Raw genomic sequence first — 111,056 nt, forward strand, 5'->3', positions numbered from 1 at the left:
GCGCAAGGCTGCCGGGTGAGCGTGCGGCGCGCCCGCTCCCGGGGGGCGCCGCGCATCGCGCTGGCGCTGGCGGGCGGCGGTCCGCTGGGCGCCATCTACGAGATCGGCGCGCTGTGCGCGCTGGAAGAAGCGCTGGAGGGCGTGGACTTCGCGCGGCTGGAGCACTACGTCGGTGTCTCCGCCGGCGGCTTCATCGCGGCGGGCCTGGCCAACGGCCTGCGGCCGCGCGAGATGTGTGCGGGCTTCATCGAGAACAGCGCCCGGGACGGCGACGTGTTCGACCCGGCGTGGCTCACCGTGCCCGCGTACCGCGAATTCATGGACCGAGCCCGCCGCCTGCCGGCGCTGGCGCTCACGGCGTTCCTGCAGGCGACTTGGGGGCGCAAACCGCTGCTGCAGGCCTTGGAAGGCCTGGCGCCCGCGCTGCCCACGGGCCTGTTCTCCAACGAGGAAATCCACCGGCGACTCTCCGCGATCTTCGCGCGGCCGGGGCGCAGCAATGACTTCCGCGACTTGCGTGGGCGCCTGACGCTGCTGGCCACCGAACTGGACACCGGCCGGCCAGTCGCCTTCGGCAGTCCCGGCTGGGACCACGTCCCGATCTCCCGCGCCGTGCAGGCCACCTGCGCCCTGCCCGGCCTGTTCCCGCCGGTGCCGATCGAGGGCCTCCACTACGTGGACGGCGCGCTCACCAAGACCATGCATGCCTCCGCCGCGCTGCAGCAAGGCGTCGACCTGGTGCTGGCGCTGAATCCGCTGGTGCCGTTCCAGGCGGCACGCATCGCCGACGGCGGGCTCGCTGCCGTCCTGGGCCAGACCTTCCGCACCCTGATCCATTCGCGGCTCGCGCTCGGCCTGAAGCACTACGCGCACGCCTGGCCGGGCACGGACATCCTGCTGGTCGAACCCGACCCGCGCGATCCGGAGCTGTTCACCGCCAATCCCTTCAGCTACGGGCAGCGGCGGCGCCTGGCCGAACACGCCTACCAGCAGACCCGCAGCTGGTTGCGAGCGAACGAGGCGCAGGTGGGCGAGCTGCTCGCGCGCCACGGTGTGGGGCTGCACACGCATGCGCTGCACGATCCCGCGCGCTTGCTGGTCACCCCCGCGCGGCCGCGCCGACTCGCCTCCGCGCTGGGGCGCCTGGGCACGGTGCTGGACGACCTCGACCACGCCCTGCGTCCTGCCTGACACGACGATGGCAAAGAAGGCCCCACGCCGCACCGCCGAGCGCATCCTCGAGGTCACGCTGGACCTGTTCAACCGCTTCGGCGAGCCGAACGTCTCCACCACGCTGATCTCGGCCGAATTGAGCATCAGCCCGGGCAACCTTTATTACCACTATCCGGCCAAGGACGAGCTGATCAACGCGCTGTACGACCGCTACGAGGCGGCGCTGGGCGACCTGCTCAATGCGGCCGACGGGGTGCGCGACGTGGAGGACGCCTGGTTCTTCCTGCACACGCTGTTCGAATTGATCTGGCAGTACCGCTTCCTGTACCGCGACCTCAACGACCTGCTGTCCAAGAACCGGCGGCTGGAAATGCACTTCCAGTCTGTCCTGAAGAACAAGACCCGCGCCGTCCGCGCCCTGCTCGACGGCATGAGCCGCACCGGCGCGGTGCGCATCGATTCGCGCGAAGTGGAAGCGACGGCGACGAGCATGGTGGTGGTGCTCACCTATTGGCTCAGCTATGAGTACGTGCGCGATCCCCGCCACGCGCTGGAAGGCGAGGCTGCGCAGCGGGCGCTGCTGCGTGGAGCCCACCACGTGCTCCATCTGCTGGTACCCTATCTGGAACCTGCGCAACGCACGCACCTGCTGCGGCTGGCCGGCGCCTACGACGGCGGCTGACGGGGCAAGCGGGCGAAGCCAGGCAACGAAGGAGACACGGCACAGCATGGCCTCCTGGACCGCCTTCCCGCGGCTTGGCGATTTCTCTTACGACGCGGACGGCCTCACGCGCGCATGGACACGCCTGCACGCCGGCGACGCCGAGCCGCTGCCGGTCGATCCGAAGGTGCTGGCCGCGTGGGTCCTGTTCCACGACGGCGAGTTCGAACGGGCGGCGCAGGCCGGTCTGGCGGCCGGCGGCGCCGGCATCACGGTCGCCAACAAGGCCACCAGCATGTACGCGAACTACCTGGAAGGCCGCGAGAAGGCAAGGCTCGACCTGTTCCAGCAGGCGGCCCAGCGCGCAGAGCAGCAGACCGCGGACGAGCCGGAGAACCCGAACGCCTGGTACTGGTACGCGTACGCGACCGGCCGCTACAGCCAGGGGATCAGCGTGGCGAAGGCGCTGGCGCTGGGCCTGGGCGGCAAGGTCAAGGACGCCCTGGAGCGAACGATCCGCCTGGAGCCGCGGCACGCCGACGCGCACGCCGCCCTGGGCACCTTCCACGCGGAGGTGATCGACAAGGTCGGCAGCCTGATCGGCGGCATGACCTACGGCGCGAAGAAGGAGACCGGGCTGCGCATGTTCCAGGAGGCGCTGCAGCTCAACCCGCGGTCGGCCATCGCGCTGATCGAGTACGCCAACGGGCTGGTCATGCTCGAAGGCGACGGGATGTTCGAACAATCCACCCGGCTGTACCAGCAGGCTGCCGCGATCAAGCCGCTGGATGCCAAGGAGTGGCTGGACGTAGAACAAGCGCGGGCGGAACTCGAAGCATGACCTACCGGGCTTCGCGCCCGTTGACTACAAGCGCAGGCTCAGCCGGGGGAAACAATGCCCCTCCATGGAGCCCATCAACATCTTCCAGGCCCTGCTGGTCAGCCACAAGGCGCAGCGGGAACTCTCAGCGCGCCTGCTCGCGAGCCGGCAGGCGACCGAGGAACGCGCGCATGTCTTCGAGGAGCTGAAGGCTGAACTCGCGGCGCACGAAACCGCGGAGGAACGCTGCTTCTACATCCCGTTGATGCAGCACGACCAGTCGGTGGACCTGTCGCGCCATGCGATCGCCGAACACCACGAGATGGACGAGATGGTCGAACACCTGGACCAGGTGGACCCGCACGCCGCCGAATGGGAGGAGTGCTGCCGCAAGCTGTGCGAGAAGGTCGAGCACCACCTGAAGGAGGAGGAAGACAAGTTCTTTCCGCAGGCCGGCGAGGTCCTTTCGGACGAACAGAAGATCCAGCTTGCGAAAGAGTACGAGGCGGAGTTCACCACGCTGCGGATCAAGCAGGAGGCCTGAGGCTCACTCGCCCCAGGGCAGCATCAACGTCACCAGCGACAGCTTGGCGAACTCGGGCTCGAACTGGTCGATGATGTCCTGCGGGTCCGGGCAGAGCAGCGTGTCCGTCATCACGCCGAACTGCACGCTGCCGCCGTAGCTCAGGACCGAGACGCCCAGGCCGATGTCGCCGGACTGCGGCACCCAGAACATCACCTGCTCCAGCGTGGCGCCGAGGAAGCGCAGCTTGTCGCTCGGCCCGGGCACGTTGGTCATCACCGCCGTCGTCTTGCTGCCGAACAGCCCCATGATCGCGTCCTGCGCCGGCTTGGCCAGCAGGCCCGCCAGTGCCAGGACCGCAAATGCGAGCAGGGGCTGCGTGCTGCCCTTGAGCGCATTCATCCGGCGTCGCACTTCGTAGACCCGCTCGATCGGGTTGGCGATCCCCACGGGCAACACCAGCGGCGCCAGCCCGAAGTGGTTGCCCAGCTTGTGGGCGTGCTCCATCGGCCGCAGGTTCACCGGGATCATCGCGCGGATCTCCACGCCATCGACGGCGTCGCCCTGCGTGCGCAGGTACTCGCCGATGGCGCCCGCCACGCAACTGAGGAGCACGTCGTTCACCGAGCAATTGAGCGCCTTGCCGATCGCCTTCACCTCGTCCAGCGGCAGCGGCGGGCACCAGGCGACCCGCTTGGTGCTGCCCGGCTTGCCCTTCAGCCGGGTGGGCGAGTCGTCCGGCATCAGCAGCAGTGCGGCCGCATCGCTCACCAGCTGGAAGGCGTTGTGCACGAGATCCCTGGACCCGCGCATGCCCTTCTGCGGATCCAGCAGCAGGGCCAGCGAGCGCGCGGCGCCGCCGCCCGCGGCCCCGACGCCGCGCATCACCAGGCTGGCCAGCGGCTTGAGGAGCCCGTCCGACAGCCATGCCTCCGCATCGCCCGGTTCCTGCTCGCGGGGCAGGGGCGGCGGCGCGCCGCCGTCCACCAGCGACATCGTCACCGCGATCAGCGCGATGCCGTCGGCGATGCAGTGGTGGATGCGGATGATGAGCGCGCTGCCGCCCTCGTAGTCCTCCACCAGGTGCATCTGCCACAGCGGCCGGCGCCGATCGAGCGGCGTCATCGCCAGCTCGCCGATGCGTTTCTGCAGGGCCGCCTGAGCGCCCCCCTTGTGGCGGGGCAGCTTCTCGCGCACCACGTGCTGGCGGATGTCGACCTCGTGTTCGACCCAGCTCGCGTGGCCGCCGTCCTCCACCACGCGCTGGCGAAAGCGCGGGTACTGCAGCAGGCTCTCCTCGATCCGGTGGCACAGGCCGTCGTAGCGCACGCGGGGCCGCAGCGTCCACACGCCGAGGATCATCATCAGGTTGCTCGCCGAATCCATGCGCAGCCACGCGGTGTCCACCTTGGACATGCTCTCGGCCAGCTTCATCGCACCTGCCTCCTCGTCGTTGGATGGGCCGCCCTATTCTGGGCGCGCCGGTGAATTTAAGATAGCCGACCCCCAAGAACCGCAGGAGCATCCATGGCCGACCTCAACGCCGACTTCGAAGCCGCCGTCACCAATTCCAAGAAGCTGTCCCAGCGTCCCGACAACGCCACGCTGCTGAAGATCTACGGCCTGTACAAGCAGGCCACCGTCGGCGACAACGCCGAGAAGAAGCCCGGCTTCGGCGACATGATCGGCCGCGCCAAATGGGACGCGTGGAACGGCTGCAAGGGAACGTCCGGCGACGACGCCAAGCGTCAATACATCGACCTGATCCAGTCCCTCAGCTGAGACCCAGCGGCATCGCCGTTGGCCGAAGCTACTTGGCCTTGCGCGGCGCTGCCTTGTGCTTGGTTTCGACGTGCTCAGCCGGCTTGGCATGCTTGGGCGGCTTGGCAGGCTTGCCCTCGTGCCGGGTCTCGTGCCTGGCCAAGCCCTGCTCGAAGGCATGGAGCGGATCCTTGTGCGCCAGCAGCTGGTCGAGGTTGTCGACGATGGCGCTCTCGATCTTGCCCTTGAAGACCCCCAGCAGCATGCCCAGGCGGGCATTCAGCTGGAACCGGTCCTTCGTGACCCTGAGTTCGCCGCTCGCGCCCGGCCGCTTGAAGCTCACCACGTCGTGGGTCTTGCCTTCCTCGTAGGTGCAGTCCATCTCCAGCTTCTTCTCCGCGACCTCGGCCCAGCGGAAAGCGAGCTTGCGCGCCTGTTCGAGCCCGAGGCTGTGTTCGCGGACGATGTGGATGTCAGCCACCAGCGGCCTCCTTCAGTTGTCGATGCCGCTCTTCCTTCGGCAGGGCGGCGAGCTGCCGGGTGGCATCATAGAACGCCGTCCAGTCGCCGCCCTTGATGCGGAACAGGGCCTCGAAGCCCGGCACCAGTTCGTCGTAGGCCGCCTGCGCACCGAAGAAGGCGTTGTTCGCCTCGCGCACCCAGCGGTCGTAGCCGCGCCAGAGCGCAGGATCCCCGCCGGCGGCCGCCTTCATCTGCTCGTAGTCGCTGCGGAACTGCTCCATCAGGCGACGCTTGCCTTCGGCCCTGGCATCGGGGTCCAGGCCAGGCGACTGGTAGAAGGCGTTCAGGCGTTCCCGCGTGCCGCGCGACAGCTCGCGGAACAGGCGGCGGCGCTGGTCGAAGGCGGCGTATTCCGAGCGGGCGGACTCGCCCGCCTGGGTCTCGAGCCAGCGGGTGCCTCCCAGCCGCTCGACCGCCGTGGCGAAGGATTCGTTGAAGGTCGTGTCGTTCTTGGCGTAGACGACCTGGTGCGCGAGTTCATGGAAGATCAGGCGGGCGAGCTCGCCTTCCGGATATCCCAGGAAGGTGTTGAGCAAGGGGTCGCCGCCCGCCCAGTTCATCAGGCCGAGAGTGGAATACGCCGTGACCGGGTAGACATTGGTTTCGTAGCCTTCCTCCAGCAGGACCCCGGCCTCCGCCTTGGCCTCGCGCTCGTCGTAATAGCCCCGGTAGCCCACGCAGCCCGTCACCGGGAAGCACCAGGTCTTGAGCTCCAGCGAATAGATGGGCGCGGCGGTGACGTTCCACACCGCCGCGGACCGGTGCAGGTCGGCGTAGCGGCGGTAGCTCGGGTTGTCCGGCAGCTTGAGTTCCCGCACCGCGAAGTCGCGGATGCGCTGGGAGAGCACGAGCCGCTGCCGCAGGCGGTCGGAGGTCTGCGGCTCCCGCACCAGTTCGTCGACCGGGCGGGCCGCGTTCATGATCCCCAGGTGTCCGGTGACGGACTGCCAGTAATAGCCCACGTTCGCGCAGCCGGAGAGGCACAGGCTTGCCGCCACCGCCACTCCTGCCACTGCCGCGAGCCCCATCAGGATGACCTTCTTCCTCACGCGGGCCGGACTTCGACCAGGCAGTCGTAGAACACCGGCGCCCGCCCGAGGTCAGTCAGGCGCTGGCTGGTGAGTTCGTTCACGTTGGTGCCCGCCAGCCCCAGCTTGCGCCACCAGATGCCGAGCCCGTTGACGACGCCGGGACGGGCCCTCGGCGACACGCGCAGCTTGCAGACGTATTCGCCGCGGTCGTTGAACACGCGCACGACCTGGCCGTCCGCCAGTCCGCGCGGGGCGGCGTCTTCCGCGTTCATCTCGAGCAGCGGTTCGCCCTCGATATCGCGCAGGCTCTCCACGTTCACGAAGCTGGAGTTGAGGAAATTGCGCGCGGGCGGCGAGATCATCGCCAGCGGATATTTCTGCGAACTGCCCGCGGTTTCGTAGTTCGGCACGTGGTCCGGCAGTCCGTCGAGTCCCTGGCGCGCCAGCCGCTCGCTGTAGAACTCGCAGCGCCCGGACGCCGTCGGGAAGCGCCCCTCGGCGAACGGCGCCTCCGGAATCGGCAGGCGTGCGAATCCCTGTTCCAGCAGCAAGTCGAACGGGACCTGGTCGCCGAACGCCCGGCGGCACATTTCCTCGTCGCTCTCGCCGAAGCAGGGATCGGAAAAGCCCATGCGGGCGGCGAGTTCGCGGAACACCTGCGAGTTGGGACGCGCCTCGCCCACCGGCGCAATGGCCGGCCGGTTCAGCATCACGTCCGTGTGGCCGTAGGTGGCGTGAATGTCCCAGTGTTCGAGCTGGGTGGTGGCGGGCAGCAGGTAGTCGGCGTAGTCGGCCGTGTCGGTCTGGAACTGCTCGAGCACCACGGTGAACAGGTCGGTCCGCTCGAAGCCGCGCACCACCTTGGCGGACTCCGGCGCGACGGCCAGCGGGTTGCTGTTGTAGACGACGACCGCTTCGATCGCGGGCCCGAAGGAGGGCGAGGCGGGCCGCAGCAGGTCGTCGCCGATGGTGACCATGTTGATGGTGCGCGGCGTGCGGCCCCCCAGCAGGTCGGGCCGCTGCAGGTAGGCCCGGTCGGACGGGAAGAAGCCGGAACTGGAAAGCAGCATGCCACCGGCGCGATGGCGCCACGCGCCGGTCAGGGCGGGCAGGCAGGCCACGGCACGGACCGCGTTGCCGCCGCCGCGCACCCGCTGCATGCCGTAGTTGAGGCGGATGGCGGCAGGCCGCGTGGTGCCGTAGTCCCGCGCCAGGTCCCGGATCTGCTGCGCAGGCACGCCGCAGACCGCCGCGGCGCGCTCGGGCGACCAGCGCAGGGCCCGCTCGCGCAGCGCCTCCCAGCCCAGGGTGTGGCGCTCGAGGTAGTCGTGGTCCAGCCAGTCGTTGACCACCAGTTCGTGCATCAGCGCGAGCGCCAGGGCCGCGTCGGTGCCGGGCAGCAGCTGCACGTGCTCGTGGCACTTCTCCGCCGTTTCGCTGCGCCGCGGGTCGATGCAGACCAGGCGCGCGCCATTGCGTTTCGCCTCCTGGGCCAGGCGCCAGAAGTGCAGGTTGCTCGCGATGGAGTTGCTGCCCCAGATCAGGATCAGCCGGGCTTCGGCGAAGAACTCCACCTTCATGCCGACCTTGCCTCCCAGCGTCTGGGTCAGGGCTTCGGCCCCGGCGGAAGCGCAGATGGTGCGATCGAGCAGCGATGCGCCCAGGCGGTGGAAGAAGCGGGCCGCCATGCCTTCGCCCTGGACCAGGCCCATGGTGCCGCAGTAGCTGTAAGGCAGGATCGCCTGTGGGTTCCGCGCTGCAATGGCGCCCAGGCGGGCGGCGATGTCGTCCAATGCTTCAGGCCAGCTGACGGCTTCGAAGCGGCCGGAGCCCTTGGGACCGACCCGCCGCATGGGTTGCAGCAGTCGGCCACCGTGGTAGGTGCGCTCCACGTAATGCGCGACTTTGTTGCACAAAACGCCGGCGGTGGGCCCATGCAGGGGATTGCCCTGAATACGAACGGCCACACCGTCCTGTACTGTGGTCACGAGGGCGCAGGTATCGGGACAGTCGTGGGGACAAGCACCCAGAACCTGCCGCAGGGGGGAAGCGCCCGTTTGGGGGATGGCAGCCATGTCGTCCATTGTGTCCAAAATCAATTCGCGGTGGCGCAGCGTGAACGCACCAGCTTTCCGCGAACTCTGCCACTCCACAGGGGCCTCATGCTCAACCGACGTGCCTTCACCCGTGCTGCTGCCGGCGCTGCCGTTCTCGTGGGCGCCCCGGCCCTGCGCGCGCAATCCGAACGCATCCTGTTCGCGCAGTCGGCGGCGTTCACCGGGCCCGCCGCACAGCTGGGGATCCAGTTCCACCAAGGCGCGAAGTTGTACTTCAGCCAGGTGAACGCCCAGGGCGGCGTGCAGCGGCGTCCCATCGAGCTGATCAAGGCCGACGACGGCTACGAGCCGGACCGCTGCGCCGAGAACACGAGGAAGCTGATCGACGAGGATCCCCTCGCCCTCTTCGGCTACATCGGCACGCCCACCAGCGTCGCGGCGCTGCCGCTGGCCACCGCCGCGCGGGTCCCGTTCTTCGCACCGTTCACGGGCGCCATGGCGCTGCGCCAGCCATTCAACCGCTATGCCTTCCATATCCGCGCCTCGTACAACGACGAGACGGAACTGATCGTCAAGCAGCTGACCTCGCTGGGGCTGCAGAAGATCGCGGTCTTCTACCAGAACGACGCCTATGGCAAGGCGGGCCTGGACGGCGTGGAGCTGGCGCTGAAGACGCGCAGCATGAAGCCGGTCGCCCAGGCCACGGTGGAACGCAACACGGTCAACGTCGCCGCAGCGGTGAAGACGCTGGTGGCGGCGCAGCCGGACGCCATCGTTCAGGTCAGCGCGTACAAGTCCTGCGCCGCCTTCATCCGCGCCGCGCGCGCCGCCGGCTTCGGCGGCACCTTCTTCAACGTGTCCTTCGTGGGAACGCAGGCCCTCGCCGACGAACTGGGCAAGGACGCCGCCGGGGTGGTGGTGTCGCAAGTGGTGCCCTCCCCGTACAGCGCCGCGCGCGCCATCACGCGCGAATTCCTGGATGCCGCGAAGAAGGGCGGCGCCGACTACCAGGTGAACTTCTCCAGCATGGAGGGCTACATCGCGGCCAAGGTGATGGTCGAAGGCCTGCGGCGCGGCCCCGCCAGGCCCACGCGCGACACGCTCATCGCCTCGCTGGAGACCGTGCGGGACGAATCGTTCGGCGGCTTCAACGTCGGCTTCTCCGCTGCCAACCACGTCGCCTCGCGCTTCGTCGAGCTGTCGATGCTCACGGCCGACGGCCGCGTCCGGATCTAGTCCAGTCCGCGCACTTCGGCCAGGCCCTCCATGAAGGCCTGGCACCGCGCGAGTTGCTCCAGGCTCACGTATTCATCGGGCTGGTGGGCCTGGCCGATGCTGCCGGGACCGCACACCACGGTGCGGATGCCCGCCTGCTTGAACAGGCCCGCCTCGGTGCCGAATCCCACCAGGGTCGTGCGCTGATCGCCGGCCAGGCGCATGGCCAGCCGGGTGACGTCATCCTGCAGCGAACCGAGGAAGCTCGGCACCTCGCAGATCGTGTCGAACCGGAAGCCCGTCTCCGGAGCGACCCGTTGCATCGCCGGCTCCAGCGAACGCGCATAGGCCACCACCTGCTGCTGCATCGCGCGGGCGTCGGCGGTGGGCAGGTCCCGGAATTCGTAGCGGAACTCAGCGTCGCGCGGCACCACGTTGTCCGCGATGCCGCCGTGGAACTGGCCGACGCTGGCCGTGGAGTACGGCACGTCGAAGCCTTCGTAGCGCGGCTCCTCGCGCTCCAGCGTGTCCGCCAGGTCGCGCACGCGGCCGATCACCCGTGCCGCCAGCTCGATGGCGTTGACGGACTGCGGCGTCAGCGAAGAGTGCGCCTCCTTGCCGCGCACGCAGCAGCGGTAGCGGTAGACGCCCTTGTGCGCGATCGCGGGCACCATGCTGGTGGGCTCTCCCACGATGCAGGCCAGCGGCGCGATGCCGGCGTCGCGCAGGTCGGCGATCAACTCCTTGACGCCGAAGCAGCCGACCTCCTCGTCGAAGCTGAAGGCGAGGTGGATCGCGAACGGCGCCTGGCTCTCCAGGAACAGCCCGGCGTGCGCGACCGCGGTGGCGATGAAGCCCTTCATGTCGGCGGAGCCGCGGCCGTACAGGCGCCCGTCCCGGACGACGCCGGCCAGCGGATCGACCGACCAGTCCTGGCCATCCCAGGGCACCGTGTCCGTGTGGCCGGACAGGATGATCCCGGCGGGCTTGCCTTCGCCCAGCGTGGCGAACAGGTTGGCCTTGGTGCGCTCCGCGTTGTAGCTCAGCCGGGACTTCACGCCCAGCCTGGCGAGTTCATCGCGGACGCAATGGATGAGTTGAAGATTTGAGTTCGCGCTGACCGTGTTGATGCCGACCAGCGTGCGCGCGAGCTCGAGGGCGCGAGGGGTGGAAGCGGGGACTGCCATGCGGGGCATTGTCACGGAATATCCCTCATAGGCACGCCTTTTGCACCTCGCTAGACTGGCGGATCCCCCCGCAGCACCCGACTCCCCATGAAGCTCCTGGACTCCATCGTCACCGAAGCCGCCTCCATCGTCGCGCTGCGCCGCGACATCCACGCGCATCCCGAACTCTGCTTCGAGGAAGTGCGCACCGCCGACCTGGTCGCGGCCAAGCTCACCGAGTGGGGCATCCCCGTGCACCGCGGGCTGGGGGGCACGGGCGTGGTGGGCATCGTGAAGAACGGCAGCTCCAGCCGGGCCGTCGGCTTGCGCGCGGACATGGACGCCCTGCCCATGCAGGAGTTCAACACCTTCGCGCATGCCAGCCAGCACGCCGGCAAGATGCACGCATGTGGCCACGACGGCCACGTGGCGATGCTGCTGGGCGCCGCACGCCACTTCGCCAAGAACCGCAACTTCGACGGCACCGTGTACCTGATCTTCCAGCCGGCCGAGGAAGGCGGCGGCGGCGCGCGGGAGATGATCAAGGACGGCCTGTTCGAGAAATTCCCGATGGAGGCCGTGTTCGGCATGCACAACTGGCCGGGCGGCCAGGTGGGCCGCTTCGCCGTGAGCCCCGGACCGGTGATGGCCTCCACGGCCGAATTCAAGATCACGATCCGCGGCAAGGGCGGCCACGGCGCGATGCCGCACCTGGGGACCGACCCGGTGCCCATCGCCTGCCAGATCGTCCAGGCCTTCCAGACCATCGTCAGCCGCAACATCAAGCCGATCGACGCCGGCGTGGTGTCCGTCACCATGATCCATTCCGGCGAAGCCACCAACGTGATCCCGGACAGCTGCGAGCTGCAGGGCACCGTGCGGGCCTTCCGCGGCGAGGTGCAGGACCTGATCGAACAGCGCATGAAGCGCATCGCAGAGCACACCTGCCACGCGCACGAGGCGACCTGCGAATTCGAGTTCCACCGCAACTATCCGGCGACGGTGAACTCCGCCGCGGAGGCGGACTTCGCACGCAAGGTGTTGGGCACGATCGTGGGGCCCGACAACGTGCTGGTGCAGGAGCCCACCATGGGCGCGGAAGACTTCGCCTTCATGCTGCAGGCCAAGCCCGGCGCCTATTGCTTCATCGCCAACGGCGACGGCAGCCACCGCGAGATGGGCCATGGCGCCGGCCCCTGCATGCTGCACAACCCGAGCTACGACTTCAACGACGACCTGATCCCGCTGGGCGCGACCTACTGGGTGCGCCTGGCCGAAGAGTGGCTCGCCCAGGGCCGCGCATGAGCGGCATGCGGGACGCATTTTCCAGCAGCTACGCGGAAGCACGCCAGAAGTTCCTGGAGGCTGCGGCCGGTGCCGGCCTCGCGGTCGAGGCCAGGCCGCATCCGCTCCCGGGCCTGCACGGCGAAGCGCTTGCCATGGACGTCGCCCGCGATGGCCATCCCAATGCCTCCAGGCTGCTGATCCTGAGCAGCGCCTGCCACGGCGTCGAGGGCTACTGCGGCAGCGGCGTGCAGGTGGCGGCGCTGCGCGATGCCGAATGGCGTGCGCGCATCGCCGAGGCGGGCGTGGCCGTGCTCTACATCCACGCACTGAATCCCTACGGCTTCTCGCACATCCGCCGCACCACGCACGAGAACGTCGACCTCAACCGGAACTTCCACGACTTCTCCGCGCCCTTGCCGGTCAACACCGCTTACCGCGAGCTGCAGCCGCTGCTGGTGCCGCGGAACTGGCCGCCCGACGAGGACAACGTGCGCGCCCTCGGCGACTACATTGCGCGCCGGGGCGAGCAGGCCTACCAGTCCGCCGTGACGCGCGGCCAATACGAGTTTGCCGATGGCCTGTTCTATGGCGGGCGCGCCCCGACCTGGAGCAACCTCGCGGTGCGCGAGGTGCTGGGCGCCCACGGCCGCCGCGCGGGCCGCATCGCATGGATCGATTTCCACACCGGCCTGGGCCCCAGCGGCGTGGGCGAGCGGATCTACGCGGGCCGCGACGATGCGCAGGCGAGCGCGCGGGCCAGGCAGTGGTGGGGTGGCGAGGGGCGCACGCCGGTCACGTCGATCTACGACGGCTCCTCCACGTCCGCCTTCCTGACGGGAATGATGTGGACAGCGATCTACGAGGAATGCCCGCAGGCGGAGTACACCGGCATGGCGCTCGAATACGGCACGGTGCCGGTGCTGGAAACCCTGCAGGCGCTGCGTGCGGAGCAATGGCTCAACGCGCACCCCGAGGCCCCGGCGCCATTGGCCGAAGCGATCCGCGCCCAGGTGATGCGGGCGTTCTACACCGATACGGACAGGTGGCGCGAACAGATCGTCGCGCAGGCCCGCGAGTCGCTGCTCCAGGCGGTGGACGGCCTCCGCGCCTGATCAGGCCGCGCCGGCGCGCGATTGCGCGATCACCAGCAGCCCGTCGAAGATGAGGCTTTCTAGCAGTTCGAAGGGCACCGACATGTGCGGTGCCATCTTCCAGCCCGCGCCGCCCGTCATGTAGCAGGCGGGCTCGGCCCCGCAGCGGCGCCGCACGTGCTGCACCATGCGCTCGATCGCGCCGGAGATGGCGAAGGTGCCGCCACTGGTGAGCGCGTCGCTGGTGTTGGTCGGAAACTCCCGGACCTCGCCGGTCGGCACGTGCAGGCCAGCCGTGCCGCTTTCCAGCGCGCGCAACATGATGCCGTGGCCCGGCAGGATGAAGCCGCCCAGGAAGCGCCCCTCCGCGTCCACGGCTTCCACCGTCACGGCCGTGCCGACCATCACCACCACCATGGGCCGCTTGGGGCCCTCGGCCAGCATGCGGTGGCGTGCGCCGATCATGCCGACCCAGCGGTCGGCGCCCAGGCGGGTCGGATGGTCGTAGCCGTTGATCACGCCGGCCTCGACCGCACTGGCCACGACCCAGTGCGCCGGCACGACCCAGAGCTCCTCCATCTGCTCCTCGACGCGGCGCTTGATCGCATCGCCGGCGACGCAACATCCCAGCATGCTGCCGGGGGCGGGCAGCGTGGCCCATTCGCCATCGGCCAGCTTGTCGATGTTCTCCAGGAATTCGGCGCCCGTGGCGATGGGCTCGGCGCCCACCGTCGCGGAGGGATAGAGCGACCATTTCAGCCGCGTATTGCCGACGTCGACGGCCAGGAAGCTCATGGTGCCGGGGACGATCCAGTCAGGCCGCGGCCTGCAAAGGCACCAGCAGGCCCGCCAGCATGTCGGCGGCCGCCTGCTCCTGCGACTGCAGCGTGCTGCAGTCCTGGCCCGCCTGCTGCAGGGCCGAACGCAATTCCTGCTGCGCCCGGCGCGCGCGGTCCACGCCCTCTGTCGCGGAACCGGTGGCGGCGGCCTGTTCGGCCAGGGCATCGAGGCCCTGCCGGCTGCCTTTCCATTCCTTGTCGAGGAGCTGCTGCACGTTTTCGAGCAGCGATGCGCGGCGGCCGGCGGCGCCCTGGCTGCGCTCGGCCGCCTCCTGGGCGGCGGAGTTGGCGGCGCGCAATTGCTTCAGTCGCCCCACCAGCACCTCGCATCGGCCCGTGTCCTGCCGGATCTGCTCCTGCACCGCAGCGTCGCCGCCCTGGGCCTGGCGGGTCTTCAGCTGGTTGCGCATGTCCTGCAGCCAGCGCGCCCCCTGGTCCATGATCTTTTCGAGCGCCCTGATCTCGACGCCGAACTCCATCAGCAGCCGCTCGGTGGCGGTCGCCTGCGCCTGCTGCTTGCGTTGCAGGTCGCGCGCTTCGTCGGCCAGGTCCTCGGCGGCCCGGCTCACGCGTTCGTGCTGCGCGAGGTAGCTCGCGGCCGCTTCCTTGCCCTTGCCCGCCGCCCGGGCGAGCCAGCCCTTGGGCTCGAGCAGGGCGAAGTCCAGCTTGTCGATGGCGTCGTACAGCGCGTGGCAGGCGGTGCCAATCGCGCGGGCATCGCGCTCCCGCATCTGCGCCTCCAGCTGCTGGCGCAGTTCCAGCAGGCGGCGAACGTGGCCGCTGCCTGCGTCGGCAGCCATCTGGTCCAACCAGGCAGCGGGTGACGCTGCGGGCGCGGGACGGACCTTCAGCTGGGCCAGCTTGGCGGGCGTCATCAGGGACGCCGTGCGGTCGTCGTCGGAATGGTCGGGCATGGCCGCAATGGTAAACGGCTGCCCTTGCGGCCGATAGTGCTAGATCGCGCCCAGCCAGCAGGCGCGTTGGATCGCTGCCATCTTGTTGTCCACCCTCAGCTTGTTCATGGCATTGGCGAGGTGATAGTTCACCGTGCGCTCGGTGCACTGCAGCTCACCCGCCGTCTCGCGCGCGGTCTTGCCCTGGAAGGCCAGTTCCAGGCATTCGCGTTCGCGCGGGCTGAGCTTGGAGCGGCCGGTGGCGATGGAACGCTTCACCAGCGGCCAGATGTTCAGGGCCGACCAGGCCAGCATGGCCGCATCGGCGCGGTCGGTCAGTTCGCGCGGGCTGAACATGAAGCACTCGAAGGCGCGGCCGGCCGGCAGGGAGAACTCCACCCGCACCACCGTCTGGTAGCCGTGGGCCAGCCACAGCATGCGCCAGCGGCTGGTCCGCTGGGGGTCGGACTTGGCGATGGTTTGCCAGGCCACCAGCGGCGCATCGGAATCGCGCCAGCGCGCCCCGAAGTCGCGGCTTTCAGCGAGCGCGGTCGCCGCCTCGGCGACCAGCGGCGGATGGACGGCCACCACCTGCCGGTCATCGCTGCCCCCAAAGGGATCGGGGCCGAGGACCACGACGGCCTCGACCGAGAACTCGCGCAGCGCCGCCACCCAGTCGCTGAGGATGCCGTCGAGGCTGACACTGTCAAAGTTAACAGGGATCCCCATGCCAAGTCGTTGGTACTACCGCCCGGCTGTGACAATATCACCAACGGACCCACAGGCATGAGTGAGGATTTGCACCGCGTTACCTACACCACCCCGCCGCGCGCAATGCTCGAGACGATGATGCATCGCCTGCGGCATTGGGGGTCGGACGCGGTGGTGCAGCCGCTGATGGAACCGGTGCTGCATCCCTCGCACTGGCGGATTCGTGCCATCGGCGCCTCCACCATGCTGGGCCATCCCCTGTTCTGGCTGGCCTGGGGCCTCTGGCTGCCGCAGCCCTACGAGAATTTCGCCCTGCGACTGCTGATGGCGGCACTGGGCTTCAGCGTGCTGGTCGTGCCTGGAGTCACCGCCACGCCGCCGTCGCGGATGGCCGCGATCACATTCTCCATGGTCTTCTGGATCACGCTCCCCTGGTTCTTCTCGTACATGTATTTCTGCAACGGCGGGAATCCCGTGTGGCTCGCCAGCATGGGAGCGATGCTCCTGATCTATTACCACCTGACGGACTGGCGCCTGGCGACGGTGGGCGCCGCCACCGGCCTGCTGGCGGGCTGGCTCGCCTTCGAGGCCTTCGGCCCGCAGGCGCCGTCGATGTCCGCGGCGCAGGTCGCCACCAACGTCGTGGTGCTGGGTTTCTGCTGGTACACCGGCATCGTGCTGGGCCTGTCCTCGTCCAACCTGCGGCGCGAACAGCTCAATTACACCCTGGGGACCATGGGCATCATGGCGCACGAGCTGCGCACGCCGCTGGCCACGATGCAGCTGATCGCCGAGGCGGTCCGCAACGAGGCTCCCCAGAACGGGGGCGAGAGCGGCGAGCGGCTGCAGCAGTTGGGGCAGCGGCTGAACAACCTGGTGCGGAACATGAACCACCAGATCGACATGCAGATCACCAACGCGCGCCTCATGCGGCTGGCGGCCAACCCCGAGCGGATCTCCGCCGGCGCGCTGGTGCACGGGGCCATCGCCGACTATCCGTACCGCAGCACGCGCGAACGCCAGGCGGTCGTGGTGCGCGTGTACAGCGACTTCCAGTTCCTCGGCTCCCGGCAGATGTTCTCCCAAGTGATCGACAACCTGACGAAGAACGCGCTGCGCTCGCTCGCGGCAGCCTCTTCCTCACCGCAGCCCGGCGACCTGCTGATCGAGGTGGGGGCCCAGGGCCAGCGGGGCCGGATCATGTTCACCGACAACGGGATCGGCATGGACGCCGACCTGCGCAAGCGCATCTTCCAGCCCTTCTTTTCCACCGACCGCGGCACCGGCCACGGCCTCGGTCTGGCCTTTTGCCAGCGCGTCATCCAGGCGGCGCAGGGCAGCATCCGCGTGAAGTCGGCACCACACCAGGGCGCCGTCTTCACCATCGAATTGCCGGTCGCATAGGACAATGCCCGGCCCCTGCCCATGACCTTCCCACTCTTCCACCGCCCCGGCACCGTCGTCTTCCTGGATGACGATCCGGACTATCTCGAGATGCTGGCGCTGGTGCTGCCGCGCCATTGGCACCTGAAATTGTTCCTGCGTCCCACCGATTGCATCTCGCACCTGCTGCAGGAGCCTCCGTTCTGGGAAGCCGATGCCTGGAACCAGCAGCAGCTGATCGGGCTGTGGCGGGAAGGCAAGCCGCTGATCCCGCAGATCCTGGCCTACTGGTCGCGCTACACCGAGCGCTATGCGCTGTCGCGCGTTTGCGTGGTGGACTTCTCGATGCCGGGCATGGACGGGTTGCAGGTGCTGGCGGAACTGGGGGACTGGCCCGGAGCGCGTGTGCTTCTCACCGGCCAGGCAGACGAGCAGGTCGCCGTGCGCGCGTTCAACCGCGGGCTGATCGACCAGTTCATTCCGAAGCAGACGCAGGACATCTCGCGCCGGCTGATCGAGGCGGTGGAGAGCCTCCTGTTCACGTCGCACGCGCGGCACGCCCAGATCTGGCGGTCCACCCTCACGCAGGAGCAAAGTGCCTTGCTGCGGGCGCCGGGTGTCGATGCGTGGCTGACGAACTTCTGCCTGAAACACTGGGTGGAACACGTGGTGATCGGCGCGCCCTTCGGCGTGCTGGGCATGGATGCCGCCGGCAAGGTCGCATGGCTGCAGCTCGAAACGCGCCAGGGACTGGCAGCGCTGGCCGAAGTCGCCGAGGTTGCCGGCGTCGCACGCTCCGACCTCGCGGACATCCGCGCCGGCACCAGGCTGGCGGACATCGAGCTGCGGCAGGCGCTGTCCTCCTCGCAGGCCGTGTCGCTGGTCAATGCCTTCGCCGTCGGCGAAGCGGGCGGCCTCCTGGGCGCCGTCTTCTCCGTGGAAACGCCCAATGGGCCGGATCCGGACAACAGCTACAGCCGCTGGCTGGGCCGGCAGCCCAAGCGGCAGGTGCAGGACTAGTCCGCCCGCGCCCGCTGACGGCGGGCGATCGGCCACTCCCAGGGCTTCACGATCTGGGCAACCTCACCCGCCGCGGCGGCGACGTGCCGGATCTCGGCATCCGTCAGGCCGGCGCTCAGCGTCAGTCGCACCATCGCGCGGTTGCGGCTCGTGGCAGGCGCGCAAAACACGGCCCCGAAGACCCCGCGGATTTCCAGTGCGTCGCGCAGTTTCAGCATGTCGACCTCGGTCCCCGCTTCCAGCGAGATGATCTGCTCGCTCCCGTGGCCGATGGGAAAACCCAGGTCGGCAAGCACGCCGCGCACGCGCTGCGTGGTGCGCCGCAATTGCGCACGCGCCGCATCGCTGGCACGGATCACGTCCAGCGTCGCCGCGAGGCCCGCAATCTCGTGCGGTAGAAGGCAGGAGCTGAAGATGCCCGGAAAGCTGTGGGCGACCATGAAGGGCCGCAATTCTTCCGGCACCGTGAACACGCCTGCCCTGCCGGCGAACGCCTTGGCCAGGCTGGCCGTGATGAAGTGGACGCGGTGCGTCAGCCCCAGATCGGCGCACAGCCCGCGGCCTTCCGGGCCATGGGTGCCCAGCGAGTGGGACTCGTCCACGAGGATCATGCAGCCCTGGCGCTCTGCCGCTTCCACCATCGCGCGCAACGGACACAGGGCTCCAGTGGTGCTGTAGACCGAATCGACGACCAGCAGGCCCGGCCCGTGACGCTGGGCCATGCGTTCGAAGTGCTCCGGATCGTTGTGGCGGAACGCATGGGCAGGCGCTCCGGCCGCCCGCACACCCTCCCAGAGCGACATATGGGCGAGGCTGTCGAGGTACACGGGCGTCTCCGCATCCGCGATCACCTGCAGCAACCCGAGATTGGCCGCGTAGCCGGACTGGGACAACATTGCGCGCTGCTTGCCCAGGTGTGAAGCCAGCGCGGCCTCGAGCCGCGAGGTAGGGCTGCCGTCATGCTGGAACACCACCGACTGCACGACGAACTCGCGGTTGTGGCGCAAGGCATCGACCTGCGCCTGCACGATGTGGGGGTGCCCCGTCAGCGCCAGGTAGTCGTTCCCGTCGAGCCGCACCGCGTCGGGCCCCGGCGAACGTCCTTGCGTGGGCAGCCGGGATCCCCACTCCTGTTCCCACCGTTGTCGGAACTGGGCCTGCATGCGTGCACGCAGGCGGGGGAACAAATCCGGCTCGACGGCAGTGCTGCACGCACCAGCGGCGGGGTGCGTGATCTGCTTCTCAACGACTTCCATGGACAACTCCTTGTTTCATGAGTTGACCATTGGAGGGAATCTGTTTCCCGGATGAGTCACGACCCCTGTCAGGTTTGACAGGGGTGTTTACACGCAGTTACTTCGTTCTAGGCGAGCGGCTTAAGCCGTCCACCTCAAGTCAGCTGGCCGTGGCAGTGCTTGAACTTCTTGCCGCTGCCGCAGGGACACGGATCGTTGCGCCCGACGCGGGGCATGCCCCCCGCCGCGGCCATCGCCGCTGCAACCACGGGCCGCTGCCGCGCCGTGGCCTCGTCCAGGGTGCTCTGGACCTCGCCGGTGTCGGTTGGCGCCGTGTAAGTGACGTTGGCGATGCGCTCCGCGCGGTCTTCCAGGTCCTCGGCCGCCTGCTCCACCTGTTCGGCGGACTGCACGCGCACGGTCATCAGCACCCGCGTCACCTCGTTCTTCACCGCATCCAGCATCTGCCCGAACAGCTCGAAGGCCTCGCGCTTGTATTCCTGCTTCGGCTGCTTCTGCGCATAGCCGCGCAGGTGGATGCCCTGGCGCAGGTAATCGAGTGCCGCGAGGTGCTCGCGCCAGTGCGAGTCGATGGTCTGCAGCAGCACCATGCGCTCGAAGTGGGTGAAGTTCTCCTCGCCGATCTGCGTGACCTTGGCGTCGAATGCCGCATTGGCCGCGGCAACGACCTTTTCGACGATGTCTTCGTCGGTGATCGCCGTGGCGGACTCGACCTCCTGCTTGAGGGCGAGTTCGATGCCCCAGTCCTCGGCCAGCGTCTTCTCCAGGCCGGCGAGGTCCCATTGCTCCTCCACGGTTTCCGGCGGGACGTACTGGTGGACGAGGTCAGTGAAGCAACCCTCGCGAAGCGACGCGATCTGCGCGCCCAGCTGCTGCGCATCCAGGATGTCGTTGCGCTGCTGGTAGATCACCTTGCGCTGGTCGTTCGCGACGTCGTCGTATTCCAGCAGCTGCTTGCGAACGTCGAAGTTGCGGCCCTCGACCTTGCGCTGCGCGCTTTCGATGCTGCGCGTGACGATGCCGGCCTCGATGGCCTCGCCATCGGGCATCTTCAGGCGCTCCATGATGGCGCGCACGCGGTCGCCCGCGAAGATGCGCATCAGCGGATCGTCCAGGCTGAGGTAGAAGCGCGACGAGCCCGGATCGCCCTGGCGTCCGGAGCGGCCGCGCAGCTGGTTGTCGATGCGGCGGCTCTCGTGCCGTTCCGTCGCGATGATGCGCAGGCCACCGAGGCCGACGACGGCCTCGTGGTCCTTCTGCCACTGCGCGCGCAGCTCGGTGATGCGCGGCTGCTTGGTCGCCGGGTCGAGCGACTCGTCCGCTTCGACCGCCTCCACCGCCTTCTCCACGTTGCCCCCCAGCACGATGTCCGTGCCGCGGCCCGCCATGTTGGTGGCGATGGTGATCATCTTCGGCCGGCCGGCCTGCGCGACGATCTCGGCCTCGCGGGCGTGCTGCTTGGCGTTCAGCACCTGGTGCGGCAGGTTCTCCTTCTGCAACAGCTGGTCGATGATCTCCGAGTTCTCGATCGACGTCGTGCCCACCAGCACAGGCTGGCCGCGCTCGTAGCACTCGCGGATGTCCTGGATCGCCGCCTCGTATTTCTCCCGCGTCGTCTTGTAGACGCGATCGAGCTGGTCCTCGCGCCGGCTCGGCCGGTTCGGCGGAATCACCACCGTTTCGAGGCCGTAGATTTCCTGGAATTCGTAGGCCTCGGTATCGGCCGTGCCCGTCATGCCGGCGAGCTTGCCGTACAGGCGGAAATAGTTCTGGAAGGTGATCGACGCGAGGGTCTGGTTCTCGGCCTGGATCTGCACGCCTTCCTTGGCCTCGACGGCTTGGTGCAGGCCATCGCTCCAGCGGCGGCCCTGCATGAGGCGGCCCGTGAACTCGTCGACGATGATGACCTCGCCCTCCTGCACCACGTAGTGCTGGTCGCGGTGGTACAGGTGGTTGGCCCGCAGCGCCGCGTTCAGGTGGTGCATCAGCGAGATGTTCGCCGGGTCGTACAGCGTCGCTCCCTCGGGGATGAGGCCCAGGTTGAACAGGATCCGCTCGGCGTTCTCATGTCCCTGCTCGGTCAGGAAAACCTGGTGCGTCTTCTCGTCGACCGTGAAGTCGCCCGGCTTGGTGACACCTTCGCCCGTGCGGGGGTCGGCTTCACCTTCCTGCTTGGTGAGCATCGGCACGACCTTGTTGATCGCGATGTACAGGTCGGTGTGATCCTCGGCCTGGCCGCTGATGATCAGCGGCGTGCGCGCTTCGTCGATCAGGATGGAGTCCACCTCGTCGACGATCGCGTAGTTCAGCAGGCGCTGCACCCGATCACCCACCTCGTACACCATGTTGTCGCGCAGGTAGTCGAAGCCGTACTCGTTGTTGGTGCCGTAGGTGATGTCGGAACCGTACGCTTCCTGCTTTTCGTTCTTCGACATTTGCGGCAGGTTCACGCCCACCGTCATGCCCAGGAAGTTGTACAGCTTGCCCATCCACCTCGCGTCGCGGTTGGCCAGGTAGTCGTTCACCGTCACGACGTGAACGCCCTTGCCCGTGAGAGCGTTGAGGTACACGGGCAGCGTCGCCGTCAGCGTCTTTCCCTCGCCGGTGCGCATTTCAGCGATCTTGCCCTGGTGCAGGGCGATGCCACCGACCAGCTGGACGTCGAAATGCCGCATCTTCATCACGCGCTTCGATCCCTCGCGCACGACGGCGAAGGCTTCCACCAGCAGGTCGTCGACCGTTTCCTCGCCCTTGGCCAGGCGTTCGCGGAACTCCTGCGTCTTGGCGCGCAGTTGCTCGTCGGACAGCTGCTCCAGGCCCGCCTCGAGCGCGTTGATCTGCTCCACCGTGCGCCGGTACTGCTTGAGCAGGCGGTCGTTGCGGGAGCCGAAGATTTTGGTCAGGAAATTGGTGGCCATGGGCGCGGTTGTCGTCCGGGGTGCGCGAAAGGGCGCAGCGGACAGCGCAGTCCTTTTGTTGTTCAGCAGGATCAGATGGAGCCGCCAGGCGCGTTTCCAAGAATGGAAGCCATGGCGGCCAAAGCAGGGGATTTTAACTGTGCAGCCTGTAGGCCGGGTTCCATGAAAAAGCCCCGCCATGCGGGGCTCTTTCGGGACCCTCGAAGGGCCTCAGCGAGCGCGTGCCCCGGTGGACTCGAGCCTTGCGACATTCTGCGGCGCCGCTCCCGCCCGCAGGAACTTCTGCGGATCCTGCGGAACGCCTTGCACCAGCACCTCGAAGTGGAGGTGCGGCCCGGTGGACCGGCCCGTCGTGCCGACTTCGGCCACTTTCTGGCCTCGCTTGACCAGGTCGCCCTTCTTCACGAGCAGGCGAGAGGCATGGGCGTAGCGGGTGATCAGGTTGTTGCCATGGTCCACTTCCACCATGTTTCCGTACTGCGGATGCACTTCCGCCGCCACGACCACGCCACCCGCAGCGGCCTGGATCGGCGTGCCGGTCTCCGCCTGGAAGTCGAGGCCGGTGTGGAGTGCCGAGCGGCCGTTGAACGGGTCGATGCGCCAGCCGAAGGGCGACCCCACGTGGGCCGCCCGGATCGGCTGCTGCGTGGGCACCATCAGCTTCTTCAGGTGCTGGTCGATCAGGCGCGACTCCATGACCGTGAGCAGGTCGGTGCGCTCGCCAGTGAGCCGCTCCAGGTCGTCCAGGGTCGCCTGCAGCTCCTGCACGGACAGGGGGCGCCCTTCGATCAGCGCACCGCCGCGGCCAGGGTTGGCCTTGAGCTCCGCCGTGTTCACGCCGGCCAGGCCCGAGACGCGGTCACCCAGGGCTTCGAGCTGGACCACCCGCGCCTGCATCTCGCCCAGCCTGCGGGCCATGGCGTCCAGGTTCTCGCGCATGAAGCGGTCGCGCTGTTCGAACTCGTCCTGCACCACGAACCGAACCAGGGTACCGACCACCGGCCAGCGCTCGCGAGCGCCCTTGAGGAACACCCAGTGGTACAGGCCAGCGGCCATCAGCATCAGGACCAGGGAAAGGCTCACCAGTGCCAGCACGAGCTTGGTGCCACTGAGGTGAACCGCTCGACTCTTCGCGAGCCAGGCATCCGTGATAATGAAATGCACCTTCTTCTCCCTCTTCCGTCCCGCTCCATCCATGAACCGCCGCCATCACCCGGTGCCTTTCCAGCAGGCAGCCGAGGAATCTCCGACGCTTGCGCGGCTATCGCAGCTGGTGCGCGAGTCGGGCGAACGGTTCAAGGCGATCGAATCGTCCATTCCCCCTGCGCTTCGTGCTTCCATCCGGCCCGGGCCCATCGAGGGGACCACTTGGTGCCTGCTGGTCGACAGCAGCTCGGCGGCTGCCAAGCTCAGACAGCTTGTTCCTGTCCTTCAGCAAAAGCTCAGCAATCGTGGGTGGGAGGTTAGCGTCATCCGCCTGAAGGTTGGAAGCCTCCAGAAGTAACCTGCGGGGCCGTCGGTCCCGGTGGTTGACACCGACTGTCGCGGCGAGGCCGCCCGTCTTTGGGATGGTGCCGGTTGTCCGAATCGAACGGACGACCTACCGCTTACAAGGCGGTTGCTCTACCGACTGAGCTAAACCGGCGGGGCCAGGCGAGGCGCCTGGACTTCCAGGCTGGATTACATCAGATGACGAACGGGCACGGCGGCTGGTTGCCGTTCGTGCACGTCTGCGCTCGAAAGATTCAGCGGGCCGGTGCCGCGACGAGGACTACTTCACCCGCTTGAGTGCAGGGCGCGGGCCGCTGGGAGGTTTCGGCGGTTCGTGGTCCGGTGGCTTGGCGCCGTCCTCGGGCGTGACCAGCTGGACGACCTTGCCTTCGCCTTCGCCAGGCGCTGCGGGCACGCTGGAAAGGGGAGAGGTCTTGGCCGACACTGGCTCGTCCGTCGTCGCGCTCCCGGCCACCGGAACGGGAAACGCCATCCCCTGGCCGTTCTCGCGGGCATAGATCGCGATCACGCGGTTGACCGGGACCATGATCTCGCGCGCGGTGCCGGCGAAGCGCGCCTTGAACTCGATGAAGTCGTTGCCCAGCTTGAGCGAACTGGTGGCGTCGTAGCTGATGTTCAGCACGATCTCGCCGTTCTTCACGTACTCGCGAGGAACCTGCACGGACTCATCCACGAGCACCGCCACATACGGCGTGAAGCCGTTGTCGGTGCACCATTCGTAGAGGGCCCGGATCAGGTAGGGGCGCGTCGACGTCGATTCGAGGGCGTTCATCGGTCCTGCGGCGAAAGGCTCTACTTCCGCATCACCTTTTCCGACGGGGTCAGTGCCTCGATGTACGCGGGACGCGAGAAGATGCGCTCAGCATACTTCAGCAGCGGCGCGGCGTTCTTGGACAGTTCGATCCCGTAGTAGTCGAGGCGCCACAGCAGCGGCGCGATCGCGACGTCGAGCATGGAGAAGTTCTCGCCCAGCATGTACTTGTTCTTGAGGAACACGGGCGCGAGCTGGGTGAGACGATCGCGGATGTGCGATCGGGCCTTCTCCAGTGCCTTCTCGTTGGACTTGGCGGCGCGCGACTCGAGCGTCGACACGTGCACGAACAGTTCCTTCTCGAAGTTCAGCAGGAACAGTCGGACACGCGCGCGGTCCACCGGGTCGCCCGGCATCAGCTGCGGGTGCGGAAAGCGCTCGTCGATGTACTCGTTGATGATGTTCGACTCGTACAGGATGAGGTCGCGTTCGACCAGGATGGGAACCTGGCCGTACGGATTCATCACGTTGATGTCTTCCGGCTTGTTGTACAGGTCGACGTCACGGATTTCGAAGTCCATGCCCTTTTCGAACAGCACGAAGCGGCAGCGATGGGAGAAGGGGCAGGTGGTTCCCGAGTACAGCACCATCATTTTGAAAGTCCTTTAAAAACCAAAAAGAGTGGGTGCGCGGAGCAGCCCACTCTACAACGAAGGAGGCGTCACGGCGGCGGCCGGGACGCGCTGGCCTTCGCTACTTCACATTTTTCCAGAAGGCCGCGTTCAGGCGCCAGACGAGGACCAGCAGCACACCCAGGAACAGGAGCACCCAGGTGCCGATGCGGACGCGATGGTTCTGCGCCGGTTCGCCCATCCATTGCAGGAAGCCCACCAGGTCGCCAATGGCCTGGTCGTACTGCTGCGGCGTCATCGTTCCCGCGGTCACCTGCTTCCAGCCCGAGAAGACCTGGATGTCGTGGCCATGCGACTTTTCGGTGGCGAACTGCGGCTCCCGGTCACCCTGCAGTTCCCACAGGACGTGCGGCATGCCGACGTTCGGGAAGACCAGATTGTTCCAGCCGGTGGGCCGCTCGGCGTCCCGGTAGAAAGTGCGCATGTAGGTGTACAGGTAGTCGGCCCCGGTACCGCCGTGGCCCGCGCGGGACCGCGCGATCAGCGTCAGGTCCGGCGGCACCGCACCGAACCACTCCTTCGCTTCCTTCGGATCGATCGGCGACTTCATCACCTCGCCGACCTTGTCGGACACCGTGAGCAGGTTGTCCTTGATCTGCTGCTCGGAGATGCCGATGTCCTGCAGACGGTTGAAGCGCATGAACGCCGCGGAGTGGCAGTTCAGGCAGTAGTTGACGAACAGCTTGGCGCCGTTCTGCAGCGCGGGCAGGTCGTTGGTGCGGCTCGGGGCCTTGTCCCAATGGACTTCTTCGCCGCCCGCTGCCTGGGCTCCGGCGGCGACGCCGAAGGCCAGCATCACGGTGAGGATCAGTTTTTTCATTCTGGATGCTCCCCGGCTCAGTGCGCGAACACGATGCGCTCGGGCACCGGCTTGAAGGCGCCGAGGCGGCTCCACCAAGGCATCAGCAGGAAGAAGCCGAAGTAATAGAGCGTGCCGATCTGGGCCAGCAGGGTCTTGCCGTCCGAAGGCGGCTCGATGCCCAGGTAGCCGAGCACGAAGAAGAACACCACGAAGACGGCGTACAGCCACTTGTGCCATTCCGGGCGGTAGCGGATGGAGCGCACCGGGCTCCGGTCCAGCCAGGGCAGGAAGAACAGGATGATCACGGCGGAACCCATCACGACCACGCCCCAGAACTTGGCGTCGAAGGTCTTCAGCAGCGCGATGGCCACCAGCGCGGCCACCACAATGGCGACCTTGCCCACCAAGGCCAGTCGGCCTTTCCAGATCGCGACCACGGCGCCCAGCGCGGCGACGACCACGAACACGTTGACCATGAAGTCGGTCGTTGCGCGCAGCATCGAGTAGTAGGGCGTGAAGTACCAGACCGGCGCGATGTGCGGCGGCGTCTTCAGCGGGTCGGCCGGGATGAAGTTGTTGTACTCCAGGAAGTAGCCGCCCAGTTCCGGCGCGAAGAAGATGATCGCGCTGAACACCATCAGGAACACGGCGACGCCGACCATGTCGTGCACGCTGTAGTACGGATGGAAGGGGATGCCGTCCACCGGGTGGCCGGCGGCGTCCTTCGGCTGGTCCGCGCCCTTGATGTCGATGCCGTCGGGGTTGTTGGAACCGACGTCGTGCAGCGAGAACAGGTGCGCCACGACCAGGCCCAGCAGCACCAGCGGGATCGCGATCACGTGGAAGCTGAAGAAGCGGTTCAGCGTCGCATCGGACACCACGTAGTCGCCGCGGATCAGCAGCGCCAGGTCGGGGCCCACAAAGGGGACGGCCGCGAACAGGTTCACGATCACCTGGGCGCCCCAGTAGGACATCTGGCCCCAGGGCAGCAGGTAGCCGAAGAAGGCCTCGGCCATCAGCATCAGGAAGATGGCGCAGCCAAAGATCCAGACCAGCTCGCGCGGCTTGCGGTAGCTGCCGTAGATCATGGCCTTGAACATGTGCAGGTACACGACGATGAAGAACGCGGACGCACCCGTGGAGTGCATGTAGCGGATCAGCCAGCCCCAAGGCACGTCGCGCATGATGTACTCGACGGAGGCGAAGGCGAGGTTCGCGTCCGGCTTGTAGTGCATCGTCAGGAAGATGCCGGTCACGATCTGGATCACCAGCACCATCAGCGCCAGCGAGCCGAAGAAATACCAGAAGTTGAAGTTCTTCGGAGCGTAGTACTCCGACATGTGGACCTTGTAGGCATCGAAAGCCGTCGGAAAACGGTTCTCGAGCCAGTTGGTCAACTTGGCGCCGGCGCTGGCGTTGGGGGAGATTTCCTTGAATTCAGCCATGTCGCTCAAGCCTTCTTGTCTTCGCCGATCAGCAGGCGGGTGTCAGACAGGTACATGTGCGGCGGCACCTCGAGGTTGTCCGGCGCGGGCTTGTTCTTGTAGACGCGGCCCGCCAGATCGAAGGTGGAGCCGTGGCAAGGGCAAAGGAAGCCGCCCTGCCAGTCGTCCGGCAGCGAGGGCTGCGGCCCGGGGGCGAGCTTGTCGCTGGGCGAGCAGCCCAGGTGCGAGCAGATGCCCACGACCACCAGGTATTCCGGCTTGATCGAGCGGGCTTCGTTCTTCGCGTAATCCGGGATGGGGTAGGCCTTGCGCTCGGACTTCGGATCGGCCAGCTGGCTGTCGATCTTGGGCAGCGCAGCGATCTGGTCCGGCGTGCGGCGCAGGATCCACACCGGCTTGCCGCGCCATTCGACGGTCATCTTCTGCCCGGGTTGCAGCGCCGAAATGTCGACTTCAACCGGTGCGCCGGCGGCCTTGGCTCTTTCGGAGGGCTGGAAGCTGCTGACAAATGGGACGGCTGCGAAGCCTGCGCCCACCGCGCCTGCGCAACTGGACGCGATCAACCACGTCCTTTTGCTGGCGTCCACCGTGGAGTTGCTCATGGGGTCCTCGAGGATCTCTCGCTGTTTAGGGTCAACCCGCGATTGTAGCGGGTCGTTTCCACCCCCTTCAAATGCCGGCGGGTCCCGGCGCATACTCCCGCTGTTCCAACAAGAGGGGCATCTCATGAAACTGCTGGACGAGTTCAAGGAATTCGCGATCAAGGGCAACGTGGTCGATCTCGCAGTGGGCGTGATCATCGGCGCGGCCTTCAACAAGATCGTCGAGTCGCTGGTGGGCGACCTGGTCATGCCGATCATCGGTCGCATCGTGGGCAAGCTGGATTTCTCCAACCTGTTCATCGTCCTGAGCGACGTCCCGCCGGGCACGGCCTTGACGCTAGACGCGCTGAAGAAGGCGGGCGTCCCGGTGCTGGCCTGGGGCAACTTCGTGACCGTGGCGGTCAATTTCCTGATCCTGGCCTTCATCATTTTCCTGATGGTCCGGCAGATCAACCGCATGCGCCGGGCCAACGCGCAAACGCCGGCGCAGGCCGCGGAGCCGGCGCCTCCTCCGGAAGACGTGATGCTGCTGCGGGAGATCCGCGACAGCTTGCGCGGAGCGCGCTAGGGCGTCGCCAGCCGGCGCGCCATCCGCAGGGCCTCCAGCAGGCTCGCCGGATCGGCCCGGCCGGTGCCCGCGATATCGAAGGCGGTTCCGTGGTCCGGGCTGGTGCGCACCAGCGGCAGCCCCAGGGTCACGTTCACGCCCTTTTCCACCCCGAGGTACTTCACGGGGATGAGGCCCTGGTCGTGGTACATGGCCACGACCACTTCGAATTCGCCGCGGCGCGCACGCATGAACACCGTGTCCGGGGCGAACGGCCCGTGCACGTCCAGGCCATCGCGGGACGCGTCCTGCATCGCCGGGACGATGACGTCCAACTCCTCCCGGCCGAACAGGCCGCCCTCGCCCGCGTGCGGGTTCAGCCCGGCGACGGCGATGCGGGGCCGGTGCCCCAGCGCCGCCGTGAGGGCCCGGTCGGTGATCTGCAGGGTCTCCAGCACCTGTTCCCGCGTGACCGCCTCCAGCGCCTGGCGCAAGGACACGTGGATGCTCACCAGCACGGTGCGCAGTTCGTCGTTGGCCAGCATCATGCGCACTGGCATCTGCTCCACCGGCACGCCGGCGTGCAAGGCCGCCTCGGCCTGCAGCAGTTCCGTGTGGCCCGGGAACGGCACGCCCGCCGCAGAGAGCGCTTCCTTGTGCAGGGGCGCAGTCACCAATGCCGCGATCTCGCCGCGCAGGGCGGCCCGCGTCGCCCACACCACAGCGTCGGCGGCCAGGCGCCCGGCTTGCGCACTCGCCCGGCCCAGGGGCGGCAGCTCCCGTGCCGGAGCAGTAGGCTGCAACACCGGAATGCAGAGGGGCGGGACATCCACGGCCTCCGCGCTGGTCTCGATCTGGGCCACGGCCAGCGGGGGTCGGTTTCCGGCGGCGATGCGCGCTCCGCGGCGGACACAGCCGATGTCCCCGACCACGAACGTGCCCCGCGTCAGGTCCGCCGCCTGTGCGAAGGCCTTGGCGATGATTTCCGGGCCGATGCCGGCGGGATCGCCGAGGGTGATGGCGATCGGCTTCATGCCGGGTTGTCCACGTCCACGAATTCGTGGTCGATGCCGAACTGTCGCGCGACGTGCGCCGCAACGGCCGGCGCGCCGTAGCGTTCCGTCGCATGGTGGCCGCAAGCCAGGTAGGTAACCCCGCACTCCCTGGCGTAATGCGCCTGCGGCTCCGAGATTTCGCCCGTCAGGAAGGCCTGCGCACCGGCGGCGATGGCCGCTTCGAAATACGATTGCGCGCCGCCCGTGCACCAGCCGATGCGCCGGATCGGCCCGGCCGCGCCCGGCACGCAGGTCACGTCGCGCCCCAGCGCCTGCCGCACGTGCACGGCCAGCGCCTCGTGCCCCGAAAAATCCCTGGATTCCTCGCGCCCCCCGAGGAAGCCGAGGTCCTGCTCGCCGAAGCGGGCATCCGCCAGCAGCCCCAGCCGCCGGCCGAACTGGGCGTTGTTGCCCAGTTCCGGATGCGCGTCGAGCGGCAGGTGGTACGCGTACACGTTGATGTCGTGGGCCAGCAGCAGCGCCAGCCGCTGCTTCATCCAGCCCGTGACGCGGCCATCCTGTCCCCGCCAGAACAGGCCATGGTGGACGAACAGGGCATCGGCTCCCCGGCGCACCGCCTCCTCGATCAAGGCGCGGCTGGCCGTGACGCCGGACACGAGCTTGCGCACGGTGTCGCGGCCTTCCACCTGCAACCCGTTGGGCCCGTAGTCGCGGAACCGCTCCGGAGCGAGCAGGGTGTCGAAGGCTTGCAGCAAGTCTTGCCGGTGGGTCATGCGGAATAGGACACAGGATCAGCCGCCATTCTGCTACGGCCCCCCGGTGCTGCCTCGCTCCAACATCGCGGTCGGCATGGAGCAGCAAGGAGCGGACGATGAGCGCGCTGACGATGATGGTCTGGAGCATGGCGTTGGGCGCGATCGCGGCGGTTGCGTTCGCGCGGCTTGGCGACCTGCTTGCACGGCCCAGTGCCTCGCAGCTCCGCTCGCTCGGCTACCACGTGAGTGTCTTCCTGCTGGTGCTGGTGGAGAGCGGCGTGCTGCGCCAGGCGGCGGCCCCGGGCGCCGAGCGCCTGCGGGTCCTCCAGGTGCTCGCGGGCCCGCTCTGCGTGGGCCTGTCCACCTTCTGGATCCATGCCTGGCTCGCCGCCAACGAGCGCGACCGGCTGATGGCGGCAGTCCTGCGCGCCTGCGCCTTCGCCCTGCCGCTGCTCGGACTCGCCACGCTGGCGCTGCCGGCGGACCTGCAGTTGCCGGTGGCGGCCCAGCTCTCCCTGGCCGGCGGCGGCCTGACGTGGTGGGTGACGGTGCGTGCCTGGAGGATCGGCGATCGCCTCGCCCTGATCATGGCCTGCGGCTGCCTGCTGACGCTGCCTGCCATCGCCGGGCTGTATGCCATCGCCATGCACCTCGGCCAGTGGAGCCTGGGAGAACAGGCCCTGGTCGCGCTGGCGGCTGCCGCCAGCAATGCATTGACCGGACACGTCCTGTGGCGGCGCGAGCTGCGGACGTGGCGCACGCGGGAGACGGGCAGCGTCCCCGCCATCGACCCCGTCACCAAGCTGCACAGCAGCGCGGCACTGGTCCACCGCCTCGTCGCCGCGCAAAAACGGCGGCGCCGGACCGGGCGGGAGGGCGCCCTGGTCGCAGTCACGGTGTTCGAGCCGGAGCGGATCGCCGCCGTCGCCGGCACCGCGGCCTTGAACGAGGCATGGATGACGCTCGCCGCCCGCATCCAGCGCGAGATGCGCGTCGTCAACCCCGTGGGCCGCTACTGGGACCGCTGCTTCGTCGCCATGGTGGAGACCATCCCCACGCGCGCCTGGCTCCGCACCCTGGGCCTGCGGCTGGCGGCCAGCCTCCGGCAGCCGGTGGAAGTGACGGGTCGCAGCGGGGAAACGGTGCGGGTGCGGGTCGATTTCGGCATCGGCATCGTGCTGCTGGGACGCCGGGCGCCGGAAGTCGAAGACGTGCTGGACGATGCGCAGCGACTGGCCGAGGCGGCCCGGCAGATGCGAACCCGGGCTGCCACCTTCGACCTGCTGACAGGCATGCCGGTGGCGATCGAGGAGGCCCAGTTCAAGCCGCCGGCGCGCCACCGCGGCAGTGCGACGCAGCCGATGCCGTCCCTGCAGCGTTCCGCCCGCTGACCCGCAGCGCCGGGGCGGGCATACACTTGGGGTTTCCCCAAGTCAACACATGCGACGCTTCTGGCTGTTGTTCTCCCAGTCCGTGACCGTGCTGCTCGCGGTGTACTTCGTCGTGATGACGATGAAGCCGGAATGGCTGAACCGCCGCCCGGTCACGACCGCCGCGACCGGCGTCACGCTGTCGGAGTCCCCGAGCGCGGCGAACGCGCCGGCCCCGACGGGCAGCTTCCGCCTGGCGGCGCAAAAGGCCTCGCAGGCTGTGGTCAGCATCAACACCAGCAAGGCGGCGGAACGGCCCTCCTCCAACGATCCCTGGTTCCGCTTTTTCTTCGGCGACCAGGGCGCCATGCCGCAAAGCGGGCTGGGCAGCGGCGTCATCATCAGCCCGGACGGGTTCATCCTCACCAACAACCATGTGGTCGAGGGCGCGACCGAAATCGAGGTTGCGCTGAACGACAGCCGCAAGGCACGCGCCAAGGTGATCGGCACGGACCCGGAAACGGACCTCGCGATCCTGAAGATCGACCTCGATCGGCTGCCCGTGATCACCCTCGGCAATTCCGATGCGCTGCAGGTCGGGGACCAGGTGCTCGCCATCGGCAACCCGTTCGGGGTGGGCCAGACCGTCACCAGCGGCATCGTCAGCGCGCTGGGGCGCAACCAGCTGGGCATCAACACCTTCGAGAACTTCATCCAGACCGACGCCGCCATCAACCCGGGCAACTCGGGCGGCGCGCTGGTGGACGTCAGCGGCAACCTGATGGGCATCAACACCGCCATCTACTCCCGCTCGGGCGGCAGCATGGGCATCGGCTTCGCCATTCCGGTGTCCACCGCCAAGCTGGTGCTCGAGGGCATTGTGAAAGACGGCGTCGTCACGCGCGGCTGGATCGGCGTGGAGCCGGCGGACCTGTCGCCGGAACTGATGGAGACCTTTGGCGTGAAGGCGCACAAGGGGGTGCTCATCACCGGGGTGCTGCAAAGCGGGCCGGCGGCTCAGGCCGGCGTTCGCCCGGGCGACGTGGTCGTCCAGGTGGCCGGCAGGGACATCGCCAATGTGTCCGAGCTGCTGTCGACCGTGGCGGCGCTCAAGCCCGGCACCGCCACCCAGTTCAAGCTGCAGCGCCGCGAGGAGAACCTGGAAGTGACCGTGACGCCGGGCAGGCGGCCCAAGCCCAAGCAGCCGCAGGCAGCGCCGCAGCGCTGACGCTTCTTCAGGACTTGGCGGCCTGGCCCTCTTCCTCGGGCGCCTTGGTGTGCTTGATGAAGATCTGCGCGGCCCAGATGCCCACCTCGTAGAGCAGGCACATCGGCACCGCCAGCGCCAGCTGCGACACGACGTCGGGCGGCGTGATGACGGCGGCGATGATGAAGGCCAGCACCACGAAATAGCCGCGGAACTCCTTGAGCTTCTGCACCGGCACGATGCCCATGCGCGCCAGCACCACGACGACGATCGGCACCTCGAAGGCCGCACCGAAGGCGAGGAACATGGTCAGCACGAAGCTCAGGTAGGCCTCGATGTCCGGCGCGGCCGTGATGCTCTTGGGCGCGAAGCTCTGGATGAACGAGAACACCTTGCCGAACACGAAGAAGTAGCAGAACGCCACGCCGATGAAGAACAGCAAAGTGCTGGACACGACCAGCGGCAGCACCAGCTTCTTCTCGTGCGAATAGAGACCCGGCGCCACGAACGCCCAGACCTGGTACAGCACCACCGGCAGTGCGATCAGGAAAGCCGCCATCAGCAGGATCTTCAGCGGCACCACGAAAGGCGAGATCACCGAGGTGGCGATCAGGGTCGCGCCCTTGGGCAGGTGCGCAATCAGCGGCGCGGCCAGGATGTCGTACAGCGCCGACGGGCCGGGAAAGATGGCGAGAACGCCGGCGACCACCGCGATGGCGATGATGGCCTTGACCAGCCGGTCGCGCAGCTCGACGAGGTGCGCCACGAAGGGCTGTTCGGTGCCGGCCAGTTCGTCTTCCTGGTCGTTCGGAGATGTGGACATAGGGGAAGGGCCGCCGGCGCTGCCGGCCCCGCTTTCAGTTGAACTTCTGCGGGCGGTACTTTGCCACACGGGCGGCGCCCGACAGCGCGCGGGTGCGCACGCCGGAGCGGGCCTTGTACCAATGCGGCACCGCGCCCTGCTTCACGCGCCACTTCTTCTTGGGGTGCTTGTACTCGGGGAAGGCGGCCGGTTCGGGCAGCGCAGTCTGCGCCGTGGAGGTGGCGTCCTGCCACTCCTTTTCGAAGTCCGAGGCCGCGCTGGACACGGATTGCTCGACGTCGCGCGCGGCCGTCTCCACCGTCTCCTTCATCTTCTTGAGCTCGTCGAGCTCCATCGAACGGTTGACCTCCGCCTTCACGTCGTTCACGTAGCGCTGGGCCTTGCCGATCAGCGTGCCGACCGTGCGTGCGACGCGCGGCATCTTCTCCGGGCCGATCACGATCAGCGCGACGACGCCGATCAGCGCCATCTTTTCGAGGCCGAGGTCTAGCACGGGGTCAGGACTTGTTGCGCGCTTCGACGTCGATGGTGGTCTTGTCGGCGCCCGTCGGGCCTTGCGAAGCCGTCACCTGGCCGGCCGGCGGCACGGGCACGTCCGGCTGCGAGCCGTCCTTCATGCCGTCCTTGAAGCCCTTGACGGCGCCGCCGAGGTCTTGGCCCATGTTCTTCAGCTTCTTGGTGCCGAACACCAGCACGACGATCAACAGCACGATCAGCCAGTGCCAAATGGAAAACGAACCCATGGATTACTCCTGTCTTACTGCTCGGATTCTAGTCGGGCAGGGGAAGTTCATCCCCTGTGGAAAATGCTCAGCCCTTCAACCACGGGCGCGGCCCGCCGATCACGTGGAAATGCACGTGCGGCACTTCCTGCCCGCCGTCGTCGCCGGTGTTGCACACCAGCCGGAACCCGCCTTCCGGATAGGGGCGGCACCCCTCCTGCGCGGCCAGCTTGGGCACAAGGCTCATCAGCTTGCCCAGCATGGGCGCATGCCGCTCCTCGACGTGCGCCATGGAGGTGATGTGCTCCTTGGGGATCAGCAGGAAGTGCACCGGCGCCCACGGATGGATGTCGTGGAAGGCCAGGACCTCCTCGTCCTCGTACACCTTGCGCGCGGGGATCTTGCCCTCGGCGATCTTGCAGAAGATGCAGTTCGGATCGTGGCTCATGGCGTGTTCATTCGGGAAGGCGATTGTCGTTGAAGCGCAGCCACCCGCGCAGGCAACGGTAGAGATACCAGGCGCCGATGACGGTCCAGGCCAGCGCGCCGGGCAGGAACACCAGCAGCCACAGCGGCGAGCTCAGGGCCAGCCACAGCAGGGTCCACCACACCGTGCGGATCATGTAGTTGTGGTGGGCCAGGTACAGCACGTCGCCCTCGTCGGCGCGCCTGACGTAGTGCACGACCAGCGCGATCACCGACAGTGTCCACAGCGTGAACGGCGACACCGTGTGCATGCCGTACAGCAGGTGCATGACGCTGCGGTCGCCGGGCGTCTTGCCCACGAATTCCCCGTAGTCGGTCTGAGCCATTTCGGTCCCCCTACTCACCCCGCCCTTCACGATCGCGAGCCTTGCGCAGGGCCTTTTCCTCCAGCCCCGACAGACCTTCGCGCCGTTGCAGTTCCGCCACCACGTCGGCCGGCCTCAGTCCGTAGTGCGCCAGCGCGATCATGCAGTGGAACCAGAGGTCGGCTACCTCGCCCACGAGCCTGGTCGGGTCCCCGCCGTGCTCGAGATCCTTGGCGGCCATGACGACCTCGGTCGCTTCTTCGCCGATCTTCTTGAGGAAAGCGTTCGGCCCCTTGTGCAGCAGGCGCGCGACATAGCTGGCCTCCGGGTCGCCCCCGTTGGCGAGCTTGCGGCTCTCGATCACATCGGCCAGTCGGGCCAGCGGGTCAACTGCAGTCATGGGTCGCTATTTGTAGATGGTCGACGGGTCTTTCAAGACGGGTTCCACCGCTTGCCAGGCGCCGTCGCGATAAAGCTGGAAGAAGCAGCTGTGGCGGCCGGTATGGCAGGCGATCGAGGGATCGTGCCCCAGTTGCGTCACCTTGAGCATCAGCACGTCGTTGTCGCAGTCCATGCGGATCTCGTGCACCTGCTGCACGTGGCCGGACTCCTCGCCCTTGAACCACAGCTTGCCGCGCGAGCGGCTGAAGTACACGGCACGCCCGAGCTCGGCCGTCTTGCGCAGCGCCTCACGGTCCATCCAGGCGAACATCAGCACGTCGCCGGTGGAAGCCTCCTGCGCGATGACGGGAACGAGCCCTTGGGCATCCCACTTGACTTGATCCAGCCAGTCCATGACGCAATTGTCCCACGACGCGCGCAGCGCACCGGCCAGGGACGAGCCGCCACCAGGTGGCTCGTTGTCCTCTAGATCCTCACCGGGATGCCGCGTTCGGCCATGCGCTGCTTGGCCTGGCCGACCGTGTACTCGCCGTAGTGGAAGATGCTGGCGGCCAGCACCGCATCGGCGCCGCCCTGCTGGATGCCATCGGCCAGGTGGTCCAGGTTGCCGACGCCGCCCGATGCGATCACCGGCACCGGCACCGCGTCGCTCACCGCCCGGGTGAGTTCGAGATCGAACCCCGCCTTGGTCCCGTCCCGGTCCATGCTGGTCAGGAGGATCTCTCCGGCGCCCCGGCGGGCCATCTCGCTCGCCCAGGCGACGGCGTCCAGCCCGGTGTTGCGGCGTCCGCCGTGGGTGTAGACGTCCCAGCCAGGCCCCCGGCTGGCTGCATCTTCGGTGCTGCGCCGCTTGGCGTCGATGGCCACGACGATGCACTGCGCGCCGTATCGGGCGGAAGCCGCGGAGATGATGTCCGGGTTGGCGACCGCGGCGGAGTTGAAGCTGGTCTTGTCGGCGCCAGCGTTGAGCAGCCGGCGCACGTCTTCGACGGTTCGCACGCCGCCGCCCACGGTCAGCGGGATGAACACCTGCGAGGCCACCGCCTCGATGATGTGCAGGATCAGGTCGCGGTCGTCACTCGTGGCGGTGATGTCCAGGAAGGTGAGTTCGTCGGCGCCCTGCTCGTTGTAGCGGGCGGCGATCTCCACGGGGTCGCCGGCATCGCGCAACTCCACGAAGTTGACGCCCTTGACGACGCGGCCGCCCGTGACATCCAGGCACGGGATGATGCGCTTGGCGAGCATGGGATCAGCCGCCCAGTTCGTCGGCCCGGGACTGCGCCTTGGCGAAATCGAGGTCACCGGAGTAGATGGCGCGCCCGCAGATCACGCCCTCGATGCCTTCGTCTTCCACCGCGCACAGGTCCTCGATGTCCTTCATGGAGGACAGGCCGCCGGAGGCGATGACCGGGATGGTGAGCGCCTGAGCGAGCTTCACGGTGGCGTCCACGTTGATGCCCGTCAGCATGCCGTCGCGGCCGATGTCGGTGTAGATGATGGACTCGACGCCCCAGTCCTCGAACTTCTTGGCCAGGTCGACGACTTCGTGGCCGGTCAGTTTGCTCCAGCCGTCGGTGGCCACCTTGCCGTCCTTCGCATCGAGGCCGACGATGATGTGGCCGCCGAAGGCCGTGCAGGCGTCCTTCAGGAATCCGGGATTTTTCACGGCCGCCGTGCCGATGATCACGTAGCGCAGCCCGCCGTCGATGTACTTCTCGATGGTGTCCAGGTCCCGGATGCCGCCACCGAGCTGCACCGGGATGTCGTCGCCCACGGCCTTCAGGATGGAGCGCACCGCGGAAAAATTCTGCGGCTTGCCGGCGAAGGCGCCATTGAGGTCCACCAGGTGCAGGCGCCGGGCGCCCTTCTGCAGCCAGGTCCGCGCCATGGCGGCGGGGTCCTCGCTGAAGGTGGTCGCCTGGTCCATGTCGCCCTGCTTCAGGCGTACACAGTGGCCGTCTTTCAGGTCGATTGCGGGAATCAGCAGCATGGGGAAGGTGGAGGAAGGCGGCTCGCGGGTGCGACCCGGTGGGCTTCAGGGTGTCCAGTGGAGGAAGTTGCGGTACAGCGTGAGGCCCTGGTCGGCGCTTTTCTCGGGGTGGAACTGGGTCGCAAAAATATTATCGCGGGCCACGGCGCAGGTAAAGCGAACGCCGTATTCGGACTCGCCGACGCTGTGGCGCGGGTCCGACGGCTTCGCATAGAAGGAATGCACGAAGTAGAACCAGCTTTCGTCCGGCACGCCGGCCCACATCGCGTGGGGCTGCGCCTGGCGCACCCGGTTCCACCCCATCTGGGGCACCTTGTAGCGGCTGCCATCCGGCTGGTGCTGTCCTTCCAGCTGGAAACGCACCACTTCGCCATGAATGAGACCCAGGCCATGGGTAGGTCCTTCCTCGCTGCGATCGAGAAGCATCTGCATGCCCACGCACACGCCGAACAGCGGCTTGGTCGCCGCGGCCTCCAGCACGGACTCCAGCAGGCCCGACTCGCGCAGTTCGCGCATGCAGTCCGGCATTGCGCCCTGCCCCGGCAGCACCACGCGTTCGGCGGCGCGCACGTCCTCGGGGCGCGAGGTCACGACCGCCGTCACGCCGCTGCCCTGCGCCACGTGCAGGACCGCCTGCGAGACCGATCGCAGGTTGCCCATCCCGTAGTCGACCACCGCCACCGTGCTCACGCGACCACCTTGGTTCCTTGCGCCAGGCTCGGGCTCAAAGGCTTCCCTTCGTCGACGGGATGGTGCCGGCCGCGCGCGGATCGAGCTCCAGCGCCGCGCGCAACGCACGGGCGAAAGCCTTGAAAACGGTCTCGCACTGGTGGTGCGCGTTCTCGCCGCGCAGGTTGTCCACGTGCAGGGTGACGAAGGCGTGGTTCGCGAAGCCCTGGAAGAACTCGTGCGCGAGCTGCGTGTCGAAGGTGCCGATCATGCCGCTCTTGAACGGCACGTTCATGATGAGGCCGGGACGGCCCGAGAAATCGATGACCACGCGCGACAGCGCTTCGTCCAGCGGCACGTAGGCATGGCCGTACCTGCGGATGCCCCTCTTGTCGCCGACGGCCTTGTAGACGGCCTGCCCCAGGGTGATGCCCACGTCCTCCACCGTGTGGTGGCCGTCGATGTGCAGATCGCCCTTGGCTTCGATCTCGAGGTCGATCAGCCCGTGCCGGGCGATCTGGTCCAGCATGTGGTCGAAAAACCCGATGCCGGTGGCGAGCTTCGCCTGGCCTGTGCCGTCCAGGTTGACGCGCGCGGTGATCTGCGTTTCGGCAGTGTTGCGGGTCACCTCCGCTTGCCGGAGGGGGCTTCCAGTTTCGTTCCGCGGGTCGGAGGGAGTGGTCATAGGGTGGACTGCAGGGCAGAGAGCATCTGCGTGTTCTCGTCGGCGGTGCCGACGGTCAGGCGCAGGCACCCGGCCAGCAATGGGTGCATTTTAGAAACGTTCTTGACGAGCACCTTGCGAGCCCTCATGCCTTCGAAGCTGCGCACCGGATCCGCCACGCGGACCAGCACCATGTTGGCATCGCTCGGCCAGGACTGGACGCCCATTTCCTGGAGCGCCCTCTGGATGCGCCCGCGCTCACGCTTCAATTCCGTCGCCTGGGCGACGAACACGTCCTCGTGCTCCAGGGCGAACAGCGCCGCTTCGGCGTTGAGCACGCTCACGTTGTAGGGCGGCCGGACCTTGTCGATCTGCGCGACCAGCTGCTCGGGACCCATCATGTAGCCGATGCGCACGCCGGCCAGCCCGAACTTGCTGAGCGTGCGCATCAGCAGCACGTGCTCGTGCCGGGTGACGCGGTCCAGGTAGCTGCGGCTGGCGAAAGGCTGGTACGCCTCGTCGAGCACCACCAGGCCGGGCGCTGCCTGCACGATCTTCTCGATCGTGTCGTCGTTCCAGAGATTGGCGGTGGGGTTGTTCGGATAGGCCAGGTAGACGATGGCCGGCTGGTGCAGCGCGATCGCATCGAGCATGGCTTTCTCGTCCAGCTCGAAATCAGGCGTGAGGTCCACGCCCACGAACTTCAGGCCCTGCAACTGCGCGCTCATGGCGTACATCACGAAGCCCGGAAGCGGCGCCAGGATGGTGGCGCCGGGCACGTCGCAGGCCAGCGCCAGCAGGGAAATCAGTTCATCCGAGCCATTGCCCAGCATCAGGCCGAAGCCGGCGGGCAGCCGGGCATGGCGCGCCAGCGCGGCACGCAGTTCGTCGATGCGCTCGCCCGGATAGCGGTTCAGGGCCACGGCCGCCAGCCGCTCGCCCAGCTCCTTCTGCAACGCCGCCGGCAACCGGTGCGGGTTCTCCATGGCGTCCAGCTTGACCATGCCCCGGGAGTCCTGGATCGCATAGGCATGCATGGACTGGACGTCCTGCCGGATACGGGTGGCGATCAGTCGGTCCAGGGTGGCACTCATGGCGATGAAGGAATCGGTCCGACCTGCGGACGCTGGAGGTTGGGGGGAAACGGGACGGATGCGGCCGGACGAGCCGCCCGCCAATACTAACGCTTCAGTCGGAGCTCTGCCGCACGGGCGTGGGCCTGCAGGCCCTCGCCATAGGCCAGTTCGGCGGCGATGGTGCCCAGGGTCTGCGCGCCCGCCTCGCTCACCTCGATCAGGCTGCTGCGTTTCTGGAAGTCGTACACGCCCAGCGGGCTGGAGAAACGCGCCGTGGTACTGGTGGGCAGGACGTGGTTGGGACCCGCGCAGTAGTCGCCCAGCGACTCGCTCGTGTAGGCGCCCAGGAAGATCGCCCCGGCGTGGCGCAGCAGCGGCTCCCAGCGGTGCGGGTCGCTGCTCGCGATCTCGAGGTGTTCCGGCGCGATGCGGTTGCTGATCTCGCAGGCCTCTTCCAGGCTGCGGGTGTGGATCAGGGCGCCGCGCCCGTTGAGCGACTTGGCAATGATTTCGGCACGCAGCATCTCCGGCAGCATCCGGTCGATCGCCTGTTGCACCTTTTCGATGTAATCCGCGTCCGGGCACAAGAGGATGCTCTGCGCCAGTTCGTCGTGCTCCGCCTGGGAGAACAGGTCCATGGCCACCCAGTCGGCGGGCGTCGTGCCGTCGGCCAGCACCAGGATCTCGCTGGGGCCGGCGATCATGTCGATCCCCACCTGGCCGAACACGCGGCGCTTGGCCGCCGCCACGTACGCGTTGCCGGGGCCAGTGATCTTGTCGACGCGCGGCACGGTCTGCGTGCCATAGGCCAGCGCCCCGACTGCCTGGGCGCCGCCGATGGTGAACGCGCGCGTCACGCCCGCCACGTGGGCGGCCGCCAGCACCAGCGGGTTCCGCTCACCGCGCGGGGTGGGCACCACCATGACGATCTCGCCCACACCCGCGACCTGCGCCGGGATGGCGTTCATCAGCACCGACGAGGGATAGGCCGCCTTGCCGCCAGGCACGTAGATGCCGACGCGGTCGAGCGGGGTCACCTTCTGCCCCAGCAGGGTGCCGTCGGCATCGCGGTAGCTCCAGCTCTCGCCGCTCGCCTTCTTCTGCGCCTCGTGGTAGCTGCGCACCCGGGCGGCTGCGCTTTCCAGGGCGCCACGCTGCTTCGCGGGCAGGCTCGCGAAGGCCGCCGCGAGCTCACGGGGATGCAATTGCAGATCCGCCATCGAGCCGGCCTGCATATCGAACCGGTTCGTGTACTCCAGCACCGCCGCATCGCCGCGCGTCCGCACATCGGCCAGGATCCCCGCCACTGCCTGTTCGATGCCCGCATCCGTGTCCGCGGACCAATGCAGCCGCGCCGCCAGGGCGGCATCGAAGCCGCTGTCGGTGGTGGCAAGACGCAGGGGGCGGGCGGAGGCGGTCATCGGGCAGCGGCAGCAACGGTTCGCGCGAACACGTCGATCAGGTGGCGGATCGGTTCCTGCTTGAGCTTCAGCGCCGCCTGGTTGACCACCAGCCGCGAGCTGATGTCCATGATGCGCTCGACCTCCACCAGGTTGTTGGCCTTGAGCGTCCCACCGGTGGAGACGAGGTCGACGATCGCATCGGCCAGTCCCGTCAGGGGCGCGAGCTCCATGGAACCGTAGAGCTTGATCAGGTCCACGTGCACGCCCTTGGCGGCGAAGAAGTCGCGCGCGATGCCGACATACTTGGTGGCCACCTTCAGGCGTGATCCCTGGCGCACCGCGCTGGCGTAGTCGAAGTCGGAACGCACCGCCACGCTGACGCGGCACTTGGCAATCCGCAGGTCCAGCGGCTGGTACAGGCCCTGGCCGCCGTGTTCGATCAGCGTGTCCTTGCCCGTGACGCCCAGGTCGGCGCCACCGTACTGCACGTACGTGGGGACATCCGAGGCCCGCACCAGCACGACGCGCAGGTCGGGGTTGGTGGTGCCGATGATCAGCTTGCGGGACTTTTCTGGGTCTTCCAGCACCTCGATCCCCGCGGCCTTCAAGAGGGGCAGGGTCTCGTCGAAGATGCGGCCCTTGGAGAGGGCCAGGGTCAGGGCGGGTCGACCCGCAGGCGTCATGTCACTCTTTCGATTTCGGCGCCGAGCGCGCGCAGCTTGGCTTCCATCTGTTCGTAGCCACGGTCGAGATGGTAAATCCGATCGACCATGGTTTCGCCATCGGCGACCAGGCCGGCGATCACCAGGCTGGCGGACGCGCGCAGGTCCGTCGCCATGACGATCGCGCCCGACAGGCTTTCCACGCCGTGCGTGATGGCTACCTTGCCGTCGACGTCGATGCGCGCGCCCATGCGCATCAGCTCGCTGACGTGCATGAAGCGGTTCTCGAAGATGGTCTCGGAAATCTTGGCGTCGCCCTCGGAAATGCAGTTGAGCGCCATGAACTGAGCCTGCATGTCGGTGGGAAAACCGGGGTACTCGGTGGTCTTGAAGCTCTGGGCGTGCAGCCGGCCCTCCGAGTGCACCCGAATGCCGCCCTTGACGGGCTCCACCTTCGCGCCCGCGGCGATCAGCAGGTCGATCACGGCGCCCAGATGCTCGGCGCGGCCGTCCTGCAGGAACACGTCGCCCCCCGTGGCCGCGACGGCGCACAGGAAGGTGCCGCATTCGATGCGGTCCGCCACCACCTTGTGCGTCGCGCCATGCAGCTTCTCCACGCCCATGATCCGGATGCGCCCGGTGCCGTGGCCCTGGACCTTCGCGCCCATGGCGTTGAGCATGTCGCCCAGGTCGGTGATCTCCGGCTCCATCGCCGGGTTCTCCAGGATCGTCTCGCCCTCGGCCAGGGCCGCCGCCATCATGAAGTTCTCGGTGCCGGTCACCGTGATCATGTCGGTGCGGATGTGCGCGCCCTTCAGCCGCGTCCAACCCTTGGGCAGCTTGGCGATCATGTAGCCGTGCTCGATCACGATCTCGGCGCCCATCTTCTGCAGGCCCTTGATGTGCTGGTCCACCGGTCGGGCGCCGATCGCGCAGCCGCCGGGCAGCGACACCGTCGCCTCGCCGAATCGCGCCAGCAGCGGCCCGAGTGCCAGCACCGCGGCGCGCATGGTCTTCACCATCTCGTAGGGCGCCTCGGGAAAGTGCAGATCCTTCGACGCGATCACCACCGTGCCGTCGGGACTGAATTCCGCCGTCGCTCCCATGTTGCGGATGAGCTTGAGCATCGTCGCCACGTCCTGCAGGCGCGGGATGTTCTGCAGCGTCACGGCATCGGGCGTGAGCAGCGCCGCGCACAGTTCGGGCAGTGCGGCATTCTTCGCGCCGGAAATACGCACTTCGCCGTGCAGCGGCCGGCCGCCGCGAATCAAGAGCTTGTCCATGGGCCTTAGTGAGGAAGTGCCGCCCATTCCGCGGGCGTGAATGTCTTCATCGACAAGGCATGCACCTCGTCGTTGTGCATTCTCCCACCGAGCGTCCGGTAGACCCGCTGGTGCCTCTGGATAGGACGCAAACCGGCGAACTCGGCTGACACGATGACCGCCGACCAGTGGCGGCCGTCCCCCTCGACTTCGATGTGATCGCAGGCCAGGCCGGAAGCGATGATGGAACGCAGGTCGTCGGCAGTCATGGAAAGGTCCTTCTCAGCCGCGGATCTTGTAGCCGATGCGCAGCAGGTGCACCGCCACGGCGCTCACCAGCAGCATGGCGCTGCCGACGATCCCCAGGCTGAGCCAGGGCGAGACATCGCTCACGCCGAAGAAGCCGTAGCGGAATCCGTCGATCATGTAGAAGAACGGATTGAGGTGGGAAACCCGCTGCCAGAACTCGGGCAGGGAATGGATGGAATAGAAGACGCCGGACAGGAACGTCATCGGCATGATGATGAAATTCTGGAACGCGGCCATCTGGTCGAACTTTTCGGCCCAGAGGCCGGCGATCAGCCCTAGCGCGCCGAGCATGGCGGCTCCCAGCACCGCGAACACCAGGATCCACAGCGGCGCGACGAAGCTCACGTGCGCGAACCACGCCGTCACGAGGAACACGCCGAGCCCCACGCACAGGCCGCGCGCCATCGAGGAGCCGACGTAGGCAATGAACCAGCTCCAGTGCGACAGCGGCGTGAGCAGCACGAACACCAGGTTGCCCATGATCTTGCTCTGGATCAGGGAGGACGAACTGTTGGCGAAGGCGTTCTGCAGCACGCTCATCATCACCAGCCCTGGCACCAGGAACGCCGTGTAGCTGATGGTGTCGTACACCTTCACGCGGTCGGACAGCACGTGGCCGAAGATCAGGAGGTACAGCAGCGCGGTGAGGACCGGAGCCGCCACGGTCTGGAATCCCACCTTCCAGAAGCGCAGCACTTCCTTGTACAGGAGCGTCTGCCAGCCGGTCATGTGGGAGCCTCCGCCCGCCCGGCGGCCATGACGTCCAGGAACACGTCCTCGAGGTCCGCCTTGCGGATCTCCACGTCCTCGACGCGCAGGCCGGCTTCGCGGATGACCGCCAGGTGCTGCTCGATCTCGTGGGCGTCGTGCGCAGGAAGCTGCACGATGCGGCCGGTCACCCGCGCCTTGCCTTCGAAGGCGCGTGGCAGCGCGCCATCGACCTTGAAGCGCAGCACGTTGCTCGACGCGGCCTGCAGCAGTTCGCTGGTGCGCTCGAGGGCGACGACCTTGCCGGCCTTCAACATGGCGATGCGGCTGCAAAGCGCTTCCGCTTCTTCCAGGTAGTGCGTGGTGAGCAGGACCGTGTGGCCTTCGCGATTGAGCCTGGCGATGAACTGCCACAGGGTCTGGCGCAATTCCACGTCGACGCCCGCCGTCGGCTCGTCGAGCACGATCACGGGCGGCCGGTGCACCAGCGCCTGCGCGACCAGCACCCGGCGCTTCATGCCGCCGGAGAGCTGGCGCATGTTGGAGGTCGCCTTGTCGGCCAGCCCGAGGCTGGACAGGAGTTCATCGATCCATGCGTCGTTGTTCTTAACGCCGAAGTAGCCGGACTGGATGCGCAGCGCCTCGCGCACCGTGAAGAAAGGATCGAACACGAGCTCCTGGGGCACCACTCCCAGCTGGCGGCGCGCCTGGGCGTACTGCTTCTGCACGTCGCTGCCGCGCACGACCACGGAACCGGAGCTGGCGCGAACCAGGCCCGCGAGGATGCTGATGAGGGTGGTCTTCCCTGCCCCATTGGGACCGAGCAGGCCGAAGAACTCGCCCTCCTGGATATCGAAGCTGACGCCGTCGAGGGCCTTGAAGCTGCCGCGCGGGGTGCTGTAGGTCTTGGAGACGGACTGGAAGGAAATGGCGGGCATGGGCAACCTGCCATTTTAGCGGCCGGGGTTCGCCCACGCCCGGGCGCGGGAACTAGGCCGCCGCCGTGGTCTCGGGGAGCAGTTCGCCCACCCCATAGAGGGTGGCAAGGGCGCGCAGCCTCGGATGCAGCTGGCTGACGGCAAAGGTCTTGCCGAGGGCAAGGGCCTCCCGGCGGCACTCCAGCAGCACCGCCAGCGCCGAGGAGTCGAAGTGACGCAGCGCCGAGGCATCGGCCACCGCCAGCTTGCCGGATTCCGACCGCAGGGCCTGCGCCAGCATTCGGCAGCATGCCGTGGCCTGTTCGTGCATCAATTCTGCGGGCAGCACCAGCACGGTGTCAGCTCTTCTTCCCGGAGGCGTTGGCCTTGTTGCGCTCCGCGATGGAGGCGATGAGGCCATCGATGCCCTTGGCGTTCACCTCCTGCGTGAACTGGCTGCGATAGGTCTCGACCAGCCACACGCCCAGCACGTTGAGGTTGTAGATCTTCCAGCCGGTGCCCTGGCCCGGCGTGCGCTCGAGCCGGTAATCCAGCTGGATCGGATCGCCGCGGCCGCGCACCTCGGTGCGCACGACGACGTCGTTGTCGGTCGGTTCGCCGCGCAGCGGCTTCATCGAAATGGTCTCGTCCGACACCTGCGACAGCGCGCCCGCATAGGTCCGCACCAGCAGCAGCTTGAATTCTTCCTGCAGGCGCTTGCGCTGTTCCGGCGTGGCTTCACGCCATGCCGGCCCGACGGCGGACGACGTCATGCGCTGGAAGTTCACGTTGGGCATGATCTTGGCGTCGACCACGGCGATGATGTGATTGAAGTCGCCGGATCGCACCTGCTTGTCGGTCTTGATGGTCGTGAGCACATCGTCGGACAGCCGCTTGATCATGGCGTCGGGCGCCTCGTCGGCTGCCTGCGCGAGTGGCCATGCACCGGCCATCAGTCCCGCGGCAAGCACCGCGGCGGCCATCCGGCCCAGGGAACGTCTCTTCATCTCTCTATCCTTTCAACCGGGCCGGGGCCCGGGCTTCCCCATTGGAACTCGACGGGGGTGCGGGGTTTCCGCTTGAGCGGGTACGAAAGCAACAGCTTGCAACCTCACTGGGGAGGAGCGGGCTGTGGCTGCGCTGGTGGCGGCTCGGCTGGAGCCGGCTGCGGCCTTTGAGGCGCAGGGGCGGGCGCGGCGGGAGCGGTGCCTGGCGGCGTGTCGCCGGATTCATCGGGCAGGGGCGGCGGGATGTCCTCCTTGCCCTGGTCGTCGATCGACGCGCGCCGGAACTGCAGGTAGGCGTCCCGGGTGAACGCGTACCGATCGATGGCAGCACCTTGCAGCACGTCGACGGTGCGAAGAAGGTTCGCGCGGCGGTCGATGGTGAACAGGCCCTGCGCGATATGGCGCGTGTCGATGTCGTTGATCTGGCGGATGACGTCGTAGCGACGGTCGACGTAGAGCGAGAAGGCGTCGCGCACTGTGGAAGGACCGTAGAACGGGATCACCAGGTAGGGACCCGCCGGGACGCCCCAGCGACCCAGCGTCTGGCCAAAGTCCTCGCGGTGCCTCTCGATGTTCAGGTCGCTGGCCACGTCGAAGAGGCCCAGCACCCCGAACATGGTGTTGACGTGGAAGCGCGCGAAGTTTTCTTCGGCATCCTGCAGGCGGCCCTGCAGCAGGCTGTTGAAGGCGGACCAGGCATCGCTCGCGTTGTTGAAGAAGTTGGACACGCCGGTGCGCACCAGCGCCGGCACGTTGTCCACGTAGAACACCGCGACCGGCCGCAGCAGGAGGTTGTCGAAGCCCTCGTTGAAGCTCTGGAGTTCCCGGTTGAGGGGTTCCCAGGGATCGCGCGCGAGCGTGCGGCCCTTCGTGGTGGCGCATCCACCCAGGAGTCCAAGCGACAAAGCTACTGTCAGCGCGGCAAGAGCGCGCAGAAACCCGGCATTTCTCATTTCTTATTTCTTGGTCGTTCCCGCAGCCGGCCCTTCAGCGGCCTTGTTGTAGAGAAACTGGCCGATGAGGTTCTCGAGCACGACTGCGGATTGCGTGGTCGTTATGGTATCGCCAGCCACGAGGTTCTTGTCGTCGGCTCCTGCCTCGATGCCTACGTACTGTTCACCCAGCAGTCCGCTCGTCAGCACCTTCAGCGAGCTGTCCTTCGGGAACTGGTATCGGGTCTCCAGGGTAAGGGTGACCAGCGCCTGGAAGGACTTGCCGTCGAAGGCGATGGATTCCACGCGCCCGACCACCACGCCTGCGCTCTTCACCGCAGCCCGTGGCTTCAGGCCCCCGATGTTGTCGAACTTCGCGGCCAACCGGTAAGTAGGCTGGAAGCTCAGCGTGAGCAGGTTGGCCGCCTGCAGCGCCAGGAACACCAGCGCGGCGGCGCCGATGAGGACGAAGAGTCCCACCCAGACGTCGTTCTTGTTGCGCTCCATCTTGTTTCTCCTAGATGCTGAACATCATCGCGGTCAGCACGAAATCGAGCCCGAGCACGGCCAGCGAGGCCACCACCACGGTGCGGGTGGTGGCGCGGGACACGCCCTCGGGCGTGGGCCGCGCCTCGTAACCTTGCAGGACCGCCACGAAGGTCACGGCGATGCCGAACACCAGGCTCTTGATGACGCCGTTGCCGACGTCCTTGAACACGTCCACGCCCCCCTGCATCTGGCTCCAGAAGGCGCCCGGGTCGACGCCGATCATCAGCACGCCGACGATCCAGCCGCCCAGAATGCCCACTGCGCTGAACACGGCCACGAGCAAGGGCATGACGAACACACCACCCCAGAATCGCGGCGCCAGGATGCGCTGCACCGGGTCCACGGCCATCATCTCCATGGCCGAGAGTTGCTCTCCGGCCTTCATCAGACCGATCTCGGCCGTGAGGGAAGTGCCCGCGCGGCCGGCGAACAGCAGCGCCGTGATCACCGGCCCGAGCTCGCGCACCAGGCTCAGCGCCACCATGAGGCCCAGCGCTTCGGACGAGCCGTAGCGCTGCAGGATGTAGTAGCCCTGCAGCGCGAGCACGAACCCGACGAACAGGCCGGACACGCCAATGATCGCCAGCGAATAGTTGCCCAGGAAATGGATCTGGTCGCGGACCAGCCTGCCGCGGGCCAGGCTGCTGCCGACGAGCGCGAACAGGCGCGCCAGCAGCTTGGCGGCATGGCCGATGTCGGCCAGCTTGCTGCGCACGGCGAATCCGACGTCGGAGGGACTCCACCAGCTCATCGCCCGAGACCTTCGCTGAAATCGTCCTGGACGCTGGGGCCCGGGTAGTGGAAGTGCACCGGCCCTTCCGGAAGCGCATGCACGAACTGGTGCACCAGCGGATCGCTGGAGCTGCGCACTTCCGCCGGCGTGCCCTGCGCGGCGACGCGGCCGTTGGCCAGCACGATCACCTGGTCGGCAATGTGGAAGGTTTCCTCCAGGTCGTGCGAGACCACGATGCTGGTGATGCCCAGCGTGTCGTTCAGCTGGCGGATCAGGTGCGCTGCGGTGCCCAGCGAAATGGGATCGAGGCCGGCGAAAGGCTCGTCGTACATCACCAGGTCCGGATCGAGCGCGATCGCCCGCGCCAGCGCCACGCGGCGCGCCATCCCGCCCGACACTTCGCTGGGCATCAGGTCGCGCGCACCGCGCAGGCCGACGGCGTTCAGTTTCATGAGCACGATGTCGCGCACCAGGCTTTCCGGAAGCCCGGCGTGCTCGCGCAGGGGAAACGCCACGTTGTCGAACACGCTCAGGTCCGTGAACAGCGCACCGAACTGGAACAGCATGCCCATCCTGCGGCGGATGCGGTACAGCCCGTCGCGGTCGAGCGCGGGAACGTCCGCGCCGTCGAACAGCAGTTCACCGGACTGCGGACGGATCTGTCCGCCGATCAGGCGCAGCACGGTGGTCTTGCCGCCACCGGACGCACCCATCAGCGCGGTGACCTTGCCCCGCGGAACCGTGAAGCTCACGTTCTCCAGGATGGGCCGCGCCCCGTAGCCGAAGCTCAGGTTCCGGCATTCGACGAGCGCGGTCGGTTCGGGATCGGTCATCCGTTCGGGGAAAGGCCGCAATGCGGCCGGGAAGCTGGCGAAGCCCCGGATGATAGGGGTTTTACCGAGGGCAGCCCTCTCCCGATGGGCGGCCCTGTCGTCGGCTGTGGCTTTAACGCGGCAGGTCGCTGAATCCCATCAGGAATTCATCGACGGCACGGGCCGCCTGCCGGCCTTCCCGGATCGCCCAGACCACCAGCGACTGGCCGCGCCGCATGTCGCCGGCGGCGAACACCTTGGGGACATTGGTCGCATAGCCGCCGTTGAAATCGGTCGTGGCCTTCGCGTTGCCGCGGCCATCCTTCTCCACGCCGAAGCCGTCGAGGATGGTCTGCACGGGGTTCACGAAGCCCATCGCCAGCAGCACGAGATCGGCCTTGAATTCCTTTTCGGTCCCCGGGATCTCGACGAACTTGCCGTCCTTGAGTTCCACGTTCACCGTCTTCAGGCCGGTCACCTTGCCCTTGTCGCCCAGGAATTCCTTGGTGGCGACGGCGAACTCGCGCTCGCAGCCCTCTTCGTGCGAGGACGATGTCCGCAGCTTGTACGGCCAGTAGGGCCAGGTCAGCGCCTTGTTCTCCTCCTCGGGCGGCATCGGCATGAGCTCGAACTGCAGCACGCTCCTGGCGCCGTGGCGGTTGCTGGTGCCGACGCAGTCGCTGCCGGTGTCGCCGCCGCCGATCACGATGACGTGCTTGCCGTCGGCGCGGATCTGCCCCTTCACCTTGTCGCCCGCGTTCACCTTGTTCTGCTGCGGCAGGAACTCCATGGCGAAGTGGATGCCATCGAGGTCGCGGCCGGGAACCGGCAGGTCGCGCGACTGCTCGGCGCCGCCGGTGAGCACCACCGCGTCGAAGTCCTTCTGCAGCTGCTGCGGGGAGACGGTCTCCTTGGCCCAGTTGGCGACCTTGGAGCCCTTGGGCAGTTCGCCCACCATCACACCGGTGCGGAAGCTCACGCCCTCGGCCTTCATCTGCTCGACACGACGGTCGATGTGGTGCTTCTCCATCTTGAAGTCGGGGATGCCGTAGCGCAGCAGGCCGCCGATGCGATCGTTCTTCTCGAACAGCGTCACGTCGTGGCCGGCGCGCGCGAGCTGCTGCGCGGCCGCCATGCCGGCCGGGCCGGACCCCACCACGGCGACCTTCTTGCCCGTCCTGATGCGCGGCACCTGCGGCTGCACCCAGCCATGCTCCCAGGCGCGGTCGATGATCGCGTGTTCCAGCGACTTGATGCCCACCGGGTCGTCGTTGTAGTTGAGCGTGCACGCCGCCTCGCACGGAGCGGGGCAGATGCGGCCGGTGAACTCCGGGAAGTTGTTGGTCGAGTCCAGCACCGTCCAGGCGTTGCGCCAATCCTGCTGGTAAACCAGGTCGTTGAAGTCCGGAATGACGTTGTTGACGGGGCAGCCCGAGTTGCAGAAGGGCGTGCCGCAATCCATGCAGCGTGCGGCTTGCACCTTCGCCTGCTTGTCATCGAGGCCGACGACGAATTCCTTGTAGTGCTTCACGCGCTCGGGGATGGGCTTGTAGCCCTCCTCGACGCGCTCGAATTCCATGAAGCCGGTGACTTTTCCCATGGTCGTTTCTTCCTCGTCCTCTTACTTGGCCGGCGCCGGCTCGCGCTGCAGCGCGGCGTGCGCATCGTTGCCCACGCTGGCCAGTTCCACCTCGCGCTCGTGCATCTCGGCCAGCGCCCGCTTGTATTCGTTGGGGAATACCTTCACGAACTTCATCCGCGACTCGGCCCAGTTGTCCAGCAGTTCGCGGGCGCGGCGGCTGCCGGTCCAGCGGTTGTGGTCTTCCAGCAGTTTCTTCAGCAGCGCCTCGTCCGTCTGGTCGCGGTGCAGCTTGGTGGTGCCGGAGGCGGACTGCTGTTCCGCGGTGCTGCCCACGCGCTCCAACGAGACCATCGCGGTGTTGCAGCGGCTGGCGAACTTGCCGTCCTCGTCGTACACGTAGGCAATGCCGCCGGACATGCCGGCCGCGAAGTTGCGGCCGGTCTTGCCGAGCACGGCCACGGTACCACCGGTCATGTACTCGCAGCCGTGGTCGCCCGTGCCTTCCACGACGGCCGTGGCGCCGGACAGGCGAACGGCGAAGCGCTCGCCGGCGACGCCGCTGAAGAACGCCTCACCCGAGGTCGCACCGTACAGCGCGGTGTTGCCGATGATGATGTTCTTGGTCGCTTCGCCGCGGAAGTCGATGCTGGGGCGCACCACCACCCTGCCGCCGGACAGGCCCTTGCCGGTGTAGTCGTTGGCATCGCCGATCAGGTACAGCGTGATGCCCCTGGCGAGGAACGCGCCAAAGGATTGGCCGCCCGTGCCTTCCAGCTGGATGCGCAGCGTGTCGTCGGGCAATCCTTCCGGGTGCACCTTGGTCAGCGCGCCGGAGAGCATGGCGCCGACCGAACGGTTCACGTTGCGTGCATGTTCCATGAACTGCACCTTCTCGCCGCGCTCGATGGCCGCACGCGACTTCTCGATGAGCACGCGGTCGAGGCTCTTCTCGAGCTTGTGGTCCTGCTCTTCGCAGTGGAAGCGGGGCACGTCGGCCGGCACCTTGGGCTGCGCAAACAGGCGGCTGAAGTCCAGGCCGCGCGCCTTCCAGTGCGACAGGCCTTTCTTCATGTCCAGCAGGTCGGCACGGCCCACCAGTTCGTCGAACTTGCGGATGCCCAGCTGCGCCATGATCTGGCGCACTTCCTCGGCGATGAAGAAGAAGAAGTTCACCACGTGCTCGGGCTTGCCCGCGAACTTCCTGCGCAGCACCGGGTCCTGCGTGGCCACGCCGACCGGGCAGGTGTTCAGGTGGCACTTGCGCATCATGATGCAGCCTTCCACCACCAGCGGCGCGGTGGCGAAGCCGAACTCGTCCGCGCCCAGCAGCGCCCCGATCACGACGTCGCGGCCGGTCTTCATCTGGCCGTCGGCCTGCACGCGGATGCGGCCGCGCAGGCGGTTCAGCACCAGGGTCTGCTGGGTCTCGGCCAGGCCGATCTCCCAGGGAGAGCCGGCATGCTTGATGGAAGACCAGGGCGAGGCGCCCGTGCCGCCGTCATGGCCGGCGATCACCACGTGGTCGGCCTTGCATTTCGCAACGCCCGCGGCGATGGTGCCCACGCCGACTTCGGACACGAGCTTCACGCTGATGGTCGCTTGCGTCGCGACGTTCTTCAGGTCGTGGATCAGCTGGGCCAGGTCCTCGATCGAGTAGATGTCGTGGTGCGGCGGGGGCGAGATCAGCCCCACTCCCGGCACCGAGTAGCGCAACTTGCCGATGTACTTGGACACCTTGCCGCCGGGCAGCTGGCCGCCCTCGCCCGGCTTGGCGCCCTGCGCCATCTTGATCTGGATCTGGTCGGAGGACGCGAGGTACTCCGCCGTCACGCCGAAGCGGCCGGATGCCACCTGCTTGATTCGCGAGCGCAGGGAGTCGCCCTGCTGCAGCGGGATGTCGACTTCGACCACGTCCTTGCCGATGATCTGCGCCATCGTCTGGCCGGTCTGGATCGGGATGCCCTTGAGCTCCTGCCGGTAGCGCGCCGGATCCTCTCCGCCTTCACCGGTATTGCTCTTGCCGCCGATGCGGTTCATGGCGACGGCGAGCGTGGCGTGGGCTTCCGTGGAGATCGAGCCCAGCGACATGGCGCCCGTGGCAAAGCGCTTGACGATGTCCTTGGCGGACTCCACCTCGTCCACCGGGATGGCCTTGGCCGGATCCACCCTGAATTCGAACAGGCCGCGCAGCGTCATGTGACGGCGGCTCTGGTCGTTGATGATCTGGGCGTATTCCTTGTACGTGTTCCAGTTGTTGGCGCGCGATGCGTGCTGCAGCTTGGCGATCGCATCCGGCGTCCACATGTGCTCCTCACCGCGCGTGCGCCAGGCGTATTCGCCGCCGGCGTCCAGCATCGAGGAGAGCACGGGATCGTTGCCGAAGGCCGCCTTGTGCAGGCGAATCGCTTCCTCCGCGATTTCGAACACACCGATGCCCTGGACCCGGCTGGCGGTGCCGGTGAAGTACTTCTCGATCGCGTCGCCGTTGATGCCGATCGCCTCGAACAGCTGGGCGCCGCAATAGGACATGTACGTGGACACGCCCATCTTGGACATGATCTTCGACAGGCCCTTGCCGATCGCCTTGACGTAGTTGTAGATCGCCTTCTCGGCCGACAGGTCGCCCGGCAGGTCGTGGTGGATGGACGCGAGCGTCTCCATCGCCAGGTACGGGTGCACGGCTTCCGCGCCGTAGCCGGCCAGCACGCCGAAGTGATGCACTTCGCGCGCCGACCCGGTCTCGACCACCAGGCCGGCGGTCGTGCGCAGTCCTTCGCGGATCAGGTGCTGGTGCACGGAAGACAGCGCCAGCAGGGCCGGAATCGCCAGCTGCGTCGGCGACACACCGCGGTCGCTGATGATCAGGATGTTGTGGCCGCTGCGCAGCGCATCCACGGCTTCCGCGTTGAGCGAAGCCAGCTTGGCTTCGACGCCTTCGTGGCCCCAGGCCAGCGGGTAGGTGATGTCCAGCGTGTAGCTGCGGAACTTGCCGTGCGTGTGCTTTTCGATTTCGCGCAGCTTCTGCATGTCCGCGAAGTCGAGGATGGGCTGGCTGACTTCCAACCGCATTGGCGGGTTGACCTGGTTGATGTCCAACAGGTTCGGCTTGGGGCCGATGAAGGAGACGAGCGACATCACGATCGCTTCCCGAATCGGGTCGATCGGCGGGTTCGTCACCTGCGCGAACAGCTGCTTGAAGTAGTTGTAGAGCGGCTTGTTCTTGTCCGACAGCACGGCCAGCGGGCTGTCGTTGCCCATCGAGCCGATGCCCTCCTCGCCGGCGGTGGCCATGGGCGCCATCAGGAACTTGATGTCTTCCTGCGTGTAGCCGAAGGCCTGCTGGCGGTCGAGCAGTTCCACCTGCGCCGCGGGCGCGTCGCCCGAAGTCTCGGACAGGTCGTCCAGCTTGATCCGCAGGTTCTCGATCCACTGCTTGTACGGCTTGGCGTTGGCGAGCGAGGACTTCAGTTCCTCATCATCGATCATCCGGCCCTGCTCCAGGTCGATCAGGAACATCTTGCCGGGCTGCAGGCGCCACTTGCGCACGATCTTGTTTTCCGGCACCGGCAGCACGCCGGACTCGGACGCCATGATCACCAGGTCGTCGTCGGTGACGCAGTAGCGCGAGGGGCGCAGGCCGTTGCGGTCCAGCGTGGCGCCGATCTGGCGGCCGTCCGTGAACACGATGGAGGCCGGGCCGTCCCAGGGCTCCAGCATGGACGCGTGGTATTCGTAGAAGGCCTTGCGGCGCTCGTCCATCAGCGTGTGCTGCTCCCACGGCTCGGGGATCATCATCATCACGGCCTGGGCGAGCGGGTAGCCCGCCATCGTCAGCAGTTCGAGGCAGTTGTCGAACGTTGCCGTGTCGGACTGGTCAGCGAAGCTGATGGGGTAGAGCTTCTTCAGGTCGGTGGCCAGCACCGGCGAGGACATCACGCCTTCGCGCGCCTTCATCCAGTTGTAGTTGCCTTTTACCGTGTTGATCTCGCCGTTGTGGGCGACGTAACGGTACGGGTGGGCCAGCGGCCATTCCGGGAAGGTGTTTGTGGAAAACCGCTGGTGCACGAGACCCAGGGCGGACACGCAACGGGCGTCCTGCAGGTCCTTGAAGTACACGCCCACCTGGTCGGCCAGCAGCAGGCCCTTGTAGATGATGGTTCGGCTGGAGAAGCTGGGGACGTAGTATTCCTTGCTGTGCTTCAGGCGCAGGCGCTGGATGGCGGCGCTGGCCGTCTTGCGGATCACGTACAGCTTGCGCTCCAGGGCGTCCTGCACGATCACGTCGGTGCCGCGTCCCACGAACATCTGGCGGATGATCGGCTCCTTGGCGCGCACTGCGGGGGACATGGGCATGTCCCGGTCCACGGGAACGTCGCGCCAGCCCAGCAGCACCTGGCCCTCGGCCTTGATGGCGCGCTCCAGTTCCTGCTCGCAGGCGAGGCGCGAAGCGTGTTCCTTGGGCAGGAAGATCATGCCGACGCCATATTCGCCTGGCGGCGGCAGTTCGACGCCCTGGGCGGCCATTTCCTCGCGGTACAAGGCATCCGGCAGTTGCACCAGGATGCCGGCGCCGTCGCCCATCAGCTTGTCGGCCCCGACCGCGCCACGGTGGTCGAGGTTTTCCAGGATCTTCAATGCCTGGCGGACGATGTTGTGGCTCTTCTCCCCCTTGATATGGGCGACGAAGCCGACGCCGCAGGCGTCGTGTTCGTTCGCGCCCGTGTAGAGGCCGTGTTCTTGCAAATGGGCGATTTCGGCAGCCGTCGTCATGGCGCGCACTCCGGGAATTCAGGGGAAACCCGAGGATAGTGCAGTGCAGCACTGCTGCCAAGCAGAATAATTAGGGTCAGAACCTGATTTTATTCAGCGAGCAGATCTCATATCTTTAATTGGGGACAGATAATTTTCTCGGCCGCCCTGCTTTGGCGCGCGCGACCCTTCGCTCCGTCCTGCGTTGAAGCTCTGCAACATAATCCGCATCCCCCAGCGCCCAGCCCCGCAAGGCGGAGTCTGTGAGTGCATGCTTCTCTTTTTCGCCAACGCCTGCATGCACCAAGGCCACGTACGCCTCGTCCCTGGCAAACGGGGTGTTGCCCAACTGCCAGTACAGCGGATGCGGCGTGATCAGCTTGTCGATCTGCCGACCCGTGTAATGCGCGTAGCTCGACCACCGGTAGTCCCCCGGCTCGGAGACCTTTCCGGATCGCACCGGGTTGAGGTCCATGTAAACCATGCAGGGAAAAAGGTATCGATCGGGCTGGATCAAGGTGGACCGGTAACGACCTTCCCAGAGAGTCCCCGTCCGGCCATGGCGAAGGTTGAAGTTGCGCACGTAGCGGCGCCCCACCGACTGCATCAACTGGGGAATGCCATCGTCCGATTCGGGCGTTGCGAGCAGGTGGAAGTGGTTGTCCATCAGCACGTAGGCGTGGACGGCCACCCGCTGCTGGCGCGCATGTTCGTCGATCAAGCCCAGCAACAGTTCGTCGTCAGCGGCATCGACGAAAATGGATTCGCGGTTGTTGCCGCGCTGGATGATGTGGTGAAGATGGCCGGAAAGTGTCAGGCGGGGGAGGCGTGCCATCGGTTCATGATAGGGCGAACCTGACCCCGATTGCCGTGGCGTTCGTGGCGCCTGCGGCGACTAGGCTTCGCCGTCCTTCGCGGGCAAGCCAGGAAAACGGCGCACTTCCAGTTCGCCGATCCCGAACTCCGCCAGGATCGCACGCAGCCGCTCGCCGGCGCTGCGCTTTCGCTGTCCGGTCCAGCGCGCGAGGATCAGCTCGTTCTTCATCGAGTGCTCCCATCCGACCAGTTCCGTCACGGTGACCTGGTATCCCATCGCCTCCAGGTACAGGCAGCGCAGCACGTTGGTGACCTGGCTGCCGATCTCGCGTGTGTGCAGGGGATGGCGCCACAGCTCGGAAAGGGGCGTCCGGGAAAGTGCGAAAGCCTTGTGTTCCCGCAGCGAACTGGCGACCTCGGCCTGGCAACAGGGCACCAGGACCATGAATTGCGCCTGCTTCTTCAGCCCGAAGGCGATCGCATCATCGGTCGCCGTGTCACAGGCATGCAGCGCCGTCACCACGTCGATCTTCTGCGGCAACTGCGCAGCATCCGCGGCATCGGCCGCACTCAGGTGCAGGAAGGACATGCGCTCGAAGCCCAGGCGACGTGCCAGATCCCGCGACTTCTCCACGAGTTCGGCGCGTGTCTCGATGCCGTAGATGTGCCCGATGCCGCGCGGCTTGAAGAACAGGTCGTACAGGATGAAACCGAGGTAGGACTTGCCTGCTCCGTGATCGGCCAGCGTGGGACGGCCGCCTTCAGACGGCAGCTCCAGCAGCAGCTTCTCGATGAACTGGTACAGGTGGTGGACCTGTTTCAGCTTGCGCCGCGAGTCCTGGTTGATGCGACCGTCGCGAGTGACCACGTGCAGTTCCTGCAGCAGCTCCACCGACTGGCCGGGCGGCAAGCCCAGTTCCTCGCGGACGTCCTTCTTCATGGCGTGGCTCCCACGCCCAGCGCATCCCAGCCTTCGCGGCCCAGGCGGCGCAACGCCTCCATGTTGGCTTCGTAGATCGCGGCGGCGTCCGGAAACGCCGCCACCGCGCGATCGATGCTCTGCTCGCGCAGCAGGTGCAGAGTGGGATACGGAGCGCGGTTCGTGCAATTCGTGATGTCGTCGTCGTCGGCCCCGGCGAAAACGAACTGAGGATGGAAATGCGCCACCTGGATCACGCCTTCCATTCCACGCTTGCGCACCATGCGCTCGGCGCGGCTGGCGAGGTCGAGGAAGGCCAGGAAGTCGTGCATGCCGTTCGGGATGACCAACAGCGTCGTATCGCGGGAGACCGCATCGGTGGCAACCAGCGCATCGAGCTCACGCTCGAACGCTTCCAGTGCCCCACGGGCATCGTCAGCATCCGTGACGGCGAAATGCACCTGATGCTTCACCATCACCGATTTCGCGAAGGGACACAGGTTCAGCCCGACCACCGCGCGCTCCAGCCAGCGGCGCGTGTCGGCCAGCGCAATGTGATCGGTAGGCATCTCGGTCGTGAATTTTACGGGGCACTGCGGACGCGCGCAGACGCGCTGGAAGCATGTCCCGCGAGAAAGCGGGCGATCCCCGCCGCCACCGCCATGCCTGCCACGGCGAAACTGCCCGTGACCCACCAAGTGACATGCCAGCCGCCCGCACGCGCGGCGGCCCACGCCGCCACGGGGGGGCCCACGAACTGGCCGAAGGCGGACCATTGCTGCATCCAGCCGACCGTCGTGGAAACCGTGCTTTCGTCGGGTGCGACACGAACCGCGAGCGAGAAGAGCGTGCCGGGAATCAAGCCCCCTACCGCGGAGAAAAGGAGGACCCCCGCATAACGCAGCAAGGCTGCTGCGGGTCCGGAATCCAACCATGGTGCAAACGCCGCGAATGCCCCGACCGCCATGGCCAGGTAGCCGCACTGGAGAAGGACCGACGCGGGTGTTCCGCGCTGAAGCAGGCGGCCTGACGCGATGTTCCCCACCATGTTGACGGCTGCCGCCAAGGCGGTCGCAACCGCCGCATAGGAAGCGGGCAGCCCAGATTGCGCGTAGATGGTGGGCAGGAACCCGATCACCGCAAGCCATTGCGCCGAATAGGTTGCGAACGCCACCGACGCGAGCCACGGACCGCCCGCGCGCAAGGTGCGGGCAATCCTCGTCCATGCTCCAAATGCACCGGCGGCGACTCGGTGGTCGACTTGCGAGGGAACCGCTCGCCATGTCCACAATGCCATCAGTAGCGACAGGACGCCTAGCATCCACCACCACGCCGGCCACCCGCTCACGGCAATGAACGCAGGTCCGGCAAGCAAGGCGAGCGCGGTCCCGAACGGCATGTAGGCCCCCCAGAGACCGAGCGCCGTGCTGAGGCGGGAAGGGTCCACCAGCCGCCTGATCAACCCGGGCGCGGGCAATGAGGCAAGCAGGAAGCCCAGCCCCTCGACCGCGCGCAAGGTCAGCAATGCTTCCGCCGTCGCAACGGTGCCGCCGACGAAGCTCGCCATGGAAAGGATGACCAGACCGAGGACCATCGTGCGCCGGGCCCCCAGAGAGTCGGCCGCAGCGCCGACAGCGAGGCCCAAGGTCATGCCCGCCAGTTGCACCAGGGACAGCAGAAATCCCGCTTGGACGAGCGAGATATTCAACGCGTCGCGGAGCACCGGCAAGGCCGGCGGCAGCTTGCCGATGTGCAGGGCCGCGCTGATCCCCGCCAGGATGACGACCAGCGCGGGATCGAACGTCTTCACGGCGTTCCCGTGAGGAGAACGCGTCCAGTGAGACGCTCGTGCTCTCGCAGTGCATACCGATCGGTCATGCCCGCGATGTAGTCTGCGACGGCGCGCTCCGTATCGGATCGCGCCGCGAAGCCGGCTTGCATCTCCTTGGGGGCAGCGAGGTAGCACGCGAACAGTTCATGCACGGCTTCTTGTGCCTGGCTGGTGGTCTCCATCACTCGGGCGTGCCGGTACAGGTTGCGGAAAAGAAAGGACTTGAGCTCTGTCGCCTTGATGCGCTCAGCGTCCGTGAAGCTCACGAGCGAAGGCGCCTTGCGCGCGTCGTCTTCATGCTCCGGCCGTTCGGCATCGATGCGGCTACGCGTCGCCGCAATGGCGTCGTAAACCTGCGCACTGAGCATTCGGCGTATGGCTTCGTACAGCAAACGGCGACCCTGCAGTTGAGGATGCTCACGCATGGCAGCCCTGTGGTGCTCTCCGAACAAGGGAACCTGGGCGACCTGGTCCAGCGTGATCAGCCCGGAGCGCACGCCATCATCGATGTCGTGCGCGTTGTAGGCGATCTCGTCCGCGAGGTTGCACAGTTGCGCCTCGAGACTCGGTTGCGTCCGGTCGAGAAAGCGGCGGCCGACGCCCCCCGGCTCCTGCTCTTCCAGCTTCTGCGCATTCGCACGAGAGCAGTGCTTCAGGATGCCCTCGCGAGTTTCGAAGCAGAGGTTGAGGCCGTCGAAAGCCGGATACCGTTCTTCCAGTGCATCGACGACCCGCAGGCTTTGGAGGTTGTGCTCGAAGCCTCCATGCTGCGCCATGCATTCGTTCAGCGCGTCCTGGCCGGCGTGGCCGAATGGGGTATGTCCCAGGTCGTGCGCCAGGGCGATGGCCTCCACCAGGTCCTCGTTGAGGCCCAGTGGGCGGGCAATCGATCGGGCGAGTTGTGCAACTTCGATCGAATGCGTAAGACGGGTACGAAACAGGTCGCCCTCGTGGTTGAGGAAGACCTGTGTCTTGTAAACAAGGCGCCGGAACGCGGTCGAGTGAACAATTCGGTCGCGATCCCGCTGAAAGTCCGTTCGCGTCGGGGCTGGCTCTTCCGGATGCCTCCGCCCACGCGAGCGCGCCGGATCACAGGCGTAGGCAGCAAGGGTCATGCGCGCCGTTCAGCGCGTGCAGTCGGCCAGCACCTGCCGAACCATATCGTCGGGGGCGCTCCGTACGACTGCGTGACCGGGGCGGTCGATCACGACGAATCGGATCTCACCCGCCTCCGCCTTTTTGTCCACGCGCATCAGGTCGAGATACCGCTGCGCCCCCAGCGCGGGTCCAACCGTAGGAAGGCCAGCTCGCGAAATGAGACGCGTGACCCGTTCGACGAAGGCTGCATCGACCAGATCGAGGCGGAGTGACAGTTGCAGCGCCATGACCATGCCACAGCCGACCGCCTCGCCATGCAGCCACTCGCCATATCCAAGCCCGGCTTCTATCGTGTGGCCGAAAGTGTGACCGAAGTTGAGGATGGCGCGCAGGCCGGACTCGCGCTCGTCGTGCCCCACCACCGCGGCCTTGATTTCGCAACTCCGCTTGACCGCGTACGCGAGCGCATTGGAATCCCGCTGCAACAGCGATTCGACGTTCGCCTCGATCCAGTCCAGGAACGACATGTCCGCAATGGGTCCGTACTTGATGACTTCCGCGAGGCCCGCACTGAGCTCCCGCGCCGGCAATGTGTTCAGTGTCCCGAGATCGCACACCACGCGTACCGGCTGGTAAAAGGCCCCGATCATGTTCTTGCCGAGCGGATGGTTGATCGCCGTCTTGCCTCCCACCGAGGAGTCCACTTGGGCGAGCAGCGTCGTCGGCACCTGGACAAAGGGGACGCCTCGCATGTAGCTGGCCGCCGCGAATCCGGTCATGTCGCCCACAACGCCGCCTCCCAGTGCAAACAGCACCGTCTTGCGATCGCAGCCATGGGTAAGCAATGCATCGAAGATGCGGTTGAGAGTCTGCCAATCCTTATGCGCCTCGCCATCCGGCAGCACCACTTGAATGACTGAGCGATAGCGTGCAGCGAGTGCCTCTCGCAGCTGAGCCGCGTACAACGGCTCCACCGTCGTATTCGTCACGACGAGCGCCGCAGCCGCAGCCGGCAGGCCCTCCCATGCGGCCGACTGGCCGAGCAGGCCCGCACCGATCTGGATGTCGTAGCTTCGATCCCCCAGCGCGATGCTCACCTGCTGGGTCGTTCCGGAATGCGGGGCCGTCATGCCCCAGAGTTTAAGGGGGCGGCGGCAAGAGCCCCGCGAGCTCCAGCTGCATCACGATCATGTTGACCAGCGTCGGCACCGAGGGCCGCCCTGTCTCGATATGGAAATGGGCGGCCTCTCTATACAGCGGATCGCGTTCCGCGTGCATCGCGCGCAAGCGCGCCAGGGGGTCTGCCACCTGCAGCAGCGGCCGTTGGGTGTCATGCCGCAGACGGCGATAGAGTTCCTCGGGGGAAGCGCGCAGGTAGATGACCCTGCCCCCGTCGCGCATCGCCCGACGATTGGGTTCGCGCAGGACGGCGCCGCCTCCCGTGGCGATCACTGCGGGAGCCCCGCCCGCCAATTCAGCGAGAACCTGCTCTTCGACCTCGCGGAATGCTGCCTCCCCCTCGCGTTCGAAATACTCCCGGATGGTGCAGCCCAGGCGTTGCTCGATCACATGATCGGAATCAAAAAAAGGCAGCCCGAGCCGCCTTGAGAGTTGGCGCCCGACAGTGGACTTCCCACTGCCGGGCATCCCCACGAGAAATAGGATCAAGACATCGCGCTCGCTTCAACGACCGGCACTGGACAGCCGGTCTGACACCATCTTCGGCGTGATGAACACCAGCATTTCCTGCTTGTTGCTGCTGCGCTGGCGGTTCTTGAACAGGTTGCCGGCGATCGGGATGTCTCCCAGCAGGGGGACGCGCGCTTCGTTCTCGGTTTCGGTGAGTTCGAAGATGCCGCCGATCACGACCGTGCCGCCATTTTCTACGAGCACCTGCGTCTTGATGTGCTTGGTGTTGATCGCAATGCCCGCCGCCGTGGTCTCGCCGCGGCTGTCCTTGTTGATGTCGAGGTCCAGGATGATGTTGCCCTCAGGCGTGATCTGGGGGGTCACTTCGAGCTTCAGCGTGGCGCGTCGGAAGGCGACCGAGGTCGCGCCGCTGGACGTCGCCTGCTGATACGGGAACTCCGTGCCTTGCTCGATGAGGGCCTTGGTCTTGTCAGCGGTCACGACGCGCGGGCTTGAAACGAGCTTGCCCTTGCCGTCCGCTTCGAGCGCCGACAATTCCAGCGTAAGGAAGCGGTTGGCCGCGGAATTGAAAAGGGAGATCGCGAAGCTGGACGGTGCAAAGCCTCCTGCCCCTGCCGACGGCAGGTTCACGAAACTGGTGTTGAGCGTATTGAAGTTGGTTGGATTCCGGTCAATCTGCCCCGTCTGTGCAGACACAGCATCGTAGGTGGCCGTGGCCGACCCGCGTTGGCTGCCCACGCTATAGCCGGGCGTCCCGCCGATGGGGTTCGTGTTGCGCAGATCGACGGCGCCAAGGCGAACGCCAAGCGACTTGCCGAAGGTGTCGGAGGCTTCCACGATCCGGGCCTCGATCAGCACCTGCCTCACGGCAATATCCAGGCGACCGATCAACTGCTGCACCTGCTCCAGTTTGGTGGGCACGTCCGTGACGAACAGTTGGTTGGTCCGCGGTTCAGCGATGGCACTGCCGCGGGCGCTCAGGATGCGCGAAGAACCCGTTCCCGTCAGTTGGACGGCGACGTCGGCGGCCTTGGTGTAATTCAATTGGTAGGACTGCGTGCGTAACGGCTCGAGGCTCTGGATGGCCGCGTTCGCTTCGAGTTCCAGCTTTTCCTTCGCCGCGATCTCATCCTTCGGAGCGATCCAAAGCACATTGCCGCTGCGGCGCATGCCCAAGCCCTTGGCCTGCAGGATGATGTCCAGCGCCTGATCCCAGGGAACGTCTTTCAGGCGCAAGGTCACGCCGCCGGTCACCGAGTCGGAAGTGACGATGTTGAAGTTGGTGAAGTCAGCAATCACCTGCAGCAACGAACGCACCTCGATGTTCTGGAAGTTGAGCGACAGCTTCTCACCGCTGTAACCGGGACCCTGGGTGAGCTTCGAAGGATCCTGCTTCTGGGTCCTCACTTCCACCACGAACTGGGTGTCGGATTGGTAGGCGCTGTGCTCCCAGTTGCCACGCGGCTCGATGACCATGCGCACGCGGTCGCCCTGTTGCGAGGTGGTCACCGTCTGGATCGGCGTGCCGAAGTCGGTGACGTCCATGCGCCGGCGGAGCCCCTCAGGCAGGGTGGACTTGAGGAAATCCACCACCAGCGTCTGACCTTGTTGACGGATGTCCACGCCCACCTGGTTGGTCGGCAGGTCCACCACCACGCGACCGGAACCGTCCGGGCCGCGCCGGAAATCCATGTCCCGCAGTGGCTGGGGATCGCGGTTGCGGCTCTCGGCGAAAGCTTGCCCCGTCGATGGGGCCGAGGCCGCTTGCGCGACCGGGTCCAGCGTCACGAGCAGCGCCTTGCCGTCCAAGGCAAGCTTGTAGTTGGTGGGTGTCTTGAGGTTCAGAACCAAGCGAGCCCGGTCGCCCGCCTGCACGACGTTCACGGAGCGCAGGTTACCGACGTTCATCTCCACCGCGTTGCGTCCCATGGAATTGGTCGCACCAGGAACGTCGAGGGCGATGCGTGCCGGCGACTGCGTGACAAAGCCGGTGGGCAAAGCCGCCAGAGGTTCGGTGAACTCGATGCGGACCATTTCCGCCCCGCTCTGCATCGAACCCGCGATGTTTTCGACGGCGGGCGCCGCGTGCGCAAAGCCGGACGCAAACACCGCTGCCGCGGCAAGAAGGGCACCCCAACTCCACTCGTTTCTTTTCATCATTTGGACTTCTCCTGCAGTTGCAGTGTCGCGATTCGCTCGATCCATTCGCCGGCGGCGTCCTGTACCAACTCGCGCAGCACGACTTCGCTCTCTCCCACCTTCGTGATTCGTCCGTAGTTCTGCCCGAGATAGTTGCCCGGCTTCACCTGGTACAAGAGGTTGTCCACCTTGACCAATCCCACCGGGTGGCCTGCCTTCATGAGACTGCCGACCATCGTCATCGCATCGAGCGGGTAGGCCTCCAGCGGCTCCTTCCTGCGATTCAACTCCGGCGCAAGCAGTGCGGCACTGGCGGACCCCGCCTGCTGCGAGTCCCGCTTGAGCGCTTGCGTCAGTTTCTGGGCACTGAATGGCTCGACGGCCGATTCCATGGCGTAGTTCTCGGGCGTGAACTTCTTCGGCTCGGGAATGGGCTGGACTTGCGGCTTGGTGGTGGCGCGTTGTTCGGCCATCCACCTGTTAACCTCGTCCTGTTCCGTCCCGTTGCAAGCGCTCAACGCCGTAGCGGCGACCAAGGCGAGCAGCAGCGTGTGCCTCATTTCTTGCCTCCCTTGCCGGTCGCCTTGCGCTGTGCCGCCACCTCCTCCGGATCCAGATACCGGAAGGTCTTGGCGGTCGAGTCCATCGTCAGGTTGCCGTCCTTGCCCTGGTTGATCTCCAGGTTGTTGAGGGTGACGATGCGCGACAGGTGGGCGATGTCGGACGCGAAAGAGCCGATGTCGTGGTAGCGGCCGGTCACCCGGATGGAGATCGGCAATTCGGCGTAGTACTCCTTGACGCTGATGGAACCCGGCCGGAAGTGATCGAAGGTGAGGCTTCGACCGAGGCCAGCCTGGTTGATGTCGGACAGCAGTGCGTCCATCTCGGCCTTGCTGGGAAGCTGTTTCTCCAGTTGCGTGACGTACTGCTGCACCTGCTCGCGCTGCTTGCGCAGGGCATCCAGGTTGACGGCCTGCGCGAGCTTCTTCTTGTAGTCCACCCGCAGGCCGACTTCCTTCTTTTGTTCCGCTTCGAGTTCGTCGGCAGAGTTCGTCAGCCAGACGAACCACAGCGCCGCAACGATGCCCGCGGCCACCGCGGTGCACAGCACGGCCTTGGGGACGACCGGCCAGGAGGCAGGGTCGTTGGGATTAAGCCCACGGAACTGCGAGGAGATCTTTTCACTCAGCGCAGCCGAGTCCAGGCCTTTGACGTTGGTCGCCATGGTTCAGTACCTTGTTGCGGGGGTCTGGTGGAACGCAGCCATCACTTCTTGCTCGAAGCGGCTGCTGCGGGAGTGACCGCCGCGACGGTGGCGCTCGTCGCCGCTGCCGCCGTCGGAACCAGACCGCTTGCAGCCGCGGAGGCAGCCGAGGCGGCCTTTTGGGCCTCACTGGCACGCAGCAGTTTCACCGTCACCTTGTAGTTGGCGACCCTGCGCTGGTCGTTTTTCGACAAACTGAGGTTTCCAGCGACGATCTCCAGCAATTCGGGACGTGTAAACCAGGGACTGTTGCTGCCCAGGTTGCGCAGCAGTTCCGAGACCCGTTCGTTGGATTGGGCAACGCCCGAGATCGCCACGGTATTGTTCGTCTGCCGCACATTGTTGACGTACACGCCGTCGGGCAGTTGCCTGACCAGCTCGTTCAGCAGGTGCACCGGCATGTTTCGGTCGGCCTGAAGATCTTCCACCGCCTGCTGGCGAGCGCGCAGGGCGGCGATCTCTTCCTGGAGTGTCGCGATGTCCTTGATCTGGCCCTCGAGGCGCTTGATCTCTGTGCTCAGGACCTGGTTGCGTGTCTGCTGGCCGGAAATCTGCGCCGCGAACCAGAGATAGATGCCGCCTGCGATCACGACGCCGGCGACCGCGGATGCGCCCAGGCTTGCATAGAACAGGTCGCGCCGGAATTTGCGAGCCGCTTCGCGGTGCGGCAACAGGTTGATCAGGATCACTGCAGGAACCTCCGCATCGCGAGGCCGCAGGAAGTGAGGTATGAGGGCGCCTCGCGCCGAACCTTCTTTTCGCGGACGTTGTCACCGAACTGCATGCTCTGGAACGGATCCGCCAGGACGCACGAAAACGACGTCTGGGCGGTGATCGCCTCGGTCAAGCCAGGCAGGGCGGCGGAGCCGCCCGCCAGCATGATGTGGTCCACGCGGTTGTGGGGGGTGCTGGTGAAGAAGAACTGCAGTGCCCGAGCGACTTCCTGTGCCATGCTGTCCACGAAGGGACGCAGCACTCCGGCTTCGTAATCGTCCGGCAGTTCACCACTGCGCTTCTTGCTCTCCGCCTCTTCGGAGGAGAACCCGTACTGGCGCACGATGAGTTGGGTGAGTTGGGCGCCGCCAAATGCCTGGTCGCGGTCATACAGGACTTCGTCGTTGCGGATCACCTGCATGCTGGTGGTGGACGCACCCACCTCGAACAGGGCGACCATCTGGTCCTTGCCCTCTGCCGGCAGGTTGCCGATCAGTCGCCCGGCGGCCAAGCGTGAGGCATAGGACTCGACGTCGATGATGACTGGCTTGAGTCCGGCGGCCTCGGCCAATCCCTGTCGGTCCTGCACTTTTTCCTTGCGGGACGCGGCGATCAGCACCTCGACGTCTCCGGAGGACGTCGTGCTGGGCCCGACGACGCAGAAGTCGAGACTCACCTCGTCCAGCGAGAAGGGGATGTACTGGTTGGCCTCGGTTTCCACCTGGATCTCCAGTTCCTGGTCGGACAAACCGCCGGGCAGGATGATCTTCTTGGTGATCACCGCAGAAGCCGGCAAAGCCATGGCGACGTTCCGGGTACGGGTGCCGCTCTTCTTGACGACGCGGCGCATCGCTTCCGCCACCTCGTCGAATTTCTCGACGTTGCCGTCGGTGATCCAGCCGCGTTCGAGGGGCTCGATGGCGCAGCGCTCGAGCACATAGCCGCCGTTTTTTGCGAGTCCCAGTTCGACCAGCTTGACGCTGGAAGAGCTGATATCCAGTCCCAGCAATGGGGCCGACTGGCGGCCAAGCAGAGAGCCGATTGTGATCAAACCCGTCTCCTACGACGCCCGGTGTCAAGGCGTAACAAACTTAAGATTCCACTTGAATGCTAGCAGTAACATCCTTGTCGCCAAAGGAAATTCCGGCTCGCGCGACTGGCTGGCGTTGTCAAAAGCCGACGAGCATTGCTGCGATACTCCGGCCCCTTAAGGGACGCGTCAAAGCGCGTCCCGACACCCGGTGTGGAACCACCGCATGACCGGCCTTTACAGGCCCATGCATTTCTATAATGGGCGCTCCGGGACGCCCGATGGAGTTCTATGGCTTCCGATTCTTCTTCTGCCGCTCCCGGCCCCGCCTCGCGCAGACCTGCCTGGCAGCGCTTCCTGATCAAGTTCTTTATTTGGACCTTCGGGCTGGCTTTCGCCGCCTTGGTCGCAGTGATCACGGTCGCGGGCGTGGCCCTGTCGGTTGCCTATCCCAACCTTCCGGACATCAGCGACCTGTCGGACTACCGACCCAAGTTGCCGCTGCGGATCTACAGCGCGGAAGGCGTCCTGCTGGGGGAATTCGGCGAGGAGCGGCGCAACCTGACGCCGATCAACGAGATCCCGGCGGTGATGAAGAACGCCGTCCTGGCCATCGAGGACGCGCGCTTCTATTCCCACAGCGGAGTCGACTACAAGGGCCTGATGCGCGCCGGCATCGCCAACTTGGGGCGGGCCAAGAGCCAGGGAGCGTCCACCATCACCATGCAGGTGGCGCGCAACGTGTATTTGTCGACCGAGAAGACCTTCACCCGCAAGCTGTACGAGGTGCTGCTCACCTTCAAGCTGGAGCATATGCTCTCGAAGGACCAGATCCTCGAGATCTACATGAACCAGATCTTCCTCGGCAACCGGGCCTATGGCTTCGCCGCAGCTTGCGAAACCTACTTCGGCAAGCCACTGAAGGACATCACCATCGCGGAAGCGGCGATGCTGGCCGGATTGCCGAAGGCTCCTTCGGCGTTCAATCCGATCACCAATCCGTCGCGGGCACGCTCACGGCAGCTTTACATCATCGAACGGATGGAGGAGAACGGTTTCATCACCGCCGAGCAGGCTGATGCAGCGAAAAAGCAGGAACTCCGGGTGCGCACGGGAGTGCAGACCACTGCGGTCCGCGCCGAATACATCGCTGAAACGGTTCGGCAACTGGTCTTTTCCCAGTACGGCGACGAGGCGTACACCCGCGGCCTGAACGTGTACACGACGGTGAAGGGCAATGAGCAGGAGGCGGCGTACAAGGCGCTGCGCAAGGGGATCATGGACTATGAAAAGCGCCAGATCTACCGCGGTCCAGAGCGTTTCGTCGACCTGCCCACCGATCCGAAGGAACTCGAAGACGCCATCGACGACGCCCTGGCCGACCACCCGGACAACGGCGACGTCATGGCGGCCGTGGTGCTGGAAGCGACTCCCAAGAAGATCGTGGCGGTGCGCGGCAACGGCGACCGTTTCGACATCGTCGGAGAGGGCCTGCGGCCGGCGCAGTCCGGCCTCTCCGAGAAAGCGACCCCCAAGATCAAGATCAGGCGGGGCGCAATCATCCGCGTGATGAAGACCGTCAAGGACACCTGGGAGATCACCCAGATCCCCGAGGTGGAAGGTGCCTTCATTGCGCTGGACCCGCGCGACGGCTCCATTCATGCGATGGTGGGCGGCTTCGACTTCAACAAGAACAAGTTCAACCACGTGACCCAGGCGTGGCGTCAGCCGGGCTCGGGTTTCAAGCCCTTCATCTACTCGGCTGCGCTGGAAAAGGGCTTCTCGCCGACGACCATCGTCAACGACGCTCCGCTGTTCTTCGACTCCGGCGTCACCGGCGGCCAGCCGTGGGAACCCAAGAACTACGACGGCAAGTTCGAAGGGCCCATGCCGCTGCACAACGCGCTGGCCAAGTCCAAGAACATGGTGTCCATCCGCATCCTGCAGGCCGTCGGCACGCAGAACGCGCAGGACTGGATCAGCCGGTTCGGCTTCGAGGCCGAGAAGCACCCGGCCTACCTCACGATGGCACTGGGCGCGGGCTCGGTGACGCCCATGCAGATGGCACTGGGCTATTCGGTGTTCGCCAACGGCGGCTACCGCGTCAATCCCTGGCTGATCACGCGCATCACCGATCAGAAGGGCAAGCCGCTGGTGGAAAGCCAGCCTCCGCTGCTCAATGAGTCCGTGCGCGCGATCGACGCGCGCAATGCCTTCGTGATGGACCGGCTGCTGCAGGAAGTGGCCCGCTCCGGCACGGCGGCCCGGTCGCAGCGCGAGTTGAAGCGTCCGGACCTGTACGGAAAGACGGGCACGACCAACGATTCCATCGACACCTGGTTCAATGGCTTCCATCCGACGCTCGTGGCCATCGTCTGGATGGGTTACGACACCCCCCGCTCCCTCGGCGACCGCGAAACCGGGGGCGGCCTGAGCCTGCCCATCTGGATCAACTTCATGGAAACGGCGCTCAAGGGCGTGCCGGTGATGGAGCCCGCTGCGCCAGAGGGGCTCGTGAACGTCAACGGGGAGTGGTACTACGAAGAATACGCGCGCGGCAACGGGGTCGCGAGCCTCGGTCTCGCCGGCGGCGACAACGCCGTAGGCCCGGACGGATCGCCGCGGCCGCGCGCCGGCGGTTCGCAGGGCGAGCAGGCTCCGGGAACTCCGGGCGACCGCAGCATGATGAACTCCAATGGGCAGCCACCGCCGCCCGCACCCGCGCCCACCGAAGAACGGCGCAGCATCCTCGACCTCTTCAGGAACTGAAGTCGAGCGGCCGGCCGGCTTGCTGGCTGGCCTGGCGACTCAATTCGTCGAAGAATTCGCCGCTGCCCTTGGTGTCCTGCCAGCCCTGCGCTGTCCACCTGTAGTGGAAGCCGCCGGCCCGTGCGGCGAGCCACACTTCCTGCAGCGGCTTCTGCAGGTTCACCACGATCTGGCTGTGATCGGAAAAGGTCAGCGTGACCATGCCGCCCACGCGCTGATTGTCGATGTCGGCGTCCGTGGCTTCATTGATCCGGTCGCAGCTTGCCTCGACGCTTGCAAGCAGGGCCTCCGCGCGGTCGAGGTATTCGAGATCGGTCATTACAATTTCCAGATGTTCGGTGTCCACCAAATTCTAGTCAGCGCCCCGCCGGTGCGCGCGGCCATCGCCGCTGGCGCGATTGCGCTGCTCGCAGCCTGCGGCCAGAAAGGGCCGCTGGTGCTTCCGAGCGGCGAAGCCGCCGCCGGCCGTGCCAGCCTGCCGGAGACGCTGTCGCCCTCCGGCACGGCAGTGACCCCCTCACGCGCCGCCTCCAGCAACCCGCCTTCCGGCACCGCCTCACCGATCCGCCAGCCATGACCTCTCCCCTGCCCGGCTCTCCCTTCGTCGACTACCGGGGCGAGGAACTGTTCGTGGAGGACGTTCGCCTTGCGGACCTCGCGCGCGAACACGGCACGCCCCTGTTCGTCTATTCCCGCGCATCCATGCTGTCGGCGCTGGCCGCGTACCAACGCGGGTTTGCCGGCCGCAAGGCGAAGATCTGCTATGCGCTGAAGGCAAACTCCTCGCTCGCCGTGCTGCAGGTCTTCGCCCAGGCAGGCTGCGGCTTCGACATCGTGTCCGGCGGCGAACTCGAGCGGGTGCTGGCAGCCGGCGCCAAGGCCTCGGACATCATCTTCTCCGGCGTCGGCAAGAGCCGGCGCGAAATGCGCAGTGCGCTGGAAGCCGGCATCCACTGCTTCAACGTCGAGAGCGAACCCGAACTGGACGTGCTCAGCCAGGTGGCGACGGAGTTGGGCGTGCAGGCGCCCGTCAGCCTGCGCGTGAACCCGGACGTCAACCCGCTCACCCATCCCTACATTTCCACGGGCCTCAAGGGCAACAAGTTCGGGATTGCCCACAAGGAAGCGCTGCATGCCTACCGGCGCGCGGCCTCGCTGCCCGGCCTGCGTGTCATCGGCATCGACTGCCACATCGGCTCGCAGATCACGCAGGTGTCGCCCTACCTCGATGCCCTGGACCGTGTGCTCGACCTGGTCGCCGCGATCGAGAAGACCGGCATCGCGCTGCAGCACATCGACTTCGGCGGCGGCCTGGGCATCGTCTACAACGGCGAGCAGCCACCGGCGGCGGATGCGCTGTGGCACAAGCTGCTGCAGCGGCTGGACGCGCGCGGGTACGGCGACCGGCAGTTGCTGATCGAGCCGGGCCGCTCGCTGGTCGGCAACGCGGGCGTCTGCGTGACCGAGGTCCTGTACCTCAAGCCGGGCGAACAGAAGAACTTCTGCATCGTCGACGCGGCGATGAACGACCTGCCCCGTCCCGCGATGTACGAGGCCTTTCACCAGATCGTGCCGGTGCACACCCGCGCCGGAAAGGCGGTGAGCTACGACGTGGTGGGCCCGGTGTGCGAAAGCGGTGACTGGATCGGACGGGACCGCAAGCTGGCGGCGCAGTCGGGCGACCTGCTGGCGGTCCTTTCGGCGGGCGCGTACTGCATGAGCATGGCCAGCAACTACAACACGCGCGGCCGCCCACCCGAAGTGCTGGTGGACGGCGCCCAGGCCCACCTCATTCGCGAACGGGAAAGCTTCGCGGACCAGGTGCGGAAGGAGAAACTGTTGCCCGCGCCTGGCGCTTCCTGAGGGCTTCCCGGACGCGCCATCCCAGCAGCACGGCCAGGATGGCGGCGTAGACCGCCACCTCCGCGAAGTTGTTCTTCGCGGCGCGCATCCAGAAGAAGTGCAGGATGCCCAGCCCAGCGACCGGGTACACCAGCCGGTGCAGGGCCTGCCAGCGTTTCGCGCCCATCGCCTTCACCGCGCGGTTGAACGAGGTCGCGGCCAGCGGCGTCAGCAGCAGGAAGGCCGTGAAGCCGACCAGGATGAAGGGACGCTTGGTGATGTCCTTCGCGATGTCGCCCAGGTCGAACCCCTGGTCGAACCAGCTGTAGGCGAGGAAGTGCAGCACCACGTAGAAGTACGTGAACAGGCCCAGCATGCGGCGGAACCGCTGCAGCGTCGGCAGCTTCGCCTCCACCCGCACCGGCGTGACGGCCAGCGTCAGGCACAGGAAGCGAAGTGTCCAGTCGCCGGTGGCGCGCGAGAGGTACTCCGCGGGGTTGGCACCCAGGTTGTTCGTCAGTGCGCCGTAGAACAGCCACGCGAACGGCAGCAACGACGCGACGAACACCAGGGGCTTGGCCGCCGGGTGCAGCAAGGCTCGCGCGAGCTGCATCAGAAGTTCTTCTTGAGGTCCAGTCCGGCGTACAGCTGGCCGACCTGCGCCTCGTAGCCGTTGAACATCAGCGTCTTGCGCTTCTTGGCGAACAGGCCGTCTTCCCCGATGCGCCGTTCGGTCGCCTGGCTCCAGCGCGGGTGGTCCACGTCGGGGTTCACGTTGGAATAGAACCCGTATTCGTTGGCGGCCGCCTTGTTCCACGCGGTCTTGGGCATCTGCTCGGCGAAACGGATCTTCACGATGCTCTTTGCGCTCTTGAATCCGTACTTCCAGGGCACCACGATGCGCACCGGTGCGCCGTTCTGGTTGGGCAGCACTTCGCCGTACATGCCGAACGTGAGCAGCGTCAGCGGATGCATCGCCTCGTCCATTCGCAGGCCTTCGGCGTAGGGCCAGTCCAGCACGCGCGAACCCACGAACGGCATGGTCTTGGGATCGGCCAGCGTGAGGAACTCGACGTACTTGGCGTTGCCCAGGGGCTCGACCTTGTTGATCAGGTTGGAAAGCGAATAGCCGACCCAGGGAATCACCATCGACCAGCCTTCGACGCAGCGCAGGCGGTAGATGCGTTCCTCCTGCGAGGACAGCTTCAGCAGGTCCTCGATCGCGTACTTGCCCGGCTTCTTGACCAGGCCCTCGACCTCCACCGTCCACGGCTTGGTCTTGAGCGTGTGCGCGTTCTGCGCCGGATCGGCCTTGTCGGTGCCGAACTCGTAGTAGTTGTTGTAGCTGCTGGCGTCCTTGTACTCGGTGATCTTTTCCATTGTCACCGCGCCGGCCACCGTAGAACGTGCCGTGGGCAGCGCCGGCAACTTGCCGGGCTTCTGCACCTGCTGCGCCAGCGCCTCGCGCTGCGCCCAGGTGGCCAGCGAGGCTCCAGCGACCCCGGTGGCCATCCACTTCAGCAGCCGCCGGCGATCCTCGTAGACGGCCTGCGGCGTGATGTCGCTGGACACCGGATGCTGGAAACCGTCACGACCTGTCCTGATCAGCATGGGGACCCCTTCCGAATGTGGTGCTGTTCCCTGTCCATACGCTCGCGAGCCGCAAAAGGTTTCAGCCGGGCTCAAAGTTCTCCGTAGCTGTGCAGCCCCGAGAGGAACATGTTCACGCCCAGGAAAGCGAAGGTGGTGACGGCCAGGCCGACCAGCGCCCACCAGGCCGAGACCGTTCCGCGCAGGCCCTTCATCAGGCGCATGTGCAGCCAGGCCGCGTAATTCAGCCAGACGATCAGCGCCCAGGTCTCCTTCGGGTCCCAGCTCCAGTAGCCGCCCCAGGCCTCGGCCGCCCACAGCGCGCCGAGCACGGTGGCGATCGTGAAGAAGGCGAAGCCGACCGCGATGGACTTGTACATCACGTCGTCGAGCACTTCCAGCGCGGGCAGGCGCTCCGCGATGCGCCGGCGCGCGAACAGGATGCCGCCCACGATCAGCGCCGACACGGTGAAGTAGCCCAGCCAGTAGCTGCTGCTGGTCTCCATCGATTTGCGGAACACCATGGGCAGCACCGTGAGGAACACGCCCAGCACCCACAGCGGCGTCAGCCGGTGCCAGCGCGTCTCGGCGGCCTGCTGCTTGATCAGGTAGGCGAAGGCGACCATGGCCGCCAGCGAGAAAGTGCCGTAGCCGATGAAGTTGGCGGGAACGTGCAGCTTCATCCACCAGCTCTTGAGGGCCGGCACCAGTGGCTGGATCTCGGCCGCTTCCCGCGCAAAGGAATACCAGAGGAGGAAGCCAACGGCGGCGCTCACCACCAGCATCACGAAGGCGCCCACCGAGCGCGTCGCGTACTGGTGTTCGAAGTACAGGTAGAAAGCGGTCGTCAACCAGCAGAACAGCACGAAGACTTCGTACAGGTTGCTGACCGGAATGTGGCCGATGTCGGGGCCGATCAGGTAGCTCTCGTACCAGCGCACCATGGTGCCGATCAGCGCCATGGCAACGGCCACCCAGGCCAGGCGCGATCCGATCATCTCCATCGTGGACGACTGGCCGCGCGCGAACATGCCGATCCAGTAGAACACCGTGCTCATCACGAAGAGCACGCTCATCCACAGGATCGCAGACTGGCTGGACAGGAAGTACTTGAGCCAGAAGACGTTGTCGGCCCGGGCGATCTGTCCTTGGTAGGACACGATGCCCAGCAGCGATGCCCCTGCCACGACCAGCATCAGGACCTGCAATGGCCGCCAGAACCAGCCCAGCCAGATCACCGCGGGCACCGCGGCGAACAGGATGCCCTTCTCGTAGACGTCCATGTGCTGGTGGTACATGGAGAAGGCGTACAGGCCGCCTGCCACGGCCAGCAGCGCGAACACCCAGTCGAACCAGCCGCGGCGCGACAGGAAGCCCTCGTCCAGCGTGATGGTGGTCGTGGTGGTGGCGGTGTTCATTGCTTGTCTCCCAAGAGCCGGTCCCGCAGCTGCTGGAATTCGCGGTCGATGTCCATCAGCTTGCGGTTGCACGAAAGCGCCATGCGCGCCTGCGAACCCCTGCCGGACGGGCTGAGCCAGACCCAGAGGCGGCGCTCCCGAACATACAACATCGCGAAAACCCCCAGGATCAGCAAGGCACACCCCAGGTACACGATGACCCGGCCGGGCGAACGGGTCACCTGGAACACGCTGGCCTGCACCTGCTTGAACTCCTTCAGCTCGAAAGCCATCGGCGCGGGGTAGCTATAGGCATCACTGAGCGCCAAGACCGCCTGCGTCATGAAGGCCTGGGTGCGCTCGTCGCGCGGCAGCGGCGACAGCCCGGCCTTCTCGCGACTCAGCTGGGCCACCTCGAACAGCGCCCCGTTCAGGATGCGCACCAGGACTTCGCCCGCACGCGGCCGCTCGGCCTCCGGGACATTGGTGTCGATGAACTCGGAGACGGCCTGCAAACCGCCCGCCGCCTTGCCGGCGGCCGCCTCGGCGCCGGCGAACAGCGCCAGCGCGCGCGCGCTCGACACCGCCAGTTGCTGCGCCAGTTCGGGCCGCGTCGGATCCGTGGCGCTTCGCGCGTAGTTGCGCACCGCCGCTTCCCGTGCCGCCGGATCCGCGAGGGCCGCGCGCAAGCGCGTGAATCCGTCCAGCGCACCGTTCTCGTCGGCGGGAATGCGCAGATAGCGAAAGCCCTCGGCCGGGGTGTCGCGCATCCCGAGCAGGAACACCGGAACGCCATCCCCCAGTTCCATGGGCAGCATGTAGTTGTGGAACTCGCGCGCCTGGCCCGCGGCATCGCGCAGCTTGTAGGTGATGCTGGGCCCCACGTTCCGCAGGGTCTTCCTGGTCCCCGACTTGTTGGCCGCTCCCGTGCCCGCTTCGAACGATGCCCGCAGGTCCACCTTGCGCACGTCCGCGCCGCTGCCGGAAGCGCCCGCGAGGTTTTCCACGTTCATCACGCGCAGGCCGGTGTATTCCAGCGTCATCTTCTGGGCGCCATCGCCCTGCCCGCGCGCCAGGTCGGTCGCACCGCCGATGGTGCCCTGCACCTCGAAGCTGCGACCGCTGCCGTCCAGGGGCACGGATTTCAGCGTCACGCTGGAGCCGCCGTCGTCGAAACTGGATTGGTAGATCTCGATGCCGCGATGGCGCACCGGGTGGTTCACCTCCACCCGCGCCGGGATCTGCTCGCCGGTCTCGCGGTCGTGGATGACGATGTCGCTGGCGAACAGCTTCGGCATCCCCGTCGAGTAGTGTTCGACGATGAACTTCTTCAGTTCGATGGTGAAAGGCAGTTCCTGCAGCAGGATGCCGTCCGACTGGCTCAGGACCGCCGTCGACGATTGCGTACCTTCCGCCACCAGCAGGTTGCCCCGGAAGGTGGGATTCGTGCTGGGCAAGCGGTACTGCGCGGGCACCTCGGAAACCATGCCGCCCCCCTTGTAGGGCTGCTTGCCGTTGAACAGCATCTGGGCCCGCACGATCAGGTCGCCGTCCAGCAAGCCGCCAAGGCACACCAGCACGATCGCGCTGTGCGCGGCCAGGTAACCCAGCTTGCTCACGCCGCCCGCCTTGGCGGCGACCATCCAGCCGCCCTCGCGCTGCTGCAGGCGGACCTTCCAGCCGCCCTTGGCCAGCGCCTGGCCGACGCGCTGCGCTTCGTCCTGCGGCGTGCCGGCGAGCGCGCCCTCGGCGCGGTGGTGAAACGCCAGCAGCGCGTTTTCGCGGATGTTTTCCTTGTAGGCCTTGAAGTCCGCCAGGACTTTCGGCGTGTTGCGGGCGATGCACAGCGACGTGCTGACCACCAGGAACCCCAGGATCAGCAGGAACCACCAGGCGCTGTAGACGGTGTTCAGGCGAATGGCCATGAACAGCTCGGCCCAGAAGGGACCGAACTGGTTGATGTAGTTGACAAGGGGTTCGCCCTGTTTCAGCACCGTGCCGATCACCGAGGCAATGCAGATCACCGTGAGCAGGGAGATCGCGAAGCGCATCGAGGAGACCAGCTCGAGCAGGGCTCTTGCGTTGCGGGAGCTGCTGCCCGTGCTGCGCGGATCGGCGGGAATGGAAGTCATGGACGCAAGGATGAAAAAAGGCGGGCCCTCCTGCGAGGTGCCCGCCCGATTTGGTGTGCCGCGGAGGCGGTTAGTTCAACCGTCGTCGCCTCAGCGCAGGCCGGCAATGTAATCCGACACGGCGCGGATCTCGCGATCGTTCAGCTTGGCGGCGACCTGCGTCATCTGCGCGCTGTTCTTGCGCACGCCGTCGCGGAACGCAACCAGCTGCGCAGCGGTGTAGTCGGCGTGCTGGCCGGACAGGCGCGGGTATTGGGCGGGAATGCCCGAACCGTTGGGGCTGTGGCAGCCGGCACAGGCCGGCACCTGGCGGTTCTGGATGCCGCCGCGGTAGATCTTCTCGCCCAGGCTCACCAGTTCCTTGTCCTTGGCGAAATTGGGCTTGGCCTTCTGGGCGCCAAGGTAGGCCGCCACGTTCTTCATGTCCTGGTCGTTCAGCTGCGAGGCGAAGCCCTGCATGATCGGGCTGGCGCGCTTGCCGGCCTTGAACTCCTGCAACTGCTTGACGATGTAGGCATCGTGCTGCTGCGAGAGCTTGGGGTTGGCGGGGATGCCGGAATTGCCGCCCGCGCCGTGGCAGGCGACGCACACGGCGCCGAACTTCGCCTCGCCGGCGGCCGCATCCGCCTTGGCCACGGCGGGGGCCGCAGCCGGGGCTGGCGCGCCATGGGCAGCGGGGGCGGCCGCGCTGGCCGCGGGCGCCGCAGCGCTGGCGGCAGGCTGCTGGGCCCAGGTGGAAAGGGCAGAGATCGCCAGCAGGGCGGCCAGCAGCAGGGAGGCAGGCGTCTTGTTCACGTTTCTTTGGTTTGATTGGCGCAAAACCCCGGGATTCTACAATGCCCACTCCTCCCCCTCCCGGCTCCCCATGACCACCTCCCCCGCGGCGCAAGCTGTCGCCTGGCTGCACACGGCCCGTTTCCTCACCACGGCGCCGCGGCTGGAGCACCTGCCCGCCCTCGATGTGCCGGAAATCGCCTTCGTCGGCCGCTCCAATGCGGGCAAGTCGACCTGCATCAACACCCTCACCCAGCAAAAGCGGCTCGCCTTCGCTTCCAAGACCCCCGGGCGCACCCAGGCGATCAACCTGTTCGAGCTGGGCAAGCAGGGCGTGACCGATGCCGTGCTGGCCGACCTGCCAGGGTACGGCTATGCCGCGGTTCCCAAGGCCGACAAGATCCGCTGGCAGCAGGTCATGGCCAATTACCTGGTGACGCGCGAAAACCTGACCGGGGTGGTGATGCTGGTGGACCCCCGCCATGGCCTGACCGAACTCGACGACATCCTGCTGGAGGTGATCCGCCCGCGCGTCGAGCAGGGCCTGAAGCTGCTGGTGCTCCTGACCAAGTCCGACAAGCTCAACCGGAGCGAGCAGAACAAGGCCTTGTCGATTGCGCGACTGCAAACCGGCGGCGGCGAGGCCAGACTGTTCTCCGCCCTGAAGAAGGAGGGCGTGGAGGAAGCCTCGCTCCTCCTGTGGCAGTGGGCCCACCCGCAAGCGGAACCGACATGATCCAGACCTGGCAGCAAGCGCTTCCCCACGGCATCACCCTCAGTTGCCGCGCGGCCGGGGAGCGCGGGCGGCCGGTCCTGATGTTCCTCCACGGCTTCCCCGAGGCCGCCTTCGTCTGGGACGCCTTGCTGGAGCACTTCGCCCAGCCCGCCAACGGCGGCTACCGCTGCGTGGCGCCCAACCTGCGCGGCTACGAAGAATCCTCGCAGCCGGCGGACGTGGCGGCCTACCGGCCCCGGGAACTGGTCAAGGACCTCGTCGCGCTCGCCGAAATCGAAGGCGCACCCCTCGCCTGCCTCGTCGCGCACGACTGGGGCGGTGCGGTCGCCTGGAATTTCGCCAACCAGTTCCCGCAGCTGACGAAGAAGCTGGCGATCATCAACTCGCCGCATCCGGGCACCTTCCTGCGCGCATTGCAGACGAGCGAGCCGCAGCGCGCGGCCAGTGCCTACATGAATTTCCTGGTCCGCCCCGACGCGGAGAAGTTGCTGCGCGAGGACGGGTACCGCCGCCTGCTGGGCTTCTTCACGCACTGGGGCTCCGCGCCCTGGCTGACGGAATCGGTGAAGGACCAGTACCGGGCCGTGTGGGACCGCAGCCTCACGGGCGGCCTGAACTACTACCGCGCCTCGCCGCTGCGGCCGCCGCGCGAGGACGACCCCGGAGCCACTGCCATCACGCTGCCGCGCGAGATGCTCACCGTGGACATTCCCACCTTCGTGCTGTGGGGCCTGCAGGACACCGCGCTGCTGCCCGAACTGCTGGACGGGCTGGATGCGTACATCCCCCGGCTGACGGTGGAAACGGTGCCCGATGCCTCCCACTGGATCGTGCACGAACGGCCTGCGTTCGTGGCGCAGCGCCTGAGCACCTTCTTCGCTCAGTAGACGCCGGGCTCGCCCGGCGGGCGGGTTTTGAAGCGCTTGTGCACCCAGTAGTACTGGGACGGAATCTCGTCCACGTACTCCTGCAGCCGCCGGTTCATCAGCGCGGTGTCGGCTTCGGCGTCATTCGTGGGAAAGCCCACCCAGGCGTCGTGCACCCGCACCTCGTAGCCGCCGCGCCGCATCCGGGTGATCACCGGCACGACCTTCGCGCGTCCCAGCCGCGCGAACCGCGACAGCGACGGCACCGTCGCGGCGGGCACGCCGTAGAAGGGCACGAAGATCGATTCCTCCGGGCCGAAATTCATGTCGGGCAGCAGGATCATGACGTCGCCCTCCCGCAGCGCCGAGATGATTTCGCGCACGCCTTCCGAGCGGCTCATCGGCCGCGGGCGGATGCCGAAGCGGTTGCGCCCCTGGAGCACCCAGGCGTCGACGACGGGATTGCTCTGCTTGGTGTAGATGCCGATGAAGCGGCGCTGCACCTGCTGCGACAGGCCGGTCACGCCGGCGTCCAGCCCCACGAAGTGCGGCGCGAACACGATGGTCGGGTCGCCTCCGGCGAGTTCGCGCAACGAGCCGGTCAGCACGATCCGGCGGCGCACCACCTCGGGGTCGGCGTGCCACAGCCAGGCGCGGTCCAGGAAGGACTGTGCCACGTGGATGAAGGTCTTGCGGGCCACCTCGCGGCGCTGCGCCGCGCTCCACTGGGGAAAGCACAGGCGCAGGTTGGTGTTCACCACCTTGCGGCGCGGCCACACCACCCAGTACAGCAACTGGCCCAGCCCATAGCCCATGGCCCGCACCCAGGACAGCGGCAGGTGCGCGATCGTGCGCATGAAAAGGATGCCCAGATGGCTCACGTGACCGACTCCTCGCGCGGCTGCTTGTAGCGCGCATAGCCCCACAGGTATTGCGTGGTCCCGGCGCGCACCAGGCGCTCCATCGCCGCATTCACTTGCGCCGCCGCCTCCGCCGGGTCGCGCGCGAGTTCGCCCTCCAGCCGCTGCAGCCGGACGCGGTAGCCGCCGCCGCGCGGCAGGCGTTCGCCCCAGGCCAGCAGCACCGCCGCGCCGGTCTGCTGCACCAGCCGCGCGGGCAGCGTCATGGTGTACGCGTCCCGGCCGAAGAACGGCGCCCACACGCCCAGGCCCCGGGGCGGAACCTGGTCCGGCAGCAGGCCGACCGCTTCGCCCGCCCGCAGCGCGCGCAGCATCTGGCGCACGCCCGCCAACGTGGTCGGCACCGCGGTCATCCGGGGCCGGTCGCGCGACGTCGCCACCAGCTCCCGCAGCCAGGCCTTGCGGGCCGGGCGGTACAGCACCGTGATCGGCCCGAAGCGGGCGGCATAGGCCTGCGCCGTCACCTCGAAACAGCCCAGGTGGGGCGTAAGGAAGACGATCCCGCGGCCCTGTGCGCGCAATTCGGAGATCAGGTCGTCGTGCTCCCACAGGATCGCCGGCGTGCTTCCGAACCACAGGCGTGGCGTTTCCGCCACCAGCTTGCCCGCCTCGGCCACGGCCGGCCGGACCTCGGCAAAGCGGTAGCCCGCCTGGCGCGCGTTTTCGGCGAAGCGGCGCCGGTAGGTGGGCGACAGCAGCCAGGTCAGCCAGCCGAGCACCGCTCCCAGCGCGTGCAGCAGCGCCAGGGGCCATGTGGACATCAGTTGGAAGAGTGCTTTCACGCAGTTAGAATCGGGCCTGTCGCCGAGTTACGGAACTACTTGCAGGGCGACGTTAAAAAAATCTGCTAAAGCGTTCGCCCAAGCTCCGGCAAAAGGCAACGCGCCTTTCGCAGTCAAACCCACGGAGTTTATTCAAATGGCGAACGATTTCCTCTTCACTTCCGAATCGGTGTCCGAAGGGCACCCCGACAAGGTCGCCGACCAGATCTCGGATGCGATCCTGGACGCGATCTTCCAGCAGGATCCCCGCAGCCGCGTCGCGGCGGAGACCCTGACCAACACCGGCCTGGTGGTCCTGGCCGGCGAGATCACCACCAACGCGCACGTCGACTACATCCAGACCGCGCGCGACACCATCAAGCGCATCGGCTACGACAACACCGAGTACGGCATCGACTACAAGGGATGCGCGGTGCTGGTGGCATACGACAAGCAGTCCAACGACATTGCCCAGGGCGTGGACCACGCCTCCGACGACCACCTGAACACCGGCGCCGGCGACCAGGGCCTGATGTTCGGCTACGCCTGCGACGAGACGCCGGTGCTGATGCCCGCGCCGATCTATTACGCCCACCGCCTGGTGGAGCGCCAGGCGCAGCTGCGCAAGGACGGCCGGCTGCCCTTCCTGCGCCCGGACGCCAAGAGCCAGGTGACGATGCGCTACGTCGACGGCAAGCCGCACAGCATCGACACGGTGGTGCTGTCCAGCCAGCACAGCCCCGAGCAGAGCGACGGCCACCACATGAAGCCGTCCTTCGTCGAGGCGGTGATCGAGGAGATCATCAAGCCGGTGCTGCCCAAGGAGTGGCTGAAGGAAACGCGCTACCTGATCAACCCGACCGGGCGCTTCGTCATCGGCGGCCCGCAGGGCGACTGCGGCCTGACCGGCCGCAAGATCATCGTCGACACCTACGGCGGCGCCTGCCCGCACGGCGGCGGTGCCTTCTCGGGCAAGGACCCGTCCAAGGTGGACCGCTCGGCCGCCTACGCCGCGCGCTACGTCGCCAAGAACATCGTGGCCGCCGGCCTGGCCAAGCAGTGCCAGATCCAGGTGGCGTACGCGATCGGTGTCGCGAAGCCGATGAACGTGACCATTTACACCGAAGGCACCGGCGTCATCCCCGACCACAAGCTCGCCGAGCTGGTGCACGAGCACTTCGACCTGCGTCCGAAGGGCATCATCCAGATGCTGGACCTGCTGCGCCCGATCTACCAGAAGACGGCGGCCTACGGACACTTCGGCCGCGAAGAGCCCGAGTTCACCTGGGAGCGGACTGACAAGGCGCAGGCGCTGCGTGCAGCGGCCGGGCTCAAGTGATCTGAGTAGATCGCGGGAGCGATGCAGCAGAAGGGGCGCCTCGGCGCCCCTTCTGCTCTACTGCGTCGACGCGGTCGTCTGCCGCCCGTATTCCTGCCGCTTCATGCTCACGTAGGTGTTGCGGTCCATCTCGTGCAGCTGCGCCGGATAGCGTTCGGTGGCGCTGAACCACTCGTTGATGCGCTTGTCCACCCGCTGCGCCTGCGGGACGTCCATCGTGTCCAGGTAGGTATCGATCGCCAGGTAATAGCGCATCGCGTTGCGTTCGACGGCGCCGCGCACGCCATTGGTGGTGAAGCCGGTCTTGCTCGCGCCCGCCGTGGCCAGGTAGGCCTGCATCGCGAATCGGCCGCTGCCGCCGAAGCCGTACGCGTAGCTCATGTGCATGAAGGTGTGGTTGCCATCCAGCGGCACGGCCTCCACCACGATGCGGTAGTCGCGCGTTCCGAAGGGACCCTCGCCCGCGTTCAGCCGCGTCTCCAGGTAGTTGGCGTTGGCGGCCGCATTGCTGAAACTGAAATCGAGGCGGTAGGCCTGTTCGACCGGCTGGTTGTACTTGCGGCCGATGCGCACGCTCAAGGTGTTGCCGTGCGCCGCGCAGGCCTTGGTGTTGAAAGGCAGCAGCATGATGTCGCACCAGGCGCTCGGATCCGCCAGCGCGCCCTTCACCTTGTCGAAGGGATGGTCGAGCACCGCGTAGACGTCGCCCTGCAATGAGTTGCTTCCCTCCGTCGAGTCGATGGTGAGCTGGCGGCCATAGGAGTTGTTCTGCAACTGCGGCTTCAGCTCCGTGTAGCGGCTGCGCAGGCCTCCCGCGTCGGCATGGGCGCCCATCGCGCCCATCGCCAGCAGGCAAGCAGTCCCCACACCCGCCAGCAGGCGGGCGCATCGATTGAAGCGCGTCATGCGTGTTTCCCCTCGGAATCGGCTTGCGCTTCTTCTTCCAGCAGCGAAGCCTCGTTGGACGGCGTCCCGGACGATTCCGACTCGTCTTCCAGGAAGGCCTGGACGTCGAGCTGGATGCCGCCCATGAACAGCGAGTGCGGCGCCACGTCGAACACGTAGCGGCCACGCGGGTTGAGCACCAGGCGCATCCGCAAGCGCGGCTGGTCGATCCCCTCCCACGCGCGGATCAGCCGCGTGCGCACCAGGTTGTCCGGGCACTGCAGCGACTTCAGCTTGTGGTGGTTGGATGCCAGGTCCACCGCGTCCAGGTACCAGGACGACTGCTTGTTGCGCGCGAGCAGGTTGGCCGACAGGTCGACCTCCAGCGTCAGCACGTTGCCGTCGACTTCCAGCACGAGGTTGCGTCCGAGCAGGCCGCCGCTCGCCTCCCCGTACTTGTACGTGAGGTTGAGGTGGGAAGGCGTCTTGCGCAGCGAATATTTCATGGGCATCACCCGATGGGCCGAGCGTGACGCACGCGAGACGGCACCGGTGTAGGACGCCGCAGTGAGTCCCTGTGCGTGCGCTCGGCCTTGCAGGGCGCGCGGGCGCGCCCGACGATTCCTACAAGCGCTCAGTGCTTTTGGCCCACGGGCTGGCTCGTCCAGCGTCCCAAGATGAGGGGGACGACTGATTTCCATCACCTGAACACAAGGAGCAAGCCATGGCTGCTGAAGAACGCGAAGACCGGGACATGAACCGCGACCCCATCACCGACGAACCGGGTGCCCACCCGATCGGGACCGGCATCGGTGCCACGGGCGGCGCCGTGGCCGGCGCGGCTGCCGGCTCCATCGCGGGCCCCGTGGGCGCGGCCGTCGGCGGCGTCGTGGGCGCGGTGGTCGGCGGCCTGGCCGGCAAGGCTGCGGGCGAGGCGGTGAACCCGACCGCCGAAGAAGCCTACTGGCGCGACAACTACAGCAAGGAGCCCTACTACGAGCAGGGCCGCGGCTTCGACGACTACAGCCCCGCGTACCGCCTGGGCCTGTCGGGGCGGCAACGCTATCCGGAAGACCAGTGGACCAGCGTCGAGCCGCGCCTGGGATCCGAGTGGGACGACACCCGCGGCAACTCGACGCTCAACTGGGACCGCGCGCGCCCGGCGTCCGAAGCCGGCTGGCGCCGCGCCGACGAGCAGTACCGCAGCTACACCCCTGGTGCCTCCGGTGGCCAGCGCAGCACGCCCTCCGCGATGGGGACCGCCGGCGCGGTCGGCGCGATGCAGACGGCCGGCAACAACGACGGCGACCGCGGCGACGTGGTGGACCTGCTGAAGGACCTGGCGGAATGCTGCAAGGACGGCGAATACGGCTTCCGTGAGTGCGCCGAACAGGCCAAGAGCGAACAGCTGCGCTCCACCTTCCTGCAGCGCGCGGACGACTGCCGGAAGGGCGCGCAGGAACTGAACGACTGCATCCGCCAGTACGGCGGCAGCGTCGAGGACGGCGGCAGCGCGATGGGCGCCATGCACCGCGGCTGGGTGTCGATCAAGTCCAAGCTGACCACCTACGACGACAAGGCGATCCTGGAAGAGGCCGAGCGCGGCGAGGACAATGCCAAGGCGCGCTACACGAAGGCGCTGCAGAAGAACCTGCCGGCCGACGTGCGCCAGGTGGTGGAGCGCCAGATGCAGGGCGTGCAGCGCAACCACGACCAGGTGAAGATGCTGCGCGACCAGTTCCGCAACAGCTGAGTGAACGATGGGGCGGCCCTGGCGCCGCCCCGTTTCCCGCCGGATGGCAGACAAGAGCGCCCTTCAGAAATACCGCGACAAGCGCAACTTCGACGCGACGCCGGAACCGGCGGAAGGCGGCGAAGTCAATGAGGCTGCGCGCAGCTTCGTGGTCCAGAAGCACTGGGCCACGCGGCTGCACTACGACTTCCGGCTGGAGCTGGAAGGCACGATGAAGAGCTGGGCGGTGCCCAAGGGCCCCAGCTACGACCCGGCCGACAAGCGCATGGCGATGCCCACCGAGGACCATCCCATCGCGTACAACCGCTTCGAAGGCACCATCCCCGCCGGCAACTACGGCGCGGGCAAGGTGATCATCTGGGACAAGGGCACCTGGATCCCGCTGGAAGACCCGCAAGAGGGCTTTCGCGACGGCAAGCTGAAGTTCGAGTTGCGCGGGCACAAGCTGCACGGGCACTGGACCCTCGTGCGCATGAAGGGGCGCGGCAACGGTCGCGAGGATCCCTGGCTTCTGATCAAGGAGCGTGACGCATTGGCGCGGCCGGCCGCAGAATTCAGCGTGGTCGATGAAATGCCCGACAGCGTGCAGTCGCTCGCGGACCGCCCGGTGGCCGTGCCGGGCCAGGCCGCGCGTGCGCCGGCGGCATCCGGCCCTCCGCAGGGTGCGCGCGAGGCGCGCCTGCCGGCAAAGCTGCAGCCGGAGCTCGCGGTGCTGGTGGACGCGCCGCCGCAGCGGCCGGAGGACTGGATCTTCGAGATCAAGTTCGATGGTTACCGCATGCTGGCGCGGGTCGAGGACGGCCGGATCGAACTGGTCACCCGCAACGGCAACGACTGGACCTCGCGCCTGCCCGGTCTGGTGCAGGCGCTGCGCAGCATGGAACTGCCCGACGGCTGGTACGACGGCGAAATCATCATGCCGGGCGAGGACGTGCCGGCCGACTTCCAGGCGCTGCAGAGCGCCTTCGACACCCGGCGCACCGAGCAGATCGTCTACTACCTGTTCGACCTGCCCTACTGCGCCGGCCACGACCTGCGCGAAGTGCCGCTGGTGGAGCGCCGCGCCGTGCTGCAACGCATCGTGGAGCGCAAGCCCCACGACAACGTGCGCTTCAGCGCGGTGTTCGACGCCGCGCCACAGGACATGCTCGATTCCGCCTGCCGGCTCGGCCTGGAGGGCGTGATCGCCAAGCGGCGCGATTCCGCTTACGTCTGCCGGCGGTCCAGCGACTGGGTCAAACTCAAGTGCAAGCGCCGGCAGGAATTCGTCATCGGCGGTTGGACCGACCCCAAGGGCGCACGCACCGGCATCGGTTCGCTGCTGCTGGGCGTGCACGAAGAAGACGGCAAGCTGCGTTACGCGGGCAACGTGGGCACCGGCTTCAACGAGAAGACCCTGCGTGACCTGCGCCGGCAACTCGATGCTCTGGCCGCCGGCCACAAGCCGTTCGAGGCCGGCAGCGGGCTGCCGCGCGATGCCCACTGGGTGAAGCCCGAGCTGGTGTGCGAGGTGTCGTTCGGCGAATGGACCCGCGACGGCAAGGTCCGGCATTCGGTGTTCCATGGGCTACGCACGGACAAGCCGGCGAAGGCGATCGGCGAGGAGCCCGTGCTGCATGCACCCCCGCCCGACGCGCCGGCGGCCGCGCCCCCCAAGTCCCGCAAGAAGGCGGTTGCCCCGGCTTCGGCCAAGTCCACCGCCGCTGCCGAGGTCGCGCTGCCGCCCACATTGCGGGTGAGCAATCCAGACCGCATCGTCGATGCGCAAAGCGGCACCACCAAGATCGCGCTGGTGCGCTACTACGCGCTGGTGGCGCCGCTGATGATGGCGCACCTGCAGGACCGGCCGATCGCCATGGTGCGGGCGCCGGACGGCATCGACGGCCAGTTGTTCTTCCAGAAGCACCTGGACCGCTACAAGATGGCCGGCGTGGTGCAGCTCGACCCCTCGGTCTTTCCCGGTCATCCGCCGATGGTCAAGATCGCCGAGCCGCAAGGGCTGCTGTCGGCCGCGCAGATGAACGTGGTCGAGTTCCACACGTGGAACGGCGTGGTGCGCACCATAGACCGGCCCGACCGCATGACCTTCGACATCGACCCGGGCGAAGGCGTGAGCTGGGCGCAGATCCAGCAAGGATCGCAGCTGGTGCGCACGATGCTCGACGAACTTGGCCTGCCCTGCTTCCTCAAGACCAGCGGGGGCAAGGGCCTGCACCTGGTGGTTCCGCTCAAGCCGAAGTTCGACTGGGACACGGTGAAGGACTTCTCGCAGGCCATCGTGCAGCACCTGGCGCGCACGTTGCCGGACCGCTTCGTCGCCAAGAGCGGTGCCAGCAACCGGGTGGGCCGCATCTTCATCGACTACCTGCGCAACGGCTATGGCGCCACGACGGCTTGCGCCTGGTCGGCCCGGGCTCGGCCCGGACTGGGCATCTCGGTCCCGGTGCGCTGGGACGAACTGCAGGGCTTGAAGAGCGGCGCGCACTGGACCGTCGCGACCGTGCACACGCGGCTCGACCAGGGCAACGATCCCTGGGCGGAGTACGAAGGCAGCCGCGCCAGCCTGGCAGCGGCGATGAAGAAGCTGGGATTCGCGCCGCGCTGAGGGCGCGGTCGCCTCAGGCGGAGGCCGTCACCCAGGGGAAGCGCAGCACGATGCGTTCGCCGTCGCGCTCGACCCGGGTGCTGTCCGCCGCGGCCAGCGCCTGCAGGTCGTCCCAGGTCAGCTTGCGGTAGTTCCTCTCGGACTGCAGCCCCTTGTCGCCTTGCGTCGGTCGCACGGAAATGGAGACGAGGGCATCGGTCCCTTCGGCCGCAACTGACAGGGCCAGGTCCGCGGGCGCGGCACTGTGGTCCGTGCAGTGGATCAACGTGGCCGCGAGCAGGTTGCGGATGCCCGAGCGCCGCACCAGGCCCGGCAGTTCGACTGTTTCGTCGCGCAGCGCATAGCCGCGAAAGCTCAGGCTGGTGGCCAGCAGGCCCAGCGATTCACGCACCGCGTCGCGCACCGAGCAGGTCGCCGCATCGTCCGGCGCGAGCCAGCTCACCACGTCGACGCACGACTGCAGCGCGGCGCGGGCAAAGCCGTTGATCTTGCCTGCACTGTCCTGCACGTGCGCGAGGTCGGGGGTGGGCGCGCGCAGGCGGCGGTCCATCACCTCGTAGATCATGCCGATTGGCTGCAGGTTAACCACCAGGTGGTGCCGCATGGATGGCGCCAACCGGCGCAGCAAGGCATAGCGCGCGGCTTCGGCTGCGGCGGAGGGCGGGTTCGGAGTGGAGGTGGAGGCCATGGAAACTTGCGCTTCGGGACGCGCGCATCCGCGAAGGAAGGCGTGTTATAGCACCCTGGGACCTGGGTCCAATGGCTGAGGTCGGTTGCCAACGAACGCCTGGCGGCGGCGATCGTCAGCTACGGGGCGCCCGCGCAGCGGTTGCGCGAGAGGGCCCCAATTCTTAAGTTCACCTAACTTGAAAATGTAGGTCTGCGCAGTTTTTCTCCCGAATCGAATGGCAGACACTGCAGGCTCGCTCCGGAGGTCCTGCATGCGCCCACGTTTCCTGTCCCTCTCCCTGGCACTGGCGGCCCTGTTCGCGCCGCTGCATTCGGCCCTGGCGGCCTGGCCCGAGAAACCGATCCGGCTGATCGTGCCGTCGGCGCCCGGCGGCGCGCCCGACGTGCTGATGCGCGCCCTGTCGGCGCAGCTGTCGCAGCAGCTGGGCGTGCCCATCGTGATCGACAACAAGCCAGGCGGTTCGTACACCATCGGCACGATGGAGCTGGTGCGCTCCCCCGCCGACGGCTACACGCTCGCCTACGGCAACGTGGTGTCGCTGGCCACCAACCGCTCGCTGCTGCCCAACGTTCCCTACGACGTCGACCGCGACCTCACGCTGGTGTCCAATGCGGTGCGGGTGGTGAACCTGCTGGCGGTCAACAACAACGTGCCGGTGAAGACGGTGCCGGAACTGATCGCCTACGCGAAGAAGAACCCGGGCAAGCTGGCGTTCGCTTCGGACGGCAACGGCACCACCGCCCACCTGGGCGTGGAGCTTTTCAAATCGATGACCGGCACCTACATGCTGCACGTGCCCTACAAGGCCGCCAGCTCCGCCGTCACCGACCTCATCAGCGGCGGCGTGCAGCTGATGATCGCCAACACGCCGGTCCTGGGCCCGCATGCGCAAAACGGCCGCATCCGCGCGCTGGGCATCTCCTCGCTCAAGCGCTCGCCCACCTATCCCGACGTGCCCCCGATCGCCGACGCCGTCCCCGGCTTCGAGGTGGTGGCCTGGGGCGGCATCGTCGCGCCCGCCAACCTGCCCAAGGACATCGTGACGCGCCTGAACGCCGAGATCCGCACGGCGCTCGCCAGCTCCGCGGTGCAGGAGCGCTTCAGGATGCTGGGCGCCGAGACCTCGCCCAGCACGCCCGAAGAGTTCCGCGAGCTGTCGCGGCGCGAGACCGAGAAGTGGGCGAAGGTGATCAAGATTTCCGGCGCCAAGATCGACTGAGCCCGCGGCCCGCACGCTTCCCGTACGCACGACACCATGAGCCCCTGGCAAGCCGCGCAGCCCGGCGACCCCGTCGATGCGATCGACACGCCCGCGCTGGTCCTGGATCTGGACGCCTTCGAACGCAACCTGCAGCGCATGGCCGACGCCCTGCGCGGCAGCGGCGTGCGGCTGCGTCCCCACGCCAAGAGCCACAAGTGCCCGGAGATCGCGCGCCGACAGCTGGCGTTGGGCGCGGTGGGCATCTGCTGCCAGAAGGTGAGCGAGGCGGCGGTGTTCGTGGACGCGGGCATCGCGGACGTGCTGGTCACCAATGAGGTGGTGGGCGCGGCGAAGCTGGCGCGCTTGATGGCCCTCGCACGGCGCGCCTGCATCGGCGTGCTGGTGGACCATGCGACGCAGGTGCGGGCCCTGGCCGATGCCGCCCGCGCAGCGCAGGTTGCGCTGGACGTGTACGTGGAGGTCGACGTCGGCGCCGGCCGCTGCGGCGTGCCCCCGGGTGCGCCGGCCGCGGCGCTGGCGCAGCTGGTGGCGGACAGCGCGCCGCTGCGCTTTGCCGGCCTGCAGTGCTACCACGGCCCCGCGCAGCACCTGCGCGATCCGAAGGTACGGGCCGCCGCCATCGCCGAGGCCGCCGCTGCCGCCCATGGGACGCGCGAGGAAATCGAACGGCGCGGTGTCCCGGTGCCCATCGTCACCGGCGCTGGCACGGGCACCTTCCAGCACGAGCGTGACTCCGGCGTGTTCGGCGAGCTCCAGGCCGGCTCCTACGTGTTCATGGACCGCGACTACGCCGACAACCAGCGCGCGCCCGACGGCATCGCCTTCGAGCACGCGCTGTTCGTCCGCACCACCGTCATGAGCCGGCCCTCCGCCGCGCGGGCCGTGGTGGACGCAGGCCTCAAGGCCTCCAGCGTCGACAGCGGCATGCCCGTCGTGTGGCAGCGGCCCGAACTGGATTACGTGAAGGCGGCCGACGAACACGGCGTGCTGGCGACACCCGACGCCGTCTCCCCCGCGCTGGGCGACGCTCTGATGCTGGTGCCCGGCCACTGCGACCCCACGGTCAATCTCTACGACGAGCTGGTGTGCATCCGCGGCGCGACCGTGGAAGCCGTCTGGCCGATCGCGGCGCGCGGCGCGCGGCTCTGAACCTCCTTCCCTCCGGAGCACACATGCAGGACCCCTTCGACCTTCTCATTCGCCACGCCCAGATCGTGGACGGCACCGGCGCCCCGCGCTTTGCCGGCGACATCGGCATCCGCGGCGACCGCATCGAGCGCATCGGCGACCTTGCCGGGCGCAGCGGCCGCAGCGAGATCGACCTGGCCGGCCACATCGCCGCGCCCGGCTTCATCGACTGCCACACGCACGACGACCGCGTGATGCTGTCCGGCGGCGAGATGGCGCCCAAGGTCAGCCAGGGCGTCACCACCGTGATCGGCGGCAACTGCGGCATCTCGCTGGCGCCCATGCCGCGCCCGGTGCCGCAGCCGGTGACGCCGCCGCTGAACCTGCTGGACGAAGAAGGCGGCTGGTTCCGCTTTCCCACCTTCGCCGCCTACCTGCAGGCCCTGCGCGCGCAACCGGCGGCCACCAACTGCGCGATGCTGGTGGGCCACACCACGCTGCGCGTGGCCACGCTGGACGACCTGGAGCGCCCCGCCACCCCGGCGCAGATCCGGCAGATGCGCGCGCTGGTGCAGGAGGCCATGGAGGCCGGCGCCATCGGCGTGTCCACCGGCCTGTTCTACGAGCCCGCGATCGCCGCGCCCACCGAGGAGGTGATCGAGACCTGCCGGCCGCTCAAGGACTTCCAAGGCATCTACTGCACCCACATGCGCGACGAGGCCGATGGCATCGTCGATTCGCTGCAGGAGACCTTCCGCATCGGCCGCGAGGTGGGCGTGCCGGTGGTGATCTCGCACCACAAGCTGGTGGGGCAGAAGAACTACGGCCGCTCGGCCGAGACGCTGGAGCTGATCCGCCGCCAGATGGCGCTGCAGCCGGTGTGCCTGGACTGCTATCCCTACACCGCGGGCTCCACGGTGCTGTCGGCCGACCGCGCCGCCAGTTCCAGCCGCGTGATCGTCACCTGGTCCAAGGCACTGCCCGAATTCGCCGGCCGCGACCTGGACGACATCGCCCGCGCGCTGGGTGTGCCGCAGGAGGAAGCGATCCGCCGCCTGCTGCCCGCGGGCGCGATCTACTTCCGCATGGACGAGGCCGACGTGCAGCGCATCCTGCAGTTCGACGAGACCATGGTGGGTTCGGACGGCCTTCCGCACGATGCCGCGCCGCATCCGCGCCTGTGGGGCAGCTTCCCGCGTGTGCTGGGTCACTATGGCCGCGGGCTGGGCCTGTTCCCGCTGGAGAAGGCGGTGCACAAGATGACCGGCCTCACCGCCCGCAACTTCGGCCTGGCCGACCGCGGCGTGCTGCGCGAAGGCGCCTTCGCCGACCTGGCGCTGTTCGACGCCGACACCGTGGACGAAGCCGCAACCTACGAAAAGCCGATCGCCGCGGCGCGCGGCATCGACACCGTGATCGTCAACGGCGCCGTGGTCTGGCGCGAGGGCCGTGCGAGCGGCGCGCGGCCCGGCCGCGTTCTCAAGCGCACGCCGCAGGAGGGCCATTGAGATGGGCCAGCCCCTCACGAGCCTGGAAACTCCCGCGCTGCTGCTGGATGAGGCGCGCATGAAGCGCAACATCGAACGCATGCGCCGTCAGGTGGAGCGGCTGGGCGTGGCCTTCCGGCCGCACGTCAAGACCAACAAGTGCCACGAGGTGGCGCGCCGCCTCATGACGAGCGACGAAGGACCGATCACCGTCTCCACGCTGCTGGAGGCGGACTACTTCGCCGAGCGGGGCGTGAAGGACATCCTGTACGCGGTGTGCATCGCGCCCAACAAGATGGACCACGTGCTCCGGCTGCAGGCGCGCGGCGCCCGCATGTCCATCATCCTGGACAGCGTCGAGGCGGCACGCATGGTGGCGCAGCGGCTGGCGGCTGCACCGGCCGACGTCGGTGTGCTGATCGAGGTGGACTCGGACGGCCACCGCTCCGGCGTGAAGCCCGAGTCGCCCGAATTGCTGGACATCGCCCGCACGCTGGCCGAAGGCGGCGTTCCCGTGCGCGGCGTCATGACCCATGCCGGCAGCTCCTACGACTGCCGCAGCCCCGAGGCGCTGCGGGCGATGGCGGAGCAGGAGCGCGCCGCGATCGTGCTGGCCGCGCAGCGCCTTCGTCATGCCGGCTTTGCCTGCCCGGTGGTGAGCGTCGGCTCGACCCCCACCGCGCTGTTCGCCGAGCACCTGGACGGCGTGACCGAGCTGCGCGCCGGCGTGTACGTGTTCTTCGACCTGGTCATGGCCGGCATCGGCGTGTGCGCGGTCGACGACATCGCGCTGTCGGTGCTGGCCACGGTGATCGGCCACCAGCGCGAGAAGGGCTGGACCCTGCTGGACGCCGGCTGGATGGCGATGTCGCGCGACCGCGGCACCGCGGGCCAGCCGGTGGACCAGGGCTACGGCCTGGTGTGCGACGTCCAGGGACGGCCGCTGGCCGACTACATCCTGGTCGGCGCCAACCAGGAGCACGGCATCATGGCCCGCCGACCCGGTTCGGTCGCCGACACGCTGGAGCTGCAGGTGGGCCAGCAGGTGCGCATCCTGCCCAACCACGCCTGCTCCACCGCGGCGCAATATGGCGCCTACCAGGTGGTGGGCCAGGACGGCGCGGTCACCGCCACGTGGCAGCGCTTCAGCGGCTGGTAAGGAGACTCGATGCTGATTCTTTCGGAACAGGACGCGCGCGCGCTGGTCGGCGTCGAGGACGCCATCGCGGCGGTGGAACAGACCTTCGTCGCCATGGCGCGCGAACAGGCGCGCAACTACCCGGTGGTGCGCGAGGTGCTGGGCTACCAGGACGCCGTGTTCGGCGTGAAGACCGGCGCCGACACCAGCGCGCCGCTGCTGGGCCTGAAGGCCGGCGGCTACTGGCCGCACAACGCGAAACGGGGGCTCACCAACCACCAGTCGTCCACCGTGCTGTTCGATCCGGAGACGGGCCGCGCCAAGGCGGTGGTGAGCGCCAATTACCTCACCGGCGTGCGCACCGGCGCCGCCAGCGCGCTGGCCACGCGCACGCTCTCGCGGCCGGACAGCAGCGTGCTGGCGATCATCGGCACTGGGGTGCAAGCGGCCTACCAGCTCAAGGCCACGCTCGCCGTGCGGCCCATCCGCCGCGTGCGGGCCTGGAATCCGTCACCCGACAAGCTGCGCGACTTCGGCCGCATCGTCGAAGAGCTGGGTCTCGCCTTCGAGCCGCAGCCAAGCCCGCGCGAGGCCGTGGCCGAGGCCGACGTGGTGATCACCGTGACGCCCTCGCAGCGGCCCCTGATCGAACACGGCTGGCTGCGTCCCGGCACGCACGTGAGCGCCATGGGTGCGGACACCAGGGGCAAACAGGAACTCGCAGCCGCCCTCGTGGCCGCGGCGGCGGTCTTCGTGGACGAACCGGCGCAGGCCATCTCCATCGGCGAATGCCAGCATGCCTTCGCCGCCGGCCTGATCACGCTGGCCGACGTGCGCGGTACGCTGGGCGAGGTGATCGCCGGACTGAAACCCGGCCGCCGCTCGGACGGCGAGATCACCCTGTTCGACGGCACCGGCGTCGCGCTGCAGGACCTGGCGGTGGCGGAACTGGCGGTGCGGCTCGCGCTGCAGCAGGGCGTGGGAGTGCAGGTAGAGTACTAGGCATGCCCAAAGACGCGACGGACCTGCGCTTCTTCGTCGCGATCACCGAGGCCGGCTCCCTGGCGGAGGCCGCGCGGCGGATGGACGTCACGCCGTCCGCCGTGTCGCAGCACCTGCGCCAGATGGAACAGCGCCTGGGCGTGCAGCTGGTCCAGCGCAGCACGCGCCACTTCAGCCTGACCGACGAGGGCGAGTTGTTCTACGCCGGCGCGGTGGACCTGCTGGCGCAACTGGACCAGCTCACCGACAACCTGCGGGCGCGCTCCGGCGAGGTCGCCGGCAAACTGGACGTCTGCGGGCCGCTCGGTTTCGGCCGCCGCTACCTGGCGCCGCTGCTCGCCGAATTCCACACGTTGCATCCTCGGCTGCAGGTGTCGCTGACCCTGGCCGACGCGGTGACCCCGACCGAGGCGCCGCGCTTCGACCTGGTGGTGCACATCGGGCACCTGCCCGACTCCAGCCTGGTGGCCTATCCGGTCGCGCCCAACGCGCGCTTCCTGTGCGCGTCGCCCGACTACCTGGCACGCCGGCCGGCGCCGCAGAAGCCCGACGAACTGGCCGCGCACGACTGCATCGTGCTGCGCGAGAACCAGGAGGACGTGACGCTCTGGCGGCTGCGCCGCAACCGAAGCGAGGTCGCCGTGCGCGTGCCGCCCGCGCTGTGGAGCAACGACGGCGAGGTGGTGAAGCAGTGGGCGCTGATGGGCAAGGGCATCATGCTGCGCTCGGAATGGGACGTGGCCGACGACCTGCGCGCAGGCAGGCTGGTGCGCGTGCTGCCGGAGTGGAAGCTGCCTGACGCCGACGTCGTGGCGCTGGCCGACCACCGCGCGGGACTGCCTGCGCGCGTGCGCTTGTTCCTCGCCTTCCTGCAGCAACGCTTCCAGCCCCGGCCACCGTGGCGCGATGCGGGGCGGGGGGCTGCAAGCGGCACGGCGCGCTGACGCAGCGTCCTCAGCGGCGACTCGAGCGCCAGATCGCGAAGATGACCCAGACGCTGTTGCAGAACGCCATCAGGAAGCCGAGCGATCCGAGCATCGTGAAAATCGGAATGCCGAACAGCTCCGGGCCGGAAGTGACCGTCATCACGAGCGACGAGCCGATGACGACCGACGCGGTCATGATGGCGACGGTGAGGCGGTCGATCGTGCTTTCGAGCCTGCGGCCGAAGCCGTCGAGCCGCTTCAGGTCGAGGTCGATGCGCAGGCGCCCGCGGCGCGCATCCTTCAGCAAGCGCGCGAACTCGCGCGGCATCGAGCCGACCAGGCCGATGAACTGCCCGAGGCTCGCGCCGCCGCGTCGTCCCATCTCGGCGGGCGCGTAGCGCGCCGCAAGCGCGCGGTCGACGAAGGGCTTGAGCCGATCCACCAGGCGGAAGTCCGGATCGTACTTGCGCGCGGACCCTTCGAGGGTGACCAGGGCCTTGAACATCAGCGTCAGGTCGGACGGCAGCACGATGCCGTGTTCTCGCACCAGCGCCGTGAGGCGCCCGAGGAGCGCGCCGACCCGGATCTCCTTCAGCGGCAGGTCGGCGAAGTCGGTCACGAGCTCGTCGACATCGGCGGCGAGCCGCTCCTCGTCGACCGGGTCCTCGCCGGCCCAGTCGAGGAATACCTCGAGGATGGGCTCGTGGTCGCGGTGGGCGATGCCCGACACCACGTCGATGATCTGGTTCCGCCGCACCGTCGACAGCCGTCCGACCATGCCCACGTCGATGATCGCGAGTCGGTTGCCGGGCAGGTAGATGACGTTGCCGGGGTGCGGATCGGCCTGGAAGAAGCCATCGACCAGGATCATCTTGAGCACAGCTTCCGCGCCCCTGAGCGCGAGTTGCTTCGCGTCGAGTCCCGCACGCTCGATGCCCGCATGGTCTTCGCCGCGGACGCCGTCGATATGCTCCTGCACGTTCATCAGGCTGCTGGTCCACGCCATGTAGACCTTCGGGATCAGGACGTGAGGCTCGTCCTGGAAGTTGCGCGCAAAGCGCTCGATGTTGCGGGCCTCGAGCGCCAGGTCAAGTTCGCGCATCAGCGAGCGGCGGAACTCCTCGACCACGCGGGCCGGCTGGTAACGCCGCGCCTCGGGCACTTCGCTTTCGATGACTCGCGCGAGGTGCGCAAGCAGGCGCATGTCGGCCTCGATCTTGGCCTCGATGCCCGGACGGCGAACCTTCAGCACGACATCGCGGCCGCCGTCGCGCAGGCGTGCGCGATGCACCTGGGCGATCGACGCGGAACCGATGGGTTCGCGTTCGAGGTCGACGAAGACTTCGGAGGCCGGCCGACCGAGCGACCGTTCGATGACCGGCAGCAGCTCCTCGAACGGCACGGGCGCGGCGCTGGTGTGCAGTTGCGCCAGTTCCTCGGTCCATTCGGGCGGCAGCAGGTCCTCGCGGGTCGACAGCATCTGGCCGAGCTTGATGAAGGTGGGGCCAAGATCCTCGAAAGCCAGCCGCAGGCGGTGCTGCGTCTCGAGCCGGGTGCTGCGGGACACCTCGCCCCAGTGCAGCACGGCGCCTGCGCGCTCGAGGAACGAGACGACTCCGATCCGGCGCACGAGGTCGCCGAGCCCGTGCCGCATGAACACCATCGTGATCTCGTGCAGGCGCGGCAGATCGCGCACCACGCTCGGCGGCGTCTCACGCACGGGCGGACCTATTTCGCTTTCTTGGATTCCGCCTGCTGGCGCAGCGCGTCGGCGAAACCGGCGAGCAGGCCGCTCGTGAGCAGCGACATGTTGGCGCCGTACTCGCGCACCGTCTCGAAGCCCGGGACCGTGCGCGCGCGATAGGACTCGTTCATGCGGTTGGCGAACTCGCCCAGCAGCTGGGCGATGCGGACGCTCGCGTCGGCGCCGACCCGCTGCGCGTGCAGCGCGAGATCGACGAGCTCGCGCCGGATGTTCCCCGTGCTGGCGTCGGCGACATGGTTGGCGGCGGCGACGAAGTCGCCCTGCAATTTCTGCAGGGCCGCGAAGGCGTTCTTCAGGTCGTTGTCGGAAAAGTCGTTCCCGCGGGAGGCCAGCGCCGTGAGCGCTTCGTGCGCCGCCTGCGAAGACGCCTGCAGCGCCTGGTCGAAGCCGCGCAGCGCCTCGACAAAAGCCTCGCGCGCCTGCGGGGTGTCCAGCGGCGGCTTGATGGCGCCGCCGCTCATCGCGCGCACGACTTCCTTGACGCCTTCGGTGTCGAGCTGTTCGCCCGCAAGCAGCTGGGCGGTCAGTTGGCGTACCCGTTCCCGGATCGCCTGCTCGTCGGCCTGCGTGGAGGAATCCGCATTCCCCCCCGGCGGTGTCGGATCGGTCATCTCACGACTCCCGTGTGTCGAAGCAGGGCAGGATAACCCGATTTGCGCACCTGGTCATGCCGAAGCGACCGCCATCGAGCGCGAGGACGGATTCGCGACGCTGGACAGCCTGCAGGCCGACTCGTCCTGGTTCTCGCGGCTCGCCGGCTACGTGCAAATGCGCGTGCGGGCCGAATCGCCCGTCTTCAAGCGGCCTCATCGGCGATCGGGAGATCCGGGCGCATCGACTCCAGCGCCGACAGAAGTTCGGCAACGGTGGGCAAGGTGTCGAAGGGCCCGCCGTTCCAGACGTAGCGAACCACGCCAGCGCGATCGGCGGCCACCACCAACTGTGGCGACTGGAAGCGTCCCATGCGCAAAGCGGGGGTCGGCGGCGGTGACTTTTCGCCGTGCAAGACCAGGTCGCTGGCCACCATCGCGGTGGACGTCACCCAGTTCTCGGCCAGTGCGCCCAAGCTCTGGCGTTCCAGCTCAACTCCGTAGGCCAGATGCACGCGCCAGTCCGCATCGCAGAGGTAAGGAGTGGCCAGGTGGTAATTTCGAAAATAGAGGTTGGCCTCTTTCTGCGTGTTGTGGGTGATCTGCAGGATCTCGGTGTCGAGCGCCACGAATTGTGGGTAGGCGTGGCTCAGGTGCGCCATGTTGCGGCGGCAGAAGGGACAGTACAGGCCCTTGGAAACCACAGCAGCAGATTCTTGCGGCCCAGGTAGTCGGACAAGGCGACCTCGCCGCCGCCCGCCGCGGCCAGCCGGAAATCAGGCGCCTTCTCGCCGAGTTTCGGGTGAGTGTGCGTGGACTGCTCCATGGTGGTCGATCCGGCGATTCCGCGGACGCAATGATGGACGAAGCGGAACGCAGCGGCAAGGATCGGCCGCACGGGACCAGCTGTTGAGCAGCGGCAGTTCCTCGCTGTCGCCTGCATGATGTATTGCCAGCCGCGACGCCCGGACGTAGCCTTTCAAGGCACCTCCATGGGGTGAGGAGGCCTGTACGCTCCATCCCCTCGCGCTCCTGCTCGGCGTCACCTCGCTGTACCTGGCTGCAGCCAAGGTGGGATTGATGTATGCGGTCGTGGGCAGCACCGTTTCCCTGGTGTGGGCACCCAGCGGAATCGCGCTGGCGGCGCTCCTGGTCTTCGGCTGGCGCATGGCCATCGGCGTGGCCTTGGGCGCCTTTCTCGCCAACGTCGGCACCGGGATTCCACTGCTGGCCGCCTGCAGCATCGCGCTCGGCAACACCTTGGGAGCGGTGGTCGGCGCCATGCTGCTGTTGCGCTTTCCCGGCTTCTACATCGGACTCAAGACCAGGCGCGATGTCTTCGCCCTGATCGTCTTCGGCGCCATGCTCGGGACGATGGTGAGCGCGTCGGTGGGCGCCGCAACGCTTGCAATGACAGGAACGATGCAGGACCCTGCAGCCGTCTGGTTGAAGTGGTGGCTGGGAGACATGATGGGGGTGCTGGTCGTGGCGCCGCCCTTGCTGCTGGCCACCACGGCCACGCTGCACGCACCTTCGGCCCGGAAGGTCGCGGAGGTTCTTTTCCTGCTCGCCGCGCTGGTGATCGTCAGCGTGAAGATCTTCGGCGCCCCGGAACTCGAGGCCGGCCGCTACTACGTCGCGCCGCTGGCCGTGTTTCCCTTCCTGATGTGGGCGTCCCTGCGGTTCCGTCAACTGGGTGCCAGCCTGGTGACCCTGGTCTTCTCGCTCGTCGCCGTATGGGGAGCATCCCACGGCACCGGCCCCTTCATGACCGGGAAGTCGCTGGACGACCTGGTCCAGTGGAGTGCGTTCACGATCGTCGTCGCAGTCACCGGCCTCGTGCTGGCGGCGTCGGTTGCCGGGCAGCGCCGAGCGCAGTCGGACCTCAGGCGCCATGTCGAGCAACTGGAAAACCACATCGCGGCGCGAACCCACGACCTGATGGCCATCAACGCCGATCTGCACCAGGAGATGGCCGAACGCCGCAAGCTGGAGATCGCGCTGATTCGCGTGAGTGAAGAGCAGCGGCGCGCGATCGGGGCCGAGTTGCACGATGGTCTTGGCCAGCACCTGACCAGCGTCTCGCTGCTGTGCGCAAGCTTGCGGCAAGGGCTCGCCGCTCGGGCACAACCGGAGGCGGGCGCGATGGCCAGGATCGAGGAACTGGTCAATGAGGCGGCCGCGATGAACCGATCCGCCGCCCACGGCCTGTACCCGGCCGCCTTGGAACATGGTGGCCTGATCGGGGCCCTGGAGCGACTGGCCGACGACGTCAACGCGCTCAAGGGCATGAAATGCGTGGTGCGTGCCGGCCCTGGTGTGCAGGTGAGCGACCCGTTGGTGGCCATCAACCTGTATCGCATTGCCCAGGAGGCCCTGAACAACGCAGTGAAGTACAGCCAGGCGTGCCAGATGCTGATCGAGCTGCGTCGCGTCGACGGAGAGCACCGTCTCATCCTGCGCGACAACGGGATCGGCCTGGAGACCGCGCCCGCTCGCGCGGACTCGGGGCTGGGCATGTTCAGCATGCGCTATCGCGCGAGCCTGCTGGGGGGTGTCCTGCAGGTCACGAGCAACCTCCCGCGCGGCACGACCATTGCGGTGACCTACCCTGACCTGGAGCGCCAGCTTGAGGAGACGCACAATGCATGAAGGCGAGAAGACCCGGATCCTGATGGTGGACGACCATCCCATCGTGCGGGAAGGCATGGCGCTGTTCCTCAACGCGCAGCCGGACCTGCACCTGTGTTGCGAGGCGGCCAGTGCCGAAAGTGCGATGCATGAGCTGGCCACATGCAATCCCGCGCTGGCCATCGTGGACATCTCCCTGCAACAGGAGAGCGGCCTGGACCTCATCAAGCTGATGCGCCGCCGCTACCCGACCCTGGCCATCCTTGCCATGAGCCTGCACGACGAATCGATCTTTGCCGAACGGGCCCTGCGTTCCGGCGCGAACGGCTATCTCATGAAGCATGAAGCCACCGCGAACATCCTGGCGGCCGTGCGGCTGGTGCTGTCGGGCGGCATCTACCTCAGCGAGGCGATGCACCTGCGGCTGGCCCAAAAGGTGGTCGCGCCCGGTGGCTCCATCGAGTCATCCATCGCCGGACTCAGCCAACGCGAGTTCGAGATCCTGCACTTGCTGGGGCTCGGCTTCGGGACGCGACAGATCAGCGAAAAGCTCAACCGCAGCGTCAAGACCATCGAAGCCCACCGCGCAAGCCTCAAGGAAAAGCTGCACCTGGAATCCGGCGCGGCCCTGGTCCGCTTTGCATCGCAGTGGACCGAAGCGCGTTAGATCGCGCATGCTGGCAACCCGACCAAATAGGGGAATCCCCGAGGCGTGATCAGGGCCCCTCCCTGATGCCGCTGTCCGCACGCAGCGCCTAGATTCGTGGTGTTCCATGCGAGGAGACGCCATGAAAGTCAATCACCATCGGCATCCATTCGCCCCGTTCACGGCCCCCATCCTTGCCGTCACGTTCGCGGTTGCATACGTGCTCCCCTATGTGGACTGGTCGGCTGCCGTCCCCGTCGGCGTGGCCGAGGCCGCGCCGGTCGTCACGACCACTGCAGCGAGCAGCGGCGACGACCTCCAGGGGGCCTCCCGGTTCCACCTCTATGTCGCCTGGCTGCATGAAGCGCACGCGACGGCGGCGCTGCACGGCAACCTCGCGGAGTCGCCGAGCCTGTTCTGAAGCGGGACGGTGTCGAAGCCAATTCCAACCGGGAGCCTTTCGTGCGTAAACACCTGATCATGGCCACGTTCACCAGCGTCTTCCTGACCATCGCGCGCGCCTCGACTGCGGCGGCGCCGGCGGCCGGACAGACCGTGAGTCAGCCGTGGCCCGGCGGCAATGCGGGCGACCATCCCTTGTTCAAGGCCGTGGCGAAGCCGGTGAGGTGAAGAGGGACCTCCGTCTTCTGGCGAGCTGAAGGAGGACACGCCATCAAGCGCAAGCTGGGTGAGTGATTGGAGGCCACTTTCCGTCAGGCTTCTGCCCTGGCGCACCCGTGCATGACGGCCTCGTTGAGTGAGGCGAGGCGTAGGGGGAGCAGCTGTCAGGGATCGATGCGGATGTTGGCCGCCTTGACCACCTCACCCACGCGGCGGATTTCTTCCTTGATGATGCGGCCGAACTGCTCGGGTGAGTTCGGTGCGGCCTCGAACGACAGATCCGCAAACCGGGCCTTCACAGGTGGACTCTGGACCGCCTTGGCCACCGCGGCGTTGAGCCTGTCGACGATCTCCCGCGGCAGGTTGGCCGGGCCCCACAAGCCATACCAGGACAGCAGTTCGAAACCCGGCATGCCGCTTTCCGCCACTGTGGGCACGTCCGGCATGCTGGCCACGCGGGCCCGGCTGGTGACCGCGATCGGCCTGAGCCTGCCGCCCTTGATGAAGGGAGTGACACCTGGCAGCGGCGAGACCGCGGCCGACACATGCCCTCCCATGACGTCCGTCAGCTGGGGCACGGCCCCCTTGTAGAGGACGATCTCCATGTCGAGCTTCAGCTCGCGGTTGATCATCTCCTCCGTCAAATGGCTCGTGGTTCCCAGGCCCGAGGTCGCCCACGTCAGCTTCTTCGGATTCGCGCGCGCATGCGCGGAGAGCTCGCGCAGCGTCTTGAAGGGAGCCGCCGAACTGACGACGACCGCCAGCGGCACGTAGCCGACCTGTGCGATCGCGGTGAAGTCCTTCTCGGCCTCGTAGGTCTTGCGGCTCACGACGAGCGGCATGTACACCTGGCTCGATGCATTGAACAGCAGCGTGTAGCCGTCGGCGGGAGCACGCGCCACGTCCTGCGAACCGATCATGCCGGAGGCGCCCGGCTTGTTGTCGACCACCACGGCCTGTCCCAGTTGCTTCTGCAGCTCCTCGGCGACGAGACGGCCGACGGTGTCGATCGAACCGCCCGGGGTGTAGGGCACCACCATGCGAATCGGCTTGTCGAGGGGAAAAGCGGCGAGCGCCGGACCCGCGAAGAGGGTGAGGGCTGCAATGCCTGAGGCCAGGCGGCAGATGGATCGTCGCGATGCGAGGTTCACGGTGCTGTTTCCTTCGAAAAGGGGGGATCGGATGCGTCGAAGAATAGGTTCGGCGTCCCGATCGCACACCCCCCGCATTCCAGCTGTTGGAACCCACCGCGATGCAATGGTGCGCGAGCTAGCTTTTTGCAGCAGACGCGAATCGCGCCGCGAGCTCTTCGCGAAGCTTGCGGCGCAACATCGCTTGCCGACTTCGCCTGTCCTGCTCCGGCGACCGCAGTTCGAGGGCTGCTCTTCCCGCCGTGCTCGTCGACGTGCACCTTGCCGGAAAGATTCGCCATGTCGGGCGTCATCAGCACCGTCATGGCGACTTCATGGGTTTCCATCACCGGCTCTCAGACGCGTTCGAGGACCACGGCGATCCCCTGGCCGACGCCGATGCACATCGTGCACAGGGCGTAGCGTCCGCCGCTGCGGTGCAACTGGTTCACGGCGGTCGTCGCAAGGCGGGCGCCCGAGGCGCCAAGCGGGTGCCCCAGGGCGATGGCGCCACCGTTCGGGTTGACGCGCGCATCGTCGTCGGCCAGGCCCAGGTCACGCAAAACCGCCAGGCCCTGCGCCGCAAAGGCTTCGTTCAGCTCAATGACGTCCATGTCCGCCAGGGACAATCCAGCCAGCGCCAGCACCTTGCGCGTCGCCGGAGCCGGGCCCATGCCCATGATGCGTGGCGGCACGCCCGCCGTGGCCATCGCCACCACGCGCGCCCTGGGTGTCAGGCCGGAACGCGCCGCCGCGGCTTCGTCCGCGAGCAGCAGGGCACACGCGCCGTCGTTCACCCCTGACGCATTGCCTGCCGTGACGGTGCCGTCCGCTCGCACGACGCCCTTGAGCCTTGCCAGCGTCTCGTAGCTCGTCTCGCGCGGATGCTCGTCACGGCGGACGACGATGGGCTCTCCCTTCTTCTGCGGAACCATCACCGCCACGATCTCCGCATCGAAGAAGCCGCTCGCCTGCGCGGCCAGCGCCCGCTGCTGAGAGCGCAGCGCCATGCGGTCCTGCGCGTCCCGTTCGATGCCGAAGTCGGTGGCAACGTTTTCGGCGGTCTCCGGCATGGAATCGACGCCGTAGCGGTCCTTCATGAGCCGGTTCACGAAGCGCCAGCCGATGGTCGTGTCCTGCACCGCGTTGGATCGGGAGAAGGCCGACTCCGCCTTGGGCATCACGAAAGGCGCGCGGCTCATGCTTTCGACGCCGCCGGCGATCATCAGGTCCACCTCGCCGCACTTGATGGCGCGCGCCGCGGTGCCGAGTGCGTCCAGGCCGGAGCCGCAGAGGCGGTTGACGGTGGACCCGGGCACTTCGATCGGCAGGCCGGCCAGCAGCGCACTCATGCGCGCCACGTTGCGGTTGTCCTCGCCCGCCTGGTTGGCGCAGCCGTAGATCACATCGGTCACGGCCTGCCAGTCGACGTTCTGATTCCGAGCCATCAACGCGGAGATCGGGATCGCCCCGAGGTCGTCGGCGCGGATGGACGAGAGCGCGCCGCCGTATCGCCCGAAGGGTGTGCGGATCGCGTCGCAGATGAATGCGTGGCGGTTCATGGCAATGTCTCACTGGTGTCCAGCGTCCAGAGGCGGGCAGCGAGCGCCCGTGCGGCATCGGCGCCGATCACCGGTGCGGCGAGCTCGACGAGCTTGTCCTCCAGGTCGGAGTCGGTGAGGGGAAGTTCAGGATCGCCTTTGCGATTCGGCTGAAGGTGCGTCAGTCGCTGACCGTCCCGCAGCACGATCTCGACACGCGCGGACCGCCGGCCGGGAAAGCCCGCATCGAGCTCCGGGTCCACGACGACGTGGATGCGCTCCAGCAACGCACGGGTGACGGGATCGTTCAGCCGCTCCGGGCTGTACGCGGCCATTCGCACGCTTCCGTGCACCAGTGCGGTCGCGACGACGTAGGGAATGCTGAACTGCGCTTCGTTCATCGTCGCCGGACGCGCATAGCACGCGATGTCCAGCGCAGGCTTGTAGGTACCGATGCGAACGCTTTCAATCTGCTCGGCGCGAAAGCCATTGCGGCGCTGCAGTTCCATCGCACCGTCGATAGCCGGAAAGCTGTGGCCGCAGCCCACATGGTTCTTGAACGTCGTGCGCGTGATGTGGAAGTCACGCCCGAGCGTGGCGCCCACCTGCGACCAGTCGGCACCCGTGCTCATGGCGACGCCGAGCCCCGCATCGCCGTCGAGCACGTCGAGCGAGCCCGTGATGCCGCGAGACGCGAGCTGCGCGGCCAGCAAACCGCCCTCGGCGGCGCGCCCCGGGTGCAGCGGCTTGGACATCGAGTCCATGCGAAAGGCCTGCTGCAGGCCGGCGGCAAATGTCGCAGCGGTGGCCAGCGCGTGCGCGAACCGGGCCTCGGAAAGTCCGAGCAGGCACCCTGCTGCGGCCGCGGCGCCGAAGGTTCCCACCGTGCCCGTGTTGTGCCAATACTTGTAGTGCCCGCGCCCGAGTGCGATGCCGATTCGGGTCGAAATCTCGTAGCCGAGAACGACCGCGCGCAGGAACTCCTGCCCGGTGCTCCCCGTCGCCTGCGCGGCAGCCAGCGCCGCAGCGATGGTCGCAGCGCCCGGGTGGTACATCGCCTCGCGGAAGCTGTCGTCGACTTCGGCCGCGTGCGCCGCAGCGCCGTTGATCATGGCCGCGGCGCGCGCCGTCGCCGCGCGTCCCAGGATCAACCAGGCCGAGCCGCGGTCCAGGTCCTCGGCCAGCACTTCCTCCAGCATGCGCACCGGCTCCCTGGACAGCCCGGGGTAGACGGATGCATACCAGTCGACGACCGCCCGCTTGGCGTGGTGCATCACTTCGGCGGGCAAGGCCTGACCGGCGAATGCCGCCGCGTAGCGCGCGAAAACCTGTGTGGCGAACATGCTATGCAGCCTCCTCGAGAACATGACGCAGGTCACCCTGCACGAAGCCAGGGCCGCTGAGCTGCGCCAGCCATTGCAGGTCGGCTTGCAGCGCCTCGGCTCCCCGTTGCCGCGCCCAGGTCACGGCTCCGCCTTTGGCGCGCGGGAAGCCATAGCCATTGAGCAGCACGGCGTCCACGTCGCTCGCGCGCTGCGCAACGCCTTGCGCGAGCACCAGCGCGGCTTCGTTCACCATGGCGAGCACTGCGCGCCGCTGGATTTCGTCGGCGTCCAGGGTGCGTCGCACGATGCGCTTGTCCGCGCTCGCGGAAGCGATGAGTTCGTGCACGCGAGGGTCGACTTGCCCGCGCGATTTGCCGGATCCCTCTTCATACAGGTAGTAGCCGGCCCCGGTCTTGCGCCCCAGTCGGCCACGCTCGCAGAGCAGGTCGGGAATGCGAACGTAGCGCGCCGCAGGATCGCGGGTGGCGGCCGCGCTTTGCCGCATGCGCCAGGCGATGTCCAGGCCCGAAAGGTCGGCAACGGCGAACGGGCCCATCGCGAAGCCGAACGCTTCGAGCGCGGCATCCACCTGTTCGGGCCATGCGCCCTCTTCCAGCATGAATTCGCACTGGCGGCGGTAGGCCGAGAAGATTCGGTTGCCCAGGAAGCCGAAGGCATTGCCGGTGACCACCGGAAGCTTCCCCAGCCGCTTCGCGACTTCGACCGCGGTCTCCAGCACTTCAGGAGCCGTTGCCGCGCCCCGCACCACTTCCACCAGCCGCATGACGTTCGCCGGGCTGAAGAAATGCAGCCCCACCACGTCGCGCGGCCGCGAGGTGGCGGCCGCGATGGCATCGACGTCGAGATAGGAAGTGTTGGTTGCGAGGATGGCGCCCGGCCTGGCGATCCGGTCGAGCCGGGCATAGACTTCGCGCTTGACCGCCAGGTCCTCGAAGACCGCTTCGATCACCAGGTCCGCCAGCGCGACTGCGTTCCAGTCGGCGGTTGCGTGCAACCGGGACTCGCATTGGGCCGCCGCGTCCGCGCCCACCTTGCCCGCGGCAACCCTGCGCGCATAGTGCTCGCGGATGCGGGTTGCGCCGCGCTGCAAGGCGGCGTCGTCCTGTTCCAGCAACGTCACGTCGAGGCCTGCATCGAGCGCGGTGATCGCGATGCCGGTGCCCATGGTCCCTGCACCGATGACGGCCAGGGTGCGTACGGGTCGCAAGCTCAGCTCAGTTGTAGCCGCCATGACGCTCAGCCCAGGACGACGACGCCGTCGGCCGCACGCACACCCTGCCCTTGCGGCAACACGAACACGGGATTGATCTCCGCTTCGACGAGCCGCTCGCCCAGTTGCGCCGCCATCCGGGAGAACGCAACGATCGCGTCCACCAGCGCATCCGTGTCCGCCTTGGGGCGGCCCCGGAAGCCATCGAGCAGCGGCCAGGTCTTGAGCTCCTGCGCCATGCCCAGCGCCTCCTCGCGGGTCAGGCCGCCGACGGCCGGCAGCAGCCGCATCGTGGTGTCCTTGAACAGTTCGGCCGTGACGCCGCCCATTCCGAGGAGGACCGCGGTGCCGAGCGGATCGCGGTGCATGCCCAGGATCAGTTCCGTGCCGCCGGTCACCATTTCCTGAACGAGGAACCGGCTCGGACGCACGCGCGCCTTGGCTTCGACTTCATCGGCCATCGTCCCCAGTCGCGCGCCGATCTGCTCCGGCGTCACGTTGACGGCCACACCACCGACGTCGCTCTTGTGCGTGATCTCGCGCGACAGGATCTTCAGCACAACCCGGCCACCGAGTTCGCGGGCGGCGCGCTCGGCGTCCGCCGCGGTCTTGACGACCATTTCGCGCGCGCAGGGAACCCCGAACCGCGCGAAGAGCTGCTTGGCTTGCGCTTCGTCGAGCGAGCCGGCCTGCAGGTCGCCGGCGGGCACCGGCGTCGCGGCGGCTTGCGCCTCGGGCGCGTTCCACTGGCTCGCCTGGAACATCCCAACTAGCGCCCCGGTGCAGCTCTCCGCCGCAGCGAAGGCGGGAACCCCTCGTTGCGTCAGCAGGGCCGCGACCTCAGGAGCGTGCGGGCTCACATAGGCGATGACCGGCTTGTCGGACAGCGGCAGGCAGTCTTCGATGGCCCCGGCCATCAGCTCGGGCATCGCCAGGCTGGACGAGCCGACGATGATGGCGAGCGCGTCGTAGCTGGGGCTCGCCAGCAGGATCTTGATGGCATTGCGCAGGAGATCGGGCTGCAGGCCAGCCAGCGTCACGTCGATCGGATTGCGGTCCAGGGCCGCGTGGTCCCCGGTCTGCAACGCGCGCAACGCCGCGGCTGTCGCCGCATCCGGAGCGGGCGTCTCGAATCCCGCCACGCCCAGGCTGTCGGACACCAGCGTTCCGGCGCCGCCGGTGGAAGTCAGGATGGCGACGCGCTTGCCGCGCAGCTTGCGCCCGGTGGCGAGTGCCGCGGGGATGTCCAGCAGGTCCCCGAAGGTCTGGGCGCGGATCACGCCGCACTGGCGAAACAGCGCGTCGTACATGCGATCCGCGCCGGCGAGCGCGCCCGTGTGCGAGACGGCCGCCTTGGCGCCGGCCTCCGAGCGGCCGATCTTGAACGCGACGATGGGCTTGCCTGCGCGCGCGGCCTTGAGTGCCGCGGCACGGAACTTCGCTGGATTGCGCACGGTCTCCACATACAGGGCGATCACCCGGGTGGCTTCGTCGTCGGCGAGCACGTCGATGAAGTCGGCCAGTTCCAGGTCCACTTCGTTGCTGGTGGAGATGAGCTTGGAGAGTCCGATTCCCCTGGCGGCCGCCCGCGACAGCAGCGCTCCCAGGATCCCGCCGCTTTGCGACACCACGCCGATCGACCCCACCGGGAAATGCTCCATCTCCAGTGCACCGGTCGCGGACAGGACGATGCTGTCGGTCAGGTTGACCAGGCCGATCGTGTTCGGCCCGAGGATCCGCATGGACCCGGCGGCTTCCATCAACTGCTGCTGGCGCCGTGCTCCCTGTTCGCCCGTTTCGGTGTAGCCGCTGGCGAGCACGATCGCGGCGGCAGTGCCCCGCGCTGCCAGTTCGCGCACCGCGAGGTGCGCGCGTTCGGCGCCGAGCAGCACGATTGCGACGTCGGGCGTTTCCGGAAGCGAGGCCACGTCGGGGTAGCACTTCAGGCCGGCGATCGCCTCCACCTTCGGGTTGACCGGGTAGATCTTTCCGCCGAAGGAATGCTTCAGCAGGTAGGCCACCGGACGGCCCGCGGTCTTGGTGGGATCGGCCGATGCGCCAATGACGGCAACGCCGCGGGGCTGGAGGAGTCGATTGATCGGGTTCATGGCGTCATTCCTTGGCGGGGGCGGACTTGGCGAGGAATGCCATCACCGATTCGCGGTGCTCGGTGCTCGTGTAGCAGATACCCTGGGCCTGGCTGCCCTGCGCGAACACCTGCTGCGCCGACATCTCGAAGCTCTGGTTGAGGATGGTCTTGCCGAGGGCAAGCGCGGTGGCGGAGCCCTTGCTCAGTTCGGCGGCCCACGCCTGCGCGTCGGCCAACAGGCGGTCGGCGCTGGTCTTGCGGTCCACGATGCCGAGCGCAACTGCTTCGTCCGCGTCCACCTTGCGGCCCGTGAAGATCAGGTCCTTCGCCTTCGGCAGTCCGACGCGGCGCGGCAGGAAGTACATGCCACCACCATCGGGGATGATTCCGCGGTGGATGTAGGACCAGGTGAAGCTTGCCCACTCGCTGGCGATGATGAAGTCGCAGGCCAGGGCCGTATCCGCGCCCAGTCCGGAAGCGGCGCCGTTGACCGCGGCGATCACGGGCTTGGGCATCGTGTGCAGCAAGGACTGCACGTGGTGGACGCGTTGCTGGCGGTGCCAGCCGTTGAAGGCGATCTCGCCTTGGGGGGCATTCATCCGGCGCTCCATGCCGGAGATGTCGCCGCCGGCGCAGAAGCCCTTGCCGGCGCCGGTGAGGACCAGCGCGCGGATGGCTTTGTCGGCCGTGACAAGCTCCAGCGCGTGGATGAATTCGGTGCGCATGTCGTCGCTCATGGCATTGCGCTTGTCCGGCCGGTTGAGGGTGAGCGTGGCGATGCCGCCGTGGACCTGGAGGTCGATCAGGGAGTAGTTCATTGCGTTGACCTTCCTGCTTCAGTCGATCTTGATGTTGTTTTCCTTGACGACCTTGCCCCAGCGTGCCGCTTCCGCCCGGACGTAGTCGTCGAGTTCTTTAGGCGCTCCTGCGCTGACCGTCAGGCCTTCCGGTTCGATCTTCTTGCGGAACTCCACGGTGTCGGTCGCCTTCTTGGCGGCTGCATGGAGCCTGGCGACGACGTCGGGAGGCGTGCCGGCGGGGACGAACAGGCCATACCAGCTTTCGACTGCGTAGCCCGGCACCGTTTCTGCGATGGCCGGAAGGTCCTTCATCACCGGCGACCGCTTCGGCGTGGTCACCCCGAGCGCACGCATCTTGCCGCCGGCGATCTGCGGCGCCGCGGCCGCCGCGGTGGCGAACATGAGGTCCACCTGTCCGCCGAGCAGGTCGGTCATGGCCGGGCCCGCACCGCGATAGGGGATGTGCGTCATCTTCACCTTCGCCAGGTTGCTGAACATCTCGCCCGCGAGGTGCGCCGAGGTTCCATTGCCCTGCGAGGCATAGGTCACCTTGCCGGGTTGGGCCCGCGCCGCCGCGACCACGTCCCCCACCGACTTGAAGGGACTCTCGGTCCGGACCACCAGGACATTGGGGCCGCGCGCCAGCAGGATGACGGGCGCGAAGGCCTTGTCGGTGTCGAAAGGCAGTTTGGCCATCAGGCTCGGGTTCACCGCGTGCGCGAAGCTGGCGACCACCACCGTGTAGCCGTCGGCCGTACTCTTCGCCACGGCGTCGGTGCCGATGATGGTGCCGGCGCCAGGCTTGTTGTCGACGATCACCGGCTGTCCCAGCGTCTGTCCCATGCCCACCGCGAGGACGCGCGCGATCGCGTCGGTGCCGCCGCCGGGGGCGAAGGGAACGACCAGCTTCACGGGCCGGTCCGGAAAGGCTGCGATGGCCGCGCTGGCGGCGAACAAAGTGGCAGCCAGGGCCGCGCCGGCGCGGGCGAGGAAGGCACGAAAGGTGAAGCTCATCTGGGGTCTCCTGCGGATCGGAAGGGAATGCCGCGAGCTTAGGAAAGCGGCCCGCGGTTGGCACCCCTCCGATTCCAAAGAGTGGAATTCACTATGGGGTGATCCGCCGAACCGCGTTCCAATGCGTGGAACGCACCTCAGCGAGACTTCACATGGCCAGTGCCGATCCGAACCCCCGCCTTGCGCAAGCGCGGGGACTGCGCGAAGACAAGCCGGGCGTCTCGCCTGCCAACCGATCGCTGGAGCGAGGCATCGAACTGCTGCGATCGTTCCGGCCGGGATCGGAGCTGCTGGGGAACGCGGAACTCGCCGAGCGCACCGGCCTGTCGCGATCGACCGTGAGCCGGCTGACGCAAACCCTGGTGGGCGGCGGGCTGCTGCAGGTCGAACCGCGCAGCCGGGCATTCCGGCTCGCACCAGCCGTTCTGAGCTTCGGTCACGCCATGCGCACGGGTTCCTCG

Annotated in this window: 112 protein-coding genes and 1 tRNA gene (1 of these 113 running past the window's edge); 33 read left to right on the forward strand and 80 right to left on the reverse strand. The window is 67.2% G+C overall.

The features are described 5' to 3' along the window. The first annotated feature begins 21 nt into the window (after nt 1–21). The 4 genes from AC1DSA_RS00005 (at nt 22) to AC1DSA_RS00020 (ending at nt 3,198) form a co-directional block, all read left to right on the forward strand. Nucleotides 22–1,191 carry a patatin-like phospholipase family protein gene (locus tag AC1DSA_RS00005; protein WP_477885929.1) on the forward strand — a complete coding sequence of 390 codons (1,170 nt, stop codon included), beginning with the start codon at nt 22–24 and terminating at the stop codon, nt 1,189–1,191. A 7-nt stretch (nt 1,192–1,198) separates the two neighbouring features. Beyond that, the gene (locus AC1DSA_RS00010) at nt 1,199–1,855 is read left to right on the forward strand and encodes a TetR/AcrR family transcriptional regulator (protein WP_477884775.1); all 657 of its coding nucleotides are present in this window, start codon (nt 1,199–1,201) and stop codon (nt 1,853–1,855) included. Between the two features lie 46 nt (nt 1,856–1,901). Further along, nucleotides 1,902–2,675: a tetratricopeptide repeat protein gene (locus AC1DSA_RS00015; RefSeq protein WP_477884776.1), complete on the forward strand. Its 774-nt coding sequence runs from the start codon at nt 1,902–1,904 to the stop codon at nt 2,673–2,675. 64 nt (nt 2,676–2,739) lie between these two features. Further along, a complete protein-coding gene (locus tag AC1DSA_RS00020; protein ID WP_477884777.1) occupies nt 2,740–3,198 on the forward strand; it encodes a hemerythrin domain-containing protein in 459 nt (152 codons plus the stop codon). A 3-nt stretch (nt 3,199–3,201) separates the two neighbouring features. On the opposite strand, the gene AC1DSA_RS00025 is transcribed toward AC1DSA_RS00020, so the two are convergent. Continuing rightward, nucleotides 3,202–4,611, reverse strand: coding sequence for a wax ester/triacylglycerol synthase family O-acyltransferase (locus AC1DSA_RS00025; RefSeq protein ID WP_477884778.1), 1,410 nt, complete (start codon nt 4,609–4,611; stop codon nt 3,202–3,204). A gap of 93 nt (nt 4,612–4,704) precedes the next feature. Between AC1DSA_RS00025 and AC1DSA_RS00030 the strand changes: the two genes are divergently transcribed. Continuing rightward, the gene (locus AC1DSA_RS00030; RefSeq protein ID WP_477884779.1) at nt 4,705–4,959 is read left to right on the forward strand and encodes an acyl-CoA-binding protein; all 255 of its coding nucleotides are present in this window, start codon (nt 4,705–4,707) and stop codon (nt 4,957–4,959) included. 28 nt (nt 4,960–4,987) lie between these two features. Here AC1DSA_RS00030 and AC1DSA_RS00035 read toward each other — a convergent pair whose 3' ends face one another. From AC1DSA_RS00035 to AC1DSA_RS00045, 3 genes are read right to left on the reverse strand one after another with little or no spacing between them, the layout of a single operon-like run. Next, entirely contained in the window at nt 4,988–5,419 is a 432-nt protein-coding gene (locus AC1DSA_RS00035; protein WP_477884781.1) for a polyhydroxyalkanoic acid system family protein, read from the reverse strand. Continuing rightward, the gene (locus AC1DSA_RS00040; RefSeq protein ID WP_477885931.1) at nt 5,412–6,488 is read right to left on the reverse strand and encodes an aminopeptidase; all 1,077 of its coding nucleotides are present in this window, start codon (nt 6,486–6,488) and stop codon (nt 5,412–5,414) included. The genes AC1DSA_RS00035 and AC1DSA_RS00040 overlap by 8 nt, the downstream gene beginning before the upstream one ends. 17 nt (nt 6,489–6,505) lie before the next feature. After that, on the reverse strand, nt 6,506–8,566 hold the full coding sequence (locus tag AC1DSA_RS00045; protein ID WP_477884783.1) for a molybdopterin-containing oxidoreductase family protein: 2,061 nt from the start codon (nt 8,564–8,566) through the stop codon (nt 6,506–6,508). Nucleotides 8,567–8,653: 87 nt separating this feature from the next. Here AC1DSA_RS00045 and AC1DSA_RS00050 point away from each other — a divergent pair, with 87 nt between their 5' ends. Continuing rightward, entirely contained in the window at nt 8,654–9,784 is a 1,131-nt protein-coding gene (locus AC1DSA_RS00050; RefSeq protein ID WP_477884785.1) for an ABC transporter substrate-binding protein, read from the forward strand. On the opposite strand, the gene argE is transcribed toward AC1DSA_RS00050, so the two are convergent. Beyond that, a complete protein-coding gene (gene argE, locus AC1DSA_RS00055) occupies nt 9,781–10,950 on the reverse strand; it encodes an acetylornithine deacetylase (RefSeq protein ID WP_477884787.1) in 1,170 nt (389 codons plus the stop codon). The two genes, AC1DSA_RS00050 and argE, sit on opposite strands and share 4 nt — an antisense overlap. An 87-nt stretch (nt 10,951–11,037) precedes the next feature. Between argE and AC1DSA_RS00060 the strand changes: the two genes are divergently transcribed. Further along, nucleotides 11,038–12,234, forward strand: a complete 1,197-nt coding sequence (locus tag AC1DSA_RS00060) for a M20 aminoacylase family protein (protein ID WP_477884789.1) — start codon at nt 11,038–11,040, stop codon at nt 12,232–12,234. After that, complete coding sequence (locus AC1DSA_RS00065) at nt 12,231–13,328, forward strand: M14 family metallopeptidase (protein WP_477884791.1); 1,098 nt, start codon at nt 12,231–12,233, stop codon at nt 13,326–13,328. The genes AC1DSA_RS00060 and AC1DSA_RS00065 overlap by 4 nt, the downstream gene beginning before the upstream one ends. Here the strand turns inward: AC1DSA_RS00065 and AC1DSA_RS00070 are convergent, their stop codons facing one another. Genes AC1DSA_RS00070 through AC1DSA_RS00080 form a run of 3 tightly spaced genes read right to left on the reverse strand, consistent with a single transcriptional unit; the run spans nt 13,329 to nt 15,768 of the window. After that, complete coding sequence (locus AC1DSA_RS00070) at nt 13,329–14,102, reverse strand: type III pantothenate kinase (protein ID WP_477884793.1); 774 nt, start codon at nt 14,100–14,102, stop codon at nt 13,329–13,331. A 19-nt stretch (nt 14,103–14,121) separates the two neighbouring features. Further along, nucleotides 14,122–15,060, reverse strand: coding sequence for a hypothetical protein (locus tag AC1DSA_RS00075; RefSeq protein ID WP_477884795.1), 939 nt, complete (start codon nt 15,058–15,060; stop codon nt 14,122–14,124). Nucleotides 15,061–15,099: 39 nt separating this feature from the next. Next, nucleotides 15,100–15,768 carry a helix-turn-helix transcriptional regulator gene (locus AC1DSA_RS00080; RefSeq protein WP_477884797.1) on the reverse strand — a complete coding sequence of 223 codons (669 nt, stop codon included), beginning with the start codon at nt 15,766–15,768 and terminating at the stop codon, nt 15,100–15,102. 57 nt (nt 15,769–15,825) lie between these two features. On the opposite strand from AC1DSA_RS00080, the gene AC1DSA_RS00085 reads away from it, so the two are divergent. Next, nucleotides 15,826–17,154, forward strand: coding sequence for a sensor histidine kinase (locus AC1DSA_RS00085; RefSeq protein WP_477884799.1), 1,329 nt, complete (start codon nt 15,826–15,828; stop codon nt 17,152–17,154). Nucleotides 17,155–17,175: 21 nt separating this feature from the next. Beyond that, nucleotides 17,176–18,153: a response regulator gene (locus AC1DSA_RS00090; RefSeq protein WP_477884801.1), complete on the forward strand. Its 978-nt coding sequence runs from the start codon at nt 17,176–17,178 to the stop codon at nt 18,151–18,153. On the opposite strand, the gene cqsA is transcribed toward AC1DSA_RS00090, so the two are convergent. The 3 genes from cqsA to AC1DSA_RS00105 all read right to left on the reverse strand — a co-directional run bounded on the left by cqsA (nt 18,150) and on the right by AC1DSA_RS00105 (nt 23,491). Continuing rightward, the gene (gene cqsA, locus AC1DSA_RS00095) at nt 18,150–19,409 is read right to left on the reverse strand and encodes an alpha-hydroxyketone-type quorum-sensing autoinducer synthase (protein ID WP_477885932.1); all 1,260 of its coding nucleotides are present in this window, start codon (nt 19,407–19,409) and stop codon (nt 18,150–18,152) included. The two genes, AC1DSA_RS00090 and cqsA, sit on opposite strands and share 4 nt — an antisense overlap. A 134-nt stretch (nt 19,410–19,543) precedes the next feature. Further along, nucleotides 19,544–22,327, reverse strand: coding sequence for a preprotein translocase subunit SecA (gene secA, locus AC1DSA_RS00100; RefSeq protein WP_477884803.1), 2,784 nt, complete (start codon nt 22,325–22,327; stop codon nt 19,544–19,546). 210 nt (nt 22,328–22,537) lie between these two features. Continuing rightward, nucleotides 22,538–23,491: a M23 family metallopeptidase gene (locus AC1DSA_RS00105; protein ID WP_477884805.1), complete on the reverse strand. Its 954-nt coding sequence runs from the start codon at nt 23,489–23,491 to the stop codon at nt 22,538–22,540. 31 nt (nt 23,492–23,522) lie between these two features. On the opposite strand from AC1DSA_RS00105, the gene AC1DSA_RS00110 reads away from it, so the two are divergent. Beyond that, nucleotides 23,523–23,831, forward strand: a complete 309-nt coding sequence (locus tag AC1DSA_RS00110) for a hypothetical protein (RefSeq protein ID WP_477884807.1) — start codon at nt 23,523–23,525, stop codon at nt 23,829–23,831. A gap of 65 nt (nt 23,832–23,896) precedes the next feature. Here the strand turns inward: AC1DSA_RS00110 and AC1DSA_RS00115 are convergent. From AC1DSA_RS00115 to petA, 6 genes are all read right to left on the reverse strand, one after another. Continuing rightward, nucleotides 23,897–23,972 (reverse strand) — tRNA-Thr (locus AC1DSA_RS00115). Between the two features lie 126 nt (nt 23,973–24,098). Next, on the reverse strand, nt 24,099–24,611 hold the full coding sequence (locus tag AC1DSA_RS00120; protein WP_477884809.1) for a ClpXP protease specificity-enhancing factor: 513 nt from the start codon (nt 24,609–24,611) through the stop codon (nt 24,099–24,101). Nucleotides 24,612–24,631: 20 nt separating this feature from the next. Next, the gene (locus tag AC1DSA_RS00125) at nt 24,632–25,243 is read right to left on the reverse strand and encodes a glutathione S-transferase N-terminal domain-containing protein (protein ID WP_061500777.1); all 612 of its coding nucleotides are present in this window, start codon (nt 25,241–25,243) and stop codon (nt 24,632–24,634) included. Between the two features lie 100 nt (nt 25,244–25,343). Beyond that, nucleotides 25,344–26,102 (reverse strand): cytochrome c1, encoded by a 759-nt coding sequence (locus AC1DSA_RS00130; RefSeq protein ID WP_477884811.1) that lies wholly within the window; start codon nt 26,100–26,102, stop codon nt 25,344–25,346. A 17-nt stretch (nt 26,103–26,119) separates the two neighbouring features. Next, the gene (locus AC1DSA_RS00135; RefSeq protein ID WP_477884813.1) at nt 26,120–27,529 is read right to left on the reverse strand and encodes a cytochrome b; all 1,410 of its coding nucleotides are present in this window, start codon (nt 27,527–27,529) and stop codon (nt 26,120–26,122) included. A gap of 5 nt (nt 27,530–27,534) precedes the next feature. Beyond that, nucleotides 27,535–28,131 (reverse strand): ubiquinol-cytochrome c reductase iron-sulfur subunit, encoded by a 597-nt coding sequence (petA, locus tag AC1DSA_RS00140; RefSeq protein ID WP_477884815.1) that lies wholly within the window; start codon nt 28,129–28,131, stop codon nt 27,535–27,537. A 124-nt stretch (nt 28,132–28,255) separates the two neighbouring features. Between petA and mscL the strand changes: the two genes are divergently transcribed. Continuing rightward, a complete protein-coding gene (gene mscL / locus AC1DSA_RS00145; protein WP_477884817.1) occupies nt 28,256–28,699 on the forward strand; it encodes a large conductance mechanosensitive channel protein MscL in 444 nt (147 codons plus the stop codon). Here the strand turns inward: mscL and pdxA are convergent. Together pdxA and AC1DSA_RS00155 are read right to left on the reverse strand one after the other, a co-directional pair. Then, entirely contained in the window at nt 28,696–29,712 is a 1,017-nt protein-coding gene (gene pdxA / locus AC1DSA_RS00150) for a 4-hydroxythreonine-4-phosphate dehydrogenase PdxA (protein WP_477884819.1), read from the reverse strand. The genes mscL and pdxA overlap by 4 nt on opposite strands. Beyond that, nucleotides 29,709–30,467: a Nif3-like dinuclear metal center hexameric protein gene (locus tag AC1DSA_RS00155; RefSeq protein ID WP_477884821.1), complete on the reverse strand. Its 759-nt coding sequence runs from the start codon at nt 30,465–30,467 to the stop codon at nt 29,709–29,711. The genes pdxA and AC1DSA_RS00155 overlap by 4 nt, the downstream gene beginning before the upstream one ends. Before the next feature lie 98 nt (nt 30,468–30,565). On the opposite strand from AC1DSA_RS00155, the gene AC1DSA_RS00160 reads away from it, so the two are divergent. Further along, complete coding sequence (locus tag AC1DSA_RS00160) at nt 30,566–31,840, forward strand: diguanylate cyclase domain-containing protein (protein ID WP_477884823.1); 1,275 nt, start codon at nt 30,566–30,568, stop codon at nt 31,838–31,840. 49 nt (nt 31,841–31,889) lie between these two features. Continuing rightward, entirely contained in the window at nt 31,890–33,047 is a 1,158-nt protein-coding gene (locus tag AC1DSA_RS00165; RefSeq protein WP_477884825.1) for a S1C family serine protease, read from the forward strand. 7 nt (nt 33,048–33,054) lie between these two features. Here the strand turns inward: AC1DSA_RS00165 and tatC are convergent, their stop codons facing one another. The 38 genes from tatC to AC1DSA_RS00355 form a co-directional block, all read right to left on the reverse strand. Next, nucleotides 33,055–33,849 carry a twin-arginine translocase subunit TatC gene (gene tatC / locus AC1DSA_RS00170; protein ID WP_477884827.1) on the reverse strand — a complete coding sequence of 265 codons (795 nt, stop codon included), beginning with the start codon at nt 33,847–33,849 and terminating at the stop codon, nt 33,055–33,057. Between the two features lie 34 nt (nt 33,850–33,883). Continuing rightward, on the reverse strand, nt 33,884–34,342 hold the full coding sequence (gene tatB / locus AC1DSA_RS00175; protein ID WP_477884829.1) for a Sec-independent protein translocase protein TatB: 459 nt from the start codon (nt 34,340–34,342) through the stop codon (nt 33,884–33,886). 4 nt (nt 34,343–34,346) lie between these two features. Beyond that, nucleotides 34,347–34,592 (reverse strand): Sec-independent protein translocase subunit TatA, encoded by a 246-nt coding sequence (gene tatA / locus AC1DSA_RS00180; RefSeq protein WP_477884831.1) that lies wholly within the window; start codon nt 34,590–34,592, stop codon nt 34,347–34,349. Between the two features lie 67 nt (nt 34,593–34,659). Next, nucleotides 34,660–35,019, reverse strand: a complete 360-nt coding sequence (locus AC1DSA_RS00185) for a histidine triad nucleotide-binding protein (RefSeq protein ID WP_477884833.1) — start codon at nt 35,017–35,019, stop codon at nt 34,660–34,662. A 7-nt stretch (nt 35,020–35,026) separates the two neighbouring features. Then, nucleotides 35,027–35,383, reverse strand: coding sequence for a DUF4870 family protein (locus AC1DSA_RS00190; RefSeq protein ID WP_477884835.1), 357 nt, complete (start codon nt 35,381–35,383; stop codon nt 35,027–35,029). Nucleotides 35,384–35,393: 10 nt separating this feature from the next. Further along, the gene (locus tag AC1DSA_RS00195) at nt 35,394–35,762 is read right to left on the reverse strand and encodes a phosphoribosyl-ATP diphosphatase (protein WP_477884837.1); all 369 of its coding nucleotides are present in this window, start codon (nt 35,760–35,762) and stop codon (nt 35,394–35,396) included. Nucleotides 35,763–35,768: 6 nt separating this feature from the next. Then, the gene (gene hisI, locus AC1DSA_RS00200) at nt 35,769–36,158 is read right to left on the reverse strand and encodes a phosphoribosyl-AMP cyclohydrolase (RefSeq protein WP_477884839.1); all 390 of its coding nucleotides are present in this window, start codon (nt 36,156–36,158) and stop codon (nt 35,769–35,771) included. 71 nt (nt 36,159–36,229) lie between these two features. Continuing rightward, nucleotides 36,230–37,009 (reverse strand): imidazole glycerol phosphate synthase subunit HisF, encoded by a 780-nt coding sequence (hisF, locus tag AC1DSA_RS00205; protein WP_477884841.1) that lies wholly within the window; start codon nt 37,007–37,009, stop codon nt 36,230–36,232. A 4-nt stretch (nt 37,010–37,013) separates the two neighbouring features. Beyond that, nucleotides 37,014–37,754 (reverse strand): 1-(5-phosphoribosyl)-5-[(5-phosphoribosylamino)methylideneamino]imidazole-4-carboxamide isomerase, encoded by a 741-nt coding sequence (gene hisA / locus AC1DSA_RS00210; protein WP_477884843.1) that lies wholly within the window; start codon nt 37,752–37,754, stop codon nt 37,014–37,016. A gap of 45 nt (nt 37,755–37,799) precedes the next feature. Next, nucleotides 37,800–38,444, reverse strand: a complete 645-nt coding sequence (gene hisH, locus AC1DSA_RS00215; RefSeq protein ID WP_477884845.1) for an imidazole glycerol phosphate synthase subunit HisH — start codon at nt 38,442–38,444, stop codon at nt 37,800–37,802. 34 nt (nt 38,445–38,478) lie between these two features. Beyond that, nucleotides 38,479–39,108, reverse strand: a complete 630-nt coding sequence (hisB, locus tag AC1DSA_RS00220) for an imidazoleglycerol-phosphate dehydratase HisB (protein WP_477884847.1) — start codon at nt 39,106–39,108, stop codon at nt 38,479–38,481. Then, nucleotides 39,105–40,181: a histidinol-phosphate transaminase gene (hisC, locus tag AC1DSA_RS00225; protein ID WP_477884849.1), complete on the reverse strand. Its 1,077-nt coding sequence runs from the start codon at nt 40,179–40,181 to the stop codon at nt 39,105–39,107. The genes hisB and hisC overlap by 4 nt, the downstream gene beginning before the upstream one ends. Before the next feature lie 86 nt (nt 40,182–40,267). Beyond that, nucleotides 40,268–41,584: a histidinol dehydrogenase gene (hisD, locus tag AC1DSA_RS00230; protein ID WP_477884851.1), complete on the reverse strand. Its 1,317-nt coding sequence runs from the start codon at nt 41,582–41,584 to the stop codon at nt 40,268–40,270. Further along, on the reverse strand, nt 41,581–42,249 hold the full coding sequence (hisG, locus tag AC1DSA_RS00235) for an ATP phosphoribosyltransferase (RefSeq protein WP_477884853.1): 669 nt from the start codon (nt 42,247–42,249) through the stop codon (nt 41,581–41,583). The genes hisD and hisG overlap by 4 nt, the downstream gene beginning before the upstream one ends. After that, nucleotides 42,246–43,511: a UDP-N-acetylglucosamine 1-carboxyvinyltransferase gene (gene murA / locus AC1DSA_RS00240; protein WP_477884855.1), complete on the reverse strand. Its 1,266-nt coding sequence runs from the start codon at nt 43,509–43,511 to the stop codon at nt 42,246–42,248. Before murA ends, hisG begins: the two co-directional genes overlap by 4 nt. 5 nt (nt 43,512–43,516) lie before the next feature. After that, entirely contained in the window at nt 43,517–43,759 is a 243-nt protein-coding gene (locus AC1DSA_RS00245; protein ID WP_477884857.1) for a BolA family protein, read from the reverse strand. Between the two features lie 13 nt (nt 43,760–43,772). Next, the gene (locus AC1DSA_RS00250; RefSeq protein ID WP_477884859.1) at nt 43,773–44,528 is read right to left on the reverse strand and encodes an ABC transporter permease; all 756 of its coding nucleotides are present in this window, start codon (nt 44,526–44,528) and stop codon (nt 43,773–43,775) included. Then, the gene (locus tag AC1DSA_RS00255; RefSeq protein ID WP_477884861.1) at nt 44,525–45,445 is read right to left on the reverse strand and encodes an ABC transporter ATP-binding protein; all 921 of its coding nucleotides are present in this window, start codon (nt 45,443–45,445) and stop codon (nt 44,525–44,527) included. Before AC1DSA_RS00255 ends, AC1DSA_RS00250 begins: the two co-directional genes overlap by 4 nt. Nucleotides 45,446–45,497: 52 nt before the next feature. After that, entirely contained in the window at nt 45,498–45,779 is a 282-nt protein-coding gene (locus AC1DSA_RS00260) for an STAS domain-containing protein (RefSeq protein WP_477884863.1), read from the reverse strand. Between the two features lie 4 nt (nt 45,780–45,783). Next, the gene (locus AC1DSA_RS00265) at nt 45,784–46,431 is read right to left on the reverse strand and encodes an MlaC/ttg2D family ABC transporter substrate-binding protein (RefSeq protein WP_477884865.1); all 648 of its coding nucleotides are present in this window, start codon (nt 46,429–46,431) and stop codon (nt 45,784–45,786) included. 104 nt (nt 46,432–46,535) lie between these two features. After that, nucleotides 46,536–47,336 carry an MlaA family lipoprotein gene (locus AC1DSA_RS00270; RefSeq protein WP_477884867.1) on the reverse strand — a complete coding sequence of 267 codons (801 nt, stop codon included), beginning with the start codon at nt 47,334–47,336 and terminating at the stop codon, nt 46,536–46,538. 51 nt (nt 47,337–47,387) lie between these two features. Then, complete coding sequence (mlaD, locus tag AC1DSA_RS00275) at nt 47,388–47,870, reverse strand: outer membrane lipid asymmetry maintenance protein MlaD (protein WP_477884869.1); 483 nt, start codon at nt 47,868–47,870, stop codon at nt 47,388–47,390. 10 nt (nt 47,871–47,880) lie between these two features. Next, nucleotides 47,881–48,663 carry a lipid asymmetry maintenance ABC transporter permease subunit MlaE gene (gene mlaE, locus AC1DSA_RS00280; protein WP_477884871.1) on the reverse strand — a complete coding sequence of 261 codons (783 nt, stop codon included), beginning with the start codon at nt 48,661–48,663 and terminating at the stop codon, nt 47,881–47,883. After that, on the reverse strand, nt 48,660–49,478 hold the full coding sequence (locus tag AC1DSA_RS00285) for an ABC transporter ATP-binding protein (protein WP_477884873.1): 819 nt from the start codon (nt 49,476–49,478) through the stop codon (nt 48,660–48,662). Before AC1DSA_RS00285 ends, mlaE begins: the two co-directional genes overlap by 4 nt. 112 nt (nt 49,479–49,590) lie before the next feature. Continuing rightward, nucleotides 49,591–51,057 (reverse strand): glutamate synthase subunit beta, encoded by a 1,467-nt coding sequence (locus tag AC1DSA_RS00290; protein ID WP_477884875.1) that lies wholly within the window; start codon nt 51,055–51,057, stop codon nt 49,591–49,593. 21 nt (nt 51,058–51,078) lie between these two features. Further along, nucleotides 51,079–55,809 (reverse strand): glutamate synthase-related protein, encoded by a 4,731-nt coding sequence (locus tag AC1DSA_RS00295; RefSeq protein ID WP_477884877.1) that lies wholly within the window; start codon nt 55,807–55,809, stop codon nt 51,079–51,081. A gap of 115 nt (nt 55,810–55,924) precedes the next feature. After that, nucleotides 55,925–56,623 carry a transposase gene (locus tag AC1DSA_RS00300; protein ID WP_477884879.1) on the reverse strand — a complete coding sequence of 233 codons (699 nt, stop codon included), beginning with the start codon at nt 56,621–56,623 and terminating at the stop codon, nt 55,925–55,927. A 60-nt stretch (nt 56,624–56,683) separates the two neighbouring features. Then, the gene (locus AC1DSA_RS00305) at nt 56,684–57,544 is read right to left on the reverse strand and encodes a class I SAM-dependent methyltransferase (RefSeq protein ID WP_477884881.1); all 861 of its coding nucleotides are present in this window, start codon (nt 57,542–57,544) and stop codon (nt 56,684–56,686) included. Further along, the gene (locus AC1DSA_RS00310; RefSeq protein ID WP_477884883.1) at nt 57,541–58,092 is read right to left on the reverse strand and encodes a DUF1415 domain-containing protein; all 552 of its coding nucleotides are present in this window, start codon (nt 58,090–58,092) and stop codon (nt 57,541–57,543) included. The genes AC1DSA_RS00305 and AC1DSA_RS00310 overlap by 4 nt, the downstream gene beginning before the upstream one ends. A 14-nt stretch (nt 58,093–58,106) precedes the next feature. Beyond that, complete coding sequence (locus AC1DSA_RS00315) at nt 58,107–59,333, reverse strand: MFS transporter (RefSeq protein ID WP_477884885.1); 1,227 nt, start codon at nt 59,331–59,333, stop codon at nt 58,107–58,109. After that, entirely contained in the window at nt 59,330–60,469 is a 1,140-nt protein-coding gene (locus tag AC1DSA_RS00320; RefSeq protein ID WP_477884887.1) for a deoxyguanosinetriphosphate triphosphohydrolase, read from the reverse strand. The genes AC1DSA_RS00315 and AC1DSA_RS00320 overlap by 4 nt, the downstream gene beginning before the upstream one ends. 9 nt (nt 60,470–60,478) lie before the next feature. Then, nucleotides 60,479–61,582: a 3-dehydroquinate synthase gene (gene aroB / locus AC1DSA_RS00325; RefSeq protein WP_477884889.1), complete on the reverse strand. Its 1,104-nt coding sequence runs from the start codon at nt 61,580–61,582 to the stop codon at nt 60,479–60,481. 10 nt (nt 61,583–61,592) lie between these two features. After that, a complete protein-coding gene (locus tag AC1DSA_RS00330; RefSeq protein ID WP_477884891.1) occupies nt 61,593–62,120 on the reverse strand; it encodes a shikimate kinase in 528 nt (175 codons plus the stop codon). A 15-nt stretch (nt 62,121–62,135) separates the two neighbouring features. Further along, entirely contained in the window at nt 62,136–64,259 is a 2,124-nt protein-coding gene (locus tag AC1DSA_RS00335) for a type IV pilus secretin PilQ (protein WP_477885934.1), read from the reverse strand. Then, nucleotides 64,259–64,801 carry a pilus assembly protein PilP gene (locus tag AC1DSA_RS00340; protein ID WP_477884893.1) on the reverse strand — a complete coding sequence of 181 codons (543 nt, stop codon included), beginning with the start codon at nt 64,799–64,801 and terminating at the stop codon, nt 64,259–64,261. The genes AC1DSA_RS00335 and AC1DSA_RS00340 overlap by 1 nt, the downstream gene beginning before the upstream one ends. Then, complete coding sequence (locus AC1DSA_RS00345; RefSeq protein WP_477884895.1) at nt 64,798–65,466, reverse strand: type IV pilus inner membrane component PilO; 669 nt, start codon at nt 65,464–65,466, stop codon at nt 64,798–64,800. Before AC1DSA_RS00345 ends, AC1DSA_RS00340 begins: the two co-directional genes overlap by 4 nt. A gap of 41 nt (nt 65,467–65,507) precedes the next feature. Continuing rightward, complete coding sequence (locus tag AC1DSA_RS00350) at nt 65,508–66,194, reverse strand: PilN domain-containing protein (RefSeq protein ID WP_477884897.1); 687 nt, start codon at nt 66,192–66,194, stop codon at nt 65,508–65,510. Continuing rightward, nucleotides 66,191–67,270, reverse strand: a complete 1,080-nt coding sequence (locus tag AC1DSA_RS00355; RefSeq protein ID WP_477884899.1) for a pilus assembly protein PilM — start codon at nt 67,268–67,270, stop codon at nt 66,191–66,193. Before AC1DSA_RS00355 ends, AC1DSA_RS00350 begins: the two co-directional genes overlap by 4 nt. A 270-nt stretch (nt 67,271–67,540) precedes the next feature. On the opposite strand from AC1DSA_RS00355, the gene AC1DSA_RS00360 reads away from it, so the two are divergent. Then, complete coding sequence (locus AC1DSA_RS00360; RefSeq protein WP_477884901.1) at nt 67,541–70,018, forward strand: penicillin-binding protein 1A; 2,478 nt, start codon at nt 67,541–67,543, stop codon at nt 70,016–70,018. Here the strand turns inward: AC1DSA_RS00360 and cyaY are convergent. Further along, nucleotides 70,008–70,337 (reverse strand): iron donor protein CyaY, encoded by a 330-nt coding sequence (gene cyaY, locus AC1DSA_RS00365; RefSeq protein WP_477884903.1) that lies wholly within the window; start codon nt 70,335–70,337, stop codon nt 70,008–70,010. The genes AC1DSA_RS00360 and cyaY overlap by 11 nt on opposite strands. A 12-nt stretch (nt 70,338–70,349) precedes the next feature. Between cyaY and lptM the strand changes: the two genes are divergently transcribed. Next, a complete protein-coding gene (lptM, locus tag AC1DSA_RS00370) occupies nt 70,350–70,595 on the forward strand; it encodes an LPS translocon maturation chaperone LptM (RefSeq protein WP_477884905.1) in 246 nt (81 codons plus the stop codon). Beyond that, nucleotides 70,592–71,881, forward strand: coding sequence for a diaminopimelate decarboxylase (lysA, locus tag AC1DSA_RS00375; protein WP_477884907.1), 1,290 nt, complete (start codon nt 70,592–70,594; stop codon nt 71,879–71,881). Before lptM ends, lysA begins: the two co-directional genes overlap by 4 nt. Here lysA and AC1DSA_RS00380 read toward each other — a convergent pair. The 5 genes from AC1DSA_RS00380 to AC1DSA_RS00400 all read right to left on the reverse strand — a co-directional run bounded on the left by AC1DSA_RS00380 (nt 71,808) and on the right by AC1DSA_RS00400 (nt 77,735). After that, nucleotides 71,808–72,473, reverse strand: coding sequence for a protein-methionine-sulfoxide reductase heme-binding subunit MsrQ (locus AC1DSA_RS00380; RefSeq protein WP_477884909.1), 666 nt, complete (start codon nt 72,471–72,473; stop codon nt 71,808–71,810). The genes lysA and AC1DSA_RS00380 overlap by 74 nt on opposite strands. Then, nucleotides 72,473–73,471 carry a protein-methionine-sulfoxide reductase catalytic subunit MsrP gene (msrP, locus tag AC1DSA_RS00385; protein WP_477884911.1) on the reverse strand — a complete coding sequence of 333 codons (999 nt, stop codon included), beginning with the start codon at nt 73,469–73,471 and terminating at the stop codon, nt 72,473–72,475. Before msrP ends, AC1DSA_RS00380 begins: the two co-directional genes overlap by 1 nt. Nucleotides 73,472–73,542: 71 nt before the next feature. After that, nucleotides 73,543–74,868 carry a c-type cytochrome biogenesis protein CcsB gene (ccsB, locus tag AC1DSA_RS00390; RefSeq protein ID WP_477884913.1) on the reverse strand — a complete coding sequence of 442 codons (1,326 nt, stop codon included), beginning with the start codon at nt 74,866–74,868 and terminating at the stop codon, nt 73,543–73,545. Beyond that, nucleotides 74,865–76,979, reverse strand: a complete 2,115-nt coding sequence (locus AC1DSA_RS00395) for a cytochrome c biogenesis protein ResB (RefSeq protein ID WP_477884915.1) — start codon at nt 76,977–76,979, stop codon at nt 74,865–74,867. The genes ccsB and AC1DSA_RS00395 overlap by 4 nt, the downstream gene beginning before the upstream one ends. A 90-nt stretch (nt 76,980–77,069) precedes the next feature. Beyond that, on the reverse strand, nt 77,070–77,735 hold the full coding sequence (locus AC1DSA_RS00400) for a c-type cytochrome (RefSeq protein WP_477885936.1): 666 nt from the start codon (nt 77,733–77,735) through the stop codon (nt 77,070–77,072). 109 nt (nt 77,736–77,844) lie between these two features. On the opposite strand from AC1DSA_RS00400, the gene yihA reads away from it, so the two are divergent. Together yihA and AC1DSA_RS00410 are read left to right on the forward strand one after the other, a co-directional pair. Continuing rightward, a complete protein-coding gene (gene yihA / locus AC1DSA_RS00405; RefSeq protein WP_477884917.1) occupies nt 77,845–78,489 on the forward strand; it encodes a ribosome biogenesis GTP-binding protein YihA/YsxC in 645 nt (214 codons plus the stop codon). Then, entirely contained in the window at nt 78,486–79,376 is an 891-nt protein-coding gene (locus tag AC1DSA_RS00410; protein WP_477884919.1) for an alpha/beta fold hydrolase, read from the forward strand. Before yihA ends, AC1DSA_RS00410 begins: the two co-directional genes overlap by 4 nt. Here AC1DSA_RS00410 and AC1DSA_RS00415 read toward each other — a convergent pair. Both AC1DSA_RS00415 and AC1DSA_RS00420 read right to left on the reverse strand, forming a co-directional pair. Further along, nucleotides 79,370–80,236, reverse strand: coding sequence for an LpxL/LpxP family acyltransferase (locus AC1DSA_RS00415; RefSeq protein WP_477884921.1), 867 nt, complete (start codon nt 80,234–80,236; stop codon nt 79,370–79,372). The two genes, AC1DSA_RS00410 and AC1DSA_RS00415, sit on opposite strands and share 7 nt — an antisense overlap. Beyond that, nucleotides 80,233–81,057 (reverse strand): lysophospholipid acyltransferase family protein, encoded by an 825-nt coding sequence (locus AC1DSA_RS00420; protein ID WP_477884923.1) that lies wholly within the window; start codon nt 81,055–81,057, stop codon nt 80,233–80,235. The genes AC1DSA_RS00415 and AC1DSA_RS00420 overlap by 4 nt, the downstream gene beginning before the upstream one ends. Nucleotides 81,058–81,193: 136 nt before the next feature. Between AC1DSA_RS00420 and metK the strand changes: the two genes are divergently transcribed. Beyond that, complete coding sequence (gene metK / locus AC1DSA_RS00425) at nt 81,194–82,375, forward strand: methionine adenosyltransferase (protein WP_477884925.1); 1,182 nt, start codon at nt 81,194–81,196, stop codon at nt 82,373–82,375. Nucleotides 82,376–82,432: 57 nt separating this feature from the next. Here the strand turns inward: metK and AC1DSA_RS00430 are convergent, their stop codons facing one another. Beyond that, nucleotides 82,433–83,281 (reverse strand): hypothetical protein, encoded by an 849-nt coding sequence (locus tag AC1DSA_RS00430; protein WP_477884927.1) that lies wholly within the window; start codon nt 83,279–83,281, stop codon nt 82,433–82,435. Next, nucleotides 83,278–83,766 carry a hypothetical protein gene (locus tag AC1DSA_RS00435; protein ID WP_477884929.1) on the reverse strand — a complete coding sequence of 163 codons (489 nt, stop codon included), beginning with the start codon at nt 83,764–83,766 and terminating at the stop codon, nt 83,278–83,280. Before AC1DSA_RS00435 ends, AC1DSA_RS00430 begins: the two co-directional genes overlap by 4 nt. A 218-nt stretch (nt 83,767–83,984) precedes the next feature. On the opposite strand from AC1DSA_RS00435, the gene AC1DSA_RS00440 reads away from it, so the two are divergent. Both AC1DSA_RS00440 and ligD read left to right on the forward strand, forming a co-directional pair. Continuing rightward, nucleotides 83,985–85,013: a ferritin-like domain-containing protein gene (locus AC1DSA_RS00440; protein ID WP_477884931.1), complete on the forward strand. Its 1,029-nt coding sequence runs from the start codon at nt 83,985–83,987 to the stop codon at nt 85,011–85,013. Between the two features lie 43 nt (nt 85,014–85,056). Beyond that, nucleotides 85,057–87,618 (forward strand): DNA ligase D, encoded by a 2,562-nt coding sequence (gene ligD / locus AC1DSA_RS00445; protein ID WP_477884933.1) that lies wholly within the window; start codon nt 85,057–85,059, stop codon nt 87,616–87,618. A gap of 13 nt (nt 87,619–87,631) precedes the next feature. Here the strand turns inward: ligD and AC1DSA_RS00450 are convergent, their stop codons facing one another. Continuing rightward, nucleotides 87,632–88,306: a hypothetical protein gene (locus tag AC1DSA_RS00450; RefSeq protein ID WP_477884935.1), complete on the reverse strand. Its 675-nt coding sequence runs from the start codon at nt 88,304–88,306 to the stop codon at nt 87,632–87,634. Between the two features lie 253 nt (nt 88,307–88,559). On the opposite strand from AC1DSA_RS00450, the gene AC1DSA_RS00455 reads away from it, so the two are divergent. From AC1DSA_RS00455 to AC1DSA_RS00480, 6 genes are read left to right on the forward strand one after another with little or no spacing between them, the layout of a single operon-like run. Further along, the gene (locus tag AC1DSA_RS00455) at nt 88,560–89,528 is read left to right on the forward strand and encodes a Bug family tripartite tricarboxylate transporter substrate binding protein (protein WP_477884937.1); all 969 of its coding nucleotides are present in this window, start codon (nt 88,560–88,562) and stop codon (nt 89,526–89,528) included. A 36-nt stretch (nt 89,529–89,564) separates the two neighbouring features. Continuing rightward, complete coding sequence (locus tag AC1DSA_RS00460) at nt 89,565–90,680, forward strand: DSD1 family PLP-dependent enzyme (RefSeq protein WP_477884939.1); 1,116 nt, start codon at nt 89,565–89,567, stop codon at nt 90,678–90,680. Nucleotides 90,681–90,703: 23 nt separating this feature from the next. Continuing rightward, on the forward strand, nt 90,704–92,167 hold the full coding sequence (locus AC1DSA_RS00465; protein ID WP_477884941.1) for an N-acyl-D-amino-acid deacylase family protein: 1,464 nt from the start codon (nt 90,704–90,706) through the stop codon (nt 92,165–92,167). A 1-nt stretch (nt 92,168) separates the two neighbouring features. Continuing rightward, on the forward strand, nt 92,169–93,305 hold the full coding sequence (locus tag AC1DSA_RS00470) for a DSD1 family PLP-dependent enzyme (RefSeq protein ID WP_477884943.1): 1,137 nt from the start codon (nt 92,169–92,171) through the stop codon (nt 93,303–93,305). 9 nt (nt 93,306–93,314) lie between these two features. After that, complete coding sequence (locus AC1DSA_RS00475; protein WP_477884945.1) at nt 93,315–94,286, forward strand: ornithine cyclodeaminase family protein; 972 nt, start codon at nt 93,315–93,317, stop codon at nt 94,284–94,286. Nucleotides 94,287–94,288: 2 nt separating this feature from the next. Continuing rightward, on the forward strand, nt 94,289–95,230 hold the full coding sequence (locus AC1DSA_RS00480; RefSeq protein ID WP_477884947.1) for a LysR family transcriptional regulator: 942 nt from the start codon (nt 94,289–94,291) through the stop codon (nt 95,228–95,230). A gap of 10 nt (nt 95,231–95,240) precedes the next feature. On the opposite strand, the gene AC1DSA_RS00485 is transcribed toward AC1DSA_RS00480, so the two are convergent. From AC1DSA_RS00485 to AC1DSA_RS00500, 4 genes are all read right to left on the reverse strand, one after another. Continuing rightward, nucleotides 95,241–96,911 carry an ABC1 kinase family protein gene (locus tag AC1DSA_RS00485; protein WP_477884949.1) on the reverse strand — a complete coding sequence of 557 codons (1,671 nt, stop codon included), beginning with the start codon at nt 96,909–96,911 and terminating at the stop codon, nt 95,241–95,243. Nucleotides 96,912–96,940: 29 nt separating this feature from the next. Continuing rightward, nucleotides 96,941–97,588, reverse strand: coding sequence for a DUF6781 family protein (locus AC1DSA_RS00490; protein WP_477884951.1), 648 nt, complete (start codon nt 97,586–97,588; stop codon nt 96,941–96,943). Nucleotides 97,589–97,773: 185 nt separating this feature from the next. Beyond that, nucleotides 97,774–98,196, reverse strand: coding sequence for a hypothetical protein (locus AC1DSA_RS00495; protein WP_477884953.1), 423 nt, complete (start codon nt 98,194–98,196; stop codon nt 97,774–97,776). A 20-nt stretch (nt 98,197–98,216) separates the two neighbouring features. Further along, nucleotides 98,217–98,465 (reverse strand): hypothetical protein, encoded by a 249-nt coding sequence (locus AC1DSA_RS00500; protein ID WP_477884955.1) that lies wholly within the window; start codon nt 98,463–98,465, stop codon nt 98,217–98,219. 134 nt (nt 98,466–98,599) lie between these two features. On the opposite strand from AC1DSA_RS00500, the gene AC1DSA_RS00505 reads away from it, so the two are divergent. From AC1DSA_RS00505 to AC1DSA_RS00520, 4 genes are all read left to right on the forward strand, one after another. Continuing rightward, on the forward strand, nt 98,600–100,219 hold the full coding sequence (locus AC1DSA_RS00505) for an MASE1 domain-containing protein (RefSeq protein WP_477885938.1): 1,620 nt from the start codon (nt 98,600–98,602) through the stop codon (nt 100,217–100,219). Continuing rightward, nucleotides 100,212–100,865, forward strand: coding sequence for a response regulator (locus AC1DSA_RS00510; protein ID WP_477884957.1), 654 nt, complete (start codon nt 100,212–100,214; stop codon nt 100,863–100,865). Before AC1DSA_RS00505 ends, AC1DSA_RS00510 begins: the two co-directional genes overlap by 8 nt. Nucleotides 100,866–100,986: 121 nt before the next feature. Further along, nucleotides 100,987–101,265: a hypothetical protein gene (locus AC1DSA_RS00515; RefSeq protein ID WP_477884959.1), complete on the forward strand. Its 279-nt coding sequence runs from the start codon at nt 100,987–100,989 to the stop codon at nt 101,263–101,265. Nucleotides 101,266–101,324: 59 nt separating this feature from the next. After that, nucleotides 101,325–101,474 carry a hypothetical protein gene (locus tag AC1DSA_RS00520; protein WP_477884961.1) on the forward strand — a complete coding sequence of 50 codons (150 nt, stop codon included), beginning with the start codon at nt 101,325–101,327 and terminating at the stop codon, nt 101,472–101,474. Between the two features lie 155 nt (nt 101,475–101,629). Here the strand turns inward: AC1DSA_RS00520 and AC1DSA_RS00525 are convergent, their stop codons facing one another. Genes AC1DSA_RS00525 through AC1DSA_RS00560 form a run of 8 tightly spaced genes read right to left on the reverse strand, consistent with a single transcriptional unit; the run spans nt 101,630 to nt 110,595 of the window. Then, nucleotides 101,630–102,616 carry a Bug family tripartite tricarboxylate transporter substrate binding protein gene (locus AC1DSA_RS00525; protein ID WP_477884963.1) on the reverse strand — a complete coding sequence of 329 codons (987 nt, stop codon included), beginning with the start codon at nt 102,614–102,616 and terminating at the stop codon, nt 101,630–101,632. Beyond that, nucleotides 102,613–102,942, reverse strand: a complete 330-nt coding sequence (locus tag AC1DSA_RS00530) for a hypothetical protein (RefSeq protein ID WP_477884965.1) — start codon at nt 102,940–102,942, stop codon at nt 102,613–102,615. The genes AC1DSA_RS00525 and AC1DSA_RS00530 overlap by 4 nt, the downstream gene beginning before the upstream one ends. 9 nt (nt 102,943–102,951) lie before the next feature. Beyond that, entirely contained in the window at nt 102,952–104,157 is a 1,206-nt protein-coding gene (gene pcaF, locus AC1DSA_RS00535) for a 3-oxoadipyl-CoA thiolase (protein WP_477884967.1), read from the reverse strand. Then, complete coding sequence (locus AC1DSA_RS00540; protein ID WP_477884969.1) at nt 104,154–105,479, reverse strand: MmgE/PrpD family protein; 1,326 nt, start codon at nt 105,477–105,479, stop codon at nt 104,154–104,156. The genes pcaF and AC1DSA_RS00540 overlap by 4 nt, the downstream gene beginning before the upstream one ends. 1 nt (nt 105,480) lies before the next feature. Next, the gene (locus tag AC1DSA_RS00545) at nt 105,481–106,713 is read right to left on the reverse strand and encodes a 3-hydroxyacyl-CoA dehydrogenase family protein (protein WP_477884971.1); all 1,233 of its coding nucleotides are present in this window, start codon (nt 106,711–106,713) and stop codon (nt 105,481–105,483) included. Between the two features lie 5 nt (nt 106,714–106,718). Next, nucleotides 106,719–108,800 (reverse strand): acetate--CoA ligase family protein, encoded by a 2,082-nt coding sequence (locus tag AC1DSA_RS00550; protein WP_477884973.1) that lies wholly within the window; start codon nt 108,798–108,800, stop codon nt 106,719–106,721. Between the two features lie 4 nt (nt 108,801–108,804). Further along, nucleotides 108,805–109,599, reverse strand: a complete 795-nt coding sequence (locus tag AC1DSA_RS00555; protein ID WP_477884975.1) for an enoyl-CoA hydratase/isomerase family protein — start codon at nt 109,597–109,599, stop codon at nt 108,805–108,807. 18 nt (nt 109,600–109,617) lie between these two features. Further along, entirely contained in the window at nt 109,618–110,595 is a 978-nt protein-coding gene (locus AC1DSA_RS00560) for a tripartite tricarboxylate transporter substrate binding protein (RefSeq protein ID WP_477884977.1), read from the reverse strand. 152 nt (nt 110,596–110,747) lie between these two features. Here AC1DSA_RS00560 and AC1DSA_RS00565 point away from each other — a divergent pair, with 152 nt between their 5' ends. Further along, nucleotides 110,748–111,056 carry the start of an IclR family transcriptional regulator gene (locus tag AC1DSA_RS00565; protein ID WP_477884979.1) on the forward strand. It continues 513 nt past the right edge of the window, so 309 of the gene's 822 nt are visible here — the first part of the coding sequence; its start codon is at nt 110,748–110,750; its stop codon lies beyond the right edge, outside the window.

The organism is Ramlibacter sp. P4_H7, from assembly GCF_056400765.1.

Bases quoted from the DNA above. Each gene is read 5' to 3' on its own strand.
- AC1DSA_RS00160 (WP_477884823.1), top strand. From the start codon at position 30,566: ATGAGCGCGCTGACGATGATGGTCTGGAGCATGGCGTTGGGCGCGATC.
- secA (WP_477884803.1), bottom strand. From the start codon at position 22,327: ATGGCCACCAATTTCCTGACCAAAATCTTCGGCTCCCGCAACGACCGC.
- AC1DSA_RS00125 (WP_061500777.1), bottom strand. From the start codon at position 25,243: ATGATGGTGCTGTACTCGGGAACCACCTGCCCCTTCTCCCATCGCTGC.
- petA (WP_477884815.1), bottom strand. From the start codon at position 28,131: ATGAGCAACTCCACGGTGGACGCCAGCAAAAGGACGTGGTTGATCGCG.
- AC1DSA_RS00320 (WP_477884887.1), bottom strand. From the start codon at position 60,469: ATGACCCTTGCTGCCTACGCCTGTGATCCGGCGCGCTCGCGTGGGCGG.
- hisF (WP_477884841.1), bottom strand. From the start codon at position 37,009: ATGCTCGCCAAGCGCATCATCCCGTGCCTGGATGTCACGGGCGGCCGC.
- AC1DSA_RS00345 (WP_477884895.1), bottom strand. From the start codon at position 65,466: ATGGCGACCAACGTCAAAGGCCTGGACTCGGCTGCGCTGAGTGAAAAG.
- hisI (WP_477884839.1), bottom strand. From the start codon at position 36,158: ATGGACTGGCTGGATCAAGTCAAGTGGGATGCCCAAGGGCTCGTTCCC.
- AC1DSA_RS00080 (WP_477884797.1), bottom strand. From the start codon at position 15,768: ATGGGGATCCCTGTTAACTTTGACAGTGTCAGCCTCGACGGCATCCTC.
- AC1DSA_RS00475 (WP_477884945.1), top strand. From the start codon at position 93,315: ATGCTGATTCTTTCGGAACAGGACGCGCGCGCGCTGGTCGGCGTCGAG.
- lptM (WP_477884905.1), top strand. From the start codon at position 70,350: ATGTTCGGTGTCCACCAAATTCTAGTCAGCGCCCCGCCGGTGCGCGCG.
- AC1DSA_RS00310 (WP_477884883.1), bottom strand. From the start codon at position 58,092: ATGCCTACCGATCACATTGCGCTGGCCGACACGCGCCGCTGGCTGGAG.
- hisD (WP_477884851.1), bottom strand. From the start codon at position 41,584: ATGACCGCCTCCGCCCGCCCCCTGCGTCTTGCCACCACCGACAGCGGC.
- AC1DSA_RS00520 (WP_477884961.1), top strand. From the start codon at position 101,325: ATGGCCACGTTCACCAGCGTCTTCCTGACCATCGCGCGCGCCTCGACT.
- pdxA (WP_477884819.1), bottom strand. From the start codon at position 29,712: ATGAAGCCGATCGCCATCACCCTCGGCGATCCCGCCGGCATCGGCCCG.
- pcaF (WP_477884967.1), bottom strand. From the start codon at position 104,157: ATGAACCGCCACGCATTCATCTGCGACGCGATCCGCACACCCTTCGGG.
- AC1DSA_RS00135 (WP_477884813.1), bottom strand. From the start codon at position 27,529: ATGGCTGAATTCAAGGAAATCTCCCCCAACGCCAGCGCCGGCGCCAAG.
- mlaE (WP_477884871.1), bottom strand. From the start codon at position 48,663: ATGAGCTGGTGGAGTCCCTCCGACGTCGGATTCGCCGTGCGCAGCAAG.
- AC1DSA_RS00550 (WP_477884973.1), bottom strand. From the start codon at position 108,800: ATGAACCCGATCAATCGACTCCTCCAGCCCCGCGGCGTTGCCGTCATT.
- AC1DSA_RS00555 (WP_477884975.1), bottom strand. From the start codon at position 109,599: ATGAACTACTCCCTGATCGACCTCCAGGTCCACGGCGGCATCGCCACG.
- yihA (WP_477884917.1), top strand. From the start codon at position 77,845: ATGACCACCTCCCCCGCGGCGCAAGCTGTCGCCTGGCTGCACACGGCC.
- mlaD (WP_477884869.1), bottom strand. From the start codon at position 47,870: ATGGAGCGCAACAAGAACGACGTCTGGGTGGGACTCTTCGTCCTCATC.
- AC1DSA_RS00290 (WP_477884875.1), bottom strand. From the start codon at position 51,057: ATGGGAAAAGTCACCGGCTTCATGGAATTCGAGCGCGTCGAGGAGGGC.
- AC1DSA_RS00190 (WP_477884835.1), bottom strand. From the start codon at position 35,383: ATGGCTCAGACCGACTACGGGGAATTCGTGGGCAAGACGCCCGGCGAC.
- AC1DSA_RS00090 (WP_477884801.1), top strand. From the start codon at position 17,176: ATGACCTTCCCACTCTTCCACCGCCCCGGCACCGTCGTCTTCCTGGAT.
- tatC (WP_477884827.1), bottom strand. From the start codon at position 33,849: ATGTCCACATCTCCGAACGACCAGGAAGACGAACTGGCCGGCACCGAA.
- AC1DSA_RS00300 (WP_477884879.1), bottom strand. From the start codon at position 56,623: ATGGCACGCCTCCCCCGCCTGACACTTTCCGGCCATCTTCACCACATC.
- AC1DSA_RS00130 (WP_477884811.1), bottom strand. From the start codon at position 26,102: ATGAAAAAACTGATCCTCACCGTGATGCTGGCCTTCGGCGTCGCCGCC.
- AC1DSA_RS00460 (WP_477884939.1), top strand. From the start codon at position 89,565: ATGAGCCCCTGGCAAGCCGCGCAGCCCGGCGACCCCGTCGATGCGATC.
- metK (WP_477884925.1), top strand. From the start codon at position 81,194: ATGGCGAACGATTTCCTCTTCACTTCCGAATCGGTGTCCGAAGGGCAC.
- AC1DSA_RS00045 (WP_477884783.1), bottom strand. From the start codon at position 8,566: ATGGCTGCCATCCCCCAAACGGGCGCTTCCCCCCTGCGGCAGGTTCTG.
- AC1DSA_RS00010 (WP_477884775.1), top strand. From the start codon at position 1,199: ATGGCAAAGAAGGCCCCACGCCGCACCGCCGAGCGCATCCTCGAGGTC.
- argE (WP_477884787.1), bottom strand. From the start codon at position 10,950: ATGGCAGTCCCCGCTTCCACCCCTCGCGCCCTCGAGCTCGCGCGCACG.
- AC1DSA_RS00410 (WP_477884919.1), top strand. From the start codon at position 78,486: ATGATCCAGACCTGGCAGCAAGCGCTTCCCCACGGCATCACCCTCAGT.
- AC1DSA_RS00265 (WP_477884865.1), bottom strand. From the start codon at position 46,431: ATGAAGAGACGTTCCCTGGGCCGGATGGCCGCCGCGGTGCTTGCCGCG.
- AC1DSA_RS00250 (WP_477884859.1), bottom strand. From the start codon at position 44,528: ATGACCGGCTGGCAGACGCTCCTGTACAAGGAAGTGCTGCGCTTCTGG.
- AC1DSA_RS00305 (WP_477884881.1), bottom strand. From the start codon at position 57,544: ATGAAGAAGGACGTCCGCGAGGAACTGGGCTTGCCGCCCGGCCAGTCG.
- murA (WP_477884855.1), bottom strand. From the start codon at position 43,511: ATGGACAAGCTCTTGATTCGCGGCGGCCGGCCGCTGCACGGCGAAGTG.
- cyaY (WP_477884903.1), bottom strand. From the start codon at position 70,337: ATGACCGATCTCGAATACCTCGACCGCGCGGAGGCCCTGCTTGCAAGC.
- AC1DSA_RS00465 (WP_477884941.1), top strand. From the start codon at position 90,704: ATGCAGGACCCCTTCGACCTTCTCATTCGCCACGCCCAGATCGTGGAC.
- cqsA (WP_477885932.1), bottom strand. From the start codon at position 19,409: ATGGAAGTCGTTGAGAAGCAGATCACGCACCCCGCCGCTGGTGCGTGC.
- aroB (WP_477884889.1), bottom strand. From the start codon at position 61,582: ATGACGGCCCCGCATTCCGGAACGACCCAGCAGGTGAGCATCGCGCTG.
- AC1DSA_RS00540 (WP_477884969.1), bottom strand. From the start codon at position 105,479: ATGTTCGCCACACAGGTTTTCGCGCGCTACGCGGCGGCATTCGCCGGT.
- hisA (WP_477884843.1), bottom strand. From the start codon at position 37,754: ATGCTGCTGATTCCCGCAATCGACCTGAAAGACGGCCACTGTGTACGC.
- ligD (WP_477884933.1), top strand. From the start codon at position 85,057: ATGGCAGACAAGAGCGCCCTTCAGAAATACCGCGACAAGCGCAACTTC.
- AC1DSA_RS00060 (WP_477884789.1), top strand. From the start codon at position 11,038: ATGAAGCTCCTGGACTCCATCGTCACCGAAGCCGCCTCCATCGTCGCG.
- AC1DSA_RS00450 (WP_477884935.1), bottom strand. From the start codon at position 88,306: ATGGCCTCCACCTCCACTCCGAACCCGCCCTCCGCCGCAGCCGAAGCC.
- AC1DSA_RS00195 (WP_477884837.1), bottom strand. From the start codon at position 35,762: ATGACTGCAGTTGACCCGCTGGCCCGACTGGCCGATGTGATCGAGAGC.
- AC1DSA_RS00075 (WP_477884795.1), bottom strand. From the start codon at position 15,060: ATGCCCGACCATTCCGACGACGACCGCACGGCGTCCCTGATGACGCCC.
- AC1DSA_RS00455 (WP_477884937.1), top strand. From the start codon at position 88,560: ATGCGCCCACGTTTCCTGTCCCTCTCCCTGGCACTGGCGGCCCTGTTC.
- AC1DSA_RS00285 (WP_477884873.1), bottom strand. From the start codon at position 49,478: ATGACCGATCCCGAACCGACCGCGCTCGTCGAATGCCGGAACCTGAGC.
- AC1DSA_RS00040 (WP_477885931.1), bottom strand. From the start codon at position 6,488: ATGGGGCTCGCGGCAGTGGCAGGAGTGGCGGTGGCGGCAAGCCTGTGC.
- AC1DSA_RS00295 (WP_477884877.1), bottom strand. From the start codon at position 55,809: ATGACGACGGCTGCCGAAATCGCCCATTTGCAAGAACACGGCCTCTAC.
- AC1DSA_RS00070 (WP_477884793.1), bottom strand. From the start codon at position 14,102: ATGAGCTTCCTGGCCGTCGACGTCGGCAATACGCGGCTGAAATGGTCG.
- AC1DSA_RS00015 (WP_477884776.1), top strand. From the start codon at position 1,902: ATGGCCTCCTGGACCGCCTTCCCGCGGCTTGGCGATTTCTCTTACGAC.
- AC1DSA_RS00165 (WP_477884825.1), top strand. From the start codon at position 31,890: ATGCGACGCTTCTGGCTGTTGTTCTCCCAGTCCGTGACCGTGCTGCTC.
- AC1DSA_RS00030 (WP_477884779.1), top strand. From the start codon at position 4,705: ATGGCCGACCTCAACGCCGACTTCGAAGCCGCCGTCACCAATTCCAAG.
- AC1DSA_RS00510 (WP_477884957.1), top strand. From the start codon at position 100,212: ATGCATGAAGGCGAGAAGACCCGGATCCTGATGGTGGACGACCATCCC.
- AC1DSA_RS00435 (WP_477884929.1), bottom strand. From the start codon at position 83,766: ATGAAATATTCGCTGCGCAAGACGCCTTCCCACCTCAACCTCACGTAC.
- AC1DSA_RS00050 (WP_477884785.1), top strand. From the start codon at position 8,654: ATGCTCAACCGACGTGCCTTCACCCGTGCTGCTGCCGGCGCTGCCGTT.
- AC1DSA_RS00065 (WP_477884791.1), top strand. From the start codon at position 12,231: ATGAGCGGCATGCGGGACGCATTTTCCAGCAGCTACGCGGAAGCACGC.
- tatA (WP_477884831.1), bottom strand. From the start codon at position 34,592: ATGGGTTCGTTTTCCATTTGGCACTGGCTGATCGTGCTGTTGATCGTC.
- hisC (WP_477884849.1), bottom strand. From the start codon at position 40,181: ATGAGTGCCACCCTGGACCGACTGATCGCCACCCGTATCCGGCAGGAC.
- ccsB (WP_477884913.1), bottom strand. From the start codon at position 74,868: ATGAACACCGCCACCACCACGACCACCATCACGCTGGACGAGGGCTTC.
- AC1DSA_RS00085 (WP_477884799.1), top strand. From the start codon at position 15,826: ATGAGTGAGGATTTGCACCGCGTTACCTACACCACCCCGCCGCGCGCA.
- AC1DSA_RS00545 (WP_477884971.1), bottom strand. From the start codon at position 106,713: ATGGCGGCTACAACTGAGCTGAGCTTGCGACCCGTACGCACCCTGGCC.
- AC1DSA_RS00470 (WP_477884943.1), top strand. From the start codon at position 92,169: ATGGGCCAGCCCCTCACGAGCCTGGAAACTCCCGCGCTGCTGCTGGAT.
- AC1DSA_RS00530 (WP_477884965.1), bottom strand. From the start codon at position 102,942: ATGGAAACCCATGAAGTCGCCATGACGGTGCTGATGACGCCCGACATG.
- AC1DSA_RS00360 (WP_477884901.1), top strand. From the start codon at position 67,541: ATGGCTTCCGATTCTTCTTCTGCCGCTCCCGGCCCCGCCTCGCGCAGA.
- msrP (WP_477884911.1), bottom strand. From the start codon at position 73,471: ATGCTGATCAGGACAGGTCGTGACGGTTTCCAGCATCCGGTGTCCAGC.
- AC1DSA_RS00490 (WP_477884951.1), bottom strand. From the start codon at position 97,588: ATGACCGATCCGACACCGCCGGGGGGGAATGCGGATTCCTCCACGCAG.
- AC1DSA_RS00185 (WP_477884833.1), bottom strand. From the start codon at position 35,019: ATGAGCCACGATCCGAACTGCATCTTCTGCAAGATCGCCGAGGGCAAG.
- AC1DSA_RS00025 (WP_477884778.1), bottom strand. From the start codon at position 4,611: ATGAAGCTGGCCGAGAGCATGTCCAAGGTGGACACCGCGTGGCTGCGC.
- hisG (WP_477884853.1), bottom strand. From the start codon at position 42,249: ATGACGCCTGCGGGTCGACCCGCCCTGACCCTGGCCCTCTCCAAGGGC.
- mscL (WP_477884817.1), top strand. From the start codon at position 28,256: ATGAAACTGCTGGACGAGTTCAAGGAATTCGCGATCAAGGGCAACGTG.
- AC1DSA_RS00430 (WP_477884927.1), bottom strand. From the start codon at position 83,281: ATGACGCGCTTCAATCGATGCGCCCGCCTGCTGGCGGGTGTGGGGACT.
- AC1DSA_RS00380 (WP_477884909.1), bottom strand. From the start codon at position 72,473: ATGCAGCTCGCGCGAGCCTTGCTGCACCCGGCGGCCAAGCCCCTGGTG.
- AC1DSA_RS00395 (WP_477884915.1), bottom strand. From the start codon at position 76,979: ATGACTTCCATTCCCGCCGATCCGCGCAGCACGGGCAGCAGCTCCCGC.
- AC1DSA_RS00515 (WP_477884959.1), top strand. From the start codon at position 100,987: ATGAAAGTCAATCACCATCGGCATCCATTCGCCCCGTTCACGGCCCCC.
- AC1DSA_RS00110 (WP_477884807.1), top strand. From the start codon at position 23,523: ATGAACCGCCGCCATCACCCGGTGCCTTTCCAGCAGGCAGCCGAGGAA.
- lysA (WP_477884907.1), top strand. From the start codon at position 70,592: ATGACCTCTCCCCTGCCCGGCTCTCCCTTCGTCGACTACCGGGGCGAG.
- AC1DSA_RS00440 (WP_477884931.1), top strand. From the start codon at position 83,985: ATGGCTGCTGAAGAACGCGAAGACCGGGACATGAACCGCGACCCCATC.
- AC1DSA_RS00335 (WP_477885934.1), bottom strand. From the start codon at position 64,259: ATGAAAAGAAACGAGTGGAGTTGGGGTGCCCTTCTTGCCGCGGCAGCG.
- AC1DSA_RS00340 (WP_477884893.1), bottom strand. From the start codon at position 64,801: ATGAGGCACACGCTGCTGCTCGCCTTGGTCGCCGCTACGGCGTTGAGC.
- AC1DSA_RS00560 (WP_477884977.1), bottom strand. From the start codon at position 110,595: ATGAGCTTCACCTTTCGTGCCTTCCTCGCCCGCGCCGGCGCGGCCCTG.
- AC1DSA_RS00155 (WP_477884821.1), bottom strand. From the start codon at position 30,467: ATGACCCACCGGCAAGACTTGCTGCAAGCCTTCGACACCCTGCTCGCT.
- AC1DSA_RS00120 (WP_477884809.1), bottom strand. From the start codon at position 24,611: ATGAACGCCCTCGAATCGACGTCGACGCGCCCCTACCTGATCCGGGCC.
- AC1DSA_RS00020 (WP_477884777.1), top strand. From the start codon at position 2,740: ATGGAGCCCATCAACATCTTCCAGGCCCTGCTGGTCAGCCACAAGGCG.
- hisB (WP_477884847.1), bottom strand. From the start codon at position 39,108: ATGACCACTCCCTCCGACCCGCGGAACGAAACTGGAAGCCCCCTCCGG.
- AC1DSA_RS00255 (WP_477884861.1), bottom strand. From the start codon at position 45,445: ATGCCCGCCATTTCCTTCCAGTCCGTCTCCAAGACCTACAGCACCCCG.
- AC1DSA_RS00480 (WP_477884947.1), top strand. From the start codon at position 94,289: ATGCCCAAAGACGCGACGGACCTGCGCTTCTTCGTCGCGATCACCGAG.
- AC1DSA_RS00245 (WP_477884857.1), bottom strand. From the start codon at position 43,759: ATGACTGCCGACGACCTGCGTTCCATCATCGCTTCCGGCCTGGCCTGC.